Here is a 115,343-nt window from a genome sequence, read left to right on the forward strand (position 1 = left end):
CACGACCCGATCGGAGATACAGATCAATCGGGTTGATGGCCGCGGCGCCGACTCGGACAAGCACTTCGCCAGGTCCCGGCTTGGGGGTGGGAACCTCTCCGACTCGGATCGATGAGGCGTCGCCGTGCGACTCGATGTAGGCGGCTCGCATGGGAGCGGCTCCGTGGCTTGGATGGGCATGGCTCCACCATTCGGGTGATCGTGGCGTCCCTGGAACCCGCTGTCTCGGCAGGGCCAGAACATCACCACCGACGGGGCCATTGCTCAAATCAGAGGTTCAGTCGATATTGACCTGAATTTCATCTCCGACGACCCGAACCGGGAAGGTCGGGACTCGGGATCGAGAGCCTTCGAGGTGCCGGCCATCTTGAAGGTCGAATCGCCAGCCGTGCCAGGTGCAAGTCACCGATTTTTCGTAGACGATCCCGTCACTCAACGGGGCTCCCTGGTGAGGACAATAATCTTCAATCGCGAAATACTGACCACCGTCAAGGAACACGGCAACCATGACTCCATCCACGTCGAAAGCTCGCCCTTGGCCTTCGGGGATTTCTCCAACTTTCGCGACCGTATGAAACTGCTCAGCGTCGGTCGACACCAGATGCCTCCAGGTCCGGACAGGTTACACGATGGATTCCGTCCAATGGTGATTTGCGACGGAGCCGCCCCGCTCGAGCGACCATTTCACCATCATAGCGGTCGGGTCGGCCGCCGGGAAACCCTTGGCCCCTCTGGGCGATTCGGAGAAGCGTAAGTCAGGCAGGCGCGCCTGATGTGCCTGGATGGATGTTGAATGTGGGCCGACACCACCAGGTCGAGGGCACGCCTCGGTGAGAAGAAGCATGCGGAGGGAGAGAAATCACGCGCGGTGGAGCGAACTGCATTCTCGAGAGGGATGCTTGAGATCCGCCAACAACCGGGACGCGTCCCTGTGTCCCGGTCGGCCACGACGCGAGAGCCAGAAGACTCTCGATCGCGGTTGTCTCAAGGCTTGACCTTCACGACGCCGTGAGGCTCAGTAGGCGTTGAAGGTCCAGTAGGCCCCCATGCCCGCAATGCCGATGACCCGGATTGACGGATCGAGTAGGGCGGCGGCGTGAGCAGGAGAGGCGAGCCACTGGGCGCCGATGCTGGCGGCCGATCCCATGGCACTGTTTTGTCGACGCGCGGGACCCATGACATGGTGCCCCAGGCCGCGACTGTTCTGCTGAGCGTTGTTCATGTTGGCCCAGGCCGACAAGTTTTCGTCGTATGCCACAGGGGCAAGACCGTACTGGCTTCGGATGCCGTTCAGCCAGGCGGTGAAGCCGTGTGGATCACCCTGCGAAGCGGCTGGAGCGGCGGCCGGCTGGGGGGCGGCAGCAGCGGTCGGCTGAGCGGGCTGCTGACCGGTCCAGTAAGTCACGGCGGCGTTGACCGTGTTCTGCACGGTCTGATAGCCCGCTACCGGAGCCGGGGTGGGGTAGTAGTAATAGTATTGCGGGGCGTAGGTGGTCTGGGGAGGTTGGACCTGATATGTCTGGGTGGGTTGCATCTGGACCGGTTGCTGGGCGAGTTTGACCCCATCGTCAAGGACACGTCGCAGGGCGGAGTCGTCCTGCTCCAACTCGCTCAGGATGGCATCGTCGGAAAGGAGGGTCGGATCGTCAGGAAACACCCCTCGAACCAAGGTGGTCAGCAGGCTCCAGACCGGGTCGGCCGAGGCCTCGGAAGATCGAGGAGCAACACCCGTGATGGCCAGAGCCAGACCAATCACGGCGAACGTTCGGACAGGGACGCGGTTGATAACAATCATCGTGTGGTAGTTCTCTCGGGTCTCCGTACTTCGCCGTGGCGGCGGGACAATCCCTGGTACTCACGTTGGACATTGAGGCGGGTTGGTTGTTCGGTCGAAACCCGCCACTTCGCCACGACGATCCGAAAAGGATGACGATCCGCTCCCCCTTGTTGCAAGAGGAATTACCCCCATTCGAGAGAATTCGCTTATTTTAGTAACTTCAAATTGTCCGGCAGAACTGAGCGTGATTGGCACTAAGATCATTTTATGTTCAAAAGTTCGTCTATAAGTTCTCAGAACTAAGAAACTTTGAAGATGTTTTTTTGTTATTATTTGAAGCGTCCTCTTGCCGGTTTGAGGAGGCCGGCAAGAGGACGAACTGACGTAGGAGCTCAGCAGGAACGCTCACGCATCACGAACGAGTCACTTCCCATCCGCGCCGATATTCGGTCTGGATAAGCTGATTGGCTTCGGGGTAGTTCGTGACCTTCAAGCCCGGCCCGTCCCATTCCAGGCGCTTGCCGGTACGGATGGCAACATTGCCGAGGAGGAAGGCCTCGGTGAGCAGGCTGGCCTCGTCGAAGTTCGAGTAGGCGATCTCGGGCTTGCCGGCCTTGATGGCCTCGACCCACTCGTTCTTCATCCCCTGGTCGCCCCGGTTGTTGCTGGGCAGCCGTTCGGGGGTTTCGAGGTTCTTGCCTTCGGCGAGGGCCTCGGGGTGCAGCCGGTAGCGGGCGCCATAGTCGTTCGGCGAGTAGAGAATGCCCTTCTCACCCACGAGGATCGAGCCGCTGCCGGGCAGTTTTTCATCTCCCGAGAGGATCTTCGATTGCAGCTCCTTCGGGGGCAGAACGAGTTCGCCGTCCAGTCGGCCTTCATACCAGGTGAGGGTCACGGGGGGCATGTCGCCTCGGGCAGGGAACTCAATGGTCACGCGAGCCCAGCCGGGGAACGTCTCGTCATTCAGTTCGTCGTTCTCGGCCGATACAGCGACCGGGTGGCCCAGCTTCAGGGCTCGGAAGGCCATGTTGGCGGTGTGGCAGGCCATATCGCCAATGGCTCCGGTGCCGTAGTCCCACCAGCCTCGCCAGTTGAAGGGGTGGTAGACCTTCTCCACAAACGGACGCAGGGGAGCGCCGCCGATGAACTGGTCCCAGTGAATTCCCTCTGGCCAGACGTCGGCTCGATCGGGGCGGGCGGTGATGGTCGGGGCCTGGGGCCAGACCGGCCGGTTGGTCCAGACATGCACTTCCGTCACGGGGCCGATGATGCCGTCCTGGATCACCTCGACGGCGCGTCGAAGCCCGTCCTCGGCCGACCCCTGGTTGCCCATCTGGGTGCAGACGCCGTACTTGCGGGCCTCTTCCTTCAAGACGCGAGACTCGAAGACCGTCTGCGTCAGGGGTTTCTGGCAGTAGACGTGCTTGCCCATGCGGATGGCCATGACCGACGGCAGGGCGTGGGTGTGGTCAGGAGTGCTGACGGTGACGGCGTCAATCTCCTTTTCCATTGTTTCGAGCAGCGCTCGGAAGTCATAGAAGACCTTGGCCGAGGGCCACTTGGCGATCTTTGGGGCCAGGTGCCCCTCGTCGATGTCGCAGAGGGCGACGATCTCGCCGAGGTTGCCGGCCTGGTCGATGTCGCTGCTTCCTTTGCCTCCGACGCCGATGCCGGCGAAGCGAAGCGTCTCGTTCGGCTTGCGGCCCATGCGGGCAGCCGAGTAGGCCGGGGCCGAGTAGAAGTAGCCGAGGGTTGCAGCCCCGGCACCCAGGAAGCCGCGACGATTGATGTTCGTTCTCATTGGCGGTTGGCTCCATCTCAAAACGAGACATTCGGGGGACGGTCCCGATTCTAGAAAGAGTAGTGAGCCTTCGCCCTGGCAACAACAGCCCACTGCCAGGGCCTCGAACGCGTCAACCGCTGGACAGTCTGCACTGGCCTTGGCTAGAACGGAACTCCGCGACCAGATCAATCCTCTCTCTTGGCCCGAATGGGAACGCCCGATGCCTGCCATGATTCGCTCACTTGCGTTCACAATCCTGCTCGGTTCGGCTATTGCATGTCCCACCAAGGCTCAGGAAAAGCCTGGTGCTCCTCCGGAACTGAACGAGGCGTTCCGTGATCCCGATGTGGATCAGTTTGTCGAGCGGTTTGAGAGTGAATCGCGCGAGGTCGCCACGCTTCAGGATGAAGTCCTCAAAATCCTTGAGCTGAAGCCAGGGATGCGTGTTGCCGACGTGGGAGCGGGGACCGGGCTCTACACGATTCCGATGGCCCAGGCCGTGGGGGCAGAGGGAGCCGTCTTCGCCGTCGACATCGCGCCGAATTTCCTCAATTACATAGCCAGGCGTGCCCAGCAGCAACAGCTTATCAACGTCTGTACAGTGCTCGGAACCCAGGACTCGACCCAGTTGCCCCCAGAAACACTTGATCTGGTGTTCATATGCGACACATACCACCACTTCGAAGACCCGGCCGCGGTGCTTGGCTCGATCCACCGAAGTATGAAGCCGGGTGCTCGGCTGGTCGTCATTGATTTCGACCGTCGAGAGGGGGTCAGCTCCCCCTTCATCATGGAGCACGTCCGCGCGGACTCTCAGACCTTCATCCAGGAAATCGCTGCGACTGGATTTCGGCCGATCGACATGGAGGAAATCGACCTCCCGCCCTTCGAAGAGAATTTCATGGCCATCTTCGTTCGAGAGGGCCGGCAGACGGGCTCGACCTCGGAGACCAGTCGCTGATGGCCTCCCCTAACGAGCACCCACCGACCGAAGCCCCGAAGGAGATGCCCACCTCGTACGGCCTGACCACGGCGACCTTTGTGGTCGTCTCAAGCATGGTCGGCACGGGAGTGCTGACGACCTCGGGCTATACGACGTTTGCGGTGCAGAGCAACGCCTGGATGCTCGGGCTTTGGGTCGTGGGTGCGGTGATCGCCCTCTGCGGAGCGCTCTCTCTGGCCGAGCTGGCGGCGGCCATCCCTCGATCGGGAGGTGATTATGTCTTTCTGTACGAGGCGTATGGTCCGCTCGCTGCCTTTCTCTCAGGTTGGGTCTCCTTCTTGATCGGCTTCGGAGCGCCGATTGCCGCGACCTCGGTCGCGGCCGGGGAATACCTGCTCCGACCGCTCGGGCTCGACGAGCAAACGGCCCTGCTCGGCCGGAGACTGGTGGCGACCGGTTTAATTCTTCTCTTCGGGCATCTTCACGGTCGGACCCGCACCGGATCAGTCGGCGTGCATGGCGCTGCGACGATCGTCAAGATTGGTTTGCTCTCTACACTGGCCATCGCCGGGATTACCGCCGGATGGGGACGCTGGGAGAACCTGGCCGATGCCCCTTCGGTTGGGCAGATCGATCGCAGTCTCGTGCTCGCCGCGTTTGCGTCGTTGGTTTATGTGTATTATTCCTATACGGGATGGAACGCGGCGGCCTACCTGGCCGGAGAGATCGAATCGCCTCAACGGAGGCTCCCGCAGGCGATTTTCCTGGGAATTGCCGGTGTGGTGGTGCTTTACCTGGCGATGAATCTTTTTTATGCCCTCGCCGTGACGCCGGGCGACCTGGTGGAGATCGTCTCCGAGGCCGAGGCCGCGGGTGATCCCAGCCCGATGAGTCGGCTTGCCCCGATCGCAGAGATTGCCTCGACTCGGTTGTTCGGCCCTCGGATCGGAGCCGCCTTGTCGATCGTCATTGGCCTGACCTTGCTGGCCTCGCTCAGCGCATTCATTCTCACCGGACCTCGGGTGGCCTTTGCGATGGCCCGGGCTGGTCAATTCCCCAGGGTGGCCGCCCGCCTTTCCGGGAAGGCCCAGACCCCAGCCGTGGCGACCGCGATGCAGATTTCCTGGTCGCTGATCTTGCTCTGGACCGGTACCTTCGAGCAAATCATCGTTTACGCAGGGGTTGGCCTTGCCTTGTTCTCGATGCTGACGATCACCTCGGTCTATGCGCTCCGAATTCGCCAGCCGAACCTGCACCGACCGTTTCGGACCCCGGGCTATCCCGTTGTTCCGGCAATTTACCTGACGGCCACCTCGTCGTTGACAATCGCCGTCTGTATCGAGAAACCGCAAGAGGCGATCGCGGCGCTTGCGAGTATCGCCGTCGGTGTTCCGTTCTATTTTGGCTGGCGCTGGCTCTCACACCGACGCGGTACCGCCTCGGCGTCCTCCTGATCCGAGTGATAAGGTACACCTCGGAGCATCGCTTACGATCGCTCCGGGGGCAGCGTGCTCACCGGACTGGGGAGCGGATGGCCTGCCAGCCCTGCGATCAGGTTGGCCACCGAGCCCTCGGCCATTCGAAGGCGAGTCCGGTCGGTCGCGCTGCCGAGATGAGGGCTGATCACGACATTCTCCAGACTGAGCAAGGGATGATCTCGGGGGAGCGGTTCCGGGTCCGTCACATCGAGCCCGGCGGCCGCGATCGTCCCGGTCCGCAGCGCATCGAGCAGGTCCCCCGTCACCACCACCGGCCCCCGGGCAATGTTGACGAGCACAGCGCTCGGCTTCATCTGTTTCAAGCTTGATGCGTTGATCAAGCCGCGGGTTTGATCGGTCAGGGGTACGCAGAGGACGACGAAGTCACTCATTCCCAGCAGTTCCTCAAACCCGACGTATCGAAGGTCGAGCGCGCTTTCGATTTCAGGCCGAGGACGACGGTTGTGGTAAAGGACCGTCATGTCGAATCCAAGCGCCCGACGCGCAATCTTCTCGCCGATCCGTCCCATGCCGACGATTCCAAGCGTCGAGCCGTGAACTTCTCGACCAAGCATGTACCCCGGATCGTAGCGCGTAAATGCGGCGGATCGGGCATAGCGGTCCCCTTCCACCAGGCGACGAGCTGTGGCCAGCAGCAAGGCGAATCCCATGTCGGCCGTTGCGCCATCGAGAACACCAGGGGTGTTGCCCACCAGAATCCCCCGCGCCGTTGCAGCGGGCACGTCGATGTGATCGACTCCCACCCCGTAGTTGCTCACGACACGAACTCCCGGCAGGCGGTCGAGCATTGCGGCGTCGACGGTCGGATGTCCGTAGGTGTAAAGCCCGTCGAGGGGGCCCGTCGTTCCGTCGGTCGCGTCCCAGGGGAGTAACTCGACCCGATCGGCAAGCAGACTCATCACGGTCGAATCGAGCGGGCCGTCGGCCGCGACCCGAGGACGATTGCGGTTCGGTTCCATCGGCGTCAACGAGAATCACGGGTAGGGGTTGATCGGTTTGGTTCGACCCATCATCCTAGCCCCTCATCGAAGACGCAACCGGAGGGTTTCAGATGCGGATTGAACTGGGTGGCGAGGTCGCCTTGATCTTTGGTGCCGCCCGAGGCATCGGCCGGGCCATTGCTGAGGGCTTCAGTGAGGCGGGGGCCACGGTCGCCTACGTCGATCGCAGCCCGACGGTTGGCTTTGTCGCAGGTCAGTATCGCCGCCATTCCGGCCGGCCGACCGCCGCGTATGTGGCCGATGTCACCGACGCTGACCTGATGAACCAGGTCGCCGACGACGCCTTCCGCGATCTCGGCCGGGTTGATCATCTCGTCTATGCCGCGGCCATCGGTTCGGGAAAGTTCGGGATGCCCTTCTGGAACCTTGAGCCGAGCGATTGGGACCAGGTCCTCCGGGTGAACCTGCTCGGTGCTGTGAACGTGGCACACGCCTTCGCACCTCGAATGGCCGAGGCGGGCAGGGGAACAATTACCATGATTGCCTCAGTTGCCGGGCAGATCGGCTCCGCAACCGACCCGCCGTACAGCGCCTCGAAGGCCGCTCTGATCAACTTCGCGCAGTGTGCCGCGCGCGACCTGGCCGCGAGCAACGTCCGGGTCAACACCATCAACCCTGGTATGGTGAACACTCCGCTCAATCGCTCGGTGTATGAGGCGTGGACGGCCACCCAGCCCAGGGAAGCCCGCCTGAGCTGGGAGGAGTGGACCTCAGAGAAGATCCAACGACTGGTGCCCCTCAATCGCTGGCAGGAGCCGGAAGATCTCGCAGCGATGGCGGTCTTCCTGGCCTCCTCGCGAGCGAAGAACATCACCGGACAAACAATCAACGTGGACGGCGGCTACGTCATGCACTGGTAGTGCGGGGGGCAGAGCCGCTTCTCGATGCGATCAGGGGCTGACGAGCTCTCCGAGTTTCGAGTCGATCAACTGCTCATGATCGCTCTCGACGTCGACCAGCACGTTGCCGTCGAACGTCACCCGCTGAACCTCGCCTCGGACCTCGACGGCCCGGGGACGAACCCCGGAGAACACGTTGCCACTCAACGCAATGTCTCGGGTGCCGTCCAGCACGACGCCCCCAGCCTGACGATCCCCCTCCAGTCGACGTTCCTCTCCCAGTCCGATCGTACTATCGGCAAAGCTGTTACCGGTGACGGCAATGCGAGCACTCGCCGGCCCAATAATCAACGCATGCCGTTGCACAATCGGGAAGGAATTGGCCGAAACGGTGATGCCGTGCGCATCCCTCAGGTCAATTCCATCGGTAAATTCGTGAGCGATCACATTCGCGCTCAGGGCAATGCCGTAGCAGTCGCGATCGAGAATAATGCCTGTCCCCTGGCATTCCTCGATCATGTTTCCTGAAACGATCGAACCATAAGTGTTTTCAATGACCACACCGTTGCCTAAATGGTCATCCAGACAGTTGCCGGTCATGCACAGATTGAAGCCGTCGATGCAATGAAGCGCATCCTGGTTTTCCTCGAACTGATTGGCGGCAACGACAATGTCGTGACATCCAATCAAGTTCAGACCTGTCCCCTTGTTGTAGGTAATCAGTGAGTTGCAAATACGGGGATCTTCGTAACAGTTCTCCAGCATGATTCCATCGCCGCCGTGCTCGCTGACGGTCACACCCTCAATGAACAGTTCGTTGACCCCTCGGGCTGCGATGCCGTGACCGCTCTGCACATTGCCGGTGATGCGGAAGTTCGAGAGCTTGATGCGCCAGATCCGAGCGCGAGGATCCCCTTCGTAATCGGCGGGTTCAATCACAATCGCAGGTGATCCGTTCTCGGCAAGATTCTTGATGTGGGTCGCGGTGCCGGATCCTTGAATGCAAACGTCCTCGGAGTGAAGTTTCAAAGGTGCCTTGATTTCAAAGGTTCCCGCGGGGAGGATGACCATCCCACCTTCGGGGGGAAGGGCATCGAGTGCAGCCTGAAGGTTCGGAAAGTTGATGGCCTCGATCGTCGGCCTGGCTCCGGGGAGACGGCCTTGCCCTTGGTGGGCGATCCCCGAATCGGGGCCGAAGACCACCCACATGAGTGCGAGGAGGGCGGGCGTGAGGAGAAGCGCAAGTGAGCGTTGCATGGAGCACTCCGCAGCAGTCCAGTTCAGGCCAGGATCGGTTCGATGACGTGTCCGTGGACATCGGTCAGGCGACGGTCAATCCCGTCGTGGCGCACCGTGAGCTTGGTATGGTCGATGCCGAGTAAATGCAGAAGGGTTGCGTGCACGTCATAGCCGGTAGTCACATGCTCGACCGCCTTGTACGACCACTCGTCGCTTGCGCCAAAGGTCACGCCTCCCTTGATGCCTCCACCCGCCAACCACGAGGTGAAGGTGAATGGGTTATGGTCGCGTCCCTTGCCCCCCTGGCTGCAGGGCATTCGGCCGAATTCAGTCGTCCAGAGAATGATCGTATCGTCGAGAAGTCCTCGGATTTTCAAATCCTTGATCAATGCGGCGGCAGGGCGGTCCATGCTCCTGGCCATGTCGCCGTGATCTCGTTCGAGGTCCTCATGCGAATCCCAGTTCCGACGAGGGAAGCCGTTGTCCGCACCGCTCCAGAGCTGCACGAAGCGGACCCCGCGTTCCAGCAGTCGGCGCGTGATGAGACAGTTGCGCCCGAAGTCGGCGGTGATTTCCTCGTCGAGCCCGTAGAGGCGTCGTGTGGCCTCAGTTTCTTCCGAAAGGTCGAGCACTTCGGGAGCACTCAATTGCAACCGGGCTGCAAGTTCGTAGGAGGCAATCCTCGCATCGAGCCTCGAATCGCCGGGGCGATCGTCGGCATGACTTCGATTGAGACGGGTGAGCACGTCCCGACCGTCGTGCTCGGCATCGGGATTGAGGAACTCGTTCTCAGGAGGAAATAACGACCGAATCGGCCGGGGGGCAGAGGGGCGGATCATCGTCCCCTGATGTTCCGCAGGCAAAAACCCGGCCGCCCAGTTGGCCGGTCCGTTGGGTGCAAACCCTCGCGAGTCAGGAAGGACCACAAACGTCGGCAAGTTTTCATTCAGGCTTCCCAGTCCATACGAGACCCAGGCCCCGACACTCGGAAACCCGGGCATGACAAATCCGGTCGCCTGCAGAAAGGTTGCGGGACCATGAACGTTTGATGAGGACACCATTGCTGGGAGAAAGGCGATCTCATCAGCACATGATGCCAGATGTGGCACCAGATCACTGATCCAGGCTCCACACTCTCCATGCTGCCGCCAGGACCAGGGGCTTGCCATAACCGCGCCTGGGTCGCTCTGGAACAGTTCGACCTTGCCTCCCGGATCAAACGCCTGTCCATTCCGTTTGATCAACAGTGGTTTGTAGTCAAAGGTGTCGCACTGGCTGGCAGCCCCCGACATGAACAACTGCACCACCCGCTTTGCTCTCGCCGGGTGGTGCAGCCCGCCATTCAGGTCGGCCCTCTCCAGTGAGGCTGACGAACTGTCTGCGGCCAGCAGCCCTTCGCTTCCCAGCAGGTGGGCCAGCGCGATGCCTCCCAGACCTCCGCCGGCGTGCCAGAGAACCTCACGACGATTCATGACGGTGAAACTCCCGAAGTCAGGCGGCAGAACGCGTGGGAGGAATCTTCGGTCTCTCAAGAAAGGAAGATCAGTCGACAAACACAAATTCGTTTAAGTTAAACAGAATGCGGCAAGCAGCGGCCAGTCCATGCTCATGGGCATACGCCACCATCACCGATCGCTCGTCCGGGGTTGGTGATCGAGCCACAGTCAACCGGTACGCTGAGTCGATCTGTCCACCCAGGTCATCCGCTAGTGCCTGAACTCGGGAGGCAAGGTCCTCTGCTCGGGCGATCATGAACGGGTCATTCAGCAAAGCCAGCGCTTGCAAGGCCGTGATGGTTTCGTTGCGGACCGGGACATTGACGTTCGGGTCCGCGCCGTCAAGGCACTCGATGAACGGATTCGGCACGCTTCGCACCACGAACCGATAAATCGTCCGCCGACGACCATCGGGGGGATCGATCCAGTCGGGGTCGTCGTGGTCATAGATCGGCGAGTGATCATCCTTGAACCGGAACAGGTCGAAGCCCGGACCGCCCATTGTGTCGTCGAGCACTCCAGAGGCAAAAAGGGTTGCGTCTCGGATTTCCTCAGCCTCAAGCCTGCGACGTTCCTGACGCCAGACGAATCGATTCCCTGCGTCGATCCGCGCGTTTGTTTCGTGGAATGCTGATGCTTGCCGATAGGTGTTGCTGGTAAGGATCAACCGATCAAGTGCCTTGATGGATCCACCCGAGTCTCGGAATTTCACGGCAAGCCAGTCGAGGAGTTCCGGATGACTTGGCATCGAACCGTTCCGGCCGAAATCGTTCGGGGTGTCCACGATCCCTCGGCCGAAGTAATCGTGCCAGGCACGGTTCACGAGGGATCGCCAGGTCAGGGGATTGGCGGGATCGCTGATCCAGCGGGCGAGCGCCGCGCGTCGGGCTCCTTCGTCGGACGTCGCATCAAGGGTTGGGTCAAGCGTGCTCACGCACGAGAGCGCGCCAGGAGTGACCTCCTCTCCAGGCGATTCCACCTCTCCTCGGTTGAGAAGTCGAATCGGCCGGGGTTCGCGCGGCAAGGCGGCATAAACGAGTGAACCTGTGTCGTCGATCGGGCGATCTCCCCGTTCGACTCCGGCAAACACCGCCTGAAGGCGGTAGTAATCCACCTGAGGAATCGGGTCAAACTTGTGATCATGACAGCGGGCGCAGTGAACCGTCAGACTGACGAAGGTGGACATGGTGTTGGCCAGCATGTCGTCGCGGTCGATCAATCGCGTTTTTTCCTTGTCGACGGTTCCTTCACGCAGCTCGACGTGGCCCACGAAATCCCAGGGGCCGGCGGCGATGAACCCGGTGGCGATCAGGCTTTGCGCGTCTCCCGGAAAGAGCACATCCCCAGCGAGTTGTTGTTGAAGGAATCGAGAGAAAGGGGTGTCTTCATTGAAGGATTGAATCACATAATCACGATACGGCCAGGCATTCGGGCGGCGTTTGTCCTTGTCGTAACCGTGGGTGTCGGCGTAATGCACCAGATCGAGCCAGCGTCGAGCGCGACGTTCGCCATAACGAGGCGAAGCGATCAGGCGATCGACCACCCGTTCAAAGGCATCGGGAGACTCGTCGGCAAGGAAGTCATTGACGGCTTCGGGAGTCGGAGGTAATCCGGTCAGATCATAGGTCGCCCGACGGATCAAGGTCCGCCGATCGGCTTCCGGGGCGGGCGAGAGGCCCTCGACCTCGAGCCGGTCAAGGATGAACGCGTCGATCGGATTGCGCACGATCGAGGGCTTGGACACTTCGGGAACCTCGGGACGGAGCAGGGGGGTGAGCGACCACCATTCCCCCTCGAACCGTCGGTCCCGCAGTGTCACATTCTCGGGCCAGGGGGCTCCCGCGTTCAGCCACTGGCGAATCAGCGCGACCTGTTCGGCGTCGAGCGGGTCGCCCTCGGGGGGCATCTGCGGCTCCCCTCCGGAAACCAGGTCGAGGAGCAGACTGTATTCCGGTTCCTCAGGATCGATCGCCGATCCGCTGAATCCTCCGGTGTGCAGTCCGTCCAGGGTTTCAAGCGAGAGCGACCCTTTCGGTCGGTCCCCGCTGTGGCAGTGGAGGCATCGTGACTCAAGGATCGGAGCAACACGATCGACCAGCAGATCGATGTCGTCGATTGGCCCCATCATTATCAGACCGAAAAGCGTCAACGTGCCAATCAGCATGGTTCGCGGCGTCTCCGTGTTCGATACCGGCGTCGTCAACGATCCTAGGTTCGAACCTAACGCAGCGGTTTCCTCCCCGCAACCTTGGGAGGTCCAGAAACGGTTCCTCCGTCGCTCCATACCCGACTGGTTTCTCTGTGAGGTGCGATCGACTTTGTCGTAAGGTTCCACCGCAGGGATCGCCAGTTGCAGGTTCATCGACTAGGATAACCAACAGTGAGACCCTGAAGGGTGAATCCTCTGGAGGATCGTATGTCACCCGCCGACCCCGCCAGTCCCAGCCAGGCTCACAACGTGCTTCGGACCACCCGAAGTGACCTCGACCCGATCTTCTTCCCGAAGACCGTCGCCGTGATCGGTGCGACCGAGGCCGCTGGCAGTGTCGGTCGAACGATTCTCTGGAACTTGCTCAGCAGTCCCTTCGGGGGCACGGTGTATCCAGTCAACCCCAAGCGGCCGAACGTCCTGGGGGTGAAGGCCTACCCTCGCGTTTCCGAACTCCCCGAACCGGTCGATCTGGCCGTGATCGTCACTCCCGCGTCCACGGTGCCGGGCATCATTGGCGAGTGTGTTGAGGCCGGGGTCAAGGGAGCCATCATCATCTCGGCCGGATTCAAGGAGGTCGGCCCGCAGGGAGCCGAGCTGGAGCGTCAGGTTCTCGATCAGGCTCGCCGAGGCAAGATGCGGATCATCGGTCCGAATTGTCTCGGCGTGATGAACCCGATGACCGGCCTGAACGCGACCTTCGCCGGAGCGATGGCAAGACCGGGGAACGTCGGCTTCCTCAGTCAAAGTGGTGCCCTTTGCACGGCGGTCCTCGACTGGAGCTTTCAGGAGCAGGTGGGCTTTAGCGCCTTTCTCTCGATCGGCTCCATGGTGGATGTCGGCTGGGGAGACCTGATCGACTACCTCGGAGACGACCCGAGAACGCGATCCATCGTCATCTACATGGAGTCGATCGGCGACGCCCGCAAGTTCCTCTCGGCCGCCCGAGAGGTCGCCTTGACCAAGCCGATCATCGTTATCAAGGCCGGCCGAACCTCCGCAGCGGCCGCCGCGGCCGCCTCGCATACCGGAAGCCTGACCGGAAGCGACGAGGTCCTTGATGCCGCCTTTCGCCGCTCGGGAGTCCTGAGAGTCAATTCTATCGCCGAGATTTTCAACATTTCCGAAGTGCTCGCCAAGCAACCTCGTCCCCGAGGTCCTCGATTGGCAATCCTCACAAACGCTGGCGGTCCAGGAGTCCTTGCAACCGACGCCTTGATCCAGAACGGCGGCGAGCTGGCAACCCTCTCCGCCGAGACGATCGCTGAACTCAATGAGTTTCTCCCGGGCGCCTGGAGCCGAGGCAATCCGGTCGATATTCTCGGCGATGCCGGACCCGAACGGTACGCCAAGGCGGTCGAGGTTGTCTCCCGAGACTCGAACAGCGATGGGTTACTCGTGGTGCTCACTCCCCAGGCGATGACCGACCCGACCCGCACGGCCGATCACTTGAAGGTCGCCGCGAAAAAGGGGGCCAAGCCGATGCTCGCAAGCTGGATGGGTGGAACCCATGTTGCTGCGGGCGTTGATATTCTGAACCGGGCAGATATTCCGACCTTTACCTATCCCGACACCGCCGCCCGTGCCTTTGCCGCAATGTGGCGGCATAGCGATGCCTTACGTGGAATTTATCAGACACCGACCGAGACCGAGTTCGAAGGGGACGGCGCGATCGATCGTGACACCGCCGAGGAGATCGTTCGAGCCGCCCGGAGCGCGGGACGGACGATCCTGAACGAGGCGGAATCGAAGCGATTGCTCACCGCGTACGGCATCCCCACCGTGGAGACCATCGTTGCGTCCGACCCGCGTGCGGCAGTCTCGGCGGCGGATCAGATTGGCTACCCCGTGGTGCTCAAATTGCATTCGGACACGATCACGCACAAGACCGATGTGGGCGGCGTGGTGCTCAATCTTGCCAATGGAGACGCGGTTCGAGCCGCGTTTCAGTCCATTCGATCCTCTGTTCTGAAGACGGCCACCGAGGCCGATTTCCAGGGGGTGACCGTTCAGCCGATGGTTCGTCAGCTCGACGGCTACGAGCTCATCGTCGGCAGCAGTATCGATCCACAGTTCGGTCCCGTCTTGCTCTTTGGAACCGGTGGCTCACTGGTTGAGGTCTTCCGGGATCGCGCCCTGGCCCTTCCTCCTCTGAATACGACCCTGGCCCGTCGGATGATGGAGCAAACCCGCATTCTCACAGCCCTGAAAGGGGTGAGGGGACGGCCACCGGTCGATCTGGGAGCACTCGAACGCTTACTCGTGCGGTTCAGCCAACTCGTCGTCGAACAGCGGTGGATCAAGGAGATCGATATCAATCCCTTGCTCGTTTCGCATGAGCAAATGCGTGCACTCGACGCTCGCGTGATTGTGCATGATCCTGACGTCTCCGCCAAGGATCTTCCTCGAACCGCGATCCGCCCTTATCCCACGCAATATGTCGAACCCTTTACGTTGCGTGACGGAACCCAGACGACGATCCGACCCATTCGTCCCGAAGACGAACCCTTGATGATCGCCTTCCACCAATCCCTCTCGGAACGCAGCGTCTATTCACGCTATTTCCAGGCGATGAAACTCAGCACTCGGGTCGCCCACGAGCGATTGACTCGGATCTGTTTTATCGACTACGACCGCGAGATGGCCCTGGTCGTTTCGCGACGCCCCACCGAGCCGGGCCGGCACGAGATCCTCGCCGTCGGTCGTCTGAGCCGGCAGCATAGCTTCGACGAGGCCGAGTTTGCCTTGCTCGTGGCCGACGCGTATCAAGGGCAGGGCCTGGGAGGCGAATTGCTTCGTCGCCTGATCCAGATCGCCCGCAACGAAGGCATCCGCCGCGTGACAGCCGATATGCTCCGCGACAACCGGCCCATGCAGCGTGTCTGCGAGCGGCTTGGCTTCCGGCTCCGCTACGATCCGGACGATCAGATCGTCCACGCCGAGATCGAACTTTGATCGCTCAATCGCGGTCAACTCACCAGCGGGCGAGGGCGCTTGACGATCTGAAGTCGGTTACCTTCCGGGTCTCGGAAGAACGCGGTGGTCATGGAATCATTGGCAATGGCCGTGTCCTCCTCGAAGGTCAGGCCCCGGGCTTCCAGATCGGCGCGGGACGCCGCCACGTCGTCCACGATGAAGGCGATGTGGCACACGTGCCTCGTATCGACGGCGGGAATCTCGGCAAGTCGGCCGATCAACTCCACCGCCATACCGGCGTCATCGGCCAGGAAGTAGCCGGGAGGCGAGGCCTTGCTGTTGTCGAGAATTACGCGGAGTCCGAACGCCTCGACATAAAAGTCTTTCAAGGCGTGTGGGTCCGCTGCAAACAGGGCGACATGTTCAATGCGGGCCATGACGATGGGTGTTCCGTGGAGTTACGCCGGGCGTCGGCGAGTGCTTGAGCGAGGCGGCGAGACGCTGCCGCCGATCCATTCCGCGATGACCTTCCAGTGTGCGTCGCCAACCGGCTGAATCGAAAGCCGACTGCCTTTGCGAAGCAGCTCCATTCCCTCAAGTCTCGGTTCGGCGCGGAGTCGGGGAAGTTCGATCAACGGCTCGATCGCTCGGACTGCTCGGATCGAGACCTGAAACCAGATCGGGTTCTCCGGGTCGCTCTTGGGGTCGTAGTGATCGGCCTTCGGGTCGAAAGCGGTTGGGTCGGGGTGGGCTTCTCGCACCACCTCCGCAATCCCGGCGATTCCCGGAGGATTGGCGTTGGAGTGGTAGTACAGGACGAGATCTCCCTTTTTGACCTGATCGCGCAGGAAGTTCCGGGCCTGATAGTTGCGGACACCGTCCCATCCGGTTGTCTGGTCCGGCGAGGCCATCAGGTCAGAAAAGGAGAAGCAGTCCGGCTCAGACTTGAACAGCCAGTATCCCATGACGATCGATCCTCGATCTCTCGATCCCTCACGCGCCCCCTTCGTCTGAGCACCATCCGGGTAGACTACCACGCGAAGCGGTTGCGGGGGAGTCCCGGCTGGCGAACTGAGATGCTCACGACCTCTGGTTTGAGGGAGGTTGTTCCTCGGGTTCGTCCGGATTGCGCTGCAGCCACTCGTCCAGTTCTTCGGGGCTGATGTGGTCGCGAGGTGGTGCATGAAAGCGCCGGGCCGAGGCCGATCGTGCCCGCAGGGCTCGGGCCGTCGTGACACTTCGCACCACAAGATACACGACCAGAAGACCGATCAGTCCCAGCAACCAGGTCGGAGATGACTTGCCAGCGCCGATTGGCACCTCCGCGGGCCTGCGATCATCAGGCACATATTCGAGTCGGCCGATCAGCATCGGCGCTTTCCGAGCCTTGTCGGCGGCGTTGTAGGCCAGCAGTTTGAAGAAATAGCCGTGAAAGATGACGAATGCGTTCACGTCGTCACCACCGGGAAGACCCTTCGGAGCGTCTTCAAAGACAAGCACGTAGGGAAATCCTCGGCTGTCTCCAGTAAACGTCCAGGCTTCGTACAAGGCTCCTTCGGGGGCGATGCGATCGGGCAGGTCGTCAATGCGGAGGATCCGGCGGGCGGTCCCTTGCAAGCGGATCGGCAACCCTCGGTAGCGCTCGGGACGATCGAGCAGATCGGAGAACACTACGTCGGTCCGGGCTGTCTTGCGAAGCTCCTCTATCGGAGTTCTCCGCGCCCGGTCGAGCAGTTCGGCATAGGCCGCCGTCTCGCTGAACTGCAAAGGGGCCACGTCCCGGACCGCCTCGAACACCATCGAGTCATCCGGCGGGGGGAGGGGGGATTGTGCGCCGATTCCCCTGTCCGGCTCGGGTGGTAAGGGTACCTCGGGCTGAAGGAATTGGACCAGGAGAATCCCCGAGAGGATCGCCAGGGTGATCAGCGGAATCACCTGTCCCCAGGCAACGCCCCGTCGAGCCGAACCGTGGGGCGAAAGGGGACCGTCAGGCTCGAAGGGATCGGCTGGGCTCATCGGTTCCCTCGGCAGACGGGGGAGTGAAATAGTCGAGTGAGGCGTCAGTTCATTTCAGTGAAGTTGACTTTCGTCAGGCCAAGATCGGAAAACATGTTCAAAACCGAGACAAGGTGTTCCCAGTGAAGATCCGGATGGGCTCGGATCAGGGCCTGGTCGAACGCGTAGTCGGGGTCTTCAAGCAACCCTTTGATCCGATCGCGGAGGCTGGGCAGGTCCTCAAACCGCAATTCCTCCAGATCGATTCCGGTCAACTCTCCCGTGTTGTCCGAGAGCAACGTCACCTGGAACGATCGGATGGCGGGGGGTTCGTCCGAGGGGCTGTCCTCGGGCGGCGGTTCCGGTTCGGGCTCAGTCTGAGGCGTGGTCGGGAGCAAGTTCAAATCGAACTGCAGCTCCATCGGCGCTGGCTTGAAGGTAAGGATGAAGAACGTGAGCAGCTGAAAGGCCACGTCAAGCATGGGAGTCAGCGGGACTTCAATTTCGGTCGATTGACGCGGTCGAAACATCAGGGGCTGCTCCGGGGGCGGAGGTTGGCAGCATCAGAAACAAGGCAGGACAGGAGCGAGTACGGCTCCCCCAACCGATCGTGCGTCGTCGTTCAATACGTCGGGGCGCTGAGGGCTCGGAGATCGAACCGGGAGAAATTCACATCCTGGCAGGCCCGGATCAGTCGGAAGACCTCGGTAAACGGGGCCTGCCGGTCGGCCCGAAGAATCACAGTCGTCGGGAGCGGCTCTCCGGCCGACAGCGTGATGCCGGCGGCGTCCGCATTCAAACGGGCCAGGTCGGCCTGAAAGCGAATATGCTTTAATGCCTCGTCGGCGCTCAGAGCCTGGCTGGCCACCAGCAAGCGACCTGTCTCATCGATGTTCAAAACCAGCTTATCCTCGGCCGGGTTCAGGATCGGTCGAGCCGATCCGGCCACCGGGAGCCGGACCCGCTGGTCGTACACTTCCTGGTTGAAATTCGAGACCATGATGAAGAAGGTCATGAGCTGGAACACGACGTCGAGCAGCGGCGTCAGGTCCGGCTGATACTTCACGTTGTGGAGTTTGGGTCGGGGCATGATCGATCGGGCCTCCTCGCGTGGCACCGGGTGCGGGCTTCGGCTCAGGTGGCGGTCCGGGTCACCCCTTGCTGCTGCTTGGCGGCCTGCCAGAAGGCGTTGATGGTTCGGTCGGCGATCTTCGTCGTCTCGGTGGCGATGAAGACGATCCGGTTCCGGAAGAAGGCAAAGAAGAAGATCGCCGGCACCGAGACAATCAGCCCTTCAAAGGTCGTGACCAGCGCGAGCGAGATATTGCCGGCCAGCTTCGTCGGATCGACCTGCACCCCCTCGACCGTCGCCAAATCCTGGAAGGCCAGAATCATGCCCAGCACCGTCCCCAGCAGACCGAGCATCGGGGCGATCGTCCCAATCGTGCCGAGATAGCTGTTCTTCGACTCCATATCGACCACGATTTCCTCGGCCGTGGCATTCATGGCCTCCTTGGCCTCGGTCCGGCCGTTGGGCATGTTGGCCACTCCGGTCCGAACAAGCCGGGCGAGGAACGAGTTATCCTCGCGGCAGGCGTCGTAGGCCTCCTGAAACTTCTTTTCTCGAATCGCGTTATCGAGCAGATCGACCAGTTGTGGCGGCACCGCCTCCTTGAGCCGGAACTCCAGGAACAGGCGAATGATCATCGCCACCAGGGTGATCGACAAAATGATGATCAGGCCGCCGATGATGCCCGACGACTCGATAAACCACTGCAACCCCGACTTGGTCCGGACCGGGCTCCCCGTTGTGGTCTCGCCAGGAGTCGATGCGGCCGCAGCCGGTTCGGGCTCGGGTTCGGGAGCGGCTTCGGGTGTCGCCCCATTGTCTGGTTCCGGAGCAGGGGGAAGCATCGCATCCTCCTGCGCGATGGCAGCGGTCGGCATCAGTCCGATCGTACCGACGCAGCAGAGCGGCATCGCCAGCAGCGTCGCCAGCAAAACTCGGGACAGGCGACGGCCCCTCGGGCTCGAAATCGGGGTCGGCATCGGTGGCGTTCTCCGTCGGCAGTCGGGTCGGAGTCAGAGTCGGAATCGACGTTGAGAGCAGAACGATTCGGTCTCGGTTGAAGGTCGAGCCGGGACTTGCGTCACGTGAACGGACCTCGGGAACCGTCAGAGGGGGATTGATCGGGCGAGACGGTCTGACCCTTCCCGCACGCGTGTGCTCAAAATAGCCTCATCGGGATTCTCTGTCGCTTCTTGCCACCTGTCAACCGTCCCTTCGGAACCGGATTCGTTTGCAGCCCTGACCAGTGGCATTCCGCGGTCTCGTTTCCGAGGAGAAGTGATGGCATCTGCCTTTGAAATCACGCTCCGTTCCCAAAGGGTGACCTCGTCTCCGGTCCAGCTTCACGGCCGAGGCTCGTCGACCGGCCCAAGAATGCTCAGATCGAGCGGTTCGTCCGGAGCGAGGACGACCGTCCGTCCGACCCTCGGCCACTGCTCACGAATCGCATCGAGATAGATCCGCTGAATGGTCATCGACCGCGAGCGATTCAGCTCGGTCAGGATCGATCGGAACCGGTCGGCCCGCGAGCGAGCCAGGATCACCGAACGGTCGGCGGCCGCATGGACGCGGTCGAGGATCGTCCCAACTTCCGACGCCGACGCGGCCAACACGCGGTCGGCGTGCCCCTGGGCTTCTCGGAGTCGTGTGTCGACCTCGCTCCGAGCAGCCTGGGTAGCGGCGAAGTCGGGTCTGACCTCCTCCGGAGGGCGAACCTCTGTCAAGTTGACGCTGAGGATCGCGAGCCCAAGCCCGAATCGGTCTGAGTCGTCACGGAGCGACCCGGCGACCTCAACCGCCACGGCAAGGCGTTCGCTCCCCATCGCATCGTCGATCCCCCGACGGGACAGCGCCCGACTCAACGATGCCTCTCCGAGCGCCACGAGCAATGCTTCTCGACGATCCACCGCCACCACAAACGCAACCGGATCGGCCACCCGGTACTGGACGACCGCTTCGGCCCGAAGCACGTTCTGATCGCCCGAGAGGAATTCCCCGGCACCGGGAGCGTCGGAGGCTCCTGGAATTCCCGCCAGGCCGAGTCTCAGCCGCCGGACCTCATCCGTCCGAACCCGGTCGATCCGGTCAATCCCGAGCGGTGCCACCCAGTGCAAACCCGCTCCCATCGGCCGATCCAGCACCCTCCCGAAGCGTCGGACAACGACCGATTCGCCCGGTTCAACCGCCACCAGTCCCGTTGCCAGCACGCTCAAGAGAATCACGGTTGTCAGCGCAAGCAGTCCCGCGACCCGTTGTTGACGACTCATTCCTCACGCTCCCCGGGCGGTTCCGGATCGTTCGAAGCGACCGGATTTGCCGAGGCCGGGGCAGGCGACGGTGTCGGCCCCGCAAGCGGAGTCGGAGTCGAAGCCGTTGACGGAGCTTGCAAAACGTTCGATCCTGGCCCCTGGTTCAGGAGCCTAAGCAAGGGACTGTCCGCCGACAGGACAACCGTCGCCCGGCCGTCAAGCAGAGATCGGTACGTTTCCAGCGTTCTCAGGAACTCGGCAAAGCTCGGGTCGGTTGCGTGGGCTTCGTTGAGGATCCGGGTCGCTTCGGCCTCTCCCGAGCTTCGAATGCGGTCGGCCTCGGCCTCGGCCTCGGTGAGAATCGCCTCGCGCTGTCGTTCGGCCTGACTGGTAATCGTTCGAGCCCGTGTTTCTCCGTCGGCCCGAACCTGGGCAGCGACCTGGCGCCGTTCACTCCGGATCAGGTCGAACACTGCCGGTCGGACCTCCAGCGGATGATTAAAGCGCCGAAGCCTGACGTCGACCACCTCGACCCCCAGCTCCGACCGCGCCGGTTCGGCCACGGCCGATTGCACCTCCTCGGTCATGGCATCGAGCGCCCAGACGGTCGGATCGGTCGAGGCGATCGTCTCCAGGGCTCTCCGGCCGATCGCGTCGCTGAGGGCTGAGGTGAGACGTTCCTCCAGCCTTGCCTCGGCCGTCTCTTTCGAACCAGCAGCGCGGAGAAAGACAATCGGATCAGCCACCCGCCAGGCGACGAATCCGGCGACTTCCAGGTTTTTCTTGTCCCCGGTGATCACTTCCCGAGTGCTCGCATCGAACGACGTCAAGCGGCGGTCGATCGACCAGACCCCTTGCCACGGCCATTTAGCGTGCAGGCCCGCCTCTCCCGGATCGTCACCGTAAAGTGCAACCGGACGGCCAAAGCTGGTCACGAGCACGTACTGGGTTTCATCCGCCACAACGATCGACCTCGCCGTGACCACAATCACGGCAAGCACAAACACCAGAAGGACGGTGACAACCGAGGTTCGACGCATCAGAAACCTTTCATGAGCAATCAGGCCGTTTCAGGAATGCGATCAGGACGATGACGTGGTCTATCGCCCTCGCCATCAGGGCGATGGCTCTGATCGAAAGGTCGAATTGCGATCCGGATTCGCTCGCGAGCCCTCCGTTTCGGCAAGCCATCCGGGGATCGCCGGTTCTCCAATAAACAGATGACGGCGACGATCGGCCCGCGAGGGGTCGAGAATCACCTTTGGTCGATTGGCGACAGCGGCCTCGATCGTCTCGGCATAAAGCCGGTGATCGGTCAGCTCAGGGGCTGACGTTCGGGCCGATTGCAGGGCCAGAAACGATGCCGCCGAGGACGAGGCGACGGCCACCGAGGAGCGACGACCGGCCTCCGCTTCAGCAAGGGTTTCGGCCGCCAGGGCCCGGGCATCAGCCAGGCGCTCCGAGCGATCCGCGAGCGCATCGTTGACCGTGGCTTCCGCGTCGCGATTGGACCGCGAAACGTCGCGATACGCATCAACGACCGCCAGCGGGGGGTGAGCATCTCGGAAGGTCACGCCGACGACCTCCAGGCCAAGCCCCGCCCTGGAAACCAGTCGGCGTAGCTCCTCGGCCGAGGCTCGCTCGGCGTCTCCTCGGTCGTTGGTCAGCACGGGATCAAGCGGTCTTCGCCCGAGGACCGACCGCACGCTCGCCTCGGCCAGCGACTGCAAGGCGTCTTCCGCCCGATCAACCCCGAACGCCGCGATCCGCCACTGATCGCGAGATGGTCCGATTCGATATTCGACCGTGGCTGTCAGCTCGATCAGGCGGCCGTCTCCGCTCAAGATCAGCGCCTCCTCGGCCGCCCTCGCGTCAACCCGATCGTGGCCACTCTCCCATCGGAATCCGTCCGAATCGCGCTGGCCCTCAATCGTCCGAAAACCGATCGACACCCCTCGCACCCGGTCCGGCTCAAGACGGACGACCCGCTCAATCGGCCTCGGCCAGCGCAGGTGCAAGCCCGGCTCCACTGTGGTGATCAATCGGCCGAATCGAGTCACCAGGCCGACCTCTCCGGGACCAATCGCCGTCAAACCCGACCCTGCATACGCAACGGCTGCGATCCCCAACGCGCCGACCAGCCCCGCTCGCCAGTGACCCCTCGCCCGATCGACGACCTGGCCCAGGTCGAGCCGATCGTCCCAGGCGTCGACCCACCGGCCAAAGGCTCGGATCTGCCGGAAGGGGGGCATCTCGTGCCAGTCGCCGAAGGCGAGCAACCGCATGGCGTTGAGCAGCACCAAGAACGACCCGATCTGGTGCAGGATCGCCGCGGCCACCGGTCCGAGCACGCCGAGAAACGCCAGGAAGACCGCCCCCGCGTTCAGAGCGAATGCAAACAGGAGTATGTTCTGCCGGATGATCCGCACTGTTGCCCGCGAGAGCTTCACGAAGTCGGGCAGGACGTTCAAGGGGTCGTTCATCAGGACCACGTCGCCCGCCTCGGCCGCCAGGTCGGCCCCGGGACCGGCAATGGCGATGCCGACATCGGCCGCGGCCAGCGCCGGAGCGTCGTTGATGCCGTCGCCGATCATCGCCACTCGGCGCCCTTCCCCCTGTCGCTCCCGAATCCATCCAGCCTTGTCCGCCGGAAGCAGCTCCGACTCGACCGTCTTCAGATGCACCTTCTTCGCCACCACCTCCGCCGCCGGCTTCCGATCTCCGGTCAAGAGGGCGATGAGCGTGAATTTCAGGTGCTTCAGGTCGTGAATGACGTCGTGCGCCTCGGGCCGCACCGTGTCTCGGGCACCCAGTAGGCCGACAATTCGTCCTCCTTCGGCCACAAGCAACGGGGTCTGCCCAATGCCGTCGAGCCGGACAATCGCCTCCTCGACCGAGGGCTCCAGATCGAGACCCCGCTCGATCATCAGGCGGCGATTGCCGACGATCACCGACCGCTCCGACCCTCCCGGATGGACCACGCGGGCCTCAACCCCCGCGCCGGGCATGGCGACGATTTCCATCGCTTCCGGTACCGAAAGCCCGCGCCGATCCGCTTCCCGGACAACCGAATCGGCCAGCGGGTGCCTCCCTCCCCGTTCGGCCGACGCTGCCAGTCTCAACACATCGTCGGCCGATCGATCATCGAACGACTCGACCGTGACCAGTTCCGGCTTGCCGAGCGTGAGCGTCCCCGTCTTGTCGAAGGCGATCGTGTCGCACCGCGCCATCCGTTCCAGGGCCGCCCCCCCCTTGATGACGACCCCATGCCTCGCCAGCCAGGCCATGCTGGCCATCACGGCCGCCGGGGTTGCCAAAATCAGGGCACACGGACAGGCCACGACCAGCACCGCCACGGCCCGTCGCCCCGTATCGGGCCAGCCCAGCAGCAACCCCGTGACCACGGTGATCGCCGCCGCCGCGAAAACGGCCGGGAGGAAATACGACGCCAGGCGATCGGCCGTCCGGTGGATCGGCGCCTTCCGCCGCTGGGCGTCGGCCACCAGCTTCAACACCTGCCCGAACGTCGATTCATGCCCGACCCGATCGGCCCGCACCTCGATCTGGCCGAACTGGTTGATCGTCCCGGTGTACACATCCTCGCCAGGTCCTCGATCAACCGGAATCGACTCGCCGGTCAGCGCCGACTGATCGACGGTGCTTCGACCCGAGACGATCTCCCCATCGACCGGAATCCGCTCTCCGGCCGCGACCACCACCACCTCTCCCGCCTTGACCTCGTGCGGTGGGATTTCGACGACTTGACCGTCTCGACGCACCCGGGCCACCCTCGGGGCCTGGTCGAACAGCCGACGGATCGACTTCATCGCCCGGTTTGCCGTGATCGCTTCCAGGACCTCGCCCACCATGGCGATGAAGACGACCTCCGCCGCCACGAACGGCTCGCGTAGGGCCAGCGCCGCCAGGGCTGCGACCGCCAGGGCCACATCCGCCCCCACCCTCCCTTTCACCAACGCTTCCAGTGCCTGGTAGACGATCCGGGCCGAACCCACTAGAGCCGCCACCCAGATCAGGCTCAGCCCCCACGGGGCTCGCCAGTTCGTCGGTGCCAGAGACCAGAGCAGCAAGTCGAGCCCGATCAAGGCCCCAAGCAACGCCGTGAACACATAAAGCCGCAGATGCTCATCGCGGTGATGTTGCTCGTGCTCATCGTGCGCGCCCGCCGCCTCAAAGGCATGAGCCCGCAGGTGCTGCATGTCGTCCGGGTGATATTCGCGGTGCACGAGGCACATCCCCTCTCGCGAGGCACAATCGTCTGACGCAAAGGCTTCTGCCGCCCCGCTCCAACGTGCCGCGATCCGGCTCCCGGGTCAAGCGACCTGCGACTATTCCCAGCACACGAACAACGTCTTTCGACTGGCCGTTCTCGGAATCGCTGTCTTGTCTTCGAATGAGCGCGACCCTTCGAATCCCTTTACCTCGCTTCGTCTTCGCTCCTCCTCTTCTTCTCCGCGCCTCTCCGCGTGATCCTTGTTCCGTTCTTGCCCCCGATCCTCCCCTCGCCATTGCCACGCACGGAAGCCGTTCGATCACCCTCCTTTTCGCTCGATGACCCGCTCGGCGCGCCCCTGCAATCGCCGTTACGATGCGCTCCTTTCCATTCACCGACCTTCCCCGACGAACTGGCATGACCACCCTCACTCCCTCTGTCCGAGCCGTTGCCTTCGACATGGATGGCCTGATTTTCGATACCGAAGCCCTCTTTTTCCGGGTCGCTTCCGAGTTGCTTGCCGCCCGCGGGAAGACCTTCACGCACGAGATGATGGCCGCAATGATCGGCCGCCCCGAATCAGAGGCCGGTCCCGCCCTGATCGCCAAGGCCGGGCTGACCGAATCCCCCGAAGCCCTCCTGGCCGAAGCCCGCCAACGCTTTGACGCCCTCGTCGATTCGGCGATCCACCCCATGCCCGGCTTGTTCACCCTCCTTGACCGCCTTCAGCACCTCGGCATCCCGCGCGCCGTGGCGACCTCAACCCGACGGGCCTACGCCCTCCGATTGCTCGGCAACCATCGCCTGATCGAGCACTTCGCGTTCGTCCTCGGAGGCGATGAGGTCTCCCGGGGTAAACCCGATCCGGAGATCTACCAGACGGCCGCGGCTCGGCTCGGCGTCGATCCGCCCTCGATGCTCGTCCTCGAAGACAGTCCCGCCGGGGTCTCGGCCGCCCGAGCCGCAGGGGCCTTCGTGGTGGCCATCCCCCACGACCACAGCCCCGCTCCCGGCCTGGCCCACGCCCATCTGCTCGCCGATCGCCTCGATGATCCTCGCGTGCTCGCCCTCCTCGACGCCTGATCCGCCGGTTCGGCTCCAAATTTCCACGGAGTTGTCGCTCGTCGGCTTCCCGTTTCCTGTCCTCTTTGTGTGACTGATACCGAGTGACTCCCCGAGAGTCTTGGATGTCGGAGCCACCGCGATCCGAGCACCGCCCCGATGCTCTTTGACAGACCGGTGAAGCACCACACCTCGACGCTCATTTTTTGCAATCGAGATGAGTCGTGCCATCACGCACTCGCAGTCGCGTGTCCTGGACCGGGCCTCTCATGGCTTTGCCCGCTCGAAGGTGGCGTACCCTTCAGCGCACCCGGGCGCACCTAGCCCCCTGATGTCGATCGCCGAGGCAATACGAGACGATTGTTCCGAATCCAAAGGGAGGGGGTTTCTCTGAACGAATGCCGGACCGGGTGGCAGAAGTTCCGTACCCGAAACTCGTGGAGGCATCCGACCGATCACACGATCGCCCAAACAAACCCAACGTAATCGTCAGAGGCTCGCATCTCGTAACGAGTTGTGTTGATCGGCGACAGCGACTTCGAGCGCACCGTCGGGTGTCTGGACCGCGCACCGAGTCCTCTCCGGGGCTGGGGGCTTGCGGGTCAGGGGGGGGATCGTCATAATCGCATGATGCGCGGCCCAGGCGGGCGGCGTTTTTTTCGTTTGATCACAGGTCCAACACGTCTCGACCACGACACAACCGGTCGAGGACGGCAGGGCCTAGTTTCTCTCGGACCTTGCGAGCTCCCGATCCGGATCGTTCCGGCCCGTCCCGCTCGGCGCGGAATGGGCGGGCCCGGCGACGGAGGGACGGACACCCTTACCCATGGCCGAAGCGGTTACCATCCAGGTCGAGCCGCGCGACCCGGCAAAAAACAAGGGCACCGGCAGCCGAGTCGCTCGGAAGCTGCGGGCCCAGGGTCGCGTACCGGCGATCATTTACGGACATAAAAAAGACCCGGTCCCCATCTCCCTCTCCAAGGACGATGTGGCCATGATGCTCAAGCGGTCGATTCACCTGACCCAGTTGACCTGGGGCGGGGAAACCGAGTTGGCCGTCGTCCGGGATGTTCAGTGGGACTACCTGGGCAAAGACATCATCCACCTCGATTTTCTCCGAGTCGGCGCCGGTGAGACGGTCGAGTCGGAAGTTGCGATCGAGCTGCACGGTGAGCCCGCCGGCCTGGCGCTCGGTGGCCGTCTTGAGCAGATCGTTCGTAGCCTGAAGATCAAGGCGAAGCCCAACGCGATTCCCAAAGCGATCACCCTGGAAGTCGGCGATCTTGGCCTGGGTCAGGCGATCCTAGTCCGCGATCTGAAGTCGATGCTTCCCGAAGGTGTGACCACCGACGCCGATGAAAGCGTCATGCTGGTCCACGTCGTCGAGAAGAAGGCCGGATCGGGAGGCGGTGCTGCTGCCGAGGAAGGTGAGACTGAGGCTGGCGGTGAGGCTCCGGCCACGGAGTGACCTTCCCCCCGGAGGCGTCGCGCCACGGTAGAGTGCCTCGTTCAGGCCGCTCTCAGGGCAGTTGATGATGAGCGATCGGAAAGTCGTGGTTGGCCTGGGGAATCCCGGCCCCAAGTATGAAGGAACCCGTCATAACGTCGGTTTTGACGTGCTCGACCGGCTGGCCCAGGGAAGCCCCGGGCCCGCCGTCTCCCGGAAGTTCGACGGGTTCCTCGCCGAGGTCGAGATCGATTTCCGACGGGTCCTGCTACTCAAGCCCCAGACCTTCATGAATCTCAGCGGTCGGAGTGTCCGGCAAGCTGTCCAGTTTTACAAGCTCGATCCGGCAACCGATCTGCTGGTCATCTGCGACGACATTAGCCTGCCGCTGGGCAAGCTCCGCATTCGCCCGAAAGGCTCCGACGGGGGCCAAAAAGGGTTGCGGGACATCATCGCCCAGCTTGGCACTCAGGAATTCCCCCGCCTCCGGATCGGTGTCGGTGATCCCGGCCCGATCGATGCCGCCGACTATGTCCTCGGCCGTTGGCGAAACACCGAACGCTCCGTGATCGACGAGACTCTGATCGAAGCCACCCAGGCCGTCGCGGTTTGGGTGACCCAGGGACTCGAAGCCGCCATGAATCGCTTTAATGCCGTGGGTGGCTGATCACCTCGTTTCGTCCGTCGTCAAGCTTGCCAATCCGTTTTTTTTCGCAACGCTCTGTGTGGTTTCGAGTACCGTCGCTTCGAAGGGAGGAGCGACGGGCCCTGGCGTCTCTGCAAGGACTCCGGTCAGGTTGGTTCCGAGGGCAACGGCTCTCGAACCTTCCTGAACCTGGGAACCCCCTCCCGGGGTACTTCAGTCGCCAGGGCTCCACGGAACCCCAATGTCCTTGAGGAGTCCGCCGTGCCGGTCAATACGTACGAGGGTATGTTCCTGCTCGATAGCACCAAGGTCGCCTCCTCCTGGGAGGAGTCGGAACAGCACGTTCACGACCTCTTGAAGAAGCATGAGGCCGAGATCGTCGCCAGCCGCCAGTGGGACGACCGTCGCCTTGCCTACCAGATCGGCCCCCACAAGAAGGGCAGCTATCTGCTGACCTTCTTCCGGGTCGAGGGGGAGAAGCTCAAGGAAATCGTCTCCGACCTTCACCTCGACGAGTTGGTGGTCCGAGAGCTGATCCTCAAAGTGCATCCCAAGCTGGTCGATCACCTGGTGACGCAGGCCATGTCCTTCACACCGACCGACGAAAGTGCACCGCCCGAAGATGAAGATCGCCGCGACCGTCGCGACCGAGGGGAACGACGAGGACGTGATCGCGACCGCGACCGAGACCGTGATCGCGATTGATCGGTTTCGCTCGCTCGCCGTCGGGTTGCCCATCCTGATTCGACTTCTCGGCTTGTGTCCGGTGGGTCCATGTGGTACGGTTCTTTCAAGGTGACAACCGTTTAGTGTTGTGTGTCCGTGTTCCGTCCGCAATCCGCCGTGACCCACCGGTCCGGAGCCGGGGAGGTTCGTCTCGATGGCCGACTTCAACAAGGTGTTCTTGATCGGACGCCTGACCCATGACCCCGAGCTGCGATACACCCCCAGTGGGGCTCCGGTCAGCGACCTTCGACTGGCCACCAGCCGCGTTTACAATACCAAAGACGGGGATCGCCGCGAGGAGACCCTGTACATCGACATCACCGTCTGGAACCGTCAGGCCGAAAACTGCTGCCAGTACCTCAAGAAAGGCAGCCAGATCCACGTCGACGGCTTCCTGAAAATGGATTCCTGGGAAGATCGGAACAGTGGCGAGCGACGGACCAAGATCAAGGTCGAGGCCGATCGCGTCCAGTTCCTCGATAGCCGCCGCGGTGACGAAACCGGTAGCGCTCCTTCCCGGAATGATGTCGAGTACGATGATCCTCCGGCTCGAGAGCCCCGTCGGGCCGCTCCCGACAGCAGCGAGCCCCGAGGGGCCTCCAACGGCTCCGGCCCCCGACCGTACGCTCCTCCTCCTCGCCGGCCGGCCCCCAGCCACGACGAACAAGGCGACGAGGATATTCCGTTCTAACCCGACCCATACCACGCAACCGCAAGGCGATTGCACGGCCCGACCCGCCGACGGCGCAGGGCTCGCGCCGCCCGACGAGACGAGGACGCGACATCATGGCCAAGACCCCCAGCAAGACCAAGCAGGCCAAGGCCGCCGCCAAGGCCGCCCGAGCCAAATCTCACACCCAGTCGCAAAGTCAGGCGGCTCAGGCGATCCTCGGCGCAACGCGACGCCCGGGGTGGGAACGCCGGCATAATCACCCGACCCGCCCGAAAAACGGTTACATGCACGTCCTCTTGACCAACAAGGTCGCCAAGCTCGGGGAGCCCGGCGATCTGGTCAAGGTACGCCCGGGTTACGCGCGCAACTTCCTGCTTCCGCAGGGGCTTGCGACCTTCGCTACCCCGCACAACCTGCGGATTGTTGAGAAACACCGCTCCCGGCTCAAGGCCCTGGAAGAGGCCAAGCGTTCCGACCTTCAGAACCTTGCTGCTCAACTCTCCCAGCGCTCGATCACCATCGAGGCCAACGCCAACGAGGAAGGCCACCTCTACGGCTCGGTCAACGCCCAGCAGATTGCCGCCGCCCTGGCGACCGATGGGGTCCAGATCGATGCCGAGAACGTCCGAATCGAGGGCCCGCTGAAGGAACTCGGCTTCTACAGCATCCCGATCCATCTGGGGATGGAGATCACCGGCGAGGTCAAGCTCTGGGTGGTCCCGACCCACGTCGAAGGGGACGAGGCAGGGGCCTGACCCCTGTGTTTGCCCTGGCAGAATCATTGCTCCAGGCAGGATCGTAACGATCACAAGGGCGTCAGTGGACCAGTCCTGGGTCTGGGACGCCCCTTTTCCTTCGTGTTGGTCCCCTGATCCGGCCGATCAAGAATACTGGTTGACGGCCGGCCGAACCGCAGCCTCCCTTACGTTTCGACAGAGCCATGGATTCGGCCCTGCGGCGATCGCCCGCTCTTGGCTTGATCCGCGAGGGGTCGGCCCGGCCATTCGCCGCCCGCGATCGGTCGGAGCTGCCTGCTGATGTCCCCCTACGCCAATGGTCACGGCAACGGTCATCATTCCCGAAACGCAGCCACGTCGTCGGCTCCGCCCGACGACCGTCTGCCCCCTCAGAACCTTGAAGCCGAGCGTGGCGTGCTCGGCTCCATCTTGCTCGACAACGAAGTCCTCCACGATGTCGTGCCGCTACTCCGGCCCGAGGACTTCTACCGCGATGCCCATCAGACGCTCTACACCGTCATCCGCGAACTGTACGACCTCGGTCGACCCGTCGATACCCTGCTCCTCGCCGAGGAACTCCAGCGCCGCGAACAATACGATCGCCTCGGCGGCGACGAGCTGATTGGTTCGATCATCAACAGCGTTCCCCACGCCGCCAACGCCCTGCACTACGCGGTCATCGTCCGAGAAAAGTCGGTCCTCCGCCAGCTCATCGGCGGCGCCCACGAGATCCTCAAGGATAGCTACGACAGCATCAAGTCGGCCGACGAGGTGCTCCAGAACGCCGAACGCCAGGTCTTCCGGATCGCCGAGGAGCAGGCCACCGGCGAGACCGTCGACCTGCAGGACATCGTCACCGAGGCCATGGACCGGATCGCCTTGCGGTCCGAGTCGCGGCACCCGATCACCGGAACCGCCAGCGGCCTGCTCGACCTCGACGACATTACGACTGGTTTCCAGGGCTCTCAGCTCATCATCCTCGCCGCCCGCCCGAGTATGGGTAAAACGGCCATTGCTTTGAATATCTGTGAGAACGTTGCCCTGACCCAGAACAAGGCCGTCCTCTTCGTCTCGCTCGAAATGGGCAAGCTGGAGATCGCCGACCGAATGCTCGGCGCCCGGGCCAAGGTCGATGGCCACAAGCTCCGCACCGGCCAGGGCCTCAACCAGCGTGACATGACCATGCTCGGCCGAGCCTATGACGAACTCCGGGCCGGTGCTCCCGTCCTGATCGACGACACCCCTACCCGCAACATGCTCCAGATCACGGCCAACGCCCGCCGGATCAAGCTTCGCCAGGCCAAGACCAGCCAGGACCTCGGCCTGATCATGGTCGACTACATCCAGCTGATCGAGCCCGACTCGGGCGAAGGGCGCGACAGCCGACAGGAGCAGATTGCCAAGATCAGCCGCCGTCTCAAGACGCTCGCCCGAGAGCTGAACGTCCCCGTCGTCGCCCTTTCGCAGCTCAACCGAGGCGTCGAAAACCGCGAGGACCGCCGCCCCCGCATGGCCGACCTTCGCGAGTCGGGGGCGATTGAGCAGGACGCTGACCTTGTCCTCCTCCTGCACCGCCCTGAATACTACGATCCGAACGATCAGCCCGGTATTGCCGAGCTGATCGTCGCCAAGAACCGAAACGGCCGCACCGATACCGTGAAGCTCACCTTCCTCAAGAACTTCATGCGTTTCGAGAACCTCGCCGCCGTCGCCGACGGCCCGATCGATGCCGGAACCTTCTGACCCCGATCGTGCTTCGTTCGATCCGGCGACGCCCCGGGCCTCGGAACTGGGGTGTCGCCGATCGACTCATGGGCGGCATCGAGCAATTGCCTCATCCGTGCTGATCGAGGCCGACCGGAACGCCAGCCCGTGCATCTCCCGCACGAACTGGTTGTTCGAGTCGCCCGTGTCACCCGACCAATCGACCAGGCGGCCGTTCGTGTCAAAGACGCAGACCGGAGGGCCGGAGACGATCGGCCCCCGGGGCCTCCCCACCCAGACGACATACGGCATCCCTTCGTGCTCGACCGCCGCGAAGCAATACGTCTCGGGCAGAGCGGCGATCAGGTCGTCGATCGTCTCCATCCCCTCGGGAGGCATGAACTGCTTCCAGGGGGGGCCGATGATCAGCAGGCCGAGAATCCCGAGCATCACGGCCGTGATGCCCCATTCGATCAGCCGTTGACGCCTGGTCGGCTTTGGACGGGGATCCTTCCTCATCAGTCGTCGCCCCGGGGAACTGATACGATCCGATCAAAAAACTCGAAGGTGTCCGGTAATGCAACCTGGACAATGACCAAATGCTCGATGTGGGGGTACTCCCGGTATTCAACCTGCTCCGACCCGATCGCTTCGAGGTCGTTCTGGAGTTTCCGGGCCGATCTTATCATGAAATCCTGATCACCAATGCCGATGAGCACAGGAATACGAGTAAGCCCCGGTACGTCGGCAACGGCTCCCCCACCACCGAGTGCGACCGCCCCTGCGTAGCGATTGGGCTCGCGAACAAGCGCATCGATGGCCTGAGCCGCTCCCATCGAATGGCCCACGAGGAACACCCGAGAGGGGTCAACCGGGTAAAGCGAGGCCATCGCGTCGACCACCTCATCGACCGGCCCCGACCCAACGGGTCCTCGACGGGGGCTGATGAGGAGCCAGCCACGCTCCCGGCAGTGCTCAACGATCGCCCCCCGGCCGTAGCCGTCGAAAAACAGGTTCTCGCTCCCCCCCATTCCATGTAAGGCCACAACGAGAGGAACGGCCTTCCCGTCCGAAAACTCCTCGGGAACAAACACGCGGGCCGGAATCAATCGGCCTTCGGGAGACGTCAGGGTCATGCGGAATGACCCTGGCCGATCGGGGCCGTGGAACGGTTGCCCTTCGTCGAGCGAGACGAGCAGAGCTTCCAGGACCCTCATCAGCCTGGCGGCCTCGATGTCGGTTTCAGACGCCCCTCCATTCGCGAGATTGGTCAGGGTCTGCACATGCTGACGAGCCGTCTCGGTATCGGTCGTGAACGATACCTCGCCGCCGCTCCAGGCGTCGATGGTTTCCCTTGCTGCGTCCAGCCGATCCGTCAGCCGATCCACGACCGAGAGCACGGACTGACTGCGAGCCAACTCCCGACCGGCCACGACCACATCGAGGATCAACAGATGATCCCCCTCGGGCAGATCGGCGGTGGGGACCTGAACTTGTTCCGAACCCTTGCCCAGCGAGGTTTCACGCAGCGTCCGAGCCGCATTCTCCCCTTCGATCACAACCGAGATTCTGCCCATCGCACCGACCGGTGGTTCGACGTCGACCGAATAGACCGCACCGATGGTCGCTTCAAGCTTAGGGCGGCCGCGCTCAACCAGCCGAGTGGCCGGAGTCATCGCCCGCGAATCCGCCCAGCGGATCGCCTCCGAACGTTCCTCCGAACCTTCAAGCAAGCGAAACGCTCGCGTCATCGCTCGCGCGGCCTCGCCGAACTCCATGCGGAAGAAATCGCTGACCGAGGCGTTCAAGGCCTGTGCCGCGCGTTGTCGATCCTCGGGGGTGGACGTCTGATCCCATCGTTCCTCAAACGTGCGCAGGCGACGTCCCAGTTCGTAACGGTCCGCCTGCGCTGCGGCCGAGCCAGAGAGGATGATGACACATGATGCGGCAGTCAGAGAGAGCACAAGACGAACGCGGTTCGCTCGCATCCTGTTTCGTTCCGTAGGGCACATCAGGCGGATCTCCAGATTGCAATCGTTCATGGTGCGTCAGCCCCCACCATAGGCGCTATGTTTGCGGCGACGGCTCGACGTGAACTCCTCTACCGTCCCTCGCGTGATCACTTCGTAAAGAACTGCTTCCTTATCGCCTCGCTTGCGAAGAATACGTCCAAGACGTTGGACATGTTCACGTACGGAACCTGTTCCTGAGAGAATGATTGCTACGTTCGCCTCAGGCACATTGACCCCTTCGTTCAGGACTCGGCTCGTGGCGACGATCGGGAAGCGGCCGTCGTTGAATCGAAGCAACACCTCCCTGCGCTCCTTGGTCTTGGTCTGATGGGTGATGACCGGGACGAGGAATCGCCGGGCAATCTGATAGACCGTGGCATTATCGTGGGTGAAGATGATGATCCGGTCGCCGTGGTGATGGTCGAGCAATCGGCCGAGCAATTGGAGCTTCGCCGGGGCGGCCAGGGCCAGCTCGCGCTGTTCGCGATAGGCCTGATAGGCAATCCGCCCCTCGGGCGATCGAAAGGCGAGACGAAGGAACTGGCCCCAGGCGTCGGGCCGGCGGAAGTCGATGCCGTGATCTCGGGTGAAGGTGCGATACACCTCTCGGCACGATTCATAGCGGTACTGCTCTTCCTCGCTCAGATTGACATATTGCGTTTCGACGCGATAATCGGCGAGGAACTGCCCGCGAAGCTGGGTAATCTCTTTCCGGTAAATGATCGGCCCAATCAGGCGGTTGAGCTGTTCGTGAGCGTTGTCGGCTCGTTCGGGAGTCGCCGTCAGGCCAAGGCGAAAGGGAGCGATCGCACAGGTCGAGGCTAGACCATACGTTGGGCCGGGCAGGTGGTGGCACTCGTCAAAGACCATAAGACCGAACTTGTTACCGATTCGATCCATGTTCATGTAGGCGGAATCGTAGGTCGTGACGGTCAAGGGCTTGATTTCGTAATATCCGCCTCCGAGCAAACCCACCTCGACATCGAAGCAGAGGGTCAGCTCGTCGAACCACTGGTTCATTAGGTCGATCGTCGGGGTGACCACGAGGGTTGGCCGTTGGGCCGCGTGAATGGCCAGGTTGGCCATATGTGTCTTGCCGGTGCCGGTGGGCAGGACGACCACGCCTCGCATCCCGGAGGCCGACCACGCCTCCAGGGCCTCGGTCTGATGCGGGAAGGCCGGCTTGTCAACGCGGATCGACCAGGGAGTCTTCCCTTGGTAGTCGCGGGCCCGATCCTCATAAGGAATGCCGTGGTCGCGCAGGTACTGCACGATCTCGCGGTACCAGATGGCTGGGGCGCGGTAGATGCCACGCCGCCTGGGATCGAACTGCAAGCCGGGAAGGCCTCGCGAGTCGTGCTCGGGCAAGCCTTCGACGACGAGCGTGCCTTCCTCGAACGACAGCGATAGCCTGGCCGGATCGCCTTCGGTCGTCGATGAGCCACTCATCACCGCTCGTCTCCTCTGGTTGCCGAACGGGCCAGGACCGTCCCGATTGAGGGTCGGGCGGGAGCGAAGGACCGGGCAGTCTCGGGCCTTCGACCTCGGTTTCCCACGGAGGGGAGGGATGTGGGGCCGTCTCGCTGAACATCCATACCCAAGTGTAACCCGACGAGCCCTCGTTGAGAACAGAGGGCCGCCGGGTTCGTCCGACGATCGGGGATGGCGTGTTATGTTGCGATCAGCCGTGCCCGTAGCCGCGATCGAACGCGTCGATGCTCCGCATGTGGTCGGCATAGACTGAGCGGAAGGTATCTTGATCGACGGACCAGCGCGGGTTGTCCTCGGTGTGGCGGTGACAGTGTTCCTCGATCAGGCGGTGGAGGAACTTGAACAGCTGCCGGGGGGTTCGAAGATGCCCCAGGGCATCTTTCAAGGCGTCGTCGCCGACCGATTCGTCAATGAATTGCCGGAGCCGAGGGCTGCCGTTGGTCGGTTGACCGTCGCTCGCACAGGCCCGAAGCCGGTCGGTGGCCAGGTCATAGAGCGAGGGGCCGGTCCATCGCAACGGCTTGATCATGTTCAGCTTGTCGGGCCGGGCGCGATCGTAGAACTCCTTATCCATCTTATCGAGGTAGTAAGCCAGCTCGATCGGGAGCAAGAGCTTCAGGCCGATCCCCGGATGGCGAAGGAACTTGTGATCGAGCAAGGGCCAGACCAGGGCCCGCATTTTGCGCGGGTCTCCTTCGATCGCCTGGGGCTCGTCTACGCGGTCGACCAGGACGATGATCCCACCGTAGCCGAGATCCTTCAGGACGCTCTGGAACTTTCGGAGCAGCTCGAACCGTTCCTCGCCGACCCCGCCTTTTGAGGCGGTCGGCATGGGTTGACCGGCCAGCTCGGTTGGGCGGAACCAGAGGAGTTCCCAGCGCAGGGCCGAGGGGTCGCGGCTCAGGACGCGCAGGGCCTTGCGGATGTCGCGTGCCCGAAACTCGGCCTGAAGCAGGCGCCAGCCCCAGTAAAGCCAACCGACGGCCACCAGGCCGACGAGCCAGGGGGTGATCGACCAGCTTCGCAGGGCGTCGAAGGCCACAAGCATCAGGGCGACGATCACCGTAACGCCGATGCCGATTTGCAGGTCGCGGCGGCTCCAGAGGGGGCGGAAGCCAGACCGGCGGCGAAGGCGGTCCCAGCGGCGGTCGATCGGTTCGCCGGTCGAGGAGTCGTAAAGCGCCGCCAGTAGGAGGAGGTCGCGGCGGCGGTCGAGGGAGAGCCGAGTCAGGTCCATTCGCTCTTCGGTCAGGCGATCGACGAGCTGGGTGACACCGAGCGAGAGGATGGCGTCCATGTGATCATGGAGCCTCCACCGAGTCAGGGCCGAGGCGGTATCCTTGGCCCGAATGGCGGTGCGGAAGTGGTCGAGGAAGGGGTTGAACTCGTCGTAGGAGATGACGAGGACCCTGGAATCGGGGTGTTCCTTGTTGTAGGTTTCCAGCTCGGCGATGGCCTGAAGCCGCATGGCGGTCTTCCCGCTGCCTTTTTCGCCGAAGACGAGGGCCGTTGACGGTTCGGCTGGGCTGCCGAAGAACTTGTCCCAGGCGGGGTGATGGATGGTCCAGAGGCAGCCGCTCTTGAAGACCGTGTCGGTCTGGGCGTCCTCCTCGCTAAACGGGTTGCCAATGATCCCGTAGTGTTTGAGGAACTGGTCCGTCTTCATGCGATCGCCACGTCCTCTCCCTGAGTCGGTTGCCGACCGGAATGCTCCCGACGCCCGGCCTGGCCCCTATGGTGATACCCGAACCCCGGTCCACGACGCAATCGCAGCAGCGCGAGACCCCCGACGGATCGGTCTCGTCTGCGAGGGGTTTTCCAGAGCCCTACGGAACGGCAGACCATCCACGCTCGCCCGCTGGCCGGTCCATGCGGTATGATGAGGAGGACTCGCGGAAGGCTGAGGGGGCTACGAAGCCTTTCCTCCTGGCCGATCGCCTGGTTCTTGGGAGTCGAGTGCGGCGTGCGGGCTTATCTTTCCTGGGTGCTGGCCTTCCTGGTTCTGGTGGCGAGTGGGATTGCCTTCGGACGGCTTTTCTTCTGGTTCGACCGACCGCAGGCTAACGACCTCCCCGAGATCCGGGTTGCGGCGGCCAGCGACCTGCACGTGGCGATGCCCGTGCTTACCGAAGCATTCGAAGCGGCCGAGGGGATTCGCGTGGTTCCGGTGCTTGGCTCGTCGGGGCAACTGGCCCGGCAGATCGAGCAGGGGGCTCCTTACCACGTGTTTCTCTCGGCCAATCGTGACTACGTGAATCGTCTCTCCGACTCCGGTGCAATTGTGCCCGACTCGGTTCGGCCTTATGCCCGAGGCCCTCTGGTGCTGGCGTTTTCCCAATCGGTTCCATCGAACCAATCGGGACTCGACGCCCTGACCGATCCGTCGATTCGCAGCATCGCGCTCGCCAATCCTGACCATGCCCCGTACGGTATGGCTGGTCGACAGGTCTTACAGCGTTCGGGACTCTGGGACGAGCTGCAACCGAAGATCGTCTTCGGACAGTCCATTCAGAACGCCGCCCAGTTTGTGCGATCCGGGCAGGCCGAGGCCGGCTTGATCGCCAGGTCGCTGGTGCCCGATCCTTCGCTTCGATGGGAGCCGGTCTCTCCCGACCTGCACGATCCGATCGACCAGTACCTGGGCATGGTCGCCGATCGTGACCAGCCGTCGTCCGCTCAGGCCTTCTGCGCGTTTCTGGTCAGTGATCAAGGCCAGGCGATTCTTCGACGCTTTGGCTTCGAGCCGCCCGGAGGCACGGCCTCTCCCGGACTCAAGACCGATTGAGCACCAATCGTCCTCTCGAAAACACGTGGCCGAGGCAGTCTACCCCGGTCATGATCGGGGATGAGCGTCGATCACTCAACCTGGCAGTGTTCGAAGGTCGAGAGGACGAGGATCGCAGGGAGTGAGGCGTTGGCCGAGGACTTGATCGAGCGGTTTGGCTACATCGGGATTATTCTCCTCCTGGTCCTCGGCGGCCTGGGGCTTCCCGTCCCCGAGGAGGTGCCGATCATCGTGGCAGCCATCCTTTCGAAGAAGGGGGCGATGTGGGCTCCGATGGCCTTCGGCTCCTGCGTGCTGGGGGTCTTGATCGGTGATTTCATTGTCTACGGGCTCGGTTACGTCTATGGAGAACGTGTGCTGAGTTTCCGATTGACCCGGAAATTCCTGACCCGGGCCCGAGAGGAACAAATCAAGGGGTATTTCACCCGGCACGGTTTGAAGATTCTGATTGTCGGCCGCTTTGCGGTCGGATTCCGGACGGCGGCCTACCTGACGGCCGGGATCCTGAGGCATCCACCGTTGAAGCTGCTCATCACTGACCTGTTCGCCGTGATGCTGAGCACCCCGTTGATGTTCGCCCTCGGCTGGTTGTTTGCCCACCAGATCGAGGCCGGGATCCGGGAAGCTCAGCACTATCTGGCCGTGATGCTTGCCCTGGCGCTGGCGGTTTGGGTCGTGGTCCGCTACGTCCGGGCTCGCAAGCGAGGCGGGAAGCCGATCGGTCCGCCGGTGTTCGAAGGCAGCGAGGTTCCGCTGCCTCCCGGAGATCTGGCGATACCATATCCCACCGTGGCGCCTTCGGGAGACTCGGGGCCCCGGATCGAAGCCCGAGTCGAGGGGATCGTGCTTCCTCCGAGGGAGGCTCGTCCCGTTGCTCCCGATCCGGACCCGCATGCCCGGCCCGCCGACCCGAAGCCCTCAGCCTCCGATCGATCCCTCGATTCGGAGAGTCGTCGACGATCACCCTCACCGTGACGCGCTGTGTTTCGATCAGGACAGGGATCGATGACGACCCTGGGGCGGAGGCAGATCGGTTTCCGGGGCAAGCAGGGTGAACGCCAGGTCAAGCTGCGAACGTTCTCCGAACATGACCACGACATCGCCTCCCCGGAGGCGAATCTCAGGATCAGGGTTGACCAGATCCGTCGACCCTCGGCGGATGGCGAGGATCGTCGCACCGCTGAGTGATCGTAATCGAAGCTCGGCGATCGACTGGTCGATGGCGGGAGACTGTTCCGGGATCAGGCACGACTCGACCCCAGCCCCCTCGGCCAGGGAGAAGGGCATGTCCAGCCGGACCGGCCGAGCCGCTCGCAAGATCTGGTACTGATCGCTGCGGACCCGGTCAATCAGGTCGAGAATCAGGTTTCGAGGCACCTGATATTCGACCAGGACCCGGTCGAACAACTCAATCGAGGTCACGAAGTTTTCGGGAATCACCTCATCGGCCCCGAGACGACGTAATTCGTCAATGTCTTCGATGTCGTGAACCCGGGCCACGATGTAGACGTTCGGATTCAAGAAACGCGCCATCCGGACCGCGCGTCGGGTCGCATCCGGGTCGGAGATCACGACCACGACCATCTTGGCACGGTCAAGTCCGGCATGTTCCAGGACCGCGGCCTTGGTGCAATCGCCGTAGAAGATCGGTTGTCCCTGTCCCCGTAACCGACGGACGGAATCGGGGTTCATCTCCAGAATCACGTATGGAATATCGACACCCTGCAAGACCCTTGAGAGGTTTCGACCTGCCACGCCGAACCCGGCGATAATGACGTGATCGCCGATCGACTCGGTGGGAAGGGCCGGTTCGTCTGCCAGCCGACGCGATCGACGTTTCTCTGAGAGATGCTGAATGGCCGGAATCCGCTCCAACCCGGTGGATGCCATGGGACCGAAGGCGATCAGGATCGGCGTCAATGCCATCGTCAGCACGGCCGACGCGAGAAACGCCTGGTAGTCGTCGCTGCTCAACAAGCCGGCCTCCATTCCTCGGTTGGCCAGCACGAACGAGAACTCACCGATCTGAGCCAGCGACAGGCCCACGAGCGTCCCAGTCCTCAGCGGATAGCCGACCAACCAGCTTGGCATGGCGACGGCCAGGAACTTCAAGGCAAGAATCGCCACAACGGTGGCTGAGACCAGAGGAAGGTGCGTGGCCAGGAATTGGAGATCCAGCAACATCCCCACCGACACGAAAAAGAGGCTGCTCAGGGTGTCCCGAAACGGTAAGACTTCTGCCAGCGTCTGGTGAGCGTATTCCGATTCCGAGATTGCCAGGCCCGCCAGGAACGCCCCGAGTGCCAGTGACAGGCCCGCCCAGGCCGTTAGCGTCGCCATGCCAATGCAGAACAGGAAGATGAAGATCAGGAACAGCTCTCGGTTCCGGGTCTGAACCACCCGCAAGAGGATCGGCGGGATCACAAACTGCGACCCGATCAAGATCCCGAAGACCACTCCGATGCCCAGACCGAGCTGACCCAGGACCCCTTCCCATCCTGCCTCGCCGGCTTCGGGAGAAAGCAAGGGAACGGCCAACATGAAGACCATCACCAGCAAGTCCTGCAAGAGCAAGACCGCCACGGCGATCTTTCCGTGAGGCGTGCCGACCTCGCCCCGCTCGATCAGGATTTTCAGGACGACGGCCGTGCTCGACATCGCTACGAGCATCCCTGTGAACAGGGCCGGACCCCAGGCTCCCAGGTACCATCGTGTCGCCAGGGTCGGCACCGCGACGCAGAGCACGACCTGAGGCACACCGATCGCCAGCATTTCCCGGCCGAGGGTCTTGAGTCTCGACAGGGAGAACTCCAGACCGATCGTGAACAACAAGACGACCACCCCAACCTCGGCCAGAAGCTGCACCCGCTCCTGATCCCCGACCAACCCCAGGCCCGACGGACCCACCACCAGGCCCGCGACCAGAAGCCCGACGACCGGCGGGATGTGCATTCGCTGAAACGCGAAGACCACCAAACCGGCCACCGCATAAACAATCAGCAGATCATAGAGAAACTCGAAGTGCTCCATCGCGTCACGTGCTGGCTCGGGGTTTCAGGGGCCAAGAAACGAGGGGGCCGTTGGCAGAACCATACCAGTCCCAACACTCCTCTCGCCACCGGTCACCAAGGCCGATCGGAACCTTCCGCTCGTCTCGAACGGCATCGCTCGATTCGTCAGTCACTTGATCTGGTCAGGTCTTTGAAAAGCGATTAAAGTCCCCACGCCTTGCGACCGAAGCGAGCAGGGGTCCGATTTTCCGTTTCGCAACGGTCGTAACAGGCGCCCCTGACCGTCATCCTACAGAACAATCGAGTCCGGTCACGGATCGACCGATCAAACCGAGAAGACACGTCGTCCTGGCCGCCATGTTTTTTTGACGCCCAGGCGAATGATTCTCCTCTCGGTCCAGGCCTGGGAGGGCCGACTCGTGGAATTGCGTGCTGCCGCGATTCAATTACGATGCGTGCCGGGAGACATCTCCGGCAACCTGGATCGGGCCGATGCGTCCCTGGCGCGTTGCCGAGACGAAGGCGTCGAATTGGCCGTATTGCCCGAGTTGTTTAACACGGGCTACTGTTCTCGGGGCGACTACCCTCGCATCGCTGAAGACGGAGAAGGGAAGACCCTCGCCGCCCTTCGAGACCGGAGCCGACGCTGGGGCCTCTGGATTGCCGCCGGATATGCCGAACACCATGCCGGGCATCTCTACAATTCTCTGGCCTTCTGCGGCCCTGATGGCTCGTTTCACGTCTACCGCAAACGGCACCTCGTCTTCTGGGAGTGCACGCGGTTTCGCAAGGGCCGAGAGCCGATCATCGCCCAAACTCCCTGGGGACGCGTCGGCTTCGCCATCTGCGCGGATATGATTTACCGACGGGTCTGGAGTGACTACCGAGGTCGGATCGACCTGGCCATCGTCGGCTCCGCCTGGCCCGATTTCGCCGATCGCCGATCGGGCCGACCGAACTGGCTCTACGGCCGGCTCGGGCCGCTCGCGGGAGAAATCCCCCGGATCGTCTCCCACGACCTGGACATTCCCTTCATTTTCGCCAATCAGTGCGGCGAGACGGAAACCCGGGTTCCCTTGATGCCCCGCATCCCCGATCGCTTTGCCGGCCGAAGCGCCCTGTGCGACGGCAGACGAAGCCTCCCGGTGCGAGCCGGAACTGAGGAAGCCCTGGTTATCGCCTCGTTGCGAGTCACATCCCCTTCTGTTCGAGGAGCGTCGCCGTGCCGTTCTACGTCCCCCTCGGTGCTCGCGGACTGGTCCTCCACTTCGGCGGCCTGATCACGCGCGGGTTCGGTTCCCTGGTATACTGGTTGACCACGCGCCGTCGCCTGGCTCCGGTGCTGATCTCCCGCGATTCGTGACGGGCCCACGTCCCCCTCGCTTGGGCTGACCGATCGCCCGCTCCGACTCGACCGCGTTGAACCCCGCAGCCCCAGACGGGAGGACGTCCTTTCATGTGCGGAATCGCCGGCGCATTCGATCTTCGTGCCCAACGCTCGTTCCCCGAAGACCGTCTCCGGGCGATGACCGACGCCATCGCCCACCGAGGACCGGACGACGAGCACATCCACCTCGAACCCGGACTGGCCCTCGGCGCCCGACGGCTCTCGATCGTCGATCTCTCCGGCGGCCGCCAACCCCTCTGCAATGAAGACCGCACCGTCTGGGTTGCGTTCAACGGCGAACTGTTCGAGTATCCCGAACTCTATCAAGAAATCGTCGCCCGGGGCCATCGCCCCGCCACCCGGTGTGATACCGAACTCTGGGTCCATCTTTACGAAGACCTCGGCGAGGGGATGTTCGAGAAGGCCAAGGGGCAGTTTGCCGTCTCCCTCTGGGACCGCAAGACACGCACCTTGATCCTCGGCCGCGACCGCGTCGGGATTGCCCCGCTCTATTACGCGGAGCGCGATGGGTGGCTCCTTTGGGGCTCCGAGATCAAGACCTTGCTCCGATCCGGGATGGTTGAGGCGAACCCTGATCCCAAGGGGATCGACCACCTCTTCACCTTCTTCTGCGCCGGGACGACTCGCACGTTCTTCGACGGGGTCAAGTCGATTCCCCCAGGCCACTACCTGAAGGTCCGTGATGGCCGGGTCGAGTTGAAACAATACTGGGATCTCGACTTCCCCGACGCCGGAGACGAACTCCGGATGGACGATCCCGAGCCCCTCGTCGATGAGCTGGAAGCCTTGCTTCGGCAGTCGGTTGAGCGTCGGCTCCGCGGCGATGTCCCGGTCGTCAGTTATATCAGCGGGGGTCTGGATTCGACGGTCGTCCTCGGCCTGAGCTCTCGACATCGCGGCAGTGCGGTGCCCTCGTTCACGATCGGCCTCGATCGCGCTGGTCCGGACGAACGCTCGCAGTCAACCGAGGCCGCCCGCGTGCTCGGCTCGCCGTTGACGACTGTCATCATGGACCGAGCCAAGATTGCCGAGGCGTACCCGGAACTGGTCGTAGCAGCCGAGGGGCCGGTCTTCGACACCTCGTGCGCCTGCTTGATGCGCCTCGCTCGGGCCGTGCATGATGAGGGCTACAAGGTCGCGCTCACCGGCGAAGGGGCCGACGAGGCCTTCGCTGGCTATGCCTGGTTCAAGTTTCAGCAGATGCGCGACCAGAACTTCCGGCGATTCGGCCGCGGCCCGCTCAACTTCGGCCGCGAGCTGATGTTCCGTACCCTCGGGGGACGCAACGCCCGGCGTCCCTCCGCCGTCGAGGCCATGAACGGCACTCGCCCGATCCAGCAAGATATGTTCGAAGCAATCTCCCAGGCCACCCAGCTCGTCTACAGCCGGGAGATGTGGGACCGACTCGGCGATCACCACGCTTTCTCCGACCTCGACCTGACCAATCCGAACATGAAGCGATGGGCACCCCTGAACCAGTCGCTCTACGTCGGCTACAAGGTCATGCTTGCCGGCCTCCTGATGATCCCCAAGGGAGACCGGATTGCGATGCACTCCTCCGTCGAGACGCGCTATCCCTTCCTCGACGAAGACGTGACCGCCTTTGCCACTCGGATCGCCCCCGAGTACAAGCTCCGCGGCAAGACCGAGAAGTGGCTCCTCCGCAAGGTCGCCGAGCGAACCTTGCCTCCCCAGATCGCCGGCCGCCCGAAGACGATGTTCCGCGCCTCGTTCGCACCGACCTTTCTCGGCCCCCACCGACCGGCTTGGGTCGATCAACTGCTCAGCCCCGAGTCGCTCCGCGCGACCGGCTATTTCGACCCGGAGGCGGTCGCCCGAGAACGTGCCTGGCAGACCCGCATTCCCCGCATCACCCCCCGCCGGCTGATCATGCAGATTGGCCTGACCTCTGTGGTCGCCACGCAACTCTGGCACCACCTTTACATCAGCGGCGGCCTCTGTGAGCTTCCCACGTGGGAAGCCCCCCAGTACGCCGGGAACCGCACCCCCGGGCACTACAAGATTCGCCCAAGCGGAGACGCGTCCTTGCCGATCGCCGTCTGAATCATTCCGACGAGCCAACCATGATCCGGCCCAAGTATTCGGAAGACGAAAATCGCTACGAGGCGCCACGGTCGGATGCCGATCGTGCCGCCTCCCGCAGCGATCGGCCCCCCTGGTCCTACCTCGCTTATTCGGTTTATTGCTTCTGCGTGGCCTTACTCTACGGGAGCCTTGGCCTCGTTGTGGCAGCGGACTGGCGGTTTGGCATCTTCCGTGATCCGGCCGATCGGCCCGATCGCCAATTCCTCCCTGTGGTCGCCGCCATTGCCCTGGGTGTTGCCACGCTCTTTGCTGTCGGTCCATTCCTGCCGAAACGTCCCTGGGCCTGGACGTATGGTTTGATCTTGATTCTCGTCGGGAACATCCTTACCGTCCCGCTTGCCCTGTGCTGGATCAGTCGAGGAGCCCGAGGATACTACGCCCGAATCCCCGAGTGCGTCCGAGTGATTTCGGAGTTCCCTCATGCGAGCCGTTCTTCAGCGCGTCTCCCGGGCCTCCGTCGAGGTTGACGGCTCCCTCGTCGGTCAGATCGACCTCGGCTGGCTCGTCCTGCTCGGCGTCGGTAAAGGGGACACCGAGGCCGATGCCGACTGGCTTGCCGAGAAGATCGCCGGCCTTCGCGCCTTCGAGGATGATCTCGGCAAGATGAATCGATCCGTCGGCGAGGTCGGCGGCTCCGTCCTTGTCGTCAGCCAGTTCACCCTCTTCGGCGACTGCCGCAAAGGGCGACGCCCCAGCTTCGACGCCGCCGCCGATCCAGGTGAGGCCGAACGCCTGTATCAGGTCCTTTGCGACCGGATCGCTGCGCTCGGCCTCCCCGTCGCTACGGGAACGTTCCGGGCCATGATGAACGTCTCTCTGGTCAACGACGGCCCCGTCACCCTCCTGCTCGACAGCCGTAAGACGTTTTGATCCGAAACTCCACTGCGCTCGAACGAAGATCGAGACGGGCCGACCTCCGTCATGCGTGTGGTCGGCCCACCATGAATCAACCCTCTGACTTCCTCGGTGGAATGATGCTCGGAAGTTCCATCCGTCGGCTCCCGCCTGGCCCCTTGAGCATTTGATGCTGGGCCTGAGTTTTCTGTCCGAGCCCGTGAATCGTGATGAACCCGAGCGCCGCCGAGGCGTCGTACTGGTCCCCTTCCTCGTAGGTCGCCAACTCGTGACGATAGAGGCTATGCTCACTCTTGCGGCCGACGATCATTGCCGAACCTTTATACAGTCTGATTCGGGCGACCCCCGAAACATACTGCTGGTTCGACGCAACGAAAGCCATTAAATCCTGATGCAAGGCGCTGAACCAGAGGCCGTTGTAGATCAGGTCGCCATAGGCCTGGCTCACATGCGTCTTGAACCGCAGGGCATCTTTCGAGAGGGTCAGGAATTCGATTTCCCGGTGGGCCTCATGCAGGACGTAGGCGGCTGGGGCCTCGTAAATCTCTCGAGACTTGATGCCGACCAGACGGTTCTCAATGTGGTCGACCCGTCCCACTCCATGCTTGCCGGCGATCGCGTTGAGTTTCTCGATCAACTCGACCCCATCGGTTTCCACCCCGTTGAGGGCCACGGGCCGCCCCTGGTCGAAGGTGATCTCGACCACTTCGGGCTCATCGGGGGCCTTGAGCGGATCGACCGTCCACTGGAAGGTTTCCGGAGGTGGTTCGACCCAGGGGTCTTCCAGCACCCCCGCCTCGATCGAGCGGCCCCAGAGATTCTGGTCGGTGCTGAAGATCTTCTCCTTCGTCGCCTCGACCTCGATGCCGTGATCGGCGGCGTACTTCAGTTCCTCGGTTCGGGTCCACTTCCACTCGCGGACCGGGGCAATGATTTTCAGGTCCGGAGCGAGGGTCTGGAAGGTGACATCGAAGCGGACCTGATCGTTCCCCTTGCCCGTGCAGCCGTGCGCCACGGCCACCGCGCTGTGATCGCGAGCCACCTGGATCATCCGCTGCGCGATGAGCGGTCTGCCCAGCGCCGTGGCCAGCGGGTATTTCCCCTCGTACAAGGCTCCGGCCATGAGTGAGGGAAAAGCAAAGTAATCGACGAACAGATTCCGAACGTCCTCGGCAATCGCCTCGACCGCCCCCGTCCGAAGCGCCTTCTCCCGGATCGCTTCGATGTCCTGCCCCTGACCGAGGTCGCAGGTATAGGCGATCACATCGAGCCCGTATTTCTCATTGATCCACTTTACGGCGACCGACGTATCCAGCCCACCGCTGTATGCCAGCACCACCTTGTCGCGTGCCACGAGGTTCGCCTTGTCCTTTCAATTGCTTTGATGGGTGATCGTGATCCGATCCGCTGCCGTTTCCGGCGGGCGATCTGTCTTCGCCCGACCCGCGTTCGAGCCGGCGACTTCAAAGAAAATTAGACCGATGCTTACGCTCCGCGCCAAGCACGGAAGCGTTCTCTACCTTCCCCCAGTCGGGGAACTCCCCCACCGATCGCTCCAAGTGCTCGCCGACCCAATCTGATCGAGCCGCGATCCAACCCGTCACGATCCGATCGGCAGATCAAATGCCTTGCCGAGGATTTCAAGCCCTTCGCGCCCGCGATCAATGTCCGTCAAGACATTGACACGGACCTCGCTCGTATTGATCAAGGCAATGTTGATGCCTGCCTCGGCGAGCGCACCGAACATCCGGGTGGCGACCCCTGTGTGAGTCCGCATCCCGATTCCCGAAACCGAGAGCTTGGCCATCGTTGGTTCGACCAGCACGTGATCGGGGTCACCCACCGCTCCGGCGGCGGCCCGAGCCGCCCGAGCTGCGTCTCCTCTGGGAACGGTGATTGAGAGTCTTGTATCCCCCGAGGCGCTGCGGACATTCTGCACGATCATATCGACGTTCACGCCCACCTCGGCGATCGCCTGAAACACCTTCGCGGCATATCCAGGGCGATCCGGAACATTCAGCAAGGTGACTCGGGCCTGCTGTTCATCGAGATCAACCCCCGAGACCACCAGGTCTTCCATCCCGCTCAAGCTTCCGAACAGGGAACTGGCCTCGGAGTTGACCAGGAGACTTCCCTCGCTCGGCTGGCCGCGACGGGGAGTGAACTCAAGGCGATGATCCTCTCGGGTTCGATCAAGCTCAAATGCTCGATGCACGGCTCTTAGGGCGTTCGTGGCCTGCGATCGCTCGACGAGGACACTGATCTTGATCTCGCTCGTCGTGATCATCTGGATGTTGACTCCGGCGTCTCCCAGCGCTTCGAACATTCCCTGAGCCACGCCGGTATGCACCCGCATTCCCAGACCGACGACCGACACCTTGGCGACCTTCGAATCGTAGGTGACCTTCCCGGCACCGATTTCCCGAGCCGCTCGTTCGGTCACGATCAAGGTCTCGGCCAGGTCGCCCCCCGAAACCGTGAAGCTGACCTCCGTTTGTCCGTTCGTCGCCACGTTCTGCACGATCATGTCGACAACGATATTCGCCTCGGCGATGTGACGGAACAGGGCGTGGACCACCCCCGGCCGATCGGGCATCTCCTGCACCGTCACCCGCGCCTCATCACGCGCCAGAGCGGCCCCGGTGACACTCGCGCCGATGAACCGCGCGTCCTGCTCGGCCACAATCCAGGTCCCCGGCGCGTCGGCCATCGCGCTGCGAACCTGAATCGGCACGCCGAACTTCTTGGCGAACTCGATCGAGCGTGAATGCATTACCCCCGCGCCGAGACTCGCGAGTTCAAGCATCTCATCATAACTGATGCGATCGATCTTCCTCGCCTCGGGCACGATTCTCGGGTCGGTCGTGTAGACCCCGTCCACATCCGTATAGATTTCGCACGCGTCGGCCCCCAGGACCGCTGCCAGAGCCACGGCCGTCGTATCTGATCCTCCCCGGCCCAGTGTGGTGATGTTGTAGTGCTCATCCACCCCTTGAAAACCGGCGACAATCGCAATCTTCCCCTCATCCAGCGCCGCCTGGAGCCGATCGGTCGAAATATTCCGAATGCGAGCTTTCGTATGGTAGCTGTCCGTGACAATCCCGATTTGAGCCCCCGTAAAGCTGATCGCCGGCACGCCAAGCGCCTGAATCGCCATGGCCATCAGGGCGACGCTCACCTGTTCTCCGGTCGAGAGAAGCATGTCCATCTCTCGCGCCGGGGGCTGCTCATTGATCTCCTTGGCCAGGGCGATCAACTCGTCCGTGGTGTGTCCCCGGGCCGAGACCACGACGATGACCTGCTTCCCTTCCCGGTGGGCTCGGATCGCTCGTCGAGCGGCGGCAAGAATCTTGTTCGCGTCGGCGACACTCGTGCCGCCGAACTTCTGGACCACGAGGGGCAACGGAGGCTCTCCTTCTCTGTCTGCTTCCAGCTCGAAGCTCGATCGGGCAGGGGGGGAGGATTGCAACAGGCGGGATGGCGAGGCCAGGATCGGATCACCCTGCAACCCTCGCGGCGAGCGTAACAGAATGACAGATCGAGCCCTGAGATTCCAGACGTCTCGATTCGCTCGATGACCGTTCGACCACTCGCATCCTCTGGGAAGGGCCGAGCGATGATGCGGATCGCCAGGCGTCCTCCCCTGGTGGTTTGCCCGATCTCTGGGCTCAACGCTTCAGGACGTGATCCCCCATGAGCCTCCAGCCTTGCGGCAGAAATGGACCGTTGGCCTCCATCGCGCTGATCTCGTCGTACGGCTTGCCCGATCCGGAAAGACCGGTCCCACACAGGGCCCAGGGAACCGGAGCGCGATCGTGGGCCTTGGTTCGGAGCAAGGTCGAGTGGTCGGGAGAGATCAAGAGTCGGTACTCGCCGTACGATTCGAGCGCCGCCCGGAGCGGCCCGACAATGTCCTGATCCATCCGTTCCAGCGCCTCGACTTTCGCGTCGGCCCGGCCTTCGTGACTGGCCTCGTCCGGCGCCTCAACGTGAACGCACACAAGATCATGATCGCGCAGGGCCTCGATCGCATAACGGCCCTTGGCGGCGTAGTCGGTATCCAGGTATCCGGTGGCTCCCGGCACGTCGATCCGGGTCCAACCGGCCAGCATCCCCGTGCCTCGAACCAGATCCACTGCCGAGATGATCGCCCCCTTGAGCCCGTGCAGCTCGGTGAAGGTCGGAACCTGAGGCGCCTTGCCTTGCCCCCAAAGCCAGATGGCGTTGGCCGGCTTCTTTCCCCCGCTGATCCGAGCGTGGTTGACCGGATGCTCCTGGATCACCGAGGCCCCGGCTTCCATCAGGCGACGGAGCAGGTCCGAGCCGGTCCCTCGGGGCAGGTGATCGGCGGCATTCTGATCAGGAACGTCGTGGGGTGGCGTCGTCTTCGTCGAAGCGTCGAACGGGGCAGGGGCCCCCGGCCGCCCTCGGTAGATCATCGCGTTCCGATAGCTGACGCCGGGATGAAACTCGACCGTGTGGCCATCGGTGTGCAGGTTCGCAGTCAACGCGGCGATCAGCTCGGCCCCTTCCTCGCTGGAAATGTGGCCGGCGGTGAAGTCGGTCATCTTCCCGTCGAGGATCGTCATCAGGTTGCAGCGCACCGCCCAGTCATCCGGGCCAAGAGCAATGCCCATCGCGACGACTTCCAACGGAGCCCGTCCCGTGTAGTAGCGTTCCGGGTCGTAGCCGAAGAGGCTGAGCGTCGCCACATCGCTCCCCGGCAAGAAGCGATCCGGCACGTTGCTCGACCGGCCGAGCACTCCGTCCCGAGCCACCCGATCCATCTCCGGAGTCCTCGCCGCCTGGAGCGGAGTCATATCGTTGAGCGAGTCCTGCGGCTCATCGGCCGCACCGTCGGGAATCACGATGGCGATCTTCACGGGCACGTCTCCTCCCGGTTCCGATCCGGGTGCATTCCAACAGCGCACAGGAGCGACGATCCGGGGACTTCGGGCAGCCGCCTGTCGCCTCTTCCTCTACCCTCGGGGCAGGACCCCTCCACCGTACCAGCGCCCCGCCTTACCGACCACGGCTCGGGATGTAAGTGGGACGACGAATCGCCGTCGAACCGTTTCGCCCCTCCTATCGAAGCTCTGTCCTGGCCGCTACAATCCGTGGGAATCGAGAATCCTTGAAGATCGGGGCCAGCACGCGCAGACCACAACCCGTCGCACGGAGCGACGCGGCGTGGAGCCGCACGACGGCCCGGTGGCGAAGGCGACACCGAACATGGGTAGCGATCCCCTCTTGCTGGGTCTGGATGTGGGCACGCAGAGTATTCGGGCGGCTTTGGTCGATCCGACCGGCCAGACCATCTCCTACGGCGTCGCCCCACTGGAAACGACCTACCCCCGTCCGAGCTGGGCGGAACAGGACCCGATCGGCTGGTGGTCGGCCACTCGATCGGCTGTGGCCCAGGCCCTCCAATCGGCTGACGTCTCCCCAGACCGGATTGTCGGGGTTGGGCTCGACAGCACGGCTTGCACCGTCGTCGCCTGTCGGTCCGACGGCACCCCCCTGCGGCCTGCCTTGCTCTGGATGGATCAACGCTCCTTCCGTGAGGCCGAGGCCATCGGCGTGACCGGCGACCCGGCCCTGAAGTACGTCTCCGGGCGCGTCTCTCCCGAGTGGATGCTCCCCAAGGCCCTCTGGCTCAAGCGGAACGAGCCAGAGATCTACGACCAGGCCGACCGGCTTGTGGAATGCACCAACTGGTTCATGTTCAAACTCACGGGAGAGTGGACCCTCTCGCTCAACCACTGTGCCGTCAAGTGGAACTACGCCAGGCCCGAAGGCGGCTGGCCCCGCGCCTTGATCCACGCCGTCGGCCTCGACGACCTGCTCGACAAATGGCCCGACCGAATTGAGCCCCTCGGCCATGCCGGAGCCACCCTCTCCCGTTCTGCTGCCGAGGCCCTCGGCCTGAATCCCGGCACCCCCGTCGCTCAGGGGGGCATCGATGCCTACCTCGGCATGATCGGCATGGGAGCGACCGCCGCCGGCGACGTGGCTGTGATCGTTGGGTCGAGCACCTGCCACCTCGCCCAGTCCTCTGGCGGTGTTTTCGGCTCGGGGGCCGCCGGCTGTTACCCGGATGCCACCGTCGAAGGACTCTACACCCTCGAAGCCGGGCAAACCGCCACCGGCTCGATCCTCGACTGGTATCGTCGCCACTTTGCCGCCGCCCAGCAGGCCGAAGCCGACGACCGAGGCGTCAACGTCTACTCCGTCCTCGATGAACTGGCCGCTGCCGTCCCTCCCGGAGCCGAAGGGCTTGTCGTCCGGGACGACTGGCAAGGCAACCGCTCCCCCTACAAGGACCCCGCCGCCCGAGGGGCCATCGTTGGCCTTTCCCTCGCTCACGGCCCCGGTCACATCTTCCGCGCCCTCTACGAAGCCACTGCCTGCGGCACCCGTCATATTCTCGAAGATGCCTCGGCCCACGGGCTCGACGTCGGCCGGATCATCGTCGGCGGTGGCGGTGCGAAGTCGCGGCTCTGGATGCAGATCCACGCCGATGTCCTCAACCGACCCATCCACCTCCCTCGTGAAACCGAATCCTGCGCCCTCGGATCGGCCATGACCGCCGCCGTCGCCGCTGGCCTCTTCGCCGACCTCGACGCCGCCGCCCGAGACATGGTCATCCTCGACCGCGTTGTCGAGCCCGATCGACGGAACGTGCTGGTCTACGACGATTTGTTCGCTCGTTACGCTCGCCTTTACGTCGCCTTACGCGACAGCGGGGTTGTCGTCGCCGCTGAGTGATTGGACCTGACGCTTCTTCCGGTTCCGAGTCATTCAAAGGATCCATCGAGAACCTTGAAACCGAGGAATGTGTCCGAGATAAGGAGAGGTCGAGTTCGTCAATCACTCGAACAAGGATCAGACCCTCATGGCCATCCGAATCCACGTCACCGCGCTCCGCGATTGCGCGGTTGAAGATGTCCGCTCGACCTTTTGCGACATCCTCGGGCCTGGTTTCGAACAGGTCGCGATCCACGAGCACAATGGCTGGGCCTGGTTCACGACCAGCGTCTGGGGCGTCGCCGGGTCCGATCTCAACAAGGGGCTGTGCCGCTTGGCCTGCCCTGCGTTGCAATTTACCACCTCCGATGGCGATCGCTGGGTCCTCACAGTTCATGGTGGGCCGGAAGGACAGCGGAACTTCGTCCACGAGTTTCACCTGCTCAGTCATCCTGGAAACCCTGACCACGACGAGTCGTACGCCCAGGAGTTGCAATCGTATCAACCCGAGCCGATCGATCCCGATCTCGCCTTCCTCGAAGACGATCCCGAGGACAAACCCGTCCCAGTCACTCCTGTCGATGAACTGGTCAGCGACTTTGCAGACTTCGGTGCACCGCTGCCCGAATCGCTCCTCGACGACCTCCGCGGTTCACCCCGCAGCGATGTCGTCAATCGCCTTCGCGACTGGCTCGCCAATGCCATTCCCGAGGCGATGGCTCAGGCGGGCCTCCCGGTCGATGCGCCGAACGTCCGCCGCGTCCTGCTCTGGGAGAATGTCACCGAACGTGAGTACGACGGCGATCTCGGCAACCTCCCCCGATTGCTCTCGGTCCTCGGCCTTGCTGGCGAGTGGGACGACTACGTCGCGCAGGCCGAGCAACCCGATGAGGAATCCTGTGACCTTGTCCAGAAGGAATCAGAGCCTCCTTCCCCACCGACCGACCACGCTCAGTCTGTCTTTGATCTGGTCGGCTCGCTCCCTCTGACGCCCATCAAGGGTGGTCCGGTGCCACTGCCTCCCGTGAAAATCAAACGCCTCGGGATTGCCTCGCAAGCGTGTACCAGCTCAGCGTCCTCATCCCCGGGGATCGGAATTCACCTGACGATTCCCGAGGGGCATCCCTCCCTCTCCCTCGACCCGCCACCACTTCGGGCACCCAACCCGATCTCCTGGACCCGAACCGACCAGGGATTCACGATCGGCTCGCTTTACCGAGAGACCTTCTTTAAGAACAATCTCGTCGAGCACCTTGGCAAACCCCTGACGAAGCTGCTCGCCCATCCCCCTGAAGGAACGGTGGAGGAGATCGCATTTGCCGTCTTCGACGAGCCCGCCACCTACCACCGCTTCCGAGGAACCGTCCGTGACGGACTTCTCTGGATCGAGGAATCTCACCCGCCTCTCTCTCATGAGGTGCTGCTCGGTGCCCTCGACGCGGCCACGTACGAGCCGAAGTACAGGATCGTTTGCCGCGACGAAGACGAGGCCCGAGCCCTGGAACAGGCCGCTCGCCAGGACGATGATTTGAAGGACATGGGCCTCAAGCGCCAGGGAGCGACCCTCACCATCGAGTTCGATACGGGCAACCTGGCCCGGCTCCTGCTCCGGCTCCGTTCGGGCGACGCCTGGAACTTCGGTCCCCGCGACGCCAAGAAGGCCGAGGAGCGCCAGCAGGCCCTCGACATGATGCGCCAGCTCCGACGCTCGGGCGCGAAGATGGCCCGCGAACGGGCCGCGCCGCACGAGTCGGAAGTCCTGTTCAAGGGTCGTCATTCCTGGTTCTGGCGTTCCGATTTCTCCCAGCTCGACCAGCTCGACCCCGAACCGCGTGAGACCTTCGAAGCCGCCATGACCAGCCTGGGGTTCTCCTGGGTCGGCGACCTGGTTGCCAAGAAGCAACGGGACATTGTCCTCCGCGTCTTCCTGAGCAACGACCAGTTGACTTATGCCATCCTGATGGCGAAACGCACCATGTACCTCGGCCAGGAATTCGTCTCCCGCCTCGCCGGCGGATCAGGCCTCACCACCACGACCCTCAGTACGGTGGACAGCGTCCCCGAGGCCGGCATTTATTACCAGGTCGTTTCCGGACTGACGCTTGAGGAGCATTACAAGAAGCACGTGAAAGGTCTCGATCGCTTCCGGACGCACAAGGGACTTGAGCCGGTTGCGTTGGGCGGAACACTCGAAGATGTCGCCCGGGAAATCGAGTTGGCGTTCGATCGCCATGAGGCCGCCGATCGTTGAGGAACGCGGGGCGACTCGCCGCGATGCCCTCCCGCCACCCCGGACGGCCGCACCTCCTGCCCCGATCGGTTTCAGCTTCCGATCCGCGGGACGGCGTGACGTCGATCCCGAATCACGTTGCAATGAAAATCACTTGTATTGTGTTGGATTCCTCCGATGCGGATGGTCCCGGCGAATCTCTCCGGTCGACGAGCACGCCCGAACCCATCCGATCTGGCTCCATTTCCGGATCTTCTTCTTGTATGCCGGAGCGTAACCATTACGGTAGGATCCGAACGAAGAATCCGGAGAACGTTTCGGGCAAGGATGTCGATGCGATGGTCTGGCCGTCGAAGGAACTGGCCGAGCGGGAATGCAGGTGATGCGTGAATTTTGTGCACCGTGGCGAGGCCGGCGTGGTCGGGGCCTGCGATCCTCGGGTGGCGAAGGCCGGTCGTCCTTTCGCCCGACGACTGGCGATCCTCGGAGACCGCCGAGGTGCGGGCCGTGCCCAAGCGGATCGTTCTCGCATCAATCAATTCGAACCTCTGATCGTGATCCTCACCCAGCTCGGTGTCGCGATGATCACGCCTCGGGCTGGCCCGCTGGTGCCTTTCTCCCGGTCTGAGGAACCCTTGTCAGGAGAATCGAAATGCTTCGATCTGAACGATCACCCGATCGCGAAGCCCCCTCCCGGGCCTCTCGTGGCCTGACCGTCGCCTCGATCACTGCCCTGGCCTTGCTCTGTGTCGGCCTGCGAGCCCCCGAACCCGCCCAGGCCCGCGTGCAAGACAACCCTGCTGCCCAGGCCGCCCCGCTGGGAAACGACGGCTTCGACCTTTCGCCCGTTCCTGCCGATGCCGCCTTCGTCGCGGCGATCCGTCCGGCTCGGCTCGCGACCCAGCCCGAGATCCAGGAATTGATCGACGAATTCGACCCGATGGCCCAGATTTACGGCGGGATCGACTTGCCCGTCTCGGGTCTGGAACAGGTCACGGTCGTTGAGATGCGACGGATGGAGCCTCCCCCCCGTCGCGGAAGCATGCCGATCGTTCCCGACCTGATCATTGTTCGCACCGTCGATCCTGTCGGCGATGAACTGATCGGCAACATCCTCAAGGAGTTCGACACCGTCTCCTACCTCGGGACCACCTATCAACGGGCCCGGGGAGCGCCGATGACGACCTATCGATTCAATCCTCAGACCCTGTTGATTGTTCAGAGTGAGCAAACGCTTCGCTATCTCATCGCCGAGCGTAACCGGCCGAAAGGCTCGCCCCTCTGGCTCGAAGCGGCTGGGTCGGTGAACGCAGGCCAGTTTCTCCTTGCCTTCGAAACTCCCTGGCTGTCCCAACTCATTGGTCCCCAGCCCGCCCGAGCAGCCGGGCTCCTCGAGCCGCTCGCGCTGATCGGCCCGATGCTCGACCGCGCCTCGGCCTATGCCATCAGCTTCGACCTCTTCGACGGTATCTCGATCACGGGCCTTGCGCTCTGCGGTGATGAGGAGGGGGCGACCCAAGTCTCCGAGACTGCCACCGCCTTCAAGACGCTCGGCCGCAACGCCCTCAGCTACATGCAGGGGATGGTGACCGAATCCGACGCCGGATCGGAGTCATTCCTCGCGGTGCTCAAGGAGGTCGAGACCCTCCTCAACGCCGTCGCGATCTCTGCTGACGGTTCCACCGTTCGCCTCCAGGCCGAGACGGATCAGGACCTCTCCGCGATCATGCGGCTCGCCATGGGGCCGATCACCACGGCTCGTATCGCCAGTCGGCGGACCCAGGCGATGAACAACCTCAAGCAGATCGCCCTGGCCCTCCACAATTATCACGATGTCTTCGGGAATTTTCCTCCTCCTGTGCTCATCTCAGAGAATGGCATTCCGTATAGCTGGCGGGTGGCGATCCTGCCGTTCCTGGAGCAGGCCCAGCTCTACGATCAATACCGCTTCGATGAACCCTGGGACGGCCCGAACAACCGGAAGCTGCTCGAACAGATTCCCCCCGTCTATCGCGTTCCTGACGCCAACACCGACCCGACCCACGCCGCCTACTTCGCCTTCGTCGGCCCGGCGACCCTCATGGGAGAGCCTGGCAAGGGAACGCATTTGCGCGATGTCCGAGATGGCACCTCGAATACCCTTGCCATCGTCGAGTCGAAACGCCCCATCCCCTGGACCCAGCCCGAGGACATCCCCTTCGCGTTCGAACTCAAGGACGTCCGGAACGCTCCCGTCCCCGACCTCGGCGGTTTCTGGGAGGAGGGCTTCCAGGCCGCCTTCGCCGACGGATCGGTGCGATTCCTGGCGAACTCGATCAACGCGGATGTCCTCCGCGCCCTGATCACCCGGAGCGGCGGCGAGGTCGTCTCGGTCGATCGATACTGAGACTGAGCTCGCGTTGCGGGCCTCTCGAGGTGGTCGCCTCTCTCACCACCCTTTGCAAACCATCAGCGCCTTCGGGTTCGACGGATCTCGAAGGCGTTTCAACAGCCTTCAGGAAGCGTTCGCATTCTCTGACTCTGTGAGCGGCGCCTCTGAGGCGGGCAGATTGTACGGCGGTGTGTTCAGGACTTCCTCAATCCGCCGGATCACCTCGGGGCTCGACTCCCGGTGCGGGTCCATCAGGACCTCGGCCTCCGCATGGATGGCCCGATTGGTTCGCTCACGCATTTCAGCGACTTCGATCGCGATGAACTCATCAAAACTCTTCGAAAATTCCGCATGGAACCCGGGGAAGGACGACTGGCCAGGTTCTCGCAGGGCAATCAACTCCTTGAAGCGGTCGATCTCGGTCCGCAGGTCCAGGCCGGTCGTGTCTTCCCAGCGACTTACCGTTTCTCGAAGGTGATCGAGTTCCTCCTCCGGGTCAAGATCCGTCAGGAACCGAGGCGGTTCTCCCTCGGCCTCGCCATTGAGAAAGGGCTCGATCTGATCGAGGATCTCCAGCAACCCTTCGTTGTAGTCGTATTGGAGTGGCGTATACCGAGCTGATTGATCATTGATGATCAGACTGATCTTCTGCATCAGTTCCTGATACAGCCGCTGGTCTTCCTGACTCAGCGAAGGGCCTTCCAGTGATTCCCTTCCTCCCTGCGTCGAGTCGCCGCATCCCGCCGAGAGCAGACCCAGCAAGACCCACGTCATCACCGGGAACCTCAATCGATGGTCCTTCATAAGAGTGTGCCCCGTTGATTCTTCAAGACAGGTCAATCACGTCTGGATTCGAGACAACTCGGGGGGACGCCTCGTTCTGAGGGCATCCCCCCTCATCGAAATCGGTCAACCGTTTCTTCCGAGCAGTCAGGTGGGTGGATCAGAAGGCGTCTGCCGAAATTACCTCACCGCCTCGTCTCGTGCTCAGGGCCCGATAGACATCGCGGTTGATCGTCTCCTTGATGGCGGTCACGCGACCATCGGCGAACAGGAAGTTGACAATCCCGGCGTGCTCGCTCCGGAAACCGAAGCACGGAACCCAGTTGCCGCTATTGTTCAGCCGGCCGTTCCCGTCTCCATATCCAACGTTCTCAAAGACCGTGATTTTCCAATTGATCGGGACCGACGTGAAGGCATAGTTCCCGTTCGGGTTCGGCCAGGAGAACCAGTTGCACGATTCGTAGAGCGATTCTCCAATCGCGAAGGTGTTGCTCGTGCCGTCGGTAATGTCGCGGATGCCCCAGGTTCCACCCTGGCGGCAGACGATCCCGGTGCAGGTCGTCCCGTTGCCAAACGCATTATTGCGTACGTTCGGTAGGCTCTGGAACGGCCAGGGGCTCGTGCTGTTCGTCGGGCCGGTCGTGTTGTCGCCGGCGTTGACGAAGTAGTTCAGCTTTGGCCCCAGTGGCGCCTGACCGTTCGCTCCGGAAGGTCCGACCCCGCTGTCCCATCGGCTGAACGACGACTGGCCCGGGGACGGATCTGATGGACATTGGTAAACATTAATCTGAGTCGTCAGGGCTGTCAGGTTGATGGCTCCGTCATCCGGTCCCCGCGCAAACGGGACTTCGAAGTTGATCGCCGCGTAAACGGTGTTCTGCTCAATGTAGGGGAGGATCATTTGAAAGAAGCTGGCACGAAACACGTTGTTCGAGATCGTATTGTTCCCGGGCAGTGCCCAGAGTAACGTGGGGAACGATCCAATCGTGTCGTGATAATTGTGCATCGCGATCCCGAGCTGCTTCAGGTTATTCGTACACTGGGCCCGTCGGGCGGCCTCTCGGGCCGACTGGACCGCAGGAAGCAGCAAGGCAATGAGCACGCCGATGATCGCAATGACCACCAGCAATTCGATCAACGTGAACCCGTCTCTGCGGGAGCTCCTGGTCCGCTCCGCAATCGACTGAGCAATCAGTTGCATTCCGTCCTCCTTCTCGCGGCCGTCCCCGTGCCCGAGCCGACAAGACCCGATCGGAGAGGCGTTCGATGGTTCGATTGGCCGTGAGGATCTGGAACCTGTTTAGCCCCGGCATGTCGTGAGATCTCGCTGACCCCGGCCGAAGCTTCGCTTATCATGGAAAGAGTTAACGTGCGTTACAAGTGTCAAACAGGGTTTTTTTTGGTGTGGACTTCCTCATGGAGGAATGCGTGAAACGGACTGCTCAACCCGACGAACAGAATCGACCTCGAATTCCTCTCATCGCCGGAATCACGATGGCCCTGGCCGCCCTGTCCTGGGGAGCCTGGGCCTGGTGGGATCGGCGACCCGAACGCCATCTCGATCACGCCGCCCGGCTCGTCGAGTCCGGTCGCCCAGCCTCCGCGAGTCCGTGGCTCGCCCTTCCCGAGCAGACCCCCCACACGGCAGATCAGGCTCGATTGCTCCGTGCGCAAATCGCCCTGGAACTCGGACGCCCGTCGGCCGCAGTCGCCCCCCTTGAGCAGATCCCTTCGGACGGACCACTCGCCGCCGAGGCTGCCTACTGGAAAGGGAAAGTCCTGCTCGCCGAGGGGAATCTCCCCTTCGCCCTGGCCTGGTTTGCGCGATCGCTTCAAGATCGGCCGGACAACCCCGACTGCCTCCGAGCCATGGCCGTGGCCGCCTACGATCTCGGCGACCTGGAGACGGTTCTCCGGTCACTCCGGGTCCTGACTCGCGTTCAGCCCGACGACCACGCCGCCTGGCGGACCCTCGGCCTCGTCCGCCTCCAGATGCCCGACTCGGGTGATCGCATCATGGAAGAAGTTGCCTCCGCTTACCGGACCAGCCTGACGCTCAACCCTCACCAGCCAATGGCACGTCTCGAACTGGCCGATGTGCTCATGCGACAGGGTCACTACCTTGAAGCTCGGGAGCAACTCGACGCCTGTCGCGGACGCGTTCCCGAGGCGCAGCACCTCAGCCTCCTCGCTCGGGTCTGCTGGGAACTCGGAGACCGTGACCAGACGAGTGCCTTGCTCGACGATGCTCAGGCCCAGGGGCTTGAGCACCCCGACCTCTTGGCGCTTCGCGGCCTCATCGCCCAGGCCGAAGGTCGGCCTGAGGACGCCGAACGCTGGTTCAACCGCGCGATCGACGCCGATCCCTACAACTTCCGCCGCTATTACCAGCGCGCAACGCTCCTCCGGATCCTCGGCCGGCCAGAACAGGCCAACGCCGATGCCCAGCGGGCCGAGGAGTTGAAGCAGGCGATTGAGCAAATGTCTGCCCTGAACGCCGAGGCTGCCGCTCAGCCCACCGATCCGGTCGTCCGGTGTCGGATCGGTCGGCTCTGCGAACAGCTCGGGAAGGTTGACTTGGCAGCATCCTGGTATCGTGCCGCCCTCTCGTGCGATCCTGGCAACCCGGAAGCCGCCGCCGCTTTGGTTGCCCTGGAGCGCTAGGCGGCAATCGCCTCCCAACGTGTCTTCAATCAGTCGGTCAATGTCAGGTCGTGCGTGTTTCTCCCCTCCTCGACCGTCACGTTCAGGTCGGTGGTGCTCGTGGAGGAATACTTCGCCGGTACCAGATATTTCGGCGGCGCGATGGGAAGATTCCCTTGCGCATCGGGAATCGGCATACTGCCTCCTTCAATGCTCGGGTCCATCTCCATCGATTGCACGAGCACGAGATGATTCCCGAGGATCGCGCCATCTCCTTCCGTAAAGGTGGTGAGCTGATACGACCCGTCCGGGCCGATCTCCCCCGTTGCCGACTGGCCTGTTTCCGACCCGGTGGGAACGAAGGTGACGATCCCCTTGGTCACGGGCTCACCATTGTATGTCACCGTTCCGGAGACCCTTCCAAGCTTTGGCTTGTTCGGATCGCCACCGCAACCGATTGGTAACGCAATCAGCCCAGCCAGGACCAGACCACTCGTGATCGAAGCTCTGCGATGAAGAAACGCGGTTCGAAACACGGAACCCTCCTGAACCATGCGGTGGATCAAGGAATCGATGGATGGCAACGCTTGACGAAAGAAACACTGTTGAACCCGACAGAATCACAGTTGTCAAGTTGTCGCTCTTGAAATCTCGGGCACACCCTCCGATGATCCCACCGTCAAGAAAATCTGATTTTGTAAGAATTGTCGCGTGTCTCAGCGCTTATGATCACGATGATGTCACCTGCTCAATCGCCGATCGCAGCGCCGTCAGTGCCTCGGGATCAGTCATGTTGTGATCGATCCCGACAACCCGGAGCGTCTCCGGCGCCAGGCCGCTCTGGTGGATCAGTTCGCGAGAGTCAGCAATCGGGATCACGTCGTCCCCTGTCGAATGCAGGATCACCGAGTTCACCGTCGCGATGACGTCAGGCGATCCCCACCGTTTCCAGGCCGGGGCAATAAGGACAACGGGCACCTCGCCGGTCGAGATGGCCAGCGCGACAGCCCCGCCCCGACTGGAACCGACAACGACTTCGGGTTGTTCCGTCTCGAACGCCTCCCGGGCCCGACGGACCGACTCGGCAAAGTCCTCGTCGGGGAGGTGGGGGTTGATGACCTCAAAGCCGACCGATTTCAAGAACGTCGGCTTCACCCCGCCGGGCTTCGAGTACAGGCCGTGGAGGTAGAGGATCCGGCTCATCTTTCCCCTTCCTCGACCGGAAGGTCGAGCCGAGGCCCCCACTCGTTCCACGATCCGTCGTAAACGGCCAGGTCCTTGAACCCGAGTCGATGAAGCTGGAAGGCCACGACCGTCGCGGCCACCCCGCCGTTGCAGTACGAGACAATCGGTCGCTCGGGATCGAGGTTCAACGACGCGATCCGCTCCCGCACTGCGATCGGATCGAGGAATCCGCCCCCCTCGGCGAAGAACAGTTCCCTTGGCAAGTGGATCGCGCCCGGAACATGGCCCCCGCGAGGCCCTCGACGCTTCGCACCGGTGAACTGCCCTGCGTCCCGGGCGTCAAGAATCTGAGCTTTGGGGCCAAGCATGGCCAGCAACTCGGCCGCCGTCACCCACATCCGTTCTTGAGCTTTCGGAGTGAAGGTCTGCGGCACAACCGAAACCGAGCCCGACTCCACCGGCCTGCCTTCCTCGGCCCAGCGGTTCATCCCTCCGTCCAGCACGCTCACCGCGTCGTGCCCGTAGGCTCGCAAGGCCCACCAGAGCCGGGTGGCGAACTGACCTCCCATGTGATCGACGGCCACCACATGCGTCTCATCGCCAACCCCGCGCGCTTCCATCGCGTTCGCAAACCGCTCCGGTCGGGCAAGTTGTGCGGGCACGGGATCATCCGGGTCGACAATGTCCACCGTCCAATCCACAAAGACAGCGCCCGGGATGTGCCCTGCCTCGTACTCCTCCGGAGCACCTCGGTAGGTCGCTTCCTCAACCCCCGGCTCGACCGGCCGAGTGCTCACGTATCCTCGAATATCGAGCACGCGAAGCTTCGGATGATTCAGATGTTCGGCCAGCCAATCGGTCGAGACAAGCGATTCGTGCGTCAACATCACCAGACCTCTGTGTCCATCCGGTTGCGATTCAGTCTCTCGATCCCACGGGAGGGAACGACTAGGATAGTGTCCGATTTCGGAATGACCAAGACGATCCGCAGCCGGCCCATCGGACAATCGGCAGGTGCGATGCCGCGATCTCGCCGACCGCTGTCAGCATTCCGATGCTTCGAGCGCTCGTGATCAATGGTCGTATCCTCCGTGCTCCCACAAACGAGGCGAATCTTCGCATGAGAGCCGCTGTGTTCGATCGTTTTGGCGAACCCGCCGAGGTTCTGCGGATTCAGGAGGTTCCCACGCCCGAGCCTGGCCCCAATCAGGTCCGGGTTCGGATGATCGCCAGCCCGGTCAATCCGTCCGACCTGCTCTATACCCGAGGCCGGTACTCGATCCGGCCGAACCTTCCGGCCTCCCCTGGCTTTGAAGGGGTCGGGGTGGTGGACGCCGCCGGGTCGGGACTGGTCGGCAAGGCATTGGTCGGGCGTCGGGTTGCAGTGATCAACGGCGAGGGGGGCAACTGGGCCGACTTTGCCATTGTCCCTGCCTTCCAGGCAATTCCCGTCCCCGGCTCCTTGCCCGACGAGCAGGTCGCCTCCTTCTTCGTCAACCCGGCGACCGTGCTGGCGATGGTCCGTCACGAGCTGGCGGTCCCTCGCGGCGAATGGCTCCTGCAATCGGCCGCCAACTCCGAGCTGGGCAAGATGATCGTCCGGCTCGGCCGGCACGACGGCTTCAAGACCATCAACGTCGTCCGACGCCCCGAGGCCGCCGACGAACTGCACGAGCTCGGCGCCGATGCCGTCATCGTCACCACTGATGGACCGATCCCTGATCAGGTCCGCCGGGTGGTCGGACCCGAGGGGGTGCGCTTCGCCGTCGACCCAGTCGGAGCAGACATCGGCACCGGGGTCTTCGAGTCGCTGGCCCCCTCCGGAACGTTGCTCGCCTACGGCTCCCTTACCGGCGAGCCGATCCGAATCGACACCCGCCTGATGATCTCCGGCGGCCGCGTGCTCCGCGGCTTCTGGCTTGGCCACTTTATGCGATCACGCAGTAAGGTCGCCGCAGTCCCCTTATTCGCTCAGGTCGGCCGATTGATCCGACAGGGCGTCCTCTCGACCTCGGTGGGTCCGAGCTTCCCCCTCGACCAGATCTTCGACGCCGTTCGCGCAGCGGAGCAACCCGGCAAGCCCGGAAAGGTCCTCCTCCGGCTCCAACCCTGATCGCATGCCCTTGAGGCTCATCGGGTTGTTTTCATTTTTTTTGTCGCCGAAAGGGCCTCCTCCCGGTAGAATTCACCATCATCGCAGTTGCATGCCGCCCTGAACGAGTTCCTCTCCAGGGGTGACCGGTCGACGTTTCCTGGCTCTGCCCGCGCCTTCCTCCACCGAATCGATGTTCCAATCGGTCCTCGGTGACTTCCCGGAACCTTCTCCGGGGCTGGCTCGCTTGCCTTCTCGTCCCGGACAACCTAAATTGCGTTCGGGTTCGGCATGCGTCTGGTCCAGGATGGTGTTTTCCGCCCAGTAGATGCCTTGGTACTCTTCCGCATCGAACCACGCTTGACGCATTGAATGTAAGCCCCGGCAGGTCTGGCGGGTGGTGACCATTGGCATCGGACGCTCCGATGCGGTTGGCCTTCCACACGTTCGCTCTCAACCGGCCGGGCGGGGAATTGAAGCACGATGGCAGTTTCGCAGACTTCGGGGACTCAGGACTGGCGAGCAATCGCTCAACTCAGCTCGGGAGGGGAACGCCTCCTCTGTGTCGGCGAAAGCTCCTCTCAGGTCCGCGCCGCCTATGTCGGCGCCTGGGGAGAAGTGATCCGCGACGAAGACCGACCGACCGTCCAATCCATCTCGCTTCAGAAATGGGCCGGACAGGTCTGGGCCGGGCAGTGGGAACATCAACAATCGCTGGAAGTGCCCGCCTCCCCTCGCAAAGACAAGAGCGAGGCTCAGGCCAGTGCCAATGGCAACGGCCACGGTGCCGAGCCCGAAGCGGATCTGGAGCCCGACGCCGACGTCGATGCCGACGCCGACGCCGACGAGGCCCCTGAGTTGACCGACTCCTGAACCTCTCCCTCCCTCCGCGAGGCGGGGGGGTGGTTCTTCTCAAGACGCTGCGATCCTCCTCTCCCCGATCCATTCCCGGCCGTTTGCCGGGAATCGTTCGTGAACCGATGAGGGAGTTGCGATCAATTTCGCCGGAGGCGGCGACACCACCATGGCGTGTGGTCCTGCCGCTTCCGGAGCGCAATTGGTTGCGTCATGCGAGCACTCGAGCGCTTCGGTCAGAATCGCCTCGCTGCGGTACGTACCTTGATGGCGTGTCACGGCGTCCGCAACGGATCATGCTCGTTCGCGCTCGCCCAGACGGTCAGGTTGGGGAAATCCTTGCCAATCCGAGAGGCCAGCATCTCAACCGCCGGCCGCTCCGTGGCGTGGTGTCCGGCAACGATCAGGCCGATCCCCTTCGCCTCGGCCTCCAATGCCCGGTGGAATCGGGCTTCACCGGTCAGGAACACGTCGGCCCCCGACCGCGCCGCATCCCCCAGAAAATCGTCTGCCCCACCGCAGGCCACCGCCACCCGCTCGACCCGCCGTTCCGGCGCTCCGACATACTGCAATCCTGTCGCCGGGAGTCGCTCCCGCACGCGCTTCGCAAACGCATCGAGCGTCATCGGCTCCGCCAGCCTCCCGACCCGACCGACCCCCTCCGCCTCGTCCCGGACGATCGTCGGATACACGTCGATCGCCGGCTCTTCATACGAGTGAGCGGTTCGGATTGCCGCCAGGACCTCCGCCAGACTCGATCGCGGGCAAACAACCTCGATCCGCTGCTCTCGGGCCATCTCACGCTTCCCCGATTCCCCGAAAGTCGGGTTCGTCCCTTCCAGGCCGAGGAACGTGCCGAACCCCTCGGTCGTGTACGAGCATTCGACGTACTCCCCGATCCTTCCCGCCCCCGCCCCGAATGCCGCCAATAGCACGGCCTCACGGTCCGATTCCGGAGTGAAGACAACCACCTTGGTCGCCTGGTGCTCCACGCCCGGTTTCAAGGGCCTGACCTCCACCAGCCCAAGTGTCTCGCACAAAAAGTCGTTGATCCCACCTTTTGTATTGTCGAAAGCCGTGTGCGGGCTATAGATCGAGATCCCCGCCCTCGCCAGCGACCAGAGGAACCCGTCCGCCCGGTCGCTCCGTAAACGCTGCACCGGCTTGAACCAGACCGGGTGATGACTGACGATCAGGTTTGCCCCCTTGTCGATCGCTTCAGCGGCGCTCTCAGGAGTGACGGTCAAGCAGGTCATTACGTTCTGGACCGAGGCTCCCGGATCACCCAGCAAGAGCCCCACGTTATCCCAGTCTTCCGCCAGTCGCAGCGGGGCAAAGGTGTCCATCCAGGCGGCCAGGTCGGCGACGGTGGTCATCGAGCATCCTCCGATCGGAGCCAGGCATTTAGGTCATTCATCAGGCGTTGCGTGACGGGTCCGGGGGCCTCGTAGCGACGGGCCTGAGCCGACTCGGGCATCCCCTCCGGATCGAACCGTCCCACCGGCATGATCCCGCGCCCCGCGTTCGTCAGGAAGCACTCGTCGGCCTCGACCAATCGGGCAATCGACACGCTCGCGTCCTCCCTCGTGGGCAAGCCGAGGCTGCTAGCCCGCTCCATCACGACTCCTCGCATGATCCCCGGCAGAAACGGGGCCGCGAGTCCCCCACCCCGGTGAACCTGAGGCGTGACGAGTTGCCCTTGCTCCACCAGAAAGACGTTGCTCCGGCTCCCTTCCAGAATCGCCCCCGATTCGTCCCGGCTCAGGTTCTCATCAAACCCGAGCCGCTTTCCCTCCTCGAAGGCGATTCGCCTCGACCAGTAATTTAATGTCTTTGCCTGCAACAATCGGTCGTCCCCCACCACCGACCAGCGAGCGCAAACCGCCAGCCCACCCTCGGGAACCGGCGCGGGCAGCGCCCGGGTTCTCATCCAGATCGTCCCGGCCCTGCCGTCATCAAACCCTCCCGAGAGGACGATCCGCAGCGAGCAATCTCCGGTGATTCCCTCCGCCGCTCGAAGGGCCTCGACCGCCGCGTGATCCGGCAACTCCTCCGGGGCCATCGGCAACCCGAGCGCCTCGGCCCAGCCCCTCAGCCGGGCCAGGTGGCGCTCCAGCAACGTCGCCCGTCCGTCCCAGGTCCTGAGCGTCTCAAAGAGCCCAAGCCCATGCTCGAATGTTCGATCCAGCACCGAGATCGCCAGCCCTTCATCCGGAACGATCTCCCCCCGAACCCAGATCATCCCCGAGCCTCCAGCACATCCCGCATGGCGCGCCCTTTATGGAGCGTTTCCTCATATTCGAGCTGCGGATCGCTCTCGGCCACAATCCCGCCACCGACCTGATACGTCACCCGATTCCCCTCCACCAGCATCGTCCGGATCGCAATGTTGAACGCCGATCGACCCCCGAGGCTGTAATACCCGATTGCCCCCGTATACAGGCTCCTCCGCGTCGGCTCCAGCTCGTCGATGATCTCCATCGCCCGGATCTTCGGCGCTCCGGTGATCGACCCCCCCGGAAAGACTGCCCGCACCACGTCGATCGGCCCCACTCCCTCGCGCAACCGCCCCTCAATCGTTGCCACCTGATGATGCACGGTCGCATAACTTTCAATGGCCGACGGTTCCGTCACCCGAACCGTCCCATACGCGCAGACTCTCCCCAGATCGTTCCGTTCCAGGTCGACGATCATCGCCAGCTCGGCACGATCCTTCGCGCTGGCAATCAGTTCGGCGCGCTGTGCCCGGTCTTCCGAAGGTGAATCCCCCCGTGGTCTCGTTCCCTTGATCGGCCGGGTGACGATCCGATCCCCGTGTGTTTCGAAAAACAGCTCCGGGCTGGAGCTGATCACCGATCGCTCCTCATCGAGCGTCAGGAACGCGGAGTAGGGGGCCGGGCTTCGCTCCCTCAGGCAACGGTACAGATCGAGCGGCACCGGCGCCCCTCTCACCTCGAAGCGTTGCGAGATGTTCGCCTGAAAAATGTCTCCCGCGTGAATGTACTCGACCGTCCTCCCAACCGCCCTTCGATATCCCTCCGCCGAGAAATTGCTGACCAGCGGTGCCTCGAACCGAGAGTTCGGCACGCGTTCAGGAGCCTCATTCAGCCATTCCAGCCAGCGCCTCCCCCGCTCCTCGACCCGCTCGATCGGCTCGCCGAGCAAGTTGACGACCCAGAGAATTGCCGATTCCGATCGGTGATCGATCGCCACAAACGTGTCGTACAGGCGGAAGGACACGATCGGCATCCGGCTGTCGCGCGGAGTGTTGCGCGGCACGCGCTCGATCCAGGGAGCCAGATCGTAGCCGAAAACCCCGATCAACCCCCCCAGAAACGGCGGCAGGTCCTCTCCCCACTCCTCCGGCACGGGACTGAGCAGACCTAGTACCTCGATCCACCGCCCCAGTGGTCTCAGCGGATCACCCCGACCAAGCTCCCGATCGTCCGCCGGATCGAACTCGAACACCCCCGCCGGATGCGCAGCCAGGATACTCCAGCGCCCGGCCTCACCAAAGGCTGAGCCCCCTTCCAGCAAGGCGGCACCAGGCATGCTGCCGATTCGAAGTCTCAGTCGATCGGCCGAAAGGTCCAGCGGAAATCGCAGCAGGGCGGGGCTGATCGTCGGCGGCACGGTTTCGGGCACAGCAGCGGGGTCCGTCACGGCAACTCGGGCGAGCAAGAACGTCAGAACAGCATTGATCGCGGTGCAATCCGTTCGAAAATACCCACCACCACGATACAATCCCATCAGACCAAGAGCCGACCCCCGCGCCAATTCCGCTTGATTCGAGACCCGACCCCATGATCCGCTCTCCGCTCGGCATTCGCCTGCTCCCCAACCCCGACCAGACCGTCAAGGACCAGCTCCGCCAGGCCGCCCGGCTCGGGGCCAGGGGGATCGTCCTCGACGCCACCGGCGACCTCAACCCCTCCCGGCTCTCCGACACCGGCCGACGCGAGTTCCGCCACGCGCTTCGCACCGTCGAGCTTTCCCTCACCGCCCTGAGCCTCCCCACCCGCCGCCCCTTCGACACCGACGACCAGCTCGACGACCGCCTGGCGAAGGCCGATTCCGCCTTCGCCCTGGCGTTCGACCTCGGCGCGACGCTCGTCCTCGCCCGCGTCGGAGCCGTTCCTCCCGAATCCGACGCCCCCCGACGCGCCCTCTTCACCCATGCCCTGCACGAACTCGGCCGCCGAGCCGATCACCGAGGCGTCCGCCTGGCCCTCGAAACCGGCACCGAATCCGGCGCCGACCTCCGCGCCTTCCTCGACACCCTGAACCAGCCCGGCCTCGCCGCCAGCCTCGACCCCGGCTTCCTCCTCCGCATGGGCCACGACCCGATCGACGCCACCCGAGCCCTCGGCCCTCTCGTCGCCCACGCCTACGCCCGAGACGCCTCCTCCGCCTCCGACCTCGGCCCGTCCTCCGCCTTCTCCCTCCACCCCCGCGGCTTCGGCTTCCCCTCCGGCGTCCTCGACTGGGACGAATACCTCGGCTCCCTCGAAGAAATCGCCTACTCCGGCGTCCTCACCATCTGGCCCGACCCCGAACGCCCGATCGCCCCCCAGTTCCAGACCCTCGCCGACCGCTTCTCCCGCTTCTAAACTCTCCCCACCCCAGAATTTCACCGCCTTCCTTTCCCCCGCCGGATATCATTGACGCAGCCGTCTCTCACCCCATCCCGCTCGATCCCTCTCATCCCCGGAGCACTCCCATGGCCAAGGGCAACCACAGCCAGAAGAAAGAAACCAAGAAGCCCAAGAAGGAAAAGGCCAAGACCACCACCAAGGAGCCGAAGAAGTCTTAACGATTCCCGATGTGTAGGGTGCGTCAAGTCTTCGAAGACGCACCGATCGGCTCGTTCCTCATGCATCTTCGAAGACTTGGACGCACCCTGCCATCTGATTGCATCCTCCCAAGGCTCCTGATACCCTGTCCAGTCCCCCCGACTTCGACACCGGACCGGGAGCCTTGGCACGATGAGCACCAGCCCAGACCCTCTCTCGACCAACCCCGACCCCCTCGACGCCTTCATTCGCACCTGGTCCGACGCCGGAGCGGCCGAGCGGCAGAACTACCAGCTCTTTCTCATGGGCCTCTGCGAACTGCTCGACCTCCCCCGGCCCGAGCCCGCCCGGCCCGACGCCCCCGGCGATTACGTCTTCGAACGCTCCGTCTCCATCCAGAACGGCGACGGCTCCACCACCACCGGCCGCATCGACCTCTACCGCCGCGGCGCGTTCGTGCTCGAAACCAAGCAAGGGGTGACAGTCGCCGACGACCCCGTCAAAAACCCCCTCGCCCCCTCCCGTCCCCGCCGCGTCGGCCACGGCGTCCGCGGCTCCAAAGGCTGGGACGAATCCATGATCCGCGCCCGTGCCCAGGCCGAAAACTACGCGAAGCACCTCCCCCCCGGTGAGCAGTGGCCCCCCTTCGTCATCGTCTCCGATGTTGGCTACTCCATCGAGCTGTTTGCCGACTTCTCCCGATCGGGCCGACCGTATCTTGGCTTCCCCGCCCACGGCGAACACCGGATTGTGCTCGACGACCTCCGACGCCCCGAGGTCCGCGACCGCCTCCGCGCCGTCTGGCTCGACCCGACCTCCCTCGACCCCTCCCGCCGCGCCGCCCGCGTCACCCGAGACGTCGCCGCGCGCCTCGCCGAACTCGCCAAACTGCTCGAAGCCGACGGACACGACCCCGAGCCCGTCGCCCACTTCCTCATGCGATGCCTCTTCACCATGTTCGCCGAGGACGTGGGACTGCTCCCCTCCGACGGCTTCCGCCAGATGCTCGTCAAGATCCGCGACGACCGCCGCCTCGACATCCTCCCCGCCAAGCTCCGCGCCCTCTGGGACGAGATGAACCGCGGCGGCTTCTCCGCCGTGCTCGACGACCAGATCCGCCAGTTCAACGGCGGCCTCTTCGCCGAGTCCGACGCCTTGCCCCTCTCGCTTCCCCAGCTCAACGCCCTCATCGACGCCGCCTCGGCCGAGTGGTCCGAGGTCGAGCCGGCCATCTTCGGCACTCTGCTCGAACGCGCCCTCGAACCCCGCGAACGCCACAAGCTCGGCGCCCACTACACCCCCCGCGCCTACGTCGAGCGCCTCGTCCTCCCCACCGTCATCGAGCCCCTCCGCGAGCAATGGGCCGACGCCCAGGCCGAGGCCCTCCAGCTCGACCGTGACGGCAAGCAGGCCGAGGCGATCAAGACCGTCGAGCGCTTCCTGCACCACCTCTGCGGCACCACCGTGCTCGACCCCGCCTGCGGCACCGGCAACTTCCTCTATGTGACGATGGAGCACATGAAGCGCCTGGAGGGGGAAGTCTGGGACGTCCTCCGCGGCCTCGGCCGTCGTCAGGAAGCCCTCGGCCTGGCCGGCGAAACCGTCGGCCCCGGCCAGTTCCTCGGCATCGAGCTGAACCCCCGCGCCGCCGCCATTGCCGACCTTGTGCTCTGGATCGGCTACTTGCAGTGGCACCTCCGCACCTTCGGCGTCGCCACCGTCCCCGAGCCCGTCCTGCTCCGCTTCGACAACATCGAGAACCGCGACGCCGTCCTCGCCTACGACCGCGTCGAGCCCGTCCTCGACCCCGACACCGGCCAGCCCGTCACCCGCTGGGACGGCCACACCACCAAACCCCACCCCGTCACCGGCCAGCCCGTCCCCGACGACTCCGCCCGCGTCCCCGTCCTCCGCTACCTCAACCCCCGCAAGGCCGACTGGCCGAAGGCGGATTACGTCGTCGGCAATCCGCCGTTTATCGGTGCCGGCCCCCTCCGCCAGGCCGTCGGCGACGGCTACGCCGAGGCCCTCCGCAAGACCCACAACGACGTTCCCGAATCCGTCGATTTCGTCGTCTACTGGTGGAACCACGCCGCCCACCTCGCCCGGCAAGGTGCCATTCAACGCTTCGGCTTCATCGCCACCAACAGCTTGCGCCAGACCTTCAACCGCCGCGTGCTGCAAGGTCACATCTTTGCTGAAAGTGATCCGCTCTCGATCACCTATGCAGTACCAGATCACCCGTGGGTCGATACCGCAGATGGTGCTAATGTGCGAATCTCGATGACTGTCGGACAAAGGGGAAGGCATAAAGGTCTACTGGCTCGATCCGTTGACGAACGATTGAGTGGTTCGGAAGAAGTTGATGTTGATCTTGCACGTTCGCAAGGAATGATTCTTTCTGACCTGACAATCGGCGCTGATGTCGCTGGCTCGGAAATGCTTCAATCGAATTTCGGATTGAGCAACACCGGAGTTAAACTGCATGGTGCGGGTTTTATCGTCACTCCTGAGGAAGCTGAGTCGTTGGGGCTTGGCAAAATAGAGGGAATAGAAAATCATATCAAGCAGTATCGGCATGGCAAAGACGTTGCACAATGATCACGTGGTGTCCTGGTAATCGATCTTGATGGGCTCGATAGAGAAGAAGTGCAAAAGCGATTTCCTGAAATCTACAATCATTTGCTTGTTAATGTTAAACCTGAAAGAGATCAGAATAACGAAAAGTATCGTCGTGAGAATTGGTGGTTGTTCGGAAGAAAAAATACAGAGCTTCGTGCAGCTCTAAAAGGGTTGAGACGGTTCATTACTACTCCCGAAACCTCAAAACATCGCTTCTTCGTCTTCCTCGACGGTTCCGTTCTCCCTGACAACATGCTCGTCAACATCGCGCTCGACGACGCTCATTTCCTCGGCGTTCTCTCCAGCCGCATTCATGTCACCTGGGCACTCGCGGCCGGTGGTCGGCTTGGGGTCGGGAATGATCCCCGCTACAACAAGACCCGCTGTTTCGATCCGTTCCCCTTCCCCGACTGCGACGACTCCCTCAAGGCCCGCATCCGCGCCCTGGCCGAATCCCTCGACGCCCACCGCAAGCAGCGTCAGGCCGAGCATCCCGACCTCACCCTCACCGGCATGTACAACGTGCTGGCGACGCTCCGCTCGGGCGCGCCGCTGACGGACAAGGAACGCGACATCCACGAGCGCGGCCTCGTCTCGGTCCTGAAGCAGATTCACGACGAGCTGGACGAGGCCGTCTTCGCCGCCTACGGCTGGCCCGCGACGCTCTCCGACGAGGAGATCCTCGAACACCTCGTCGCCCTGAACCGCGAGCGGGCCGACGAGGAGCGCCGGGGACTCGTCCGCTGGCTCCGCCCCGAGTTCCAGGCCCCCGACCACGCCACCACCCCCGCCGCCGTTCAGGGGGAATTCCCCCCCGACCCGGCCGACCTCGCCGCCACCTCCGCCGCCGCCGTCCCCCCCTCCGCCAAACGCCCCTGGCCCAAAACCCTCGCCGAGCAGGCCCAGGCCCTCCGCTCCCTCCTCGCCTCCCTCCCCGAACCCGCCACCCCCGCCGACCTCGCCCGCCACTTCACCAAGGCCCCCCGCCCCCGCGTCGCTGAACTCCTCGACACCCTCTCCACCCTCGGCCAGGCCCGCCCCCTCCCCGACGGCCGCTTCGCCCCCCCGTAACGTTTCTCGGTCCTCCTGCCCCGGTCGTGGCCAGGAGGCTCCTCCTCAATCAGGTCATCTTGACAGGCTCGCCGGGCTATGGTGCCAACTCATCCTGAGTGCGTTCCAGGAGAGATCGCACGTCGGCGCAGGACGAATCATGCTCAGTCAACGAGCAAAGGCGATCCGTGATTTCATTCTCGACACTGTCCCGAACAATCCCTCTCAAATCGGTCGATTGACCCGGCAACAGTTTGGCCTGACACGCCAGGTCGTGAACCGACACCTGGCCGAGCTTGTCAACCGGGGAGAACTTGAGGAGACCGCCCGTCGGTCCTACAGGCTCAAGGTTCTCTCGCGAAAGGTTGCGTTTTCGCTCTCAGATCATTCCGATGAGGAAGAGACGTGGCGACTGCACATTGCCGACTTATTCCTGGGCTTGCCTGAAAACATTCAGCGCATCTGCTACTACGGCTTCACCGAGATGTACAATAATGCTGTGGATCATTCCACCGGTTCAAAGATCGACGTTGAAGTGATCGTAGAACCGCGCCGAGTCCTTCTCGCCCTTGATGACGATGGGATCGGGATCTTTGAAAAAATTCGTTCGTTTTTGGGATTCGAAGATCACCACCAGGCGATTTTGGAGCTTTCCAAAGGAAAACTGACAACGGATCCCCGTCGTCACACGGGCCAGGGAATCTTCTTCACGTCGCGCATGTTTGACATGTTTGCCTTGCGAGCCAACAATCTAGCCTACATTCACTCGGTCGGGATCACGAATGACTGGATGATTCAGATGGAGCGAAACGAGAAGGGAACCGGTGTGATCATGGAAATTCGCAAGGAATCCGAGCGCACCACCCGAGAGGTTTTCGATCGCTATTCGAGCGACGACGAGAATTACCTTTTCTGCCGGACTCATGTTCCTCTCTCACTTGCAAACTACGGCGGCGATCAACTGGTCTCACGGTCGCAGGCGAAACGGATTCTGGCTCGGTTTGAGCAGTTCGAGGAGGTCTTACTCGACTTCAAAGGCGTTGAGGAGATTGGCCAGGCGTTCGCCGACGAGATTTTCCGCGTCTACCATTTCTCGCACCCCAAGGTGCGAATCATTCCCCTCAATGTTTCACCTTACGTGGATCGGATGATCAGACGAGCGATGGCCGGTCGCGACGAGTCGGCACCATCCGAGTGACGCGGGTGGCCCGGACACCGGCCACGGTGTCTGGGTGCCGCAGGCACACGAGGCGTCGGACTTCGCCCCGCGTTCCGATCACGACTTGGCATCCCTTCCACCTCGTGCGGCTTCGCCGCCCGGACACCGTGGCCGGTGTCCGGGGCACCCCCTGTCTGAACCGTCGCACCGACCCGAGTCGGAACATCAGCCCGGTTTTCCTCTCCCGGGACCTGGAAGGTGTGTCTTCGCGGACTCGACACACCCTACGGGACTCCCCCCCATGCCCGATTCAGTGACTGCCCCTGCCGATTTTCCCGATGATAAGGTCGAGGAACTCGCCTGATCCCTGTCCGTCTCGACTCCATTGAACGCACCCGAGGGAGCCCCGCGCCGGAACCTCTCCCATGCCGCCGCATTCCCTCGGTTCCGTCCTGCCCGCCCGTCCGCGCACGCTCCGCGCCCCTTGTGCATCCTCACCGGCGCGTTCTTCGCCGCCGTCCCACCCCGCATTCCCGAAACGAACCGCCCTCAATCGTCCGAACTCCTTGTCCTGCATCCACTTTTCTCCATGCTCCCTCGGTGCAACAGAGCGCACCGACCGCGCACCCCTCGGCGCACCGATCGCGCACCGCCTGGCCTTCGACGACTCCGCCATCCGTTCCCATCCCTGTTCCCACCGCGATTCATCCGTGGCGTCTCTCCCCACTCCTCCATTCCCGAAACGAACCGCGTCCGATGTTCCGAACTCCTTTCCCTTAAAACACTTCCTTTCCTTTCCTCCTGGCGCCTCCTGGCGCACCGGCCGCGCACCCTTCGGCGCACCGCAGGCGCACCACCCATTCTCGCCCGCTTCCTCGCGCCCTTCCCATCCGTGTTTCATCTGTGTTCCATCCGTGGCTCCGTTCCTCTCTCCTCCATTCCCGAAACGAACCACGCCCGATCGTCGCAACTCGTTTCTCCTGATCGGCTTCCTTCGCACATTCCCGGGCGCACCCGAGCGCACCGCCTGCGCACTAAACCGCGCACCGAGGGGCGCACCCCTGGCGCATCGGGGCCGATCGGTCTGGTATGATGCGGCATTCGAACCGCTCGCCCGGCGAGCCGGCCTCCGCACCCGCACCGCGTCCCGTTCCGACCGAGCAAGGCGATCCCGCGATGGCGACCGACCCCGAGCACTCCCCGGACGACCCCAACCCGAACCCGACCACCCCAACCACCCCCCCCGGCGACCCCGAGGACGGGCCGACCGTCGATTCGGTTGCCCCAGCCCTCGACGGCGAGACCCCGGCCCCGGATCTCCCGCCCGACGACCAGGCGGAGGTCGCGCCTGCTCTCCCCCCCGAGCCCGAGCCCGAACCGACCGGTCCGAAGCGTCGCGTCGTGGTCCTGATCGCCGACAGCGGCCGGCGTCCCGAAGACTCAATCGACGAGGCCGAGGCCCTGATCGTCTGGTCGGCCGTCTCCGCCGCCTGGCACCCGAGCATCCTCGCCCGAGTCGACGAGATTCCGATCATCGAAGATGCCGAGGCCCCCGGCAATCCCTCCCCTGGCGAGGTCCGCCTCATCGCCGGAAAGGGTGTTGCCTACGTCAATTACGGCTACCGCGAGCAGGCGTCCGAGATCGGCGTGCCGGTCCTCGCCATCGAGGCGGGGGAGTCCGACCGCGACGGCCTCGCCCGATTGATCCTCGAAGCCCTCGAACCCGGCGCCGACCTCGGCCCGACCGACGATCCGACCGTCCCCGACTTCTACGCCCTCGGCTCCGCCCGCTGGTGGGTCCGCGACCTGACCATCGGCATGGAGCACGTCGATTGCCTCGACGCCGCCAGCCTCTCCCGAGAAGCCATCGGCGCGGCCAAGAGCTGGCAATCGGGCGACACCACCGGCGCCGTCAACCGCCTGCGGGCCGCCTTCGAGCTGCTCACCGAGTCCCGCGAACGCTTCTACCCGGTCGATTCCTTCGTGGTCGATCTGCACCTGCTCGATGTGGCGTCCCCCGCCGACGCCCTGACCGACCCCCTGGAGGCCCGCACCCCGTTCACGATCCTCGCTCCGGCTCAGGCCGTCGCCGCGATCGCCGAGAAGAACCCGGACGACGTCGCCCGCCTCCGCTCGGCCATCGACGAGGGTTGGGCCGACGTCGTCGGCGGTCCCTTCGCCGAGACGGGCGAGGGGCTCCGGCCGGTCGAAACCATCCTCTGGCAGTTCCGCGAAGGGGCCTCGACCTACCGCACGCACCTCGACGACCGCACCGTCGAGACCCTCGCCGGCCGCCGCTTCGCCCTCTACCCGATGCGCCCTCAGATCGCCAAGCGCTTCGGCTTCCGCTACGCCCTGCATCTTGCCTTCGACGACGGCACCTTCCCCGTCTCCCGAGAGTCGAAACGGCTCTGGGAATCTCCCGAAGGGGCCAACCTCGAATCCCTCACCCGACCTCCGCTCGCCGCCGACCGCAACGCCACCGCCCTGACCCTCGCCTGGGACATGGCCCGCTCGATGCGAGACGACCACGTCGCCACGCTCGGCCTTGTCCACTGGCCGAATCAGGTGGCCGACTGGTTCCGCGACCTCCGGCGATCAGCGACGTATTCCCCGGTCCTCGCCCGCTGGGCGACCATCGGCGACTACTTCCACCTGACCGATCGCCCGTACGAGGTCCTTCGCCCGAAGCTCGATCAGTACGTCACCCCCTACCTGGAACAGGCCGTCTCCCGAGGCGATCCGAGCCCGATCAGCCGTCGTGCCAAACACTTACGGCTCCGTGCTCGGCTCGATCTGGTCGAAAGCCTCCGCGCGTTGGCCGCCTCGCTCGACTTCGTCGGCGCCCCCTTGCCCGACGAGCAGGGGCCGCTCCCGGCCGGGGCCTCCGCCGTCGCCGAGGCCGAACGCCTGCTCGAAACCGGCCAGCTCGACGAGGCCGAGTCCGCCATCGCCGCCCTCGAATCCCAGTGGTCCGCCGAGGCCGCCCGCCGCGTCGTCCCCCCGTCTGCCGACCCCTCCGGGAACGGCTCGGAAGGCTCGGAGCAAGGGGGGGCCCTGATTCTCAACCCCCTCTCGATCCCCCGCCGCGTCTCGGTCGTCCTGCCCGACACGCCCAACCCTCCGCCCAGCGAAGGCCCCGTCCGGGCCTCCCAGTTCACAGCCAAGGGAACCGAGGCGGTCGTTACCCTGGCCGGCTTTGGCTACGCCTGGATCCCTCGCAATTCCAGCGGTTCGGCCCAGCCTGCGGGGGTCTCCGAGACGGTCCACGCCCGAGGCCGGGTCCTCCGCAACGAGATGCTCCGCCTGGAAATCGACGAGGCGACCGGCGGGCTCCGCTCCCTGATGGGAGCCAACGACGACGAGCCCCGCCTCGGCCAGCAGCTTATCATCGCCGGCATCAGCCAAACCGATAAGAAAGGACAGATGCGTCATAGCCGAATGAAGGCCTCGTCGGTCGAGGTCGAGTACGGCGGCCCGGCCCTCGTCCAGGCGGTCTCGACCGGCCAGATCCTTCACCCGATCGAGGACCAGCCGCTCGCCTCCTTCCGCCAGCGCTTCCGCCTCTGGAGCGGTCGGCCGGTCCTGGAGCTGGAGATCGAGCTGTCCGACCTCGACGACGCCTGGCTCGCCTCGATCGCCAACGGCCCCGCCTGGTCCAGGTATCTCGCCTGCCGATGGGCCTGGCCCGACGCCAACGCGACCCTCCGGCGCTCCTCCTTGCTTGGGCTCCAGTCCACCACTGCCGATCGTCCCGAGACGGCCGAGGTCCTCGACATCACCGCTCGCCGCCAGCATACGGCCCTCCTCTTCGGCGGCCTGGCCCACCACCAGCGTCACGGCCAGCGGATGCTCGACACCCTGCTCCTTGCCGGTCGGGAGTCGGAGCGGACCTTCAAACTGGGCATCGCCCTGGACCTGGAGCACCCCTTCCAGGCGGCCCTCGACCTGCTCTCTCCCCCGGCACTCGTGCCAACGACCGGCGGCCCGCCTCGATCCGGCCCGGCCGGCTGGTTCTTCCACCTCGACGCCAAGTCGGTGGCCGTGACCCGGGTTGAGCCTGTCATCCTCGACGGTGGCGAGGGGCGCGGCCTGGCCTTCCACCTGCTCGAAACCGGGGGCCGGTCGGTCCGCTGCAAGCTCCGTCTGTTCCGCGAGCCCGTCTCCGCCCGTCAGACCGACTTCCACGACGAGCGGATCGTCGAGCTGTCCGTCCAGGGAGACGCCGTCCAGCTTGACCTGACCCCCCACGAGCTGGCCCGGGTCGTCGTCACCCTCGGTTGACGTTGACGCAATCCGTCGGAACCCGATGATGGGCACGCGGCCCCAGTCTCGACAATTGACCTGGGCCGCTTGCTCAGATCCCTGGGACTCGGGGCCGTCGTCGCGTCACGGTCGATCGGCCGCGGGCAATCCCGATGTTGGGGGCACCTCTCCCACCCCCATCCTTATCTCGACCGTGGCAAGGAGGCCCGGCGTATGACTCGCGTCCTGATCCTGGCGGCCCTCTCGGTCTGGTGGGTCTTCGGCCCGCCGAGTCTGATTCACGCCGAGTCAACCGAATCAAACCCCCCGGCTGAACAGGCCGCCACGGAGGCACCCCCGCCGACGCCGACTCCCGCTCCGGTTTTACCTGCGTCGTCGAATGCCGCTGAGCAAATTGCCCTGCTTTCCGCCTCCATCGCCGAGGACACGAAGCGGCTGGCCATGCTCCGCACCGAGGTCGAGACCGCCCGGGCCGAGGTCGATCGAGCCAATACCGAGTTCCGGACCCTCGACCAGAAGCACCGAGACCTTACCGAGCAACTGGAGGCGCTCCGCCAGCAGGAGCAGCCTACCGATTCGCTGGCCAAGGAACTCGAAGCCCTAGAGCGATCCCGAGCCTTGGCCGACGAACGTCGAGAGCTGGCGGCCACGGCCCTGAAGACCTTCAACGAGCAGATCGCCACCCTGGAAACAAAGCTCCGCCAGAGCGATCAGGCGCTGAAGCGATTGCTTGGCGAGGAGCCCAAAGAGGCCGCAACCCCGGAAACGCCCGAGTCCTCGGCGGCTCCGGCTGCCTCCGCTCCTCCCGTTGCCGCCGAGGAGCCAGAGCCCAAACCGGCAGAGCCAGGGCCTTCGATTCCAGGGCTTCCCGACCTTGGGAAGATGGCCGGAACCACCGGGACGGAACTCGTCGTCCGACCCACCTTCGGCCCCAACCCAGACGATCCCAAGCTCAAGGAAGCCCGAGAGGCCGCGGAGAACTCAGCCTCCCTGCTCGAGCAGGCCGAGGCCGAGGTTACCAACCTCTCCGAGCGGCTTCGCACCATTGATGAACAAATTCGCAATGAAGAACGTGTGCGCGATACCTCGCGTCGTACGATTGACAACGTAGAGGCCAGCGGGACGGAGTTGGCCCGTGACTATCAGGACAAGTTGTTCGGCGGCGCAGACGGGGGTGAACTCCGAGAGCTGCAAGGACGCATCCGAGAGAACGAGCGACGGCTTCTCCAGGCCCGTGCCGAATCACGCCAGCATAGCGACGAAATCATCCGCCTTCAGGCCGAACGCAGCGAGATTACCTCGCAACTTCAGCTCGCCCGCTGGCGAGCCGAATCGGCCCGCTCACAATTCTCAGAGGCCGAATCAACCCTGAAGCGAATGGAAAATCCATTTTCTCCTGAAAATGTGATTAATTGGTTTTTTCGTCATGGTGTGAATATCATTGCAATTGTTCTTGGTATGCTCATGCTCCGTTGGGGCTGTCGGCTGATCAGCCGACGGATCGTGAGCTTGATGAGCCAGCGCGGCCAGCGCGGTACAACGGCCGAGAAGGAGCATCGGATCTCGACTCTCGTCGGGGTCTTTGACAATGCGGCCTCGGTTGCGGTGGTGGTCGGCGGCATCCTCATGATCTTCCAGGAACTTGGCGTGCCGGTCGGGCCCTTGCTCGGCGGTGCGGCCGTCCTCGGCCTGGCGATCGCCTTTGGCGCGCAGAATTTGATTCGAGACTTCTTTTATGGGTTCGTCATTCTCCTGGAGAATCAGTACAAGCTCAACGACGTGATTCGGATTCAAGGGATTGCCGGTCAGGTCGAAGCGATCACCTTACGGGTGACGGTTTTGCGTGATCTGGAAGGCTGCGTGCATTTCATCCCCAACGGCGAGATCACGAAGGTGACGAACATGACGCACGGCTGGTCTCGTGCGCTGTTCGAGGTCGGCGTGGCGTACAAGGAGAACGTTGATCGGGTGATGGACGTGATCATGCAGGTTGGAAAGGAGTTGCGGCAGGACCCTCAGTTCCGGATGCTGATTCTGGAAGACCCGACCATGCTCGGCGTCGACGCCTTTGCCGACTCGGCCGTGGTCATCAAGTTCTTCATCAAGACGCGTCCCTTGCAGCAGTGGACGGTCAAGCGAGAACTGCTACGTCGACTCAAGAACACGTTTGACGAGTTGGGCATTTCGATTCCCTTCCCGCACCGAACCATTTATCACGTCCACGACGAGGGACATACTCACCTTGCTCACGAACCGCATCTGAGTGGAGGAGAGGAGATCATCGTTGCCGGGCGGGCCATGCCGGACGCTTCGTTAGGTCGATAGAGATCGCCTCGCCACGGTGTGTTCCGGGATGGCACTTTGCGTACAATACGGCTCGGGTAACGGGTCGGCCGATCAGGGTCGACCCGCGTTCCGTTGTTCGCACCGATTGCTCTCAGGGAGTCCGCACCGTGAATCGATCGATCCTAGGGACCATTGCCTCGATGGGACTGCTGCTCGCTGTCGTTCCGGCCTTGCAGGCCCAGGACGCCAAGGCGAAGGAAACACAAACGGTCAAGGCCGGGGGCCTGTCGTTCGAGGTTCCTGCCGACTGGAAGGTCAACCAGCCCCGGAGCCAGATGCGCCTGCTGGAGATTGCCGTGCCGCCGGCCGAGGGTGACAACAAGCCCGGTGAGCTTGTCCTCTTCGCCTTCCCCGGTGGTGCCGGTACCGTGCAGATGAATGTCCAGCGCTGGCAGCAGCAGTTTTACACCGAGGATGGCGGTCATCCCGACATCGAGACCGAGACGATCAAGGCTGGTGATGCCGAGATCACGGTGGTCGAGGCCGCCGGTCGCTACAAGACCCAGATCCCGGCGCCGGTCGATGAGCCGAACTTCCGCCTGATCGGCGGGATCTACCCAACGGCCCGCACTGGCTATTTCTTCAAGCTCGTCGGTCCCGATAAGACCATTCAGGAGGCCGGCCCTGCCTTCCGAGAGATGCTGCAATCAATGAAGATCTCTCGTTAACATCACGTCAGTTGACGTTTCCGCGTTGTGCGCGGGTTTCGGATCGATCCGATTGGGCCTGCCGATCGGATCGATTCCTGCGTTGACCGAGACAGCGAGGGGTGGCGATGGCTGACCAGGGGGAGCTATTCTGAAGATCGACGGTCCCGCGCCCTTGGCAAAGCAAGGGGTGCAGCCTTTCGGAGCGCCCTCCCATGTCGTTCACCACGATCTACTGCGCACGGTGTACCTCCGAGAATCACGCCTCAGCCCGTTTCTGCGAGAGTTGCGGTCTTCCGCTGGGGACGGTCGAGCCTGATGCCGAAGCGGCGCAAGAGGCCCTTGGCCCGTATGAGGTGCCCGACCCGGCCGATCAGGATACCTCTCGGGTGATCCGAGACTTCGCCTCAAGGAGTGGTTATGAGGTCCACCCGGCCGGGCACGGCTACCGGTTGGTTGTGCCCATGCCTCCCGATCGTCGGCAGGCGGTCTACGTCGGTTATGTCGGGTCGGACCGCGATGGGAGGCCGATGATTGCCCTCGTCTCGGTCTGTGGTCCGGCCAACCATCGAGACAGCCCGACCTTGCTGAAGCTCAACGCCGTGACGGTTGAGGGACACTTTGCCATCAAGGTTCTGCGCGGGGAGGAGTACTACGTTGTGATTCGCAACCTCACCCCCGAAATGGCCTATGAGACCGATGCCGCGAGTGTCGTGCAGCACATCGCCGAGCTTGCCGATGGGTTGGAGGACCGACTGACCCGCGGTCGCGACCTCTTCTGAGCCGGAGGTCTCCCGCTCGGTTCGGATCGCGTCGATTCGGTAGATGGCGATCGTCCCGTCGTCGGTCAGGCGATCGGGGACGATTTCGTCGAGAACTCGGAAGTAATCGTCCGGTCCCCACGGGCCATGCTGGAGCGAGGCCGAGACGGCCACAAACCGGGTGCTCGGGGCGAACCGATCGGGCAAGTTGGGCTGAATCGCCCCGGCGTCGATGATATGCCGGGTGCCGATAACGCCGTAATACGCTGGGTCTGTATCTCCGAAGTAATACGTTGTCAGATCGTGATAGATCGGCTCCTCGTGTTGAATCCGGGCGAGCGAGCGAGCCCCTTGTCCCCAGTCGAGGTTCGAGTCCGCCAGAATGTGACGGCCGCCGACCGGTCCCCCGCCCAGAATGTTGAAGTAGGACAGTTCGTACGGGTGAATGCTCGCAACCGCGACCACCTGGCCGATCAGGCCGATGGCTGCCAGTTTGCGCCACGGCCGGGCACTTTCGGCAAGCTTCGAGACCCAGACAATGGCCAGCGGAGCCAGGGGCAAGAGATAGCGGAGCCCGTAATTCCGCTTCGATCCGAGAGCCGTCAGGACAAGCATGGTCACGAGCGTGACGCCGATGACCACCTCGTCGCTGGTCGGTTTTCTCCAGCCGAGGCGAAGCTGTCTGAGGCTGGCCGCCATCCGCCCGCCGGCGAGCAACCAGAAGCCGAGAGGAACCTTCACGCTCATGGCAATCACATAATAATACCACCAGCCTTGCATTCGACGTTCCCCAAGCAGGTAGCTGACTCCTCCGGAGCGCTGGTGGAGCATCTGGATACCCAGGGCGACGTAATCTTGCGGCCATTTCCGCTCGCTGAGCCAGACGAGCCAGGGGTCAACCCTCGGACCGAACCGGCCGTCGAGTGCCGGGTGCGAGGCTCCGACTCGGGCCGAGGGGCTGATGGTGGCGAATCCGGTGATGATCAGGTCGGTGGCGAGGAGGACGATGCCGAAGATCATCATCCCGCCGCCCACTTTCGTCACCAGACGGATCGGCCGGCGATCTCCTAACAATAGGCGATCAGTGACCCAGGCCAGGGCGAGAATTGGTGGGAGGAGGATTGTGGTGAACTTGCAGGAGAAGGCGACCCCAGCGGCGACGGCCGATCCCAGGAACATGCGACGATCACCTGATTCCAGGAATCGCGCGAAGAGCAGGCTTGCCACGATCCAGAACAGGAGCAACGGTAGCTCCATGGTGATGAGGCCGCCGTGGGCGAGCAGATTTGGGCTGAAGGCGAAGATCAGGGCGGCCATTGCGGCGGCGTTCGGACCGTAAACGCGTCTGGCCCAGAACGCGGTGACGAGAAACGCAGCGAGCCAGATCCAGAGGGCTCCGAGTCGGAGGACCGGCAGCAAGGCAGCCTGATGGGTGATCGGGTCGTCGATCCAGTCCCCTCGGCCGATCAGGTCGAGCACCCAGAGGGTGGGGGCTTGCTGGAGCCTGAGGAAGGTCATCGGCGATCCCATCCGGCCGATCGTTTCCAGATCGCCTGTGCGCCACCAATGGGCGGCCAGCTCCAGGTATGCGACCTCGTCGTAGGTGGCCGAGGTTTGTCCGAGGCCATGAATCAAGAGTCCCAGGCCGAGGGCGGCCGCCATCAGGCAGACCCCGATCCAGGCCCAGTTGCGAACGGTCAAACAGTCGTACGGTGGTCTCATCACGTCGGGCATCCTGCCTACGGTGGCTTCCTCACCTCACCACTCGAAGACTCGACTGGATCGTTCCAGATCGCGTAACTCATTGAGGTCCGGGACCAGCGACTGCTCCCCTCGGACCCGACGCAAGACGTGGTCGATCAACAGGGAGGTCGCCGACCCGCCAGGGATCGGCTCTCGGACAAGGTCCTTTCCAAGGGACCACTGCAAGCGTCCTGATCGGTCGATCCAGGCCCGCCCGCGCTCGGTTTCAAGGCGAAGCCTGACTCCTTCCGTGGCTCCCTCGGAGTCGGATGTCCCAGAGACGAGGCTGAGCCGAGCCGTTGCCCCCCCGGAAAAGGCGATCGAAACGACCCGGACTCGACGGTCTGGTCGATCGGATCGGCGGACGAGTCTCGCGTCGCGGGGATTCGCCTGGACGAGGGCCCGGCAGCGGTCGATCAGACCGATGGCGGCATCGGCAAGAGACGAGCGATTGACGTCGGTTGAGGATGCGTTCGATCCGTCGACGAGCCCTTTGACCAGGACCCGACGAGCCGGTCCCAGTTCGGTGGCGAGCAGCTCGCGCAAGCGAAGCATCTCCGGCGCGAAGCGGCCGGTCAACTCGGTCATCACGAGGGGAGGCTGGTTGGTGGAGGTTTGGTTCAATCGGCTCAGCTCGTCGAGCGTTGCGAGGTGGCCGGCGGCGGAAAAGACGGGCTTGCCTCGATCGATCGCGACCCGGAGCGGCCAGGGGCCAAACCACAGAGGATCGAGCAGGAAGACGACCTCGACATCAGGACGTTCGATCAGCAGGGTCAAGCCCTCGACCGCGTCGCATCCGATCCGGTCGGCCTCGGCCTCGGCGCGGTGGGCCACGGCATCGCAGACGGCCACGACCCGAGCCCTTCCTCCGGGACGAACCAGGGCAGACCGGTAGCGTTCGGTCCATTGGCGGCCGAGGCCGATGATTCCGATCCGGACTTCGTTCGTCACGCCCGACTCGCTCAACGCTCCTGCTCCTGTCGTCAACGCGTCCTGGGTGGGCCGATTATTGCCGGGAATGGCTCATTCGCCTAGTCGGACTCGGGACTCGCTCATTCAATCCATGTTGGAAGAATTCGGAGGGAGGCCACGGATCGTATTTGCTGGCCGTCGAAGAATTCCGTAAAATGAGTCTTTGATCCGCCAATCCTTGTTGCCTGGCGAACGTTCAAGGCCTTCGATCCGTATTCTTCTCAAAGAGCACGGGTCTGGAATGCTCGACGATCCGGTGCGGCGAGGATAAACTTCCTGCACGATTCCCCCCTTGATTGGTTCGTGCTCGCCCGCCCCCGCGTTCCCCCCTTTGGTTTGCTCGTTCTGCCGACCATCGCGCGCCCCCCGCCAGGCACCGAGAGCCAGGTGACGAGACTATGGCAACCGTGTCCAAGAAGCCGTCCTCCCCATCGCCGAAGCCCCGAGGCCAGAAGAAGGACGGGTCGGATCGCAGCGATGAAGGCCCGATCCTCCGCGCCTTCAATGCGATTTACCGCTTCCTCGCCTCGTTGAAACTGGCGATTTTCAGCCTTTCCACGCTGGTGATCGTCCTGACGATTGGCATGTTCTACGAGCGAAGCTACGGCAACGCCGCGCTTCAGCAGTATTTTTACCGGACCTGGTGGTTCGGTCTCTTGCTGGCCATGCTCGGGATCAACATTCTGTGCGCAGCCACCATCCGGTTCCCCTGGAAAAAGCGGCAGACGGGATTCGTCGTGACCCATGCGGGTCTGCTCGTGGTGCTGGTCGGGTCGTGGTTCAGTTTCCGGACTGGCGACGAGGGTCAGGTTGCGATGTCCGAGGGAGATTCCTCGACCGCCCTGGTTCGGATCAACGACTATACCCTGCGAGTGCAGTCGGTCGATGAGGCTTCGCAGCGCAGCGTCCAGTCCTTGCTCCGAGATATCTTTACGGAAATTTCGAAGGATCACGAGCACAGCGAAGGAGCCGAGGACGAAGGGTTTCACAACCTGCAAGATCAGATCGCCCGCCTGAGTCGCGATCCGGCTCCGAATCCTGCTGCCCTGCGTGATTTGGCGCGGATGTCGGCCATGCCCGGGTCTTACCGGGAGGATCTGGAAACGCTAGCGTCCCGGATTGAAGGGCAGTCGTACGCCTTCCGGTTCTTCCCCGGCCCGAGACAGTGGGAGGAGGGACGATCCGAAGTCTTGACTCGCCCGGATGATCCGTTCGAGCTGAAGGTCACGTCGTTCCTGCCCTCGGCCATCGGTCAGCGCATTGCCGAGCCCTCAGCGCGGGGAGTGCCAATGATCAAGGCTCGGATGGAAATGACGCCGCCGAATATGCTCAGCCCGATGGATCCCTTCGCCGATCAGTTCGTGATCGACGAGAACCGCTGGATCGCCGCCAACGACCTGTTCAAGCGGACGGTCCAGGCGCTCCCCCCGGCGGCCCGCCTGGTCTTCCAGCATGTCAAGGGAGGGATTGAAGGGCGTGAGGCGGCCAACGACTTCCTGGACGTACCCGAAAACGGCACCGTTGAGAGTGCTCGATTGCACTACGAGGACGATACGGGTCGGACCCAGACCGTCGCGTTCTTCCCGGCCACCGAGAGCTGGGTGTTCCCCGATGGCACCGAGGCCAAGGGGCGAACGGCCACCCTTCCGAACAGCGATCTGAAGGTGACCTATAACCTTTCCGGCTCGCTCAACGACACGAGTATTTTCGACCGACTCCGATCGGCGAGGTTCGATGTCAGACCGAGTGGTCGAGACGCACCCGCGCGGCCAATTACCCTTGGCAGCTTCCTGCTGGCGATCGTCGAGAACACGAAGGACGATCAGATGCCGCTGGCCGAGTTCGCTGTCTCGAAGGGGGACGGGCCCGAGGTGATTCACTGGGCCGTGCCGATCCCGTCGGCCGCCCTTCCTCCGATGAGCTTTGAGGCGACGGAACAGCCGAACCTGTATCAGCCGGCTCCTTCCTTGATTCGAATCGGCTACTACAAGCCGTTACAGTTCGAGGAGGGCATGCAAGGGTTGAAGGGGTCGATCGAGGTGCTCGGCGTCGGTGAGAATCGGCTCTACTATCGGGCCCTCAATGCAGAAGGGATTCAGAATAAAGGTGAGCTGAAGCTCGGCGAGAACGTCGAGACCTTCGGCGGAGAAAACCGAGCGATGCAAGCCTCGCTCGCGGTTGACGAGTTCTATGACTCGGCCATGCCCCGATTTACCTACGTGTACCGGGAACTCCCTGTTTCGCAGGCGGGTCAAGGGGTTCCGGCAGCCCGGGTGAAGATCACCCATCGGGGAGAGAGTGATGACCGCTGGGTCTTGCTCTCGACGACCCCCTCGTTGAAGCCAAACCCGAGTGCTGTCGAGACGTTCAACTTCGACCGGGCTACGTACAACGTTTCCTACGACATGGACCGCGGCGAATTGCCCTTCTCGCTTCGTTTGATCGACTTCCGCCGCCGCTTCGATCCCGGCACCCGGCAGCCGAGTCACTACGAAAGCGATGTCTTGCTCTACGACCAGGAGCAAGGGATCGACGGCGAGCTGGTGACGATCTCGATGAACGAGCCGCTTTCGCACCGCGGTTACACGTTCTACCAGTCGAGCTTCAATCCGCCGACCAATTCGAGCGGTGAATTCGTCTCAATCTTTCAGGTGCGATACGACCCGACCTGGCAGATTATTTACATCGGCTGTCTGATGGTGGTTCTGGGGACGTTCCTTCAGTTCTATATGCGTGCCGGTATCTTCACTGATGGCGGCAAGCGAGAACGGGAACGAGCACTCAGGAAAGGCCAGGATCCGGGGGAGGCTCCCCCCAAGCCTGCTGAAGACGACGACCTGTTATAAGCCAACACCAACGACCTTGAGAGGCCCCGGCCGCGCCCGACCTTTCCCCCCATCCGGGATGCCGCACCATCGCGGCTCCCGGCCCGCCTTCGAGGCGACGGACCCGCTCTCCCCACTCCCCAAAGAAAGGCGACCGGACCCATGAGCATGCTCCGCAGTCCTGCCAGGACCTGGATCGGCCTGGCGATGGCCCTCGCGACGCTGGCCGCCCCGAGCGTGTCGAGGGGTCAGACCGAGGGATCTTCCTCCCCCCAGACCGCACCGGCAGAATCGGCCTATCAGGCGCTTGGGCGCTTGGTTCTGATGCACGAAGGCCGCCGCAAGCCGCTCGACACCGTCGCCCGGCAAGAGGTGAAGGCCGTCACCGGTCGGCAATCATTCGAGCCGATCGGCCCTGACGGAACGACCGGACCCGAGTGGGGACCCGTCGCCGCCCTGTTCAGCTGGTCCAATGCGCCGGACTTCTGGGACGATCAGCGGTTCATCCTGGCCGAGTACCTTCCGTTGCGGCGGATGCTCCTGTCCAGTTCGATCGATTCCGTCCTGCGAGCCGTGGTTGACGATCCCGAGACTTCCGAAGGACTGAAGCAGCGCGTTCAGTCCATCCTGGATCGCAAGGCCACGACCGAAGGGCCGGACGGGATCGCCACGGTCGACGAGCTGAAGTCGATTGCCCGCGATGCTGGGCTGCCTGATGCGCTTCAGGACCCGGTGGAGGCCTTGGCCCATCGCATTGACGGGCACGAGAAATTCCTCTCTCCTCGCGAGCTGGAAGAGGCGACCGTTCCGATCAAGGGTCGTCAGGTCCGCTTTGATCAGTGGTACATTGATATCGCCATGCGGTCGCGGCCTGATCCGAAAACGAATATCCCACCGACGCTGAGCACTCTGGAAAAGAAGGTGGGCGAGGTCTTCAACCGACTGACCCGCTACCAGGCGATCCGAGGCGATCACGGGTCGGGGATGCTCGGCGCCGAGGTCAATGTCGATCGTCTTGTCCCTCGACCGGCCAATGCGAAGTACATTGAATTCCTGGGCCTGGTTCGTGAAAAGTACGACGCGTTTGTCGAAGGCAACAAAGACGAACTCAATCTTCCGTCGATTGATCGTGTTAAGCGAGACATGCGGGACGTGAAGGTCATCACGCTCGAAGCTCCTGGCGGCCAGGAGTTCCGGCTTGACCAGTTCCTTGCCGTGCTGGTTGACGTGCCGGGAGCAGACTTCAATCCGGTTGAACGGGATGCCCTCTCGACGTTGGCCGAGTATTACGGCGACCTCCCGGCCGAGGATCGTAAAGTCCCCGGCACCGATGACGACGCCGATGAACAACTTCAGGCATGGCTCATGGCCGATGCCGACTGGGCCCCAGTGGCCCTGATCCTTGAGAGTGACCTCGGCCAACTGGCCCAGGCCGGCTACGACCGCGATGAACTGAACCGCTTCCGCGAGGCGATTCTCGCCGCAAAGGAAACCGAGGCCGATGAGCCAGGGTCGCTCGCCGCGGAGCAAGCCGAAGCCGTGGTGGCCTCCACCCGTGCTCTCGCCGCCGACCTGAGCACTTATCCGACCGTCGCCGAGGTCGATCGTGAGGTTCACTACAATACGTTTGCACCCTTCTACAAGGCTCCGACGTATTATGGCCTTGGCTTTGCCTTGCTCGGGCTCTGCCTGATGATCGGTACGATCAGTGGTGGAGCGGCTGGCACCATTCGCAAGTCGTTGTACGGTCTGGGGCTCCTCGGCCTGGTGGGTGGCATCGGGCTGGAGATTTACGGCTTTGCGTTACGGATCCTGATCTCGGGTTGGGCTCCGGTGACGAACTTGTACGAGACGGTGATCTGGGTTGCGCTCATCGCCGCGGTGATCGGTCTGGTCCTCGAAGCCATTTACCGGAGAGTCTATCCGGCGGCCGCGGCGGCCGGAGTGGCGATGCTCTGCACGATCATCGCAGCGAATGCTCAGAGCGTCTTGAATCCGAACATCGAGGCTCTGAACCCGATCTTGCGGAGCAACTACTGGCTGACGATCCACGTCATTACCATCGTCTCAAGTTATGCCGCGTTTGCCCTGGCCCTGGGGCTGGGTCTGATCGGAACCTGGTTCTACCTGACCGCTCCTTATCGTCGCGATGTGGGAATGGGTGAACTGTCCCGTCCCTTGATGGCGGTGCCGGTGCTGGCGGGACTCGGAACGGTAGGAATCTATGGGTCGTACAATGGCTGGGCCTCGGCTTCGGAGTCGATGATCTCGCTCTGGGGCCTTGGGATTTCGGGAGCCGACATCCTGTTCTTCGGCGGTTGGGCCCTGGCGGCCGCTGGGATTGCCGTGATGGTGATGGTCCTGAGTGGTCTTCTTGGCGAGGTCATTGCCCGACTTACCTTGCGAAATCAACGTGCTTCGGCCGCTGAAGGAACTACAACGTCAGCTGAGGCAACTGTTGAGGCCGTCTCTAGCGAAGGCGGCGGCACGGCCACGCTTACCCGTCCGAGCATTGCCGCCATCAAGGCCCGCAACGCCGAGATGTACGGCCACGGCGGAGACGACCCCCGCGAGCGGGCCATGCGAGACCGGGCCGAACAGGTCAAGCCAATCTCCAGCTTCGTCTATCGGGCCTTGCAGGTGGGTGTCTTGCTCGTGGCTGCGGGCACGATTCTCGGCGGCGTCTGGGCCGACTACTCGTGGGGTCGCTTCTGGGGCTGGGACCCGAAGGAAGTCTCTGCGCTCATCACGCTGCTCGTCTACCTGATTCCGCTGCACGGCCGGTTCGCCGGCTGGATCGGGAGTTTTGGCATGACGATGGCTGCGGTCCTCTGCTTCAACTCGGTCCTGATGGCCTGGTACGGTGTTAACTTCCTGCTCGGTGTCGGCCTTCATAGCTATGGCTTCGCCGAGGGAGGAAACCAGGGGGCGGTCTTGCTGTCGGCTCTGGTCGTCAGCTCACTGGCCTTCGGAGCCATCTGGCGCCGCTCGCTCGCCAAGCGGGAGATCACGCCGACTGTCGCTGCGTGATGCGTCGGCCTTCACCATGAAAACCTCGAACACGGCCCACAGGTCCCTCGAATTTCGAGCGGGCCGGTGGGCCGTGTCGCTTGAAATTGAAGGAGACTCATCCATTTTGATGATGTCTCCTCGATCCTTCTTCGGAGCTTGCCTGCTGTGCCTGAGTCTCCGACCGCTCCGCTTGTCCTCATCAGTGCGGTGGGCCTTACCCCGAGGCTTTTCCCGCATGCTCCCCGACTGACGACGCTTGCCCGAAGCAGTTGGAGTCGGCCCGTGCAGGACACCGTACCCGCGGTGACCTGCACGGCTCAGGCGACCTTGCTCTCGGGACGCTCGCCTCAGCATCACGGGATCGTCGGGAACGGTTGGCTGTTCCGAGAGACGCAAGAGGTTCGCTTCTGGCAGCAGTCGCGGTCCCTCGTTCAGGCGGAGTTGCTTGAGGAGGTCGCTCGATCTCGGGCCAGAAGTCACGGTCGGCCCTTCCGCGTGGCCAAGCTGTTCTGGTGGTTCAATCAGGGGGCGGATGTCGACATCAGCGTCACTCCCAAGCCGCTCTATGGGGCTGATGGGAGCAAGGTCTTTGGCATCTGGGGATCGCCTCCCGAGTTGCCGGCTCGCCTTGAGGCGAAACTCGGCCCGTTCCCATTTCCGTCCTTCTGGGGACCGATGGCTGGCTTGCCCGCAACCCAGTGGATTGCCCGATGTGCAGCCGAGGTTCTGGCCGCGGAACACCCGGATCTGACCCTCGTTTATCTTCCCCACCTTGACTACGACCCTCAACGGTTCGGTCCCTCGGGCTGCGACATGCCCCGTCTGGTCGGTGAACTGGATGAGGCGGCTGCTCCGTTGCTCGATGCGGCGAATGCGGCCGGAGCCCAGGTCTGGGTCTTCGGCGAGTACGGTCACTGCGATGTGTCCAGGCCGATCCTTCCCAATCGTGTGCTCCGGGAGGCGGGCTTGGTCTCGGTCCGTCCGGGTCCCTTCGGCGATCAGGTCGAGCTGTTCCAGAGTCGGGCCTTCGCGGTTTGCGACCATCAACTCGCACATGTTTATGTGCGCAGAGCCGATGATATTCCTCGCGTTCGCGAGCTGATGGCGGCGCTCCCCGGGGTCGATCATGTTTATGCTGGCGACGACCGGGCCGAGATCGAGCTCGATCATCCTCGGTCGGGGGAGATCGTTGTACTTTCCGAACCGGATGCTTGGTTCGCCTATCCCTTCTGGCTTGATGGGACGCAGGCACCCGACTACGCCCGCACGGTCGATATTCATCGCAAGCCCGGTTACGACCCATGCGAATTGGTTTTTGACCCGAAGCTCACCTTCCCCAAATTCAAGGCAATGCGCCGGTTGGTCCAGAAAAAGCTTGGGTTCCGGACCTTGATGGACCTGATCTCACTCGACCCTTCCCTCGTTAAGGGGAGCCACGGCCGACCGGCTGATCAAGAGGATTCTCGACCGATCCTGATTGGGCAAGGTCCGGAGCCAACCAACACAAACGCCGTGCCGATGACTTCCGTCCGCGACCTGATCATCAACGCGCTCGAACTTGCCGAGTAATCTCGGTTCGATTGGGTGATCATCAGGCCGATACCATCCGGACTCTTACGGTGAAGGCCTCGGCCGGATGCTCAACAATCAACCGTTGAAGCTCGTCTTCTGCAATGCCCTCGCGTCTGAGCGCAGGGAGAAATTCAGTGAACAGAGTGTCGAAGAGACGGAAGGTTCCTCCGTTTGGTTCACCAACATGATACCAGCCGGCGTCGTGGGAGAGGAGAACCCGATTGAGGTGTCCCGCCTCGTTCATGGATCGAACAAGATCGAGATGTCTGTCGATGCTTTGCGGCCCGATGCCATCGAACTCAACCCAGGCACCCCGTTCGGCGGCTTTCGTATGGAAGTGAGTCTCTTGCTCGTTCTGGGCGTGCACCCAGATGAATGCCGAGGGGTTAACCCCTTCCGCTTCGATCACGTCGAGTTCTTCCATTGCCGCGAGCCCATCACCGGTATGGGCGGCGATGGTCAGACCCGTACGGAGGTGAGTGATCGCAGCGGCCCGGACGATCGTACGGCTGATCTCGGGTAACGGACCTCCATCGACCCCGATCTTCAAGAATCCAGGACGGATTCCGGTGCCTTCGATCCCATGCTCCCACTCGGCGGTCCAGCGATCGGCCAGTTCCCTGGCCGACTCGTGCCGAGCGTGTTCGGGCAGGTGTTTCCCCCCGTTGGCGTTGTAATAGCCGGAGTTGGTGAGCAGGTGCATTCCCGTCGCCCTGGCAAGCCTTGCCAGAAGCCCTGGATCACGTGCCAGATAGGCCGGGGTGCATTCGCAGAGGGTGCGGCAGCCGAGGTCGTGGACCTGCTTCAGGAAGGGCTGAGTCCTGGCGAACACGTCATCGGCGTTGTAACGATCGGGAGAGGCGACCTCGGCACCGGCGAAATCGACCAGCAAATGCTCATGAGGGAGGGTCACTCCCATTTCGGTCGGGTTGATCGGACCGAGCACGGTCATGATAATGTTTTGATTACGTGGCAACGCACTGGCCCCCTGAAGAGCGGGGACCAGTGGGATTGCGGTGATCGACCGGAGCAGATCACGTCGATTCATGCTGACTCCGTGATCGACAAATCATGCCATGCCGAAACAGCGATCCATTCGGGCGGCGACATCCTTGAGATAATCAGCGTCGCCACCGCGAAGTTCGGCGGTGGCCCAGCCCTGGTAGCCGATTGAGTGGAGCGCCTCGGTCACGGCGGGCCAATCAACCGAGCCTTCGCCGAGCGGGACATTGAACCCCTTGCCGAGGCCTTCATTCATCATGATGTCCCGGCTGTATTCCTTGACGTCGAGCTTGACAATGCGATCACCCAGAACGCGGACCCACTGTTCGGCCCACCCATAGCGGATGACGTTGCCAATGTCGAAATAAGCGCCGATGCGTTCGCTCTCGAATTCGTCGATGTAGCGAGCGAATTCCAGGGGGCTTAACAAGAAGTTGTTCCAAACGTTTTCAAAGGCGATGGTGATGCCGGTTTCCTCGGCCTTGGGCAGCAAGGAACGAATTTCAGCCTGAGAGCGTTCGTAGGCATCGGCATAGCCAATCGACTCATTGACGACGGCCGGGACGAGCAGGACGGTGGTGCCGCCATACGCCTTGCAATCGTCGATGGCGGTCGTCATGCCGACGACGGTCTTGGCGCGGACCTCGGGATCGGGGTGCGAGAGGGGGCTGGCCCAGTGGGTCGAGCAGACGCAGCCGTGGATGATCAGGCCCGATTCCTCCTTGGCTCGGAGGACCTCGTCAAGTGGCAGGTCGTTCGGGCTATCCATGTCGACGCCGTCAAATCCGCAGGCCTTGATGAGCTTGAAGCGCTCGACGAGAGGCAGGTTCCGAGGGGCCATACCAATCTTGATCGCCTTGCGGAAGGTCGGCTCGGCGTCGTCCTGTGTGGCGAGGGCAGGACGAATGCCGGTGGTCATCGCGGCGGCAAGACCGAGGCCGGAGTTTCGGAGAAACGAGCGTCGGGGAGTCATGGGTGTCGAGCTCCGAGGGGTCGGATGGATCGATCAAAAACGCCACAAACGAGACTTAGTGCCCGAGTTCGGCGAGCCGGGCTTCCAGCAGTTCGACGACCAGTTCCGGGTCGGCCTTGCCCTGCGTTTTCTTCATGACCTGACCGCGAAGCCATCCCTTCACGGCCTCGGGCTTTTTCTTGCCACCGGCAAGGTCTTCGAGGGCCTTCGGGTTGGCGTCAATCGTCTCGGCAACGACGGTGGCCAGGGCGTCTCGATCACCGATCAGGCCATACCCGCCTTCGGCGATGATGGATTCGGCCGGATTGCCGGTGTCGATCATCTTGGAAAGGACTTCGCGACCCTGATTGGTGTTCAGTTCTTTGCGCTTGACTCGATTGATGAGATCGGAGAGGGCTGCGGGGCCGACGTGCAAGTCGTTCAGACTGATCTTCTTCTCTTTGATTGATCGGAGAATGTCCTGCTGGATCCAGTTGCTGGCCAGTTTGGCTTCGCCTGTCTCGCGGGCAACGGCGTCGAAGTAATTTGCAACGTCTTGCCCCTGTTCGACGAGCACGTTGGCGTCATAGGTTGAGAGACCATATTCCGACTCAAAGCGAGAGCGGCGGGCCATCGGAAGCTCGCCGATCTCCTCGCGAAGCCGGGCGATCCAGGCGTCGTCCACCTCGACGGGGACGAGGTCGGGTTCGGGGAAATAGCGGTAGTCAGCAGCGGTTTCCTTCTGACGCTGGGGCTTGGTGATGCCGTCGGGGTCGCTCCAGCCTCGGGTTTCCTTGTGGGCGTCCTTGATGGTGAGGCCGTCGTCCTTCCACTTTTCGAACTGGCGTTCGACCTCGTAGTGTAGGGCTTTTTCGACGGCGCTGAAGCTGTTCATGTTCTTGATTTCGACGATCGGCGTGGCGATCGTGGTGCCGTCGCCGGTACGAATATGAAGATTCACGTTCGCATCGCAGCGGAGGCTCCCTTCTTGCATCTCGCAGTCGGAGACGCCGAGATAACGGAGGGTGAGCCGGAGTTCTTCGAGGCATCCGCGGGCGTCGGCCGGGTCGCGGAGATCGGGTTCGGTGACGATCTCCAGCAGGGGAACACCGGCGCGGTTGAGGTCCACTTCCGACATGCCGCCGGCGGCGTGGATCATCTTGCCCGTGTCCTCCTCCAGGTGGATGCGGGTCAGGCGAACGCTCCCACCACCGCCGCCGTCCTTGCGCTCGGGGATCGGTAACGAGCCGCCGGTGCTAAAGGGCAGATCATACTGGCTGATCTGATAATTCTTCGGCAGATCAGGATAATAGTAATTCTTTCGGTCCCACTTTGTGAACCGGGCGATTTCCGCCCCGAAGGCGAGGGCCGTTTTGAGTGCCAGGTAGAATGCCTTGCCGTTCATGACCGGAAGGGTCCCCGGCAGGCCGAGCGAGACCGGGTCGGTCTGCGTGTTCGGCGGGAGGCCGAATTCGGTGCCGCAGCCGGAGAACATCTTGCTCTCAGTCTGCAATTGCACGTGAATTTCCAGGCCGATGATAATATCGTATTCCATGGTCGTGTGTTCTACATTCATCGGTGCTTAATCCAGCTTCGGCCGTTTGGTGTGCCAGTCGGTAGCACGCTCGAAGGTCCGGGCGGCTCGGAGGAGGGTCTCCTCGGCGAAGGCAGGGGCCTGCAGCTGGATGCCGATGGGGAGGCCGGATTTCGAGAGGCCACCGGGCAGGCTGATGCCGGGAATCCCGGCCAGATTGGCCGAGGTGGTATAGACGTCCATCAGGTACATCGCCAGCGGGTCGCTGACCTTCTCGCCAACCTTGAAGGCGGGAGCCGGGCTGGTGGGGCCAAGGATGACATCGACCTGGCCGAAGGCGCGGTCGAAGTCGTCGCGGATCAGGCGACGGACCTTCAGGGCCTGGACGTAGTACTTGTCGGCGTAACCGGCTGAGAGGACGAAGGTGCCGAGCATGATCCGGCGGGTGACCTCGGGGCCGAACCCCTCGGCTCGGGATGCCATCATCATGCGGATCAGGGCGGGCAATTCGCGTTCGGCGTCGGTCTTCGGCTCGAAGTCCTCGGCGCGGTGGCCGAAGATGGTTCCGTCGTAGCGGGCGAGGTTGCTCGACGCCTCGGCCGGGGCGACGATGTAATAGGCAGGGATCGCCTGGCCGGTGTTTGGCAGGGAGATCTCGGAAATGGTCGCTCCCTCGGCCTCGAAAACGCGCGCGGCCTCCCGGACGGCGGCCTCGACTTCCGGGTCGAGCCCCTCGCCGAAGAACTCTCGGGCGATGCCGATGCGTAGTGGGCGATCGGGCTTTGCTTCGAGGGCCGCGAGATAGTCGGGCACGGCGCGGTCGACGCTGGTGGCGTCCATCGGGTCCGATCCGGCAATGACCGAAAGCACCCGGGCCACGTCGGCGACCTCGTGGCCGAGCGGTCCGATCTGGTCAAGCGAGCTGGCGAAGGCGACCAATCCGTACCTGCTGACGCGTCCGTAGGTCGGCTTCAGGCCGACGACGCCGCAGAGGCTCGCCGGTTGGCGGATGGAGCCGCCGGTGTCGCTCCCCAGCGCGGTCGGGGCGAACGAGGCTGCCACGGCCGAGGCGGCGCCACCGGACGACCCGCCGGGGGAGCGTTCGGGATCCCAGGGGTTCCGGGCCGGCCCGTAGGCGCTCGTCTCATTCGACGAGCCCATCGCAAACTCGTCCATGTTGAGCCGACCGAGGAGGATGGCATCAGCGGCTCTCAGGCGCTGGATGACGGTGGCATCGAACGGGGGGCGGTACGAGGCAAGCATCCGGCTGCAGCAGGTGGTCAGCTCGCCCCGGCGGCAGATGTTGTCCTTGATCGCGATCGGGACGCCGGCCAGGGGGCCAAGCGGCTCGCCGCGGCGGCGGCGGTCATCGATCGATCGGGCCTGGTCCAGGCCAGGGTCCGGATCGAAGTCGAGCAAGGCGTTGAGCCGACCGTTGTGGGCCTCGATCCGTTGGATCAAGGCTCCCACGGCTTCCTCACTCGAGAAGTTGCCCGAGTGATAGCCGTCCAGCAAGCCGGAGAGAGTGGCGCCCAGCGGGTCCATGAACAAGGTGATCCTGTCTCAATAGAAAAGATGAAGCGATCGCGCGGATGGGCGAAGCGGTCAGTCGACGTCGAGGCGATCGGACCGTTACTGAAGGACGGCGGGGACGAGGAACGCCTCGTGATTCCGCTTCGGGGCGTTGCAGAGGGCTTCGTCCCGGGGCAGCGATTCAGTGCGACGGTCGTCCCGGAACATGTTGCGGACCTCAACGCCGTGGGCCAGCGGTTCGACGCCGGAGACGTCGACTTGCTGGAGCTGCTCGACGTAGTGGACGATCTCGTTGATTTGTTCGGTATAGGTTGCCAGTTCGTCCGGATCGAGGCGAAGGCGGGCCAGCAGGGCGACCTTGGCGACATCCTCGGGGCTGAGGTTCATGGGAGAGGCTCCCGCGCGGGCAAGGGCGTGAGGAATCAATCGGGTGCGTTTGAGTTCCGACGGATGGAATGCGGTCACTATACGGGACGACCACGGGCCGCTCAAGGTTCACGGCCGATTGCCGACCGTGTCGACTCGGTTTGACCCCTTGAGCGGGCGCCGCTAGCATCATTCGGAGTGCAAGTACGCGACGATAGTGGGGCCAAGCGTTCAGATCGTCGATCGGCGAGTGACCCTCCTGACCGTTATTGAGGCGAACGATGCAAGGTCCGGTAGCGATCATCCTGGCAGCCGGTCAAGGGAAGCGGATGCGATCCGAGCGTGCCAAGGTGCTGCACGAGGTTTGCGGACAGCCGATGATCCGCTATGTCGTCGAGGCCGCTCGGGGGGCCGGGGCACGATCGGTCATCGTGGTCGTGGGTTTTGGGGCGGATCAGGTGCGGGCCGCCCTGGCCGACGAGCCCGACGTCTTCTTTGCCGTTCAGGAGCGACAGCTTGGGACCGGAGACGCCGTCCTGGCCTGCCGCCCCCTACTCGAAGACTATTCTGGTCCGGCCCTGGTCTTGGTGGGTGATGAACCCTTGCTGAGGGCCGAACCGCTCGGCAACCTACTCGATCGCCAGCGAGCCGATCGGCTTGACTGCTTGATGGGAACCGCGGTGTTACCTGATCCAACCGGGTTTGGGCGGATTCTCCGTGATTCTGCTGGCCGGTTCTTGCGGATCGTCGAACAACGCGACTGCACCCCCGAGGAAGCAGCGATCGAGGAGATCAACCCCAGTTGCTACGTCTTTGAGCTGCCCTCGCTCTGGGACGCCCTCGATCAGCTCGATACGACCAATGCCCAGGGGGAATATTACCTGACGGACGCTCCGGAACTGTTGATCCAGATGGGCCGATCGGTGGCCGCCTTGCCCGTGCTCGATGCCGAGGACGTACTGGGGGTGAATACGCGGCAACACCTGGCCGAGGCGCACGTGGTGATGCAGCGACGGATTCAATCGCGATTGATGGACGACGGGGTGAGTATCGTCGATCCTCGGACGACCTTGATTGACGGTCGTGCCGTGATTGGGCCGGATACGACCATCTTTCCCTTCACCGTGATTTCCGGATCGGTTCAAGTGGGCCGCGATTGTCGGATCGGTCCGTTTGCCCATCTTCGGGACGGTACGATTTTGCACGATGGTTCGGAGGTCGGAGCGTTCGTCGAGGTGAATCGCTCGACGTTCGAGGCTGGGGCACGAGCCCGGCATCTCGCGTATCTCGGCGATACGATCGTTGGGCCTGGGGCCAATATCGGTGCCGGGGTCATCACGGCCAACTTCGACGGAAAGACCAAGGCTCGGACAGAGATCCAGGAGGGGGCCTTCATTGGCTCCGGGGCCGTTCTGGTGGCTCCGGTGACGATTGGACCTGAGGCAACCGTCGGTGCCGGCGCGGTCGTGACGAAGGGCAAGGATGTCGCCGCGGGGCAGACGGTTGTCGGAGTGCCGGCCCGACCACTTCGAGAGTCCGTTGTCCCAGAGTCCGACGGGTTCGATCATCGGGAAACTCGGCGTTGATCTGGGCAGGCTTCGGTGTGTCCTGGACGTGTTGATTCTCCTGCTGGCACAGAGGTTGCTCACTCGATTCGCGTGTTCGCCCAAACTCCGAACCGGGAGAGTCAGTGATGGCAGCCGAGACCGAGAAACGAGACGATCTCCAGAAGCTTGAAGACCTGATCACGGAACTCGGGGTCGCGATGCTTGCGACCATCGAACCAGATGGATCACTCCGAAGTCGGCCCATGCACACGCATCTCGACGGGCCATTCGAGGGGTCGCTTTGGTTTTTTACAAGAGACCATGCTCCCAAGGTCTTCGAAATTGATCGTGATCGTCATGTGAATCTAAGCTATTCCTGTACAAAATCGCAAAAATATGTGTCTTTGTCTGGCACGGCCCGGTTGGTTCACGATCGTGATCGGGCCGAGCGGATGTGGTCGCCGCTGTACAAAGCCTGGTTTCCGCAGGGTTTGGACGATCCCGAGCTTGCCTTGATTCGCGTTGAGGTGGAGAAAGGAGAGTACTGGGATCCCGCTCCGGGAGCGATCGTCCATGCCGTTGGCTATCTGAAGGCCGCAATGACCGGCAAACCGCACACGCCCGCCGGACATGAAAAGGTTCAGATTTGACGGTCATCAGGTTGGAGGCGTGAGCGAGACATACAAACTGGCTCGCTCGCGTATTCGATTCAGTCCGATCGGCGTTCGGCCCGGAGCACCCTGGGATGTCCTGCGCCGTCGCGGACGGTGGGAGCGACCTGAAGTTCGGCTCGCGATTCGAGCAAGGCCCGCACAGGGGCTTCCTGATCCGAGCCGATCTCCAGCAGCAGGTGGCCGCCCGGCTTGAGCAGCGGAACCGCCTGCTCGATCAATCGAGTGACGATCCGAAGGCCTTCGGCTCCGCCGTCGAGCGCGAGATGCGGCTCGAAGTCGCGGACGCCCGGCTCAAGGGTCGGAATCACGTCGGTTGCGATGTACGGCGGGTTCGAGACGATGGCGTCGAATGGCCCTTGATCGGCGACCGGATCGAGTAAATCCCCTGTGACGAAGGTGACCCGATTGGCCAGGTTCAGGCGCTCGGTGTTTGACTTGGCGATCGAGAGCGCCTCGGGGCTGAGGTCAATGGCGATGACCTGGGCGTCGGTTTGCTGATGAGCGATTGCCAGGGCAATCGCCCCGGAGCCGGTTCCCACATCGACCACCCGGGGTGTGGTCGTGCCCTTCAAGGCGTCGAGGGCCTCAACCACCAGGAATTCCGTGTCGGGCCTCGGAATCAAGACTGCTGGCGAGACCGTCAGCGACAGCGAGAAAAACTCCTTGCGACCGACGAGGTAAGCCACTGGGGCACCCTCGGCACGCTTGCGGATCAGGTCGCGGTAGGAGGCCCGATCGGCCGATCCGACCTCGACATCCCACTGGGTGTAGAGTTTGACCCGGTCGGTCTGAAGCACCTGGGCCAGCAAGACTTCGGCATCGAGACGGGGACTTTCCGACCCCTTGTCGCGCAGGAATCCCTGCGTCCAGGTGAGCAATCGGCCGATGGTCCAGGGCTCATCGCGTTCGGCCACGGGTTCAAAGCTCCCCGAGTTGCTCGTGTCGGTCGTGATCGATCAGGGCGGTCGTCAAGGAGTCGAGATCGCCGAGGATGATGCGGTCGAGGCTGTAGAGCGTCAGGTTGATCCGGTGATCGGTGACGCGGTTCTGCGGAAAGTTGTAGGTCCGGATGCGTTGAGAACGATCACCGGAGCCAATCAGGGACCGACGCTGCTCGGCACGTTCGGCATTGGCGCTCTCCTGCATCTGGTCGAACAGCCGAGAGCGGAGCAATCGCAGTGCCTTCGCCCGATTTTTATGCTGGCTGCGTTCGTCTCGGCAAACGACGACGATGCCGCTGGGCGTATGAGTCAGACGGACGGCGCTCTCGGTCTTGTTCTGGTGCTGGCCACCGGGGCCTCCGGCACGCATGACGTCGACTTCAAGGTCCTCAGGTCGGATCTCGATCTCGACTTCCTCCGGCTCGGTCAGAACGGCGACGGTCGCGGCTGAAGTGTGGATGCGCCCTTGTGTTTCGGTCGCGGGGACGCGCTGCACGCGGTGGCCACCGCTTTCGAACTGGAGGTGGCGGTAAGCCCCGTCGCCGTTGATCGCGAAGCTGACTTCCTTGGCACCGCCCAACTCGGTCGGGTTCAGCTCCAGAAGTTCGAACGACCAGCCCTTCGACTCACAGTAGCGGCGGTACATTTCCAGAAGGTCGCGGGCGAACAGGGCGGCCTCATCGCCGCCGGTCCCGGCCCGGATCTCCATGATGAGCCCCGAGCGATCAGAGCCGGCCACGCGGTCGTAGATCAGGTCGCGGAGCGTCTCGGCAAGGTCGTCACGCTGGGCGCGGAGCGATTCCAGTTCCGCCTCGGCGTAGGCACGCATCTCGTGATCGGATTCGTCGAGGGCCAGTGCCTCGGCCTCGGCGATGAGCTGACCCAGTTCCAGGTAGCGGCCGTAAGGGACAGCGGCCTTGGCCAGGGTGCCCCGTTCCTTGGCGAGCGCCGCAACTCGAGCCGGGTCCGACGCGACGTCTGGATCGAGCAGCGCCTGGTCGACCTCTCGGAATCGTCGATAATCGGCCTGGAGTTTCTCAAACACAGCGACAGTAGCCGATCGGAAGGACTGAGAAAACGCAAGCCCGTCGGGAAACGATCAACGGCCCGCCGTCGCGACCTTCGAGCCTGGCACCAGGGGTGCCGGTTGAAAGGCCGATCGGGGCAGGCCGCTGGTCAGCAATCACTCGGGACTAGCTGTCTGAAGCTTCGGTGGTCGCGTCGGCTTCGCCGCCCTTGCGGCCCTTGCCGTAGCGTCCCTGGAACTTACGGTTGAACTTGTCGACCCGGCCGGCGGCGTCGACGAACTTCGTCTTGCCGGTGTAGAACGGGTGCGAGGCGCTGGAAACGTCGACGACGACCAAGGGGTACTCGACCCCGTCGATGGTCTTCTTCTGGTTGGTCTTGATCGTCGAGCGGGTGATGATTTCGAAATCGCTCGACGCGTCGTGGAAGACGACCGGGCGATAGTTGGGGTGAATGCCTTCTTTCATCGGGCGTGGGTCCGGCCGGGAGACAGGCGAACGACGGCCCCCCGCACACCGGGCACGAGGGCCGATTCGTGGTCAATAGAACGCTATCGTATCGACAGAGGGCTGGGTTGGGGAAGGGGTTTTGTTCTTCGATCCCCGAACCCAGCCGCACTGGGGGTGCTCCGAGTCATTCACTCGCGAGCAGTTCGGCAACCTTGGCCTCGACTTCGTCGTAGGTGAACTGATTGTCCGGGTCGTCGTAGGTGAAGCGAGCGACCTCGTTCCCCTCGCCATCGTAAAGGAAGACCGCCGGAATGGTCGTGACGTTGAAGGCCTCGAACGACTCGAACAGCAGTTGCCCGTGACGAAGGTTCTCAATCTTCGAGACGTCCATCGCGGAGAGGAAGCGCTTCGCTTCCTTGATCTGAGCCTCGTCGATGTCGTCCACCTCGGTGCCGGCGTCGAAGGACAGGGCGATCACCTTCAGCCCCTTGTCTTCGAAGGAGTCGGCCATCTCCAGGACGTGCGGGAAGTTCTCCTTACAAGGGTCGCACCAGCTCGCCCAGCAATCGACGAGGGTCAACGGCGCATCGCTCTCGGCGATATAGGCTTTCAGTTCCTCGTAGGTGACAGGCTTGAGTTCGAGATTGGCAGTGTCCGAGGGCTCGGGTTCAGCAGGCTCCGCCGTCGGTTCGGGCTCGGGGGCCGATATCGTTTCTGGTTCGGCGGGAGTGGGCGGGGGCAAGTCGTCCAGTTCGAGTGGTGACTCGGCAACCGGCTCGGTGCTCTCGGTCGGCTCGGGGGACGTCTCGCCCGAGATCTCGGGGCTGATGACCTCGTCGGGGGTCGGCTCGATCGGGTCGCCGGCCGGTTCCGAGCAGCCGAGCAGGCCGACCGCGGCAGAGAAGGTTGCCAGGGTCAGCCAGGTGGTGAGTGGTCGGGCGGGTTGGATCATGAATCGGTCCTCCGGAAGGTGGGCGCGGGGTCGGAGTGGCAGAAGGATGGGCTTCGGCAGGAGGTTGAGCGGGCCATCGGCCCGAGGCCGAGCCCGGCTGGAAACGAACGCCGCCCGCAGCCGGGGGATGGTCCGACGACGGGCGGCGGGATTCGATCAGTTCGGTCAACACGACGGATCACCCGAGGCGATCCGAGTGCGACCGGTCAGTTTCACGGCTCACTTGCGCTTGTAGACGACGCCGCAGCCGATAGCAGGAGTTTCCTTCACTTCGACCTCTTCACCGGCGAGCAGGGCATCGACGGCGTTGGCGACGAAGTTGGTTTCGCCCGCTTCGACCTTCAGCGGGTTGCGGTACATGGCACCCATGTAGCGGATGGTGCGGTCCTTGTCGAGGACGAAGAACTCAGGGGTCTTGGTCGAGCCGTACTTGCGGCCGATTTCCTGGCTCTCATCGTAGCCGTAGGTGTAGAGCGAGTTCTTTTCCTTGACCCACTCCTTGATCTGCGGCAGTTTGTCCTGCGGGTGGTCGTTGACGCTCACGCCGATCAGCTTGACGCTCTTGCCCTGATAGTTGTCAACGAAGTCGTTGAGGTGGTCTTCGATCGCGACCACGTAAGGGCAGTGGTTGCCGAGGAAGACGAGGACAACAACCTCTTCCTCAACGTCGCTCAGGGAGATGGAAGTGTCCTGGCCCTTGTAGGTGGCCGGGATGCCGGAGAAATCGGGGGCCTTCTGCCCGATGTCGACGGTCTTGTTGTACTCACCGGCCACGGCAGGGACGGCCAGAGCCAGGGCAACGAGTCCGGAGACAAACATACGCATCGGTGCAAGCTCCTCTGGGTGATTCAGAAACGAAGAAGGATCGGGTCGAGTGCTCATCGGGGGTAAAGGTGAAACGACCCTGATCCCATTGACGTATTGAGGTACGACACCTGATCATCCAATCAGGACCAGTCCATCCCTCAGGGGTCCCGTTGGTTCCGCTCCATCAGACGCGGCCTTCGATCAACGAGGCCGCCGGGAGTTTCGCTCAGTGAAAGTGAGGCGTCGATTCAGATGGAACCGGCCTCAGTTTTTCGATTGTGTTCGCATGGTCGATGAACTTTCCGCGAGACATCGGTCAGCCTAGCTCTGTCAGGTCGTCGCGTCAATCGACTGCCTCGTTTAGGTTCCCGACCACGGACCTTGCTACGTCTTACGATTGCCGAATGTTCGGTTGTTGGGATTTTTTTTTCGAGAGGTCGATTCCCGCAATCACGGACCCAGGTGTCGAGGCAGCCGGACCGTGAAGGTGCTGCCGGTGCCGACGATGCTTTCGACGCTGACCTCTCCCCCGAGCGACTGGACCAGATGTTTGACGATCGCCAGCCCCAGGCCCGTACCTCCCTGGGCTCGGCTCCGAGCCCGATCCACTCGGTAAAACCGCTCGAAGATTCGGGGGATGTCGTCTCGGGGAATCCCGGAGCCGCTGTCGGTTACGGAAAGCGTTACCCGTTGCTCGTTTGTCCAGGTCGAGACCCGAATCGACCCTCCCTCGGGTGTGTATTTGATCGCATTATCGATCAGGTTGTCGAGAACCTGTCGGACCGCTTCCTCGGCCGCCCGAACGCAAATCGAAGGGTCGAGTTCATCCAGTTCCGCGATAAGCGACAGTCCGCTTGCCCTTGCCCTCGCTTCGTGCGATTCGATGCACTCTCGAACGATTGGACCGAGTGCCATCGGCTCGAACTGAAAGGGTTGCTGCCCCGACTCCAGGCGGGCCAGTCGGAGCATGTCCTGCACCAGATTGTCGAGCCGATCAACCTGTTCGTTGATCTGATTGAGGAGCGTGACGTTGACCGACGCATCATGAAGGCCCCAATCGAGCAAGGTTTCTGTGTTGACCTTGATCGCCGCCAGAGGGGTTTTCAACTCATGCGAGGCGTTGGCGACAAAGTCTTGCCGCATCCGTTCCAATCGCCTCAGATCGGTCACGTCGTGCAGCACGAAGACGGCCCCCGACGGAGGGGAGCCGGGCAGGGGGGTTCCATGCACCGAGACGATGCGCTCCTGATCGCTAGCCAGAGGGTTCCGACCGGCCAGGGAAAGCTCAGCCCGGTATGCTGACCGACTGGCCAGGGTGGTCTCGACCGCCATCTGGATCTGAGGGCTTCGGACGAGCTCGGCCACGAGGCGACCGTCCGAATCGTCGGCGATCTGAAACATCCGCTGAGCGGTTGGGTTGGCAAACAGGAGCCGTTGCCTTGCGTCGACTGCCAGCACGCCTTCACTCATCGCGCTCAGCATCGCGTCGAGCTTTCGCCGATCATCTTCCAGATTGGCAATCCGGCGCGTGAGCTCGACCCCCGCTCGGTTGAACTGCTCGGCCAGCCTCTCCGAGGCTCCCGCCACCTGGGCTCTCACACGACTCATGGGCTGATCGTTGACCAGGGCTTCGACGGCTTTGGTCATCTGCTCCAGCGCCTTTCGGCTCTGAAACCAGAGAAAAAACACCAGGGAGGCCACTCCCCCCAGTACGATCAGCCCCATCACCGAGCTTTGAACCGACAAGGACTCGGGCATTGCGACAGAATTTCCTCGGGTTTCGATGTCGTTCGAGTGGACCAGGAGTGCGGTTGGTCCGAGCTTTGCACCAGAGAGTATCATCACGGGCCTGAGTCGTCGACGCAGCGGAAGCCAACCCAGGGTTCGACGATTCCCGCTCGGACAGCTCGTGTTCCATTTCGATTAGTGTTCCAGCAGCCAGGTTCTTGGGAGAGAACATCGTGACTCACTGCCGACTGAGGAACCCTCTCATGAACATTCCGATTGGTTCTTGCTCGTGGTCTCAGCTTCTGATCCCGAGCGTGTTGGGCCTGGGCTTCATCGTGACACTGGTTCCGGATGTGAAGGCTCAGCAGAACGATCCGCTTGCCGACGAGATCCGATCAGCCGAACTCGATCGCGAGGCCGCCCTACGTGAACTGGAAGCACGACGGGCGGAATACCTTGAGGCACTCCGCCGGGCCGAGGAACTCGATCGTCGCCGGTCCTCGCGACCTCCGTACGTCAACCCGTACACCCAGTATGGGGTGAACCCGTTTGCCCTTTCCGAGGCCTACCGGGCTCAGGCGTACCAGGACGCCACGCGATCGTATCTCCCTCGACCGCCAGCTCCGATCGTGGGGGGTGTGCCGATCGCTCCCGGTGTCACTCCGTACGGTCCGCTTCCGCTGACTCCTGTTGCACCTTATGGCTACGGCTACCGACCCCTCGGAGGAATTGATATCCCGTTTGGATTCGGTCTGGGAGGGCTCTCGATTCGTTGGTGATTGAGGCGAAGACTTGGAGATAATCTTGCCCCGATCGTTCGGGGAGAACTTCCGATTCCCAGGGACCGCATCCTCAGGAGAATCGGCGATGGTCGCACCATTGCTCGTGGTTGATCCACAACCGCTCCTGGCCCCGAGCAGGGGCCTGCGCCTATCATAAGGAGAGACCGGGCAAATCTGTTAGCCCGAACGAGGTCGAGACACGGGAGCCAGGCGCTCGATGGGCGACGCATTCTCGAAGGTGGAAGACGCGATCCAGGCCATTGCCGAGGGCCGGGCCGTCATCGTGGTGGATGCCGAAGACCGGGAAAATGAAGGAGACTTTGTCGCCGCGGCTGAGACCATCACGCCGGAACTCGTCGAATTCATGATCACCGAGGGACGCGGATTGCTCTGCGTCTCGATCATGCCCGAACTGGCTGAGCGCCTGAACCTGCATGCTGTTGTTGAGCTGAACACCGCCCCGCACAAGACCCCGTTCTTGATTCAGGTCGATCACAAAACCTGCCACACCGGCATCACCGCGGCCGAGCGTGCCCTGACGATCCGAGCGATGGTCGATCCGAACTCGAAGGCGTCGGATTTCACCCGTCCCGGTCACGTCTTGCCCTTGCTCTCAAAAGAAGGGGGCGTGCTACGACGCGCGGGCCATACCGAGGCAACCGTCGATCTCGCCCGATTGGCGGGCCTCGCTCCGGCCGGAGTCTTGATCGAGATTCTCGACGGCACCGGGCGCGCGAGTCGTGCAAAGCTGCACGAGATCGCCCAGCGATTCAACCTCCCGATCGTCTCGATCGAGGAGCTGATCCGCTACCGACGCCGGCTCGAAAAGCTTGTTCATCGCGAGACCGAGGCCGCCTTGCCGACGAAGTACGGCGAGGCTCGGGTGATCGGCTACAGTGTCGATCACGAGCCGGGCAACAATCCGATTGCCATTGCGTTTGGGGACCTCAAGAGCGTCCCCGCTCCTCTGGTCCGTTTGCATTCGTCCTGCTTCACCGGTGACTTGCTCGCGTCGCTGCGGTGCGATTGCGGCGATCAATTGCACATGGCCTTGCAGCAGATCTCGACGGAAGGGGCCGGTGCCCTGATTTACTTGCCCCAGGAAGGTCGAGGAATCGGTCTGATTCAGAAGATCAAGGCGTACGCCCTTCAGGATCAAGGGCTCGACACCGTCGACGCCAATCTCGCCCTTGGTTTCCGCGCTGACATGAGAGACTACGGCATTGGTCTGCAGATTCTTCAGGATCTCGGCCTGAGGAAGGTTCGATTGCTGACGAACAACCCGAAGAAAGTGGATGCGTTCGTCATCAGCGGTTACGACCTCCAGGTTGTCGACCAGGTGCCGATCATCGCTCCGGATGAGGAGGCTCGACGGCGCTATCTCGATGCCAAACGCGATCGCATGGGGCACTTGCTTCCTCAGCTTGCCGACGGCTCGTCAAATGCCGGCCCGCGTGCGGACTGATCGATCGAGCGAAGCTCCTTGATTCCCAACCGATGCGCCCTGGCAGGGGGGACCTCGGGGTGGTTACGATCGTTCCGAAGACATAAGGTCCGGCTCAAAGGAGTCCGAGCCGAGCCGATCGAACCGATTCGGAAGGGAGTCTCCTGTGTTTCGACCCCCCTTGGTGAGCGTGACGGCTTTCTTGCTGACCATGGTTTCGGGATTGTCCCCCGTGGATGCCTTGCCTCAGGAGCAGAACTTCGACCCTGGCCACTCGCTGCTTCGTCGGGTGGCCGAAGCCTACGCTCGACTGCCGGGTTACGCCGATGAAGGGACGATGACCCTTTCCTTCGCGCTTTCGGGAGAGGAAACTTCGCAAACACTTGAGAAACCGTTTGCCTTCGCGCGCCCGAATCGTCTGGCGGTGGCTCAGGAACCGGCGGCGTTCTACCTCGACGGGCAACAGCAACTTTCGGCTCTGGCCGGCCTCTATCTGCGTTCCGAGGCCCCCGACGTCTTGACTCCCTCAGTTCTCGCCCGTGATCCGGCCGCTGCCTACATTTTCGGCGGCATCACGGGGATTCCGTCGATGACCCTCTTCCGCCTGCTTGCCTCCGAGGACCCGTATGAGGCGATTCTGCAGGGGGTCGAACGCCTGGAACGTGAGCCGGAACGCTCGGTCGATGGGGTCGAGTGTCGATCGTTGAAGATTGTCCCTCAGGCCGGGCCGGTGGTCCGGTTTTTGATTGACCCGCAGAGCTATCTGCTGCGTCGGATCGAGGTGGTACCCGCTCCCAAGGAACTCCCCGAAACTATGGTGGTTAAGGAAATCTCCTGGTCGCCGGGAACGATCTCGACCGAGGTCCCGCCCGCCGATCGGTTCGTCTACACCCCACCTGAAGACGCCCGCCGCGTTGAAAGCATTGCCGCCCTGATGGCCGGACCTGACGGGACCGAGCCCGGCGCCGGCCTCAAGGGCAAACCGGCCCCGCAGTTTTCCCTCAAGCTCCTCGCCGCCGACGGCACGATCGAATCAAGCTCACGCGAGGAACTGGCAGGAAAGGTCGTGGTGATTGACGTCTGGACCACCTGGTTCGACCCATGCGTCGCCGAGCTTCAGGCCCTGTCCACCTTGATCGATCGCTTCGAGGATCACCCCTCGGCCGATCGCCTGCGAGTGATCTCCCTGAGCATGGACACGCCGGCCCCCGACGAAGACGACACCGAGGACGTCGAGGAACCGGCTGACGATGAAAAAATTGCCGAGATCCGAACGCTCGTCGAGCGATTCCTGGAGGCCAAGGACTTCCGCCTCGACCGCCCTCCAATGGCCCGCGTTGCGATTGATCCGACCGGGGAAACCGCCCAGGCGCTGGGAATCGAGGCCATTCCCATGCTCCTCGTGATGGATTCGCAAGGGGTTGTCCGAGAAGTCCTTGTGGCTTCACCGCCCCAGGCTGTGCTCGATCTGGCCCCAACGATTGATGCCTTGCTCGACGCCGATCGTTCTGATGCCTCGAAGCCATCCGGCGATTGACGCCTTCAATCGTGACTCCATGCCCCGACAGGCAACGCCTTGCAGGGCTCGGGCTCGGGGATCTCGATTCTACCTTCGCTCGATCGGGTGTCGGGCTTGTGTCGCACTGGTTCTTGGAGACTCCGACGTGATCGCGACCCTTACCGCCATCTGGCTCTGCGTCAGTCCTGCCATCACTCCTCCCGACGACGACGCACTGGCACTCCTGCAACGTGTTGCCGAGGCGTATCAAGGGCTCGATCACTATCTCGATCGTGGCGAGCGTGTTGTGACCTTCACCATCGACGGCGATCGGATCGAGCGGTTTGACCCGTTCCGCCTCTCTTATTCCCGTCCCGATCGGTTTGCGGTGCAGGCTCCCGGCTCCCGAATTGTCAGCGATGGTGAGCAAATGCTCTCCGTCGTCACCCCTGCTGGTCATTACGAACTAACCGCCGCACCCGATGAGGCAAGTGTGGAGGTGATGGCCGTTTCGGCGGTCGGATCGGCCGTGCTGGGAGATCCCATCGGCCCCCCGTTGCCCCTGGTCCTCGGCCTCCTGACCGGCGAGGAACCGGGCCGAACGATCCCGAACGGTCCCGATCAACTTACGATCGAGGACGACCGTGAGTGGCAAGGCCACACAGTCCGGGTCCTTCGTGTACCAATGCTCGGTCGAACGAATTGGCGGCTGTTCCTCGACCCCGAGTCGTTCTTGATCGTGGGTGGCGAGGCCATCATGGCGGCCGAATCGATCGCAGAGCTCAGTCCTCCGGGACTGACCCTTGACGAGGTTTCGGTCTCCTGGTCGGCCGGCGAGATCTCCACCGCTCCGCCCGCCGAGGACGACGAGGACAACCCGTTTCTCACCGAACCGCCTCCCGGCATGGCACGACTCGGTCCCTTGCTCGATCCCGAGGCCAGAGCTCGGGAGGAAGCCGCCCGACTCGCCGCCGACCCGCGGGTCGGCACTCCCGCGCCTCAGTTCACTGTGTCGTTGCTCAATGACGAAGGGCTCGGGGAAGAAATTCGTGCGGTTGATCTGGAAGGGAAGGTCGTCCTCATCGACTTCTGGGCGACCTGGTGCGGTCCTTGCTTGAAGGAATTGCCCGAGGTCGCGGGATTGATCGACGCGTATGCCGAGGCGGATCGCGCAGACGACCTCCGCATTCTCTGCGTCAGCATTGACGAGGGGGGAGACGACGCTCAGAGCCTCGCCAAGGAATTGCTTACCTTCCTGGACCGCAACGATTTGAAACTGCGACGACCTCCCCTGGCCGAGGTTGCCCTCGATGCCAACGGCAAAATGGCTCGTGCCTTCGGAGTTCGGGCGATCCCGTCCGTCTTGCTGATTGGATCAGACGGAACCATCCGCGCGGTCATCACCGGCTTCGATCCGGAATTTCGACGAAAAATGTCCGGTCAAATCGATCAACTTCTTCAAGAAATCAAAGTCCCTTAACCCGATCATAAGCCTCCTCCAATCCCGTCAAGAATGGTCCGGGTCCCCCCCCTCTAGGAGTGTCGAGGCGGCTTCCCTCAGCGCAAGAAAGAGACTCCAGAGTTCAGGACGTTCCCTCGCGTCGTCTGGGGGAGACATCGGGTCACGGTCGAGTACCCAGGCATCCCATTGCGCGATTGTTTGGGAATCAAGGAACGCGTCAATCGGTATCGCCCGCCCCAGTCGGGATTGCTGCAGGGCGTGCCGTCTGATCTCCGCGAGATCCATCCCCCGGATGGCCGCCGCCTCAGTTGCCGAGAACCCGCGATCGAGGAGTCGACAAGTCCACTCCTCAGTCGAAACCGAAACCGGATCGATGGTCGGGGTTCGGTGCGGAACCTGCGTCGGTATTTCCTCGATCGCAGGCAACTCGGAGCTGGAGTTCGTCGGCGTCGCGTTCTCCGAAGCCGACGAGTCCGCAGACCTCGGGGCTCCGGCGATCGCTTCCAGCAGGGCAGAGCCGTAACGCTCCAGCTTCGCCTTGCCGATGCCCTTGATCGTCCCCAGCTCGTGAGGTGAGCTCGGCCGATGTCGGACCAGGAGCTCCAGCGTCTCGTTCGAGAACACATAGCCGGGAGAGAGCCCCGCCTCTCTTGCCCAGGTCGATCGGATCGCTCGCAAGCGTTGTATCAACCATTCGTCCGCTGCCGATCGAGACCCAGGTACTCCCTCAGATGGCTCATCCGGAAACCCGTTTCGAACTTCAGGTTCTGATCGCTTCGCCTCCATTGACGACGCCTCGACCCGATGCAGCCGACTCCCGCGGAGTTTGAACACCAGTTCGTCAGGGAGCCCATCAAGGCCCAATCCCTCCGACCCGCCTCCCCGCTCTCTCAGAAACAACCAGCCTCGATCACTTAGCGCAATGATCGGCTTGAACCGATCGATTTCCTCCGAATCGATCAAGCCCGCATGCGTCAAGGCGTCGATGATCTGAATGACCTCCGGCTGCCGGAATCCCTCCAGGATGCCGAACGTACTGAGCCGCGTCAGGCCGAATCGGTTCATCTTTTCGGAGCCTGATCCTGTGAGCATTTGTGCGACAACTGTCTTGCCAAAGCGCCCTTTTGTCCGAGCGACACCCGAGAGGACTTTGAGAATCACCTCCCGGCTTGTGGGCGTGTCGATCGGGCAAGCGGATGTCATCGGTGCGATCCGCAATCCTACGCAAACATCGCATCGACCACATTTCGAAGGATGGGGATCGCCGAAGTATCCGAGAATGACGGCTCTGCGGCACTGGCGAGACTCGGCGTAGCGGATCATTCGATCAAGTTTTTCGTACTCCGCTTCCTTGCGTGCTTCGAGCGTCCTGAAGTCAATCTCCAGGTTTCGGGCTGGTCGGGTTCGATCGAGAATGCGAATCGCATTGCCCCGGAATGGCGGAACGTAGGTCAGCGGGAGATCGGCCGAAAGGTGCTTGAGCGCTCGATTCAGGGCGGATCGTTCGATCCCCAGAGCTGTGGCGAACTCGTCGGGATGAAAATAAACCGGCTCCCCCCAACGTCGGTCGCAAAGTCCTTCAAGCCCGAGCATGACCAGTCGCTGCACATGGGCCTGTGCACTGACTCGGTCGGAAAGCGGCGGTTCATCCGGTTCGCGATCAATCCGAACGATCGCCATGTTCTCCCTCGGGTTGAACCGCTCCAGCCCCTCGGCTCCCTCCAGGATCTTGAGCGAGGCTCCCACGGCCGACTCGTTCAACTCGGTCCCGATGGCCTCCTTGATCTCGGCCTGAGTCAGCTCGATTGGGTCAGCGTCGAGACGACGTAAGTACTCGTAGACCTGATGGACAACCTCGCGGGGTGGGTACTCGTTTTCGATAAACAGTTGCTGAAGTTTTCGGTCTCCTGGAGCGTAGAGCAAGAGGCATTCAGCCGAGTGTCCATCCCGGCCGGCACGGCCCGCTTCCTGATAATACGCTTCAAGGGTTCCGGGAATATTAAAATGAACGACCGCCCGGATGTCGGGTTTATCGACCCCCATGCCGAACGCGTTGGTGGCGACGATCACATCAACGTCACCGCTCATGAAAGACTCTTGCGCCTGGTGGCGATGCTCGCGTTCCAGTCCGGCGTGGTAGGCAACAACCGACCGTCTCAGGTCAAATCGCACGAACTCGGCGATCATTTCGCAGCGCTTGCGGCTGGACGCGTACACGACGATCGAGCCTTGAGTCCGGCGGAGCAGGGCACTGAGCTCATCGAATTTCTCGGCATCGCGGCGCGCCTCGACCACGGCATAGGCCAGGTTCGGCCGGTCGAAGCCGGTCACAAACTGAGCGGGCTCACGGAGGTCGAGCTGCTCGGCGATGTCTCGGCGCACCAGGTCGGTTGCCGTGGCTGTCAGGGCGATGCACGGGGGCATGCCGAGCTTTCGACGGGCCAGGCCAAGCCTGGCATAGTCAGGCCGAAAATCGTGGCCCCATTCGCTGATACAATGGGCCTCGTCAATCGCCAGCAATCGCGGGCGCATCCGGGCCATGATCTCAACAAACCGGGAACTGCGGAACCGTTCCGGGGCAACGTAGAGCAGGTCGTACCGGCCGGCCTCGGCTTCCATCAGGCGCGCGTGCTGTTCGCTCGGTTCAAGGGTGCTGTTAATCACGGTTGCGCGAAGGCCTCGGGCGTGCAGTCCATCAACCTGATCTTTCATCAGGGCAATCAACGGACTGACGACCAGTGTCAACCCTTCGAGTAAGAGAGCCGGAAGCTGATAGCAGAGGCTTTTACCTCCACCGGTCGGCATGACGCACAGGACATCCCGGCCCTCAAGAACCGCGTCGATCACCTCGCGCTGACCGGGCCGGAACTCCTCCAGGCCGAATCGTTCGTGCAGTGTCCGTTGCGGGTCGGATGTGCGCTCCGCAGTACTCATTGGGGTCGCGCTCCTACCCGCCCGACACTGGCCAGTTGCCGAGAAATGTGGAGTTCCGCAAAACCGATCCCTGCAACAATCAGCACTTCTGAACTCAGATAAATCCACCCGGGTAGCAGAATGGAGCTGGCATGATACACCATAAAGCTGAGGCTAATCAGAACATAAAAAAGATTGAAAATTCCAAGAAGGCGAAGGAACAGCATGAGTGATTGCGGATTCCGAACAAAAACGCTCAGGTCGTAGAGCGCAAAGAGCACAGGGAAGGTCGCCAGAATGAGCAACATTCGGGGTGGGATCCCAAAAAACGACTCCAGGCGGATCAACACGATTCCCAGCATCAACGCGGAAAGGACTGCTCCTGCCCCGTCTACCAGGAACAACTGTCGGGGATGCCGACTCCCCAAACGGATCACTCGCTTGAGCGAGCTTCGCAGCGATCGGAAAGCACTCATTACACGAGAATCACGTGACCGAACCAGGTGAACGGTATCTGTTCCTTGAGCAACACAACGCGAGCACCTTGTGAGTGCACCTGGCACCCCTCAAGCGACTTGGTCAGCATCCGTCGGTTTCCGAAGTCCAATTGCTCTTCATTATACAGGTTCGATCCGGCCGGTTGCGACAGCAAGGTACCGAGCGAGAGAGAGCCAGACCGCTCTCTTATAGAACAAGAAAGGCCCGCGCCCCGCACCGGAAGGTGCAGGACACGGGTCTTTGGAGTGCTCGTGTGGACGCAGGTTATCCCGCAACGGCCCCGAGTCTCCTCGGGGGTCTGGCAGGATTACTGCCCTTGGTTTTGCCGCTGCTGCAGTTGCTTCTCGACCAGAGGAACGATGCCCTTCTCGATCACCGGGCCGACCTCGCTGGGCATGAAGCTCTTGAAGCGGAGCCCATCCGGTTCGGCCACGACGGCCATGCCGATCATGGTCGGTCGTTCGGGGGTTTGCTTAGGAGCGCGGAGATTTTTTTCCTCCGTGGCCTGGCGAAGTTCTCCCAGAATCTGACGGAAGCCGGTCTGCACGTCGACCATGGTCAGGCTTCGGACCCGATCCGGAAGCTCGGCCCGAACCTTCTGGAAGGACTCGGTCTCACCGATCCCCTGGTCGTTGGCCAGGTACGCGTCGAT

Annotated in this window: 88 protein-coding genes (2 of these 88 only partly in view); 39 read left to right on the forward strand and 49 right to left on the reverse strand. The window is 62.9% G+C overall.

The features are described 5' to 3' along the window. From HG800_RS06550 to HG800_RS06565, 4 genes are all read right to left on the reverse strand, one after another. Positions 1-151 carry the start of a quinone oxidoreductase family protein gene (locus HG800_RS06550; RefSeq protein ID WP_169975023.1) on the reverse strand. Its footprint begins 851 nt before the window's first position, so the window shows 151 of its 1,002 coding nt (coding positions 1-151); the start codon lies at positions 149-151; its stop codon lies off the left edge, out of view. A 126-nt stretch (positions 152-277) separates the two neighbouring features. Then, positions 278-598, reverse strand: a complete 321-nt coding sequence (locus HG800_RS06555) for a Rieske (2Fe-2S) protein (protein WP_169975025.1) — start codon at positions 596-598, stop codon at positions 278-280. 417 nt (positions 599-1,015) lie between these two features. After that, positions 1,016-1,795 (reverse strand): CAP domain-containing protein, encoded by a 780-nt coding sequence (locus HG800_RS06560; protein ID WP_169975027.1) that lies wholly within the window; start codon positions 1,793-1,795, stop codon positions 1,016-1,018. A 394-nt stretch (positions 1,796-2,189) separates the two neighbouring features. Next, on the reverse strand, positions 2,190-3,578 hold the full coding sequence (locus tag HG800_RS06565; RefSeq protein ID WP_169975029.1) for a Gfo/Idh/MocA family protein: 1,389 nt from the start codon (positions 3,576-3,578) through the stop codon (positions 2,190-2,192). A gap of 211 nt (positions 3,579-3,789) precedes the next feature. Between HG800_RS06565 and HG800_RS06570 the strand changes: the two genes are divergently transcribed. Next, positions 3,790-4,521: a class I SAM-dependent methyltransferase gene (locus tag HG800_RS06570; RefSeq protein WP_169975031.1), complete on the forward strand. Its 732-nt coding sequence runs from the start codon at positions 3,790-3,792 to the stop codon at positions 4,519-4,521. Next, on the forward strand, positions 4,521-5,957 hold the full coding sequence (locus HG800_RS06575) for an APC family permease (protein ID WP_169975034.1): 1,437 nt from the start codon (positions 4,521-4,523) through the stop codon (positions 5,955-5,957). Before HG800_RS06570 ends, HG800_RS06575 begins: the two co-directional genes overlap by 1 nt. A 32-nt stretch (positions 5,958-5,989) precedes the next feature. Here HG800_RS06575 and HG800_RS06580 read toward each other — a convergent pair whose 3' ends face one another. After that, positions 5,990-6,961: a 2-hydroxyacid dehydrogenase gene (locus tag HG800_RS06580; RefSeq protein WP_169975036.1), complete on the reverse strand. Its 972-nt coding sequence runs from the start codon at positions 6,959-6,961 to the stop codon at positions 5,990-5,992. Positions 6,962-7,053: 92 nt separating this feature from the next. Here HG800_RS06580 and HG800_RS06585 point away from each other — a divergent pair, with 92 nt between their 5' ends. Continuing rightward, on the forward strand, positions 7,054-7,863 hold the full coding sequence (locus HG800_RS06585; protein ID WP_169975038.1) for an SDR family NAD(P)-dependent oxidoreductase: 810 nt from the start codon (positions 7,054-7,056) through the stop codon (positions 7,861-7,863). A 30-nt stretch (positions 7,864-7,893) separates the two neighbouring features. Here HG800_RS06585 and HG800_RS06590 read toward each other — a convergent pair whose 3' ends face one another. The 3 genes from HG800_RS06590 to HG800_RS06600 all read right to left on the reverse strand — a co-directional run bounded on the left by HG800_RS06590 (position 7,894) and on the right by HG800_RS06600 (position 12,741). Continuing rightward, a complete protein-coding gene (locus HG800_RS06590) occupies positions 7,894-9,099 on the reverse strand; it encodes a NosD domain-containing protein (RefSeq protein ID WP_169975040.1) in 1,206 nt (401 codons plus the stop codon). A 23-nt stretch (positions 9,100-9,122) separates the two neighbouring features. Beyond that, positions 9,123-10,553, reverse strand: coding sequence for a DUF1501 domain-containing protein (locus HG800_RS06595; protein ID WP_169975042.1), 1,431 nt, complete (start codon positions 10,551-10,553; stop codon positions 9,123-9,125). Positions 10,554-10,623: 70 nt separating this feature from the next. After that, the gene (locus HG800_RS06600) at positions 10,624-12,741 is read right to left on the reverse strand and encodes a PSD1 and planctomycete cytochrome C domain-containing protein (RefSeq protein WP_206352150.1); all 2,118 of its coding nucleotides are present in this window, start codon (positions 12,739-12,741) and stop codon (positions 10,624-10,626) included. 252 nt (positions 12,742-12,993) lie between these two features. Here HG800_RS06600 and HG800_RS06605 point away from each other — a divergent pair, with 252 nt between their 5' ends. Next, positions 12,994-15,741, forward strand: coding sequence for a bifunctional acetate--CoA ligase family protein/GNAT family N-acetyltransferase (locus tag HG800_RS06605; RefSeq protein WP_169975044.1), 2,748 nt, complete (start codon positions 12,994-12,996; stop codon positions 15,739-15,741). A gap of 14 nt (positions 15,742-15,755) precedes the next feature. Here the strand turns inward: HG800_RS06605 and HG800_RS06610 are convergent, their stop codons facing one another. The 9 genes from HG800_RS06610 to HG800_RS06650 all read right to left on the reverse strand — a co-directional run bounded on the left by HG800_RS06610 (position 15,756) and on the right by HG800_RS06650 (position 25,268). Continuing rightward, positions 15,756-16,139 (reverse strand): VOC family protein, encoded by a 384-nt coding sequence (locus HG800_RS06610; protein WP_169975045.1) that lies wholly within the window; start codon positions 16,137-16,139, stop codon positions 15,756-15,758. Positions 16,140-16,160: 21 nt separating this feature from the next. Then, complete coding sequence (locus tag HG800_RS06615) at positions 16,161-16,667, reverse strand: EVE domain-containing protein (protein WP_169975047.1); 507 nt, start codon at positions 16,665-16,667, stop codon at positions 16,161-16,163. A 115-nt stretch (positions 16,668-16,782) separates the two neighbouring features. Then, a complete protein-coding gene (locus HG800_RS06620) occupies positions 16,783-17,718 on the reverse strand; it encodes a hypothetical protein (protein ID WP_169975049.1) in 936 nt (311 codons plus the stop codon). Between the two features lie 44 nt (positions 17,719-17,762). Continuing rightward, entirely contained in the window at positions 17,763-18,227 is a 465-nt protein-coding gene (locus HG800_RS06625; RefSeq protein WP_169975051.1) for an ExbD/TolR family protein, read from the reverse strand. Between the two features lie 92 nt (positions 18,228-18,319). Beyond that, positions 18,320-18,787, reverse strand: coding sequence for an ExbD/TolR family protein (locus HG800_RS06630; protein WP_169975053.1), 468 nt, complete (start codon positions 18,785-18,787; stop codon positions 18,320-18,322). 44 nt (positions 18,788-18,831) lie between these two features. Further along, entirely contained in the window at positions 18,832-19,746 is a 915-nt protein-coding gene (locus HG800_RS06635) for a MotA/TolQ/ExbB proton channel family protein (RefSeq protein ID WP_169975055.1), read from the reverse strand. 363 nt (positions 19,747-20,109) lie between these two features. After that, a complete protein-coding gene (gene hflK, locus HG800_RS06640; RefSeq protein ID WP_169975057.1) occupies positions 20,110-21,033 on the reverse strand; it encodes a protease modulator HflK in 924 nt (307 codons plus the stop codon). Further along, positions 21,030-22,055, reverse strand: a complete 1,026-nt coding sequence (locus HG800_RS06645; RefSeq protein WP_169975059.1) for an SPFH domain-containing protein — start codon at positions 22,053-22,055, stop codon at positions 21,030-21,032. Before HG800_RS06645 ends, hflK begins: the two co-directional genes overlap by 4 nt. Before the next feature lie 75 nt (positions 22,056-22,130). Next, entirely contained in the window at positions 22,131-25,268 is a 3,138-nt protein-coding gene (locus tag HG800_RS06650) for a cation-translocating P-type ATPase family protein (RefSeq protein WP_169975061.1), read from the reverse strand. A gap of 395 nt (positions 25,269-25,663) precedes the next feature. Here HG800_RS06650 and HG800_RS06655 point away from each other — a divergent pair, with 395 nt between their 5' ends. From HG800_RS06655 to dnaB, 7 genes are all read left to right on the forward strand, one after another. Next, on the forward strand, positions 25,664-26,329 hold the full coding sequence (locus HG800_RS06655) for an HAD family hydrolase (protein ID WP_169975063.1): 666 nt from the start codon (positions 25,664-25,666) through the stop codon (positions 26,327-26,329). A gap of 805 nt (positions 26,330-27,134) precedes the next feature. Next, complete coding sequence (locus tag HG800_RS06660; RefSeq protein ID WP_169975065.1) at positions 27,135-27,776, forward strand: 50S ribosomal protein L25; 642 nt, start codon at positions 27,135-27,137, stop codon at positions 27,774-27,776. Between the two features lie 64 nt (positions 27,777-27,840). Then, positions 27,841-28,422, forward strand: coding sequence for an aminoacyl-tRNA hydrolase (gene pth / locus HG800_RS06665; RefSeq protein ID WP_235963367.1), 582 nt, complete (start codon positions 27,841-27,843; stop codon positions 28,420-28,422). Between the two features lie 240 nt (positions 28,423-28,662). Continuing rightward, positions 28,663-29,106, forward strand: coding sequence for a 30S ribosomal protein S6 (gene rpsF / locus HG800_RS06670; RefSeq protein ID WP_169975067.1), 444 nt, complete (start codon positions 28,663-28,665; stop codon positions 29,104-29,106). A gap of 175 nt (positions 29,107-29,281) precedes the next feature. Beyond that, positions 29,282-29,818 carry a single-stranded DNA-binding protein gene (locus HG800_RS06675; protein ID WP_169975069.1) on the forward strand — a complete coding sequence of 179 codons (537 nt, stop codon included), beginning with the start codon at positions 29,282-29,284 and terminating at the stop codon, positions 29,816-29,818. Positions 29,819-29,913: 95 nt separating this feature from the next. Then, on the forward strand, positions 29,914-30,555 hold the full coding sequence (gene rplI, locus HG800_RS06680; RefSeq protein WP_169975071.1) for a 50S ribosomal protein L9: 642 nt from the start codon (positions 29,914-29,916) through the stop codon (positions 30,553-30,555). 282 nt (positions 30,556-30,837) lie between these two features. Then, positions 30,838-32,280: a replicative DNA helicase gene (gene dnaB, locus HG800_RS06685; protein ID WP_169975073.1), complete on the forward strand. Its 1,443-nt coding sequence runs from the start codon at positions 30,838-30,840 to the stop codon at positions 32,278-32,280. A 66-nt stretch (positions 32,281-32,346) separates the two neighbouring features. Here the strand turns inward: dnaB and HG800_RS06690 are convergent, their stop codons facing one another. The 4 genes from HG800_RS06690 to HG800_RS06705 form a co-directional block, all read right to left on the reverse strand. Further along, positions 32,347-32,760 (reverse strand): hypothetical protein, encoded by a 414-nt coding sequence (locus HG800_RS06690; protein WP_169975075.1) that lies wholly within the window; start codon positions 32,758-32,760, stop codon positions 32,347-32,349. Beyond that, on the reverse strand, positions 32,760-34,229 hold the full coding sequence (locus HG800_RS06695) for a hypothetical protein (RefSeq protein WP_169975077.1): 1,470 nt from the start codon (positions 34,227-34,229) through the stop codon (positions 32,760-32,762). The genes HG800_RS06690 and HG800_RS06695 overlap by 1 nt, the downstream gene beginning before the upstream one ends. 60 nt (positions 34,230-34,289) lie before the next feature. Beyond that, the gene (locus HG800_RS06700; protein WP_169975079.1) at positions 34,290-35,702 is read right to left on the reverse strand and encodes a DEAD/DEAH box helicase; all 1,413 of its coding nucleotides are present in this window, start codon (positions 35,700-35,702) and stop codon (positions 34,290-34,292) included. Positions 35,703-35,934: 232 nt separating this feature from the next. Beyond that, on the reverse strand, positions 35,935-37,410 hold the full coding sequence (locus HG800_RS06705) for a hypothetical protein (protein ID WP_169975081.1): 1,476 nt from the start codon (positions 37,408-37,410) through the stop codon (positions 35,935-35,937). Between the two features lie 297 nt (positions 37,411-37,707). Between HG800_RS06705 and modA the strand changes: the two genes are divergently transcribed. Next, a complete protein-coding gene (modA, locus tag HG800_RS06710) occupies positions 37,708-38,529 on the forward strand; it encodes a molybdate ABC transporter substrate-binding protein (protein ID WP_169975083.1) in 822 nt (273 codons plus the stop codon). Between the two features lie 129 nt (positions 38,530-38,658). Further along, positions 38,659-39,504: a DedA family protein gene (locus HG800_RS06715; protein WP_169975085.1), complete on the forward strand. Its 846-nt coding sequence runs from the start codon at positions 38,659-38,661 to the stop codon at positions 39,502-39,504. Between the two features lie 15 nt (positions 39,505-39,519). Here the strand turns inward: HG800_RS06715 and HG800_RS06720 are convergent, their stop codons facing one another. Continuing rightward, positions 39,520-41,559 carry a cation:proton antiporter domain-containing protein gene (locus HG800_RS06720; protein ID WP_169975087.1) on the reverse strand — a complete coding sequence of 680 codons (2,040 nt, stop codon included), beginning with the start codon at positions 41,557-41,559 and terminating at the stop codon, positions 39,520-39,522. Between the two features lie 400 nt (positions 41,560-41,959). Between HG800_RS06720 and HG800_RS06725 the strand changes: the two genes are divergently transcribed. From HG800_RS06725 to dtd, 4 genes are all read left to right on the forward strand, one after another. Continuing rightward, entirely contained in the window at positions 41,960-42,820 is an 861-nt protein-coding gene (locus tag HG800_RS06725) for a carbon-nitrogen hydrolase family protein (RefSeq protein WP_169975089.1), read from the forward strand. 176 nt (positions 42,821-42,996) lie between these two features. After that, on the forward strand, positions 42,997-45,012 hold the full coding sequence (gene asnB / locus HG800_RS06730) for an asparagine synthase (glutamine-hydrolyzing) (protein WP_169975092.1): 2,016 nt from the start codon (positions 42,997-42,999) through the stop codon (positions 45,010-45,012). 20 nt (positions 45,013-45,032) lie between these two features. Then, positions 45,033-45,521, forward strand: a complete 489-nt coding sequence (locus HG800_RS06735; protein ID WP_169975095.1) for a hypothetical protein — start codon at positions 45,033-45,035, stop codon at positions 45,519-45,521. Then, on the forward strand, positions 45,475-45,924 hold the full coding sequence (gene dtd, locus HG800_RS06740) for a D-aminoacyl-tRNA deacylase (protein WP_169975097.1): 450 nt from the start codon (positions 45,475-45,477) through the stop codon (positions 45,922-45,924). Before HG800_RS06735 ends, dtd begins: the two co-directional genes overlap by 47 nt. Positions 45,925-46,000: 76 nt before the next feature. On the opposite strand, the gene HG800_RS06745 is transcribed toward dtd, so the two are convergent. From HG800_RS06745 to HG800_RS06755, 3 genes are all read right to left on the reverse strand, one after another. After that, on the reverse strand, positions 46,001-47,263 hold the full coding sequence (locus HG800_RS06745) for an argininosuccinate synthase (protein WP_169975099.1): 1,263 nt from the start codon (positions 47,261-47,263) through the stop codon (positions 46,001-46,003). A 246-nt stretch (positions 47,264-47,509) separates the two neighbouring features. Continuing rightward, entirely contained in the window at positions 47,510-49,312 is a 1,803-nt protein-coding gene (locus HG800_RS06750) for an aspartate kinase (protein ID WP_169975101.1), read from the reverse strand. A 265-nt stretch (positions 49,313-49,577) separates the two neighbouring features. Beyond that, complete coding sequence (locus HG800_RS06755) at positions 49,578-50,792, reverse strand: cofactor-independent phosphoglycerate mutase (protein ID WP_169975103.1); 1,215 nt, start codon at positions 50,790-50,792, stop codon at positions 49,578-49,580. A gap of 307 nt (positions 50,793-51,099) precedes the next feature. Between HG800_RS06755 and HG800_RS06760 the strand changes: the two genes are divergently transcribed. From HG800_RS06760 to HG800_RS06770, 3 genes are all read left to right on the forward strand, one after another. After that, the gene (locus tag HG800_RS06760) at positions 51,100-52,677 is read left to right on the forward strand and encodes an FGGY-family carbohydrate kinase (protein ID WP_169975105.1); all 1,578 of its coding nucleotides are present in this window, start codon (positions 51,100-51,102) and stop codon (positions 52,675-52,677) included. Between the two features lie 127 nt (positions 52,678-52,804). Next, positions 52,805-54,907: a hypothetical protein gene (locus HG800_RS06765; RefSeq protein ID WP_169975107.1), complete on the forward strand. Its 2,103-nt coding sequence runs from the start codon at positions 52,805-52,807 to the stop codon at positions 54,905-54,907. 631 nt (positions 54,908-55,538) lie between these two features. Next, positions 55,539-57,272 carry a DUF1559 domain-containing protein gene (locus HG800_RS06770; RefSeq protein ID WP_169975109.1) on the forward strand — a complete coding sequence of 578 codons (1,734 nt, stop codon included), beginning with the start codon at positions 55,539-55,541 and terminating at the stop codon, positions 57,270-57,272. A gap of 108 nt (positions 57,273-57,380) precedes the next feature. Here the strand turns inward: HG800_RS06770 and HG800_RS06775 are convergent, their stop codons facing one another. Next, a complete protein-coding gene (locus tag HG800_RS06775; RefSeq protein ID WP_169975111.1) occupies positions 57,381-58,031 on the reverse strand; it encodes a hypothetical protein in 651 nt (216 codons plus the stop codon). A gap of 169 nt (positions 58,032-58,200) precedes the next feature. Further along, the gene (locus HG800_RS06780) at positions 58,201-59,241 is read right to left on the reverse strand and encodes a DUF1559 domain-containing protein (protein ID WP_169975113.1); all 1,041 of its coding nucleotides are present in this window, start codon (positions 59,239-59,241) and stop codon (positions 58,201-58,203) included. Between the two features lie 227 nt (positions 59,242-59,468). Between HG800_RS06780 and HG800_RS06785 the strand changes: the two genes are divergently transcribed. Then, positions 59,469-60,704: a tetratricopeptide repeat protein gene (locus HG800_RS06785; RefSeq protein ID WP_169975115.1), complete on the forward strand. Its 1,236-nt coding sequence runs from the start codon at positions 59,469-59,471 to the stop codon at positions 60,702-60,704. A gap of 29 nt (positions 60,705-60,733) precedes the next feature. On the opposite strand, the gene HG800_RS06790 is transcribed toward HG800_RS06785, so the two are convergent. The 3 genes from HG800_RS06790 to HG800_RS06800 all read right to left on the reverse strand — a co-directional run bounded on the left by HG800_RS06790 (position 60,734) and on the right by HG800_RS06800 (position 62,755). Beyond that, complete coding sequence (locus tag HG800_RS06790) at positions 60,734-61,219, reverse strand: hypothetical protein (protein ID WP_169975117.1); 486 nt, start codon at positions 61,217-61,219, stop codon at positions 60,734-60,736. Between the two features lie 193 nt (positions 61,220-61,412). Further along, complete coding sequence (locus tag HG800_RS06795) at positions 61,413-61,886, reverse strand: alpha/beta hydrolase (RefSeq protein ID WP_169975119.1); 474 nt, start codon at positions 61,884-61,886, stop codon at positions 61,413-61,415. Then, positions 61,883-62,755, reverse strand: a complete 873-nt coding sequence (locus tag HG800_RS06800) for a sulfurtransferase (protein ID WP_235963369.1) — start codon at positions 62,753-62,755, stop codon at positions 61,883-61,885. Before HG800_RS06800 ends, HG800_RS06795 begins: the two co-directional genes overlap by 4 nt. Positions 62,756-62,988: 233 nt before the next feature. On the opposite strand from HG800_RS06800, the gene HG800_RS06805 reads away from it, so the two are divergent. Both HG800_RS06805 and HG800_RS27245 read left to right on the forward strand, forming a co-directional pair. Then, a complete protein-coding gene (locus HG800_RS06805; RefSeq protein ID WP_169975121.1) occupies positions 62,989-63,981 on the forward strand; it encodes a zinc-dependent alcohol dehydrogenase family protein in 993 nt (330 codons plus the stop codon). Between the two features lie 462 nt (positions 63,982-64,443). After that, positions 64,444-64,833: a hypothetical protein gene (locus HG800_RS27245; RefSeq protein WP_235963371.1), complete on the forward strand. Its 390-nt coding sequence runs from the start codon at positions 64,444-64,446 to the stop codon at positions 64,831-64,833. Between the two features lie 257 nt (positions 64,834-65,090). On the opposite strand, the gene HG800_RS06815 is transcribed toward HG800_RS27245, so the two are convergent. The 3 genes from HG800_RS06815 to pabB are packed head-to-tail and all read right to left on the reverse strand — an operon-like array spanning position 65,091 to position 68,478. Further along, a complete protein-coding gene (locus HG800_RS06815) occupies positions 65,091-66,191 on the reverse strand; it encodes a Nif3-like dinuclear metal center hexameric protein (protein ID WP_169975123.1) in 1,101 nt (366 codons plus the stop codon). Beyond that, a complete protein-coding gene (locus HG800_RS06820; protein ID WP_169975125.1) occupies positions 66,188-67,057 on the reverse strand; it encodes an aminotransferase class IV in 870 nt (289 codons plus the stop codon). Before HG800_RS06820 ends, HG800_RS06815 begins: the two co-directional genes overlap by 4 nt. Then, on the reverse strand, positions 67,054-68,478 hold the full coding sequence (pabB, locus tag HG800_RS06825) for an aminodeoxychorismate synthase component I (RefSeq protein WP_315851983.1): 1,425 nt from the start codon (positions 68,476-68,478) through the stop codon (positions 67,054-67,056). The genes HG800_RS06820 and pabB overlap by 4 nt, the downstream gene beginning before the upstream one ends. 140 nt (positions 68,479-68,618) lie before the next feature. Between pabB and HG800_RS06830 the strand changes: the two genes are divergently transcribed. The 7 genes from HG800_RS06830 (at position 68,619) to HG800_RS06855 (ending at position 81,719) form a co-directional block, all read left to right on the forward strand. Beyond that, entirely contained in the window at positions 68,619-69,425 is an 807-nt protein-coding gene (locus tag HG800_RS06830; protein WP_169975130.1) for a sugar phosphate isomerase/epimerase family protein, read from the forward strand. A 375-nt stretch (positions 69,426-69,800) separates the two neighbouring features. Next, positions 69,801-72,209, forward strand: a complete 2,409-nt coding sequence (locus HG800_RS06835; protein ID WP_206352151.1) for a class I SAM-dependent DNA methyltransferase — start codon at positions 69,801-69,803, stop codon at positions 72,207-72,209. Positions 72,210-72,401: 192 nt separating this feature from the next. Then, the gene (locus HG800_RS26915; protein ID WP_206352152.1) at positions 72,402-73,301 is read left to right on the forward strand and encodes a class I SAM-dependent DNA methyltransferase; all 900 of its coding nucleotides are present in this window, start codon (positions 72,402-72,404) and stop codon (positions 73,299-73,301) included. 139 nt (positions 73,302-73,440) lie between these two features. Continuing rightward, complete coding sequence (locus HG800_RS06840; RefSeq protein ID WP_169975132.1) at positions 73,441-74,478, forward strand: STAS-like domain-containing protein; 1,038 nt, start codon at positions 73,441-73,443, stop codon at positions 74,476-74,478. Between the two features lie 1,137 nt (positions 74,479-75,615). After that, positions 75,616-78,723, forward strand: coding sequence for a glycosyl hydrolase family 38 (locus HG800_RS06845; protein WP_169975134.1), 3,108 nt, complete (start codon positions 75,616-75,618; stop codon positions 78,721-78,723). A gap of 195 nt (positions 78,724-78,918) precedes the next feature. Continuing rightward, positions 78,919-81,030, forward strand: coding sequence for a mechanosensitive ion channel domain-containing protein (locus tag HG800_RS06850; protein WP_169975136.1), 2,112 nt, complete (start codon positions 78,919-78,921; stop codon positions 81,028-81,030). A 128-nt stretch (positions 81,031-81,158) separates the two neighbouring features. Beyond that, positions 81,159-81,719, forward strand: coding sequence for a hypothetical protein (locus tag HG800_RS06855; RefSeq protein WP_169975138.1), 561 nt, complete (start codon positions 81,159-81,161; stop codon positions 81,717-81,719). A 386-nt stretch (positions 81,720-82,105) separates the two neighbouring features. Here the strand turns inward: HG800_RS06855 and HG800_RS06860 are convergent, their stop codons facing one another. After that, complete coding sequence (locus HG800_RS06860) at positions 82,106-84,181, reverse strand: ArnT family glycosyltransferase (protein WP_169975140.1); 2,076 nt, start codon at positions 84,179-84,181, stop codon at positions 82,106-82,108. A 36-nt stretch (positions 84,182-84,217) separates the two neighbouring features. Beyond that, positions 84,218-85,168 (reverse strand): Gfo/Idh/MocA family protein, encoded by a 951-nt coding sequence (locus tag HG800_RS06865; protein ID WP_169975142.1) that lies wholly within the window; start codon positions 85,166-85,168, stop codon positions 84,218-84,220. Between the two features lie 404 nt (positions 85,169-85,572). Between HG800_RS06865 and HG800_RS06870 the strand changes: the two genes are divergently transcribed. The 3 genes from HG800_RS06870 (at position 85,573) to HG800_RS06880 (ending at position 92,580) form a co-directional block, all read left to right on the forward strand. Beyond that, entirely contained in the window at positions 85,573-88,020 is a 2,448-nt protein-coding gene (locus HG800_RS06870; RefSeq protein WP_169975144.1) for a cytochrome c biogenesis protein ResB, read from the forward strand. A 141-nt stretch (positions 88,021-88,161) separates the two neighbouring features. Further along, positions 88,162-91,029: a cytochrome c biogenesis protein gene (locus tag HG800_RS28165; RefSeq protein WP_169975146.1), complete on the forward strand. Its 2,868-nt coding sequence runs from the start codon at positions 88,162-88,164 to the stop codon at positions 91,027-91,029. Positions 91,030-91,176: 147 nt separating this feature from the next. Continuing rightward, positions 91,177-92,580, forward strand: a complete 1,404-nt coding sequence (locus HG800_RS06880) for an alkaline phosphatase family protein (RefSeq protein ID WP_169975148.1) — start codon at positions 91,177-91,179, stop codon at positions 92,578-92,580. A gap of 22 nt (positions 92,581-92,602) precedes the next feature. Here the strand turns inward: HG800_RS06880 and HG800_RS06885 are convergent, their stop codons facing one another. The 5 genes from HG800_RS06885 to gatC all read right to left on the reverse strand — a co-directional run bounded on the left by HG800_RS06885 (position 92,603) and on the right by gatC (position 97,991). Continuing rightward, on the reverse strand, positions 92,603-93,631 hold the full coding sequence (locus HG800_RS06885) for a phosphotriesterase family protein (protein WP_169975150.1): 1,029 nt from the start codon (positions 93,629-93,631) through the stop codon (positions 92,603-92,605). A 21-nt stretch (positions 93,632-93,652) separates the two neighbouring features. Then, positions 93,653-94,558, reverse strand: coding sequence for a sugar phosphate isomerase/epimerase family protein (locus HG800_RS06890; RefSeq protein WP_169975152.1), 906 nt, complete (start codon positions 94,556-94,558; stop codon positions 93,653-93,655). A 55-nt stretch (positions 94,559-94,613) separates the two neighbouring features. Beyond that, a complete protein-coding gene (gatB, locus tag HG800_RS06895) occupies positions 94,614-96,113 on the reverse strand; it encodes an Asp-tRNA(Asn)/Glu-tRNA(Gln) amidotransferase subunit GatB (protein WP_235963373.1) in 1,500 nt (499 codons plus the stop codon). Positions 96,114-96,119: 6 nt separating this feature from the next. Then, a complete protein-coding gene (gene gatA / locus HG800_RS06900) occupies positions 96,120-97,616 on the reverse strand; it encodes an Asp-tRNA(Asn)/Glu-tRNA(Gln) amidotransferase subunit GatA (RefSeq protein WP_169975154.1) in 1,497 nt (498 codons plus the stop codon). Between the two features lie 87 nt (positions 97,617-97,703). Then, positions 97,704-97,991, reverse strand: coding sequence for an Asp-tRNA(Asn)/Glu-tRNA(Gln) amidotransferase subunit GatC (gene gatC / locus HG800_RS06905; RefSeq protein ID WP_169975156.1), 288 nt, complete (start codon positions 97,989-97,991; stop codon positions 97,704-97,706). Positions 97,992-98,251: 260 nt separating this feature from the next. Between gatC and HG800_RS06910 the strand changes: the two genes are divergently transcribed. Together HG800_RS06910 and HG800_RS06915 are read left to right on the forward strand one after the other, a co-directional pair. Then, complete coding sequence (locus HG800_RS06910; RefSeq protein ID WP_169975158.1) at positions 98,252-99,556, forward strand: bifunctional UDP-N-acetylglucosamine diphosphorylase/glucosamine-1-phosphate N-acetyltransferase GlmU; 1,305 nt, start codon at positions 98,252-98,254, stop codon at positions 99,554-99,556. A 107-nt stretch (positions 99,557-99,663) separates the two neighbouring features. Next, entirely contained in the window at positions 99,664-100,167 is a 504-nt protein-coding gene (locus HG800_RS06915; RefSeq protein WP_169975160.1) for a pyridoxamine 5'-phosphate oxidase family protein, read from the forward strand. 59 nt (positions 100,168-100,226) lie between these two features. Here the strand turns inward: HG800_RS06915 and prmC are convergent, their stop codons facing one another. The 6 genes from prmC to HG800_RS06945 all read right to left on the reverse strand — a co-directional run bounded on the left by prmC (position 100,227) and on the right by HG800_RS06945 (position 106,124). After that, positions 100,227-101,105 carry a peptide chain release factor N(5)-glutamine methyltransferase gene (gene prmC, locus HG800_RS06920; RefSeq protein ID WP_315851985.1) on the reverse strand — a complete coding sequence of 293 codons (879 nt, stop codon included), beginning with the start codon at positions 101,103-101,105 and terminating at the stop codon, positions 100,227-100,229. 4 nt (positions 101,106-101,109) lie between these two features. After that, positions 101,110-102,177: a peptide chain release factor 1 gene (prfA, locus tag HG800_RS06925; protein WP_169975162.1), complete on the reverse strand. Its 1,068-nt coding sequence runs from the start codon at positions 102,175-102,177 to the stop codon at positions 101,110-101,112. Between the two features lie 148 nt (positions 102,178-102,325). Then, the gene (locus tag HG800_RS06930) at positions 102,326-102,625 is read right to left on the reverse strand and encodes a type B 50S ribosomal protein L31 (RefSeq protein ID WP_169975164.1); all 300 of its coding nucleotides are present in this window, start codon (positions 102,623-102,625) and stop codon (positions 102,326-102,328) included. 166 nt (positions 102,626-102,791) lie between these two features. Then, a complete protein-coding gene (locus HG800_RS06935; RefSeq protein ID WP_169975166.1) occupies positions 102,792-103,559 on the reverse strand; it encodes a TlpA family protein disulfide reductase in 768 nt (255 codons plus the stop codon). Between the two features lie 219 nt (positions 103,560-103,778). Further along, positions 103,779-104,384: a redoxin domain-containing protein gene (locus tag HG800_RS06940; protein WP_169975168.1), complete on the reverse strand. Its 606-nt coding sequence runs from the start codon at positions 104,382-104,384 to the stop codon at positions 103,779-103,781. Positions 104,385-104,816: 432 nt separating this feature from the next. Continuing rightward, positions 104,817-106,124, reverse strand: a complete 1,308-nt coding sequence (locus tag HG800_RS06945) for a sensor histidine kinase (RefSeq protein ID WP_235963375.1) — start codon at positions 106,122-106,124, stop codon at positions 104,817-104,819. Between the two features lie 233 nt (positions 106,125-106,357). Here HG800_RS06945 and HG800_RS06950 point away from each other — a divergent pair, with 233 nt between their 5' ends. The 4 genes from HG800_RS06950 to HG800_RS28175 all read left to right on the forward strand — a co-directional run bounded on the left by HG800_RS06950 (position 106,358) and on the right by HG800_RS28175 (position 111,298). Beyond that, on the forward strand, positions 106,358-106,873 hold the full coding sequence (locus HG800_RS06950) for a hypothetical protein (RefSeq protein ID WP_169975170.1): 516 nt from the start codon (positions 106,358-106,360) through the stop codon (positions 106,871-106,873). Positions 106,874-107,093: 220 nt separating this feature from the next. Further along, entirely contained in the window at positions 107,094-108,341 is a 1,248-nt protein-coding gene (ribA, locus tag HG800_RS06955; RefSeq protein ID WP_169975172.1) for a GTP cyclohydrolase II, read from the forward strand. A 145-nt stretch (positions 108,342-108,486) separates the two neighbouring features. Further along, positions 108,487-109,857, forward strand: a complete 1,371-nt coding sequence (locus tag HG800_RS28170; protein ID WP_169975174.1) for a redoxin domain-containing protein — start codon at positions 108,487-108,489, stop codon at positions 109,855-109,857. Between the two features lie 127 nt (positions 109,858-109,984). Continuing rightward, a complete protein-coding gene (locus HG800_RS28175; RefSeq protein ID WP_169975176.1) occupies positions 109,985-111,298 on the forward strand; it encodes a TlpA family protein disulfide reductase in 1,314 nt (437 codons plus the stop codon). A gap of 27 nt (positions 111,299-111,325) precedes the next feature. Here the strand turns inward: HG800_RS28175 and HG800_RS06970 are convergent, their stop codons facing one another. The 3 genes from HG800_RS06970 to HG800_RS06980 form a co-directional block, all read right to left on the reverse strand. Beyond that, positions 111,326-114,214, reverse strand: a complete 2,889-nt coding sequence (locus HG800_RS06970; protein ID WP_169975178.1) for a RecQ family ATP-dependent DNA helicase — start codon at positions 114,212-114,214, stop codon at positions 111,326-111,328. Then, complete coding sequence (locus tag HG800_RS06975; protein ID WP_169975180.1) at positions 114,211-114,501, reverse strand: hypothetical protein; 291 nt, start codon at positions 114,499-114,501, stop codon at positions 114,211-114,213. The genes HG800_RS06970 and HG800_RS06975 overlap by 4 nt, the downstream gene beginning before the upstream one ends. 497 nt (positions 114,502-114,998) lie before the next feature. Then, positions 114,999-115,343, reverse strand: the end of a protein-coding gene (locus tag HG800_RS06980) for a hypothetical protein (protein ID WP_169975182.1). It continues 1,620 nt past the right edge of the window; 345 of the gene's 1,965 nt are visible here — the last part of the coding sequence; its start codon lies off the right edge, out of view — the gene reads right to left on this strand; it ends in the stop codon at positions 114,999-115,001.

It is taken from the genome of Tautonia rosea (assembly GCF_012958305.1).
GTDB classification, from domain to species: domain Bacteria; phylum Planctomycetota; class Planctomycetia; order Isosphaerales; family Isosphaeraceae; genus Tautonia; species Tautonia rosea.

What these genes read in the sequence shown, in the direction of transcription:
- HG800_RS06625 (WP_169975051.1), bottom strand. Translation starts at nt 18,227, where the DNA reads ATGTTTCGACCGCGTCAATCGACCGAAATTGAAGTCCCGCTGACTCCC.
- HG800_RS28165 (WP_169975146.1), top strand. Translation starts at nt 88,162, where the DNA reads ATGAGCATGCTCCGCAGTCCTGCCAGGACCTGGATCGGCCTGGCGATG.
- pth (WP_235963367.1), top strand. Translation starts at nt 27,841, where the DNA reads ATGATGAGCGATCGGAAAGTCGTGGTTGGCCTGGGGAATCCCGGCCCC.
- HG800_RS06805 (WP_169975121.1), top strand. Translation starts at nt 62,989, where the DNA reads ATGAGAGCCGCTGTGTTCGATCGTTTTGGCGAACCCGCCGAGGTTCTG.
- HG800_RS06615 (WP_169975047.1), bottom strand. Translation starts at nt 16,667, where the DNA reads ATGGGATACTGGCTGTTCAAGTCTGAGCCGGACTGCTTCTCCTTTTCT.
- HG800_RS06565 (WP_169975029.1), bottom strand. Translation starts at nt 3,578, where the DNA reads ATGAGAACGAACATCAATCGTCGCGGCTTCCTGGGTGCCGGGGCTGCA.
- gatA (WP_169975154.1), bottom strand. Translation starts at nt 97,616, where the DNA reads ATGGACCCGCTGGGCGCCACTCTCTCCGGCTTGCTGGACGGCTATCAC.
- HG800_RS06890 (WP_169975152.1), bottom strand. Translation starts at nt 94,558, where the DNA reads ATGACTCCCCGACGCTCGTTTCTCCGAAACTCCGGCCTCGGTCTTGCC.
- HG800_RS06635 (WP_169975055.1), bottom strand. Translation starts at nt 19,746, where the DNA reads ATGCCGACCCCGATTTCGAGCCCGAGGGGCCGTCGCCTGTCCCGAGTT.
- HG800_RS06775 (WP_169975111.1), bottom strand. Translation starts at nt 58,031, where the DNA reads ATGACGTGGGTCTTGCTGGGTCTGCTCTCGGCGGGATGCGGCGACTCG.
- HG800_RS06835 (WP_206352151.1), top strand. Translation starts at nt 69,801, where the DNA reads ATGAGCACCAGCCCAGACCCTCTCTCGACCAACCCCGACCCCCTCGAC.
- dtd (WP_169975097.1), top strand. Translation starts at nt 45,475, where the DNA reads ATGCGAGCCGTTCTTCAGCGCGTCTCCCGGGCCTCCGTCGAGGTTGAC.
- HG800_RS06815 (WP_169975123.1), bottom strand. Translation starts at nt 66,191, where the DNA reads ATGACCACCGTCGCCGACCTGGCCGCCTGGATGGACACCTTTGCCCCG.
- HG800_RS06675 (WP_169975069.1), top strand. Translation starts at nt 29,282, where the DNA reads ATGGCCGACTTCAACAAGGTGTTCTTGATCGGACGCCTGACCCATGAC.
- HG800_RS06645 (WP_169975059.1), bottom strand. Translation starts at nt 22,055, where the DNA reads ATGCGTCGAACCTCGGTTGTCACCGTCCTTCTGGTGTTTGTGCTTGCC.
- HG800_RS06770 (WP_169975109.1), top strand. Translation starts at nt 55,539, where the DNA reads ATGCTTCGATCTGAACGATCACCCGATCGCGAAGCCCCCTCCCGGGCC.
- HG800_RS06780 (WP_169975113.1), bottom strand. Translation starts at nt 59,241, where the DNA reads ATGCAACTGATTGCTCAGTCGATTGCGGAGCGGACCAGGAGCTCCCGC.
- HG800_RS06580 (WP_169975036.1), bottom strand. Translation starts at nt 6,961, where the DNA reads ATGGAACCGAACCGCAATCGTCCTCGGGTCGCGGCCGACGGCCCGCTC.
- HG800_RS06830 (WP_169975130.1), top strand. Translation starts at nt 68,619, where the DNA reads ATGATCCGCTCTCCGCTCGGCATTCGCCTGCTCCCCAACCCCGACCAG.
- HG800_RS06935 (WP_169975166.1), bottom strand. Translation starts at nt 103,559, where the DNA reads ATGATCCAACCCGCCCGACCACTCACCACCTGGCTGACCCTGGCAACC.
- HG800_RS06705 (WP_169975081.1), bottom strand. Translation starts at nt 37,410, where the DNA reads ATGAAGACGGACCAGTTCCTCAAACACTACGGGATCATTGGCAACCCG.
- HG800_RS06915 (WP_169975160.1), top strand. Translation starts at nt 99,664, where the DNA reads ATGGCAGCCGAGACCGAGAAACGAGACGATCTCCAGAAGCTTGAAGAC.
- HG800_RS06975 (WP_169975180.1), bottom strand. Translation starts at nt 114,501, where the DNA reads ATGTTGCTCATTCTGGCGACCTTCCCTGTGCTCTTTGCGCTCTACGAC.
- gatC (WP_169975156.1), bottom strand. Translation starts at nt 97,991, where the DNA reads ATGAACCTCAGCCCCGAGGATGTCGCCAAGGTCGCCCTGCTGGCCCGC.
- HG800_RS27245 (WP_235963371.1), top strand. Translation starts at nt 64,444, where the DNA reads ATGGCAGTTTCGCAGACTTCGGGGACTCAGGACTGGCGAGCAATCGCT.
- HG800_RS06840 (WP_169975132.1), top strand. Translation starts at nt 73,441, where the DNA reads ATGCTCAGTCAACGAGCAAAGGCGATCCGTGATTTCATTCTCGACACT.
- gatB (WP_235963373.1), bottom strand. Translation starts at nt 96,113, where the DNA reads ATGAATGTAGAACACACGACCATGGAATACGATATTATCATCGGCCTG.
- asnB (WP_169975092.1), top strand. Translation starts at nt 42,997, where the DNA reads ATGTGCGGAATCGCCGGCGCATTCGATCTTCGTGCCCAACGCTCGTTC.
- rplI (WP_169975071.1), top strand. Translation starts at nt 29,914, where the DNA reads ATGGCCAAGACCCCCAGCAAGACCAAGCAGGCCAAGGCCGCCGCCAAG.
- HG800_RS06560 (WP_169975027.1), bottom strand. Translation starts at nt 1,795, where the DNA reads ATGATTGTTATCAACCGCGTCCCTGTCCGAACGTTCGCCGTGATTGGT.
- HG800_RS06690 (WP_169975075.1), bottom strand. Translation starts at nt 32,760, where the DNA reads ATGAGGAAGGATCCCCGTCCAAAGCCGACCAGGCGTCAACGGCTGATC.
- hflK (WP_169975057.1), bottom strand. Translation starts at nt 21,033, where the DNA reads ATGAGTCGTCAACAACGGGTCGCGGGACTGCTTGCGCTGACAACCGTG.
- HG800_RS06630 (WP_169975053.1), bottom strand. Translation starts at nt 18,787, where the DNA reads ATGCCCCGACCCAAACTCCACAACGTGAAGTATCAGCCGGACCTGACG.
- HG800_RS06590 (WP_169975040.1), bottom strand. Translation starts at nt 9,099, where the DNA reads ATGCAACGCTCACTTGCGCTTCTCCTCACGCCCGCCCTCCTCGCACTC.
- HG800_RS06650 (WP_169975061.1), bottom strand. Translation starts at nt 25,268, where the DNA reads ATGTGCCTCGTGCACCGCGAATATCACCCGGACGACATGCAGCACCTG.
- HG800_RS06885 (WP_169975150.1), bottom strand. Translation starts at nt 93,631, where the DNA reads ATGAATCGACGTGATCTGCTCCGGTCGATCACCGCAATCCCACTGGTC.
- HG800_RS06720 (WP_169975087.1), bottom strand. Translation starts at nt 41,559, where the DNA reads ATGGAGCACTTCGAGTTTCTCTATGATCTGCTGATTGTTTATGCGGTG.
- HG800_RS06945 (WP_235963375.1), bottom strand. Translation starts at nt 106,124, where the DNA reads ATGCCCGAGTCCTTGTCGGTTCAAAGCTCGGTGATGGGGCTGATCGTA.
- HG800_RS06765 (WP_169975107.1), top strand. Translation starts at nt 52,805, where the DNA reads ATGGCCATCCGAATCCACGTCACCGCGCTCCGCGATTGCGCGGTTGAA.
- HG800_RS06605 (WP_169975044.1), top strand. Translation starts at nt 12,994, where the DNA reads ATGTCACCCGCCGACCCCGCCAGTCCCAGCCAGGCTCACAACGTGCTT.
- HG800_RS06660 (WP_169975065.1), top strand. Translation starts at nt 27,135, where the DNA reads ATGGCCGAAGCGGTTACCATCCAGGTCGAGCCGCGCGACCCGGCAAAA.
- HG800_RS06845 (WP_169975134.1), top strand. Translation starts at nt 75,616, where the DNA reads ATGGCGACCGACCCCGAGCACTCCCCGGACGACCCCAACCCGAACCCG.
- HG800_RS06950 (WP_169975170.1), top strand. Translation starts at nt 106,358, where the DNA reads ATGAACATTCCGATTGGTTCTTGCTCGTGGTCTCAGCTTCTGATCCCG.
- HG800_RS06655 (WP_169975063.1), top strand. Translation starts at nt 25,664, where the DNA reads ATGACCACCCTCACTCCCTCTGTCCGAGCCGTTGCCTTCGACATGGAT.
- HG800_RS06620 (WP_169975049.1), bottom strand. Translation starts at nt 17,718, where the DNA reads ATGAGCCCAGCCGATCCCTTCGAGCCTGACGGTCCCCTTTCGCCCCAC.
- HG800_RS06910 (WP_169975158.1), top strand. Translation starts at nt 98,252, where the DNA reads ATGCAAGGTCCGGTAGCGATCATCCTGGCAGCCGGTCAAGGGAAGCGG.
- HG800_RS06595 (WP_169975042.1), bottom strand. Translation starts at nt 10,553, where the DNA reads ATGAATCGTCGTGAGGTTCTCTGGCACGCCGGCGGAGGTCTGGGAGGC.
- HG800_RS06585 (WP_169975038.1), top strand. Translation starts at nt 7,054, where the DNA reads ATGCGGATTGAACTGGGTGGCGAGGTCGCCTTGATCTTTGGTGCCGCC.
- HG800_RS06600 (WP_206352150.1), bottom strand. Translation starts at nt 12,741, where the DNA reads ATGCTGATTGGCACGTTGACGCTTTTCGGTCTGATAATGATGGGGCCA.
- HG800_RS06795 (WP_169975119.1), bottom strand. Translation starts at nt 61,886, where the DNA reads ATGAGCCGGATCCTCTACCTCCACGGCCTGTACTCGAAGCCCGGCGGG.
- HG800_RS06860 (WP_169975140.1), bottom strand. Translation starts at nt 84,181, where the DNA reads ATGAGACCACCGTACGACTGTTTGACCGTTCGCAACTGGGCCTGGATC.
- HG800_RS06930 (WP_169975164.1), bottom strand. Translation starts at nt 102,625, where the DNA reads ATGAAAGAAGGCATTCACCCCAACTATCGCCCGGTCGTCTTCCACGAC.
- HG800_RS06700 (WP_169975079.1), bottom strand. Translation starts at nt 35,702, where the DNA reads ATGAGTGGCTCATCGACGACCGAAGGCGATCCGGCCAGGCTATCGCTG.
- HG800_RS06610 (WP_169975045.1), bottom strand. Translation starts at nt 16,139, where the DNA reads ATGGCCCGCATTGAACATGTCGCCCTGTTTGCAGCGGACCCACACGCC.
- HG800_RS06575 (WP_169975034.1), top strand. Translation starts at nt 4,521, where the DNA reads ATGGCCTCCCCTAACGAGCACCCACCGACCGAAGCCCCGAAGGAGATG.
- HG800_RS06800 (WP_235963369.1), bottom strand. Translation starts at nt 62,755, where the DNA reads ATGTTGACGCACGAATCGCTTGTCTCGACCGATTGGCTGGCCGAACAT.
- ribA (WP_169975172.1), top strand. Translation starts at nt 107,094, where the DNA reads ATGGGCGACGCATTCTCGAAGGTGGAAGACGCGATCCAGGCCATTGCC.
- HG800_RS06970 (WP_169975178.1), bottom strand. Translation starts at nt 114,214, where the DNA reads ATGAGTACTGCGGAGCGCACATCCGACCCGCAACGGACACTGCACGAA.
- HG800_RS06870 (WP_169975144.1), top strand. Translation starts at nt 85,573, where the DNA reads ATGGCAACCGTGTCCAAGAAGCCGTCCTCCCCATCGCCGAAGCCCCGA.
- HG800_RS06735 (WP_169975095.1), top strand. Translation starts at nt 45,033, where the DNA reads ATGATCCGGCCCAAGTATTCGGAAGACGAAAATCGCTACGAGGCGCCA.
- HG800_RS06940 (WP_169975168.1), bottom strand. Translation starts at nt 104,384, where the DNA reads ATGCGTATGTTTGTCTCCGGACTCGTTGCCCTGGCTCTGGCCGTCCCT.
- HG800_RS06695 (WP_169975077.1), bottom strand. Translation starts at nt 34,229, where the DNA reads ATGCGAGCGAACCGCGTTCGTCTTGTGCTCTCTCTGACTGCCGCATCA.
- HG800_RS06850 (WP_169975136.1), top strand. Translation starts at nt 78,919, where the DNA reads ATGACTCGCGTCCTGATCCTGGCGGCCCTCTCGGTCTGGTGGGTCTTC.
- HG800_RS06570 (WP_169975031.1), top strand. Translation starts at nt 3,790, where the DNA reads ATGATTCGCTCACTTGCGTTCACAATCCTGCTCGGTTCGGCTATTGCA.
- dnaB (WP_169975073.1), top strand. Translation starts at nt 30,838, where the DNA reads ATGTCCCCCTACGCCAATGGTCACGGCAACGGTCATCATTCCCGAAAC.
- HG800_RS06820 (WP_169975125.1), bottom strand. Translation starts at nt 67,057, where the DNA reads ATGATCTGGGTTCGGGGGGAGATCGTTCCGGATGAAGGGCTGGCGATC.